This window comes from Bifidobacterium moukalabense DSM 27321, from assembly GCF_000522505.1.
Lineage (GTDB): Bacteria > Actinomycetota > Actinomycetes > Actinomycetales > Bifidobacteriaceae > Bifidobacterium > Bifidobacterium moukalabense.
The window spans coordinates 805,056-920,398 of sequence record NZ_AZMV01000007.1 but is presented as its reverse complement, the minus strand read 5'-3'; the positions used below and the strand labels follow the sequence as shown (position 1 = coordinate 920,398).

Annotated in this window: 93 protein-coding genes, 1 tRNA gene and 2 pseudogenes (2 of these 96 cut by a window edge); 31 read left to right on the top strand and 65 right to left on the bottom strand. The window is 60.1% G+C overall.

Annotation, left to right across the window (positions count from 1 at the left end; all coding sequences use genetic code 11):
• The 3 genes and pseudogenes from BMOU_RS10240 to BMOU_RS10230 all read right to left on the bottom strand — a co-directional run.
• Positions 1-149: the 5' end (the start) of a peptide ABC transporter substrate-binding protein gene (locus BMOU_RS10240; protein WP_034877302.1), read on the bottom strand. It extends 1,507 nt beyond the left edge of the window; the window shows 149 of its 1,656 coding nt (coding positions 1-149); its start codon is at positions 147-149; its stop codon lies beyond the left edge, outside the window.
• A 101-nt stretch (positions 150-250) separates the two neighbouring features.
• Positions 251-1,690, bottom strand: a complete 1,440-nt coding sequence (locus tag BMOU_RS10235) for an MFS transporter (RefSeq protein WP_137648283.1) — start codon at positions 1,688-1,690, stop codon at positions 251-253.
• Positions 1,691-1,893: 203 nt separating this feature from the next.
• Positions 1,894-3,269 (bottom strand): annotated as a pseudogene (locus BMOU_RS10230) (replication-associated recombination protein A).
• An 84-nt stretch (positions 3,270-3,353) separates the two neighbouring features.
• Here BMOU_RS10230 and BMOU_RS10225 point away from each other — a divergent pair.
• A complete protein-coding gene (locus BMOU_RS10225) occupies positions 3,354-5,912 on the top strand; it encodes a DEAD/DEAH box helicase (RefSeq protein WP_034877298.1) in 2,559 nt (852 codons plus the stop codon).
• A 12-nt stretch (positions 5,913-5,924) separates the two neighbouring features.
• On the opposite strand, the gene BMOU_RS10220 is transcribed toward BMOU_RS10225, so the two are convergent.
• The 9 genes from BMOU_RS10220 to hisS all read right to left on the bottom strand — a co-directional run bounded on the left by BMOU_RS10220 (position 5,925) and on the right by hisS (position 16,570).
• Positions 5,925-6,920, bottom strand: coding sequence for a PPK2 family polyphosphate kinase (locus BMOU_RS10220; protein WP_171002080.1), 996 nt, complete (start codon positions 6,918-6,920; stop codon positions 5,925-5,927).
• A 92-nt stretch (positions 6,921-7,012) separates the two neighbouring features.
• On the bottom strand, positions 7,013-8,146 hold the full coding sequence (locus BMOU_RS10215; protein ID WP_034877295.1) for an amino acid ABC transporter permease: 1,134 nt from the start codon (positions 8,144-8,146) through the stop codon (positions 7,013-7,015).
• A gap of 6 nt (positions 8,147-8,152) precedes the next feature.
• A complete protein-coding gene (locus BMOU_RS10210) occupies positions 8,153-8,830 on the bottom strand; it encodes an amino acid ABC transporter permease (RefSeq protein ID WP_003842399.1) in 678 nt (225 codons plus the stop codon).
• 2 nt (positions 8,831-8,832) lie between these two features.
• Positions 8,833-9,675 (bottom strand): glutamate ABC transporter substrate-binding protein, encoded by an 843-nt coding sequence (locus BMOU_RS10205; RefSeq protein WP_051428960.1) that lies wholly within the window; start codon positions 9,673-9,675, stop codon positions 8,833-8,835.
• Between the two features lie 32 nt (positions 9,676-9,707).
• Entirely contained in the window at positions 9,708-10,466 is a 759-nt protein-coding gene (locus BMOU_RS10200) for an amino acid ABC transporter ATP-binding protein (protein WP_171001975.1), read from the bottom strand.
• Positions 10,467-10,825: 359 nt separating this feature from the next.
• Complete coding sequence (locus BMOU_RS10195; RefSeq protein WP_443090088.1) at positions 10,826-11,620, bottom strand: amino acid ABC transporter ATP-binding protein; 795 nt, start codon at positions 11,618-11,620, stop codon at positions 10,826-10,828.
• Positions 11,617-13,161, bottom strand: a complete 1,545-nt coding sequence (locus tag BMOU_RS10190; protein ID WP_034877285.1) for an amino acid ABC transporter substrate-binding protein/permease — start codon at positions 13,159-13,161, stop codon at positions 11,617-11,619. Before BMOU_RS10190 ends, BMOU_RS10195 begins: the two co-directional genes overlap by 4 nt.
• Positions 13,162-13,317: 156 nt before the next feature.
• Positions 13,318-15,117, bottom strand: coding sequence for an aspartate--tRNA ligase (aspS, locus tag BMOU_RS10185; protein ID WP_034877283.1), 1,800 nt, complete (start codon positions 15,115-15,117; stop codon positions 13,318-13,320).
• Between the two features lie 61 nt (positions 15,118-15,178).
• Positions 15,179-16,570 (bottom strand): histidine--tRNA ligase, encoded by a 1,392-nt coding sequence (gene hisS, locus BMOU_RS10180; protein ID WP_034877281.1) that lies wholly within the window; start codon positions 16,568-16,570, stop codon positions 15,179-15,181.
• A 118-nt stretch (positions 16,571-16,688) separates the two neighbouring features.
• Between hisS and BMOU_RS10175 the strand changes: the two genes are divergently transcribed.
• Positions 16,689-18,125 (top strand): DUF349 domain-containing protein, encoded by a 1,437-nt coding sequence (locus BMOU_RS10175; protein WP_034877279.1) that lies wholly within the window; start codon positions 16,689-16,691, stop codon positions 18,123-18,125.
• A 105-nt stretch (positions 18,126-18,230) separates the two neighbouring features.
• On the opposite strand, the gene BMOU_RS10170 is transcribed toward BMOU_RS10175, so the two are convergent.
• The 3 genes from BMOU_RS10170 to BMOU_RS10160 all read right to left on the bottom strand — a co-directional run bounded on the left by BMOU_RS10170 (position 18,231) and on the right by BMOU_RS10160 (position 22,217).
• Positions 18,231-18,995, bottom strand: a complete 765-nt coding sequence (locus tag BMOU_RS10170) for a creatininase (RefSeq protein WP_034877277.1) — start codon at positions 18,993-18,995, stop codon at positions 18,231-18,233.
• Between the two features lie 162 nt (positions 18,996-19,157).
• On the bottom strand, positions 19,158-20,516 hold the full coding sequence (locus BMOU_RS10165) for an MFS transporter (RefSeq protein WP_051428971.1): 1,359 nt from the start codon (positions 20,514-20,516) through the stop codon (positions 19,158-19,160).
• A 153-nt stretch (positions 20,517-20,669) separates the two neighbouring features.
• Entirely contained in the window at positions 20,670-22,217 is a 1,548-nt protein-coding gene (locus tag BMOU_RS10160; RefSeq protein WP_034877275.1) for a PucR family transcriptional regulator, read from the bottom strand.
• Between the two features lie 162 nt (positions 22,218-22,379).
• On the opposite strand from BMOU_RS10160, the gene BMOU_RS10155 reads away from it, so the two are divergent.
• The gene (locus tag BMOU_RS10155) at positions 22,380-23,705 is read left to right on the top strand and encodes an amidohydrolase family protein (protein WP_034877274.1); all 1,326 of its coding nucleotides are present in this window, start codon (positions 22,380-22,382) and stop codon (positions 23,703-23,705) included.
• Between the two features lie 114 nt (positions 23,706-23,819).
• On the opposite strand, the gene BMOU_RS10150 is transcribed toward BMOU_RS10155, so the two are convergent.
• Positions 23,820-26,408: an ATP-dependent Clp protease ATP-binding subunit gene (locus BMOU_RS10150; RefSeq protein ID WP_034877271.1), complete on the bottom strand. Its 2,589-nt coding sequence runs from the start codon at positions 26,406-26,408 to the stop codon at positions 23,820-23,822.
• A 137-nt stretch (positions 26,409-26,545) separates the two neighbouring features.
• On the opposite strand from BMOU_RS10150, the gene BMOU_RS10145 reads away from it, so the two are divergent.
• On the top strand, positions 26,546-27,565 hold the full coding sequence (locus BMOU_RS10145) for a universal stress protein (protein WP_034877267.1): 1,020 nt from the start codon (positions 26,546-26,548) through the stop codon (positions 27,563-27,565).
• Between the two features lie 123 nt (positions 27,566-27,688).
• On the opposite strand, the gene BMOU_RS10140 is transcribed toward BMOU_RS10145, so the two are convergent.
• From BMOU_RS10140 to BMOU_RS10120, 5 genes are all read right to left on the bottom strand, one after another.
• Positions 27,689-28,828 carry a DUF3027 domain-containing protein gene (locus BMOU_RS10140; RefSeq protein ID WP_034877265.1) on the bottom strand — a complete coding sequence of 380 codons (1,140 nt, stop codon included), beginning with the start codon at positions 28,826-28,828 and terminating at the stop codon, positions 27,689-27,691.
• 3 nt (positions 28,829-28,831) lie between these two features.
• Positions 28,832-29,221: a cold-shock protein gene (locus BMOU_RS10135; protein ID WP_034877262.1), complete on the bottom strand. Its 390-nt coding sequence runs from the start codon at positions 29,219-29,221 to the stop codon at positions 28,832-28,834.
• Positions 29,222-29,378: 157 nt separating this feature from the next.
• A complete protein-coding gene (locus tag BMOU_RS10130; protein WP_034877260.1) occupies positions 29,379-31,232 on the bottom strand; it encodes a sensor histidine kinase in 1,854 nt (617 codons plus the stop codon).
• 13 nt (positions 31,233-31,245) lie between these two features.
• Positions 31,246-31,977: a response regulator transcription factor gene (locus BMOU_RS10125; RefSeq protein WP_034877258.1), complete on the bottom strand. Its 732-nt coding sequence runs from the start codon at positions 31,975-31,977 to the stop codon at positions 31,246-31,248.
• 3 nt (positions 31,978-31,980) lie between these two features.
• Positions 31,981-32,880 carry a TPM domain-containing protein gene (locus tag BMOU_RS10120; RefSeq protein ID WP_034877256.1) on the bottom strand — a complete coding sequence of 300 codons (900 nt, stop codon included), beginning with the start codon at positions 32,878-32,880 and terminating at the stop codon, positions 31,981-31,983.
• A gap of 83 nt (positions 32,881-32,963) precedes the next feature.
• Here BMOU_RS10120 and BMOU_RS10115 point away from each other — a divergent pair, with 83 nt between their 5' ends.
• Positions 32,964-33,254, top strand: coding sequence for a WXG100 family type VII secretion target (locus tag BMOU_RS10115; RefSeq protein WP_034877253.1), 291 nt, complete (start codon positions 32,964-32,966; stop codon positions 33,252-33,254).
• Positions 33,255-33,374: 120 nt separating this feature from the next.
• Here BMOU_RS10115 and groL read toward each other — a convergent pair whose 3' ends face one another.
• Both groL and BMOU_RS10105 read right to left on the bottom strand, forming a co-directional pair.
• The gene (gene groL, locus BMOU_RS10110) at positions 33,375-34,991 is read right to left on the bottom strand and encodes a chaperonin GroEL (protein WP_034877251.1); all 1,617 of its coding nucleotides are present in this window, start codon (positions 34,989-34,991) and stop codon (positions 33,375-33,377) included.
• A 281-nt stretch (positions 34,992-35,272) separates the two neighbouring features.
• On the bottom strand, positions 35,273-35,911 hold the full coding sequence (locus BMOU_RS10105; RefSeq protein ID WP_034877249.1) for a LytR C-terminal domain-containing protein: 639 nt from the start codon (positions 35,909-35,911) through the stop codon (positions 35,273-35,275).
• Positions 35,912-36,050: 139 nt separating this feature from the next.
• On the opposite strand from BMOU_RS10105, the gene BMOU_RS10100 reads away from it, so the two are divergent.
• The 14 genes and pseudogenes from BMOU_RS10100 to BMOU_RS10035 all read left to right on the top strand — a co-directional run bounded on the left by BMOU_RS10100 (position 36,051) and on the right by BMOU_RS10035 (position 49,775).
• Positions 36,051-36,761, top strand: a complete 711-nt coding sequence (locus BMOU_RS10100; protein WP_034877247.1) for a uracil-DNA glycosylase — start codon at positions 36,051-36,053, stop codon at positions 36,759-36,761.
• Positions 36,762-36,779: 18 nt separating this feature from the next.
• Positions 36,780-37,847 (top strand): AAA family ATPase, encoded by a 1,068-nt coding sequence (locus BMOU_RS10095; RefSeq protein ID WP_034877245.1) that lies wholly within the window; start codon positions 36,780-36,782, stop codon positions 37,845-37,847.
• A complete protein-coding gene (locus BMOU_RS10090) occupies positions 37,844-38,797 on the top strand; it encodes a DUF58 domain-containing protein (RefSeq protein WP_034877243.1) in 954 nt (317 codons plus the stop codon). The genes BMOU_RS10095 and BMOU_RS10090 overlap by 4 nt, the downstream gene beginning before the upstream one ends.
• Positions 38,794-39,318 carry a hypothetical protein gene (locus BMOU_RS10085; RefSeq protein WP_034877238.1) on the top strand — a complete coding sequence of 175 codons (525 nt, stop codon included), beginning with the start codon at positions 38,794-38,796 and terminating at the stop codon, positions 39,316-39,318. The genes BMOU_RS10090 and BMOU_RS10085 overlap by 4 nt, the downstream gene beginning before the upstream one ends.
• Positions 39,319-40,386: a vWA domain-containing protein gene (locus BMOU_RS10080; protein WP_034877236.1), complete on the top strand. Its 1,068-nt coding sequence runs from the start codon at positions 39,319-39,321 to the stop codon at positions 40,384-40,386.
• Positions 40,383-41,402, top strand: coding sequence for a vWA domain-containing protein (locus tag BMOU_RS10075; RefSeq protein ID WP_034877234.1), 1,020 nt, complete (start codon positions 40,383-40,385; stop codon positions 41,400-41,402). The genes BMOU_RS10080 and BMOU_RS10075 overlap by 4 nt, the downstream gene beginning before the upstream one ends.
• Positions 41,399-41,977: a DUF6466 family protein gene (locus BMOU_RS10070; protein ID WP_034877232.1), complete on the top strand. Its 579-nt coding sequence runs from the start codon at positions 41,399-41,401 to the stop codon at positions 41,975-41,977. The genes BMOU_RS10075 and BMOU_RS10070 overlap by 4 nt, the downstream gene beginning before the upstream one ends.
• A gap of 157 nt (positions 41,978-42,134) precedes the next feature.
• Complete coding sequence (locus BMOU_RS10065) at positions 42,135-42,461, top strand: hypothetical protein (protein WP_235143771.1); 327 nt, start codon at positions 42,135-42,137, stop codon at positions 42,459-42,461.
• Positions 42,458-43,936, top strand: a complete 1,479-nt coding sequence (locus tag BMOU_RS10060; RefSeq protein ID WP_034877228.1) for a PGAP1-like alpha/beta domain-containing protein — start codon at positions 42,458-42,460, stop codon at positions 43,934-43,936. The genes BMOU_RS10065 and BMOU_RS10060 overlap by 4 nt, the downstream gene beginning before the upstream one ends.
• 80 nt (positions 43,937-44,016) lie before the next feature.
• A pseudogene (gene purB, locus BMOU_RS10055) lies at positions 44,017-45,461 on the top strand (adenylosuccinate lyase).
• A 122-nt stretch (positions 45,462-45,583) separates the two neighbouring features.
• The gene (locus BMOU_RS10050) at positions 45,584-48,034 is read left to right on the top strand and encodes a lysylphosphatidylglycerol synthase transmembrane domain-containing protein (RefSeq protein ID WP_034877225.1); all 2,451 of its coding nucleotides are present in this window, start codon (positions 45,584-45,586) and stop codon (positions 48,032-48,034) included.
• Between the two features lie 155 nt (positions 48,035-48,189).
• Positions 48,190-48,471 carry an HU family DNA-binding protein gene (locus BMOU_RS10045; protein WP_003808664.1) on the top strand — a complete coding sequence of 94 codons (282 nt, stop codon included), beginning with the start codon at positions 48,190-48,192 and terminating at the stop codon, positions 48,469-48,471.
• Positions 48,472-48,618: 147 nt separating this feature from the next.
• Complete coding sequence (locus BMOU_RS10040) at positions 48,619-48,978, top strand: hypothetical protein (RefSeq protein WP_034877223.1); 360 nt, start codon at positions 48,619-48,621, stop codon at positions 48,976-48,978.
• The gene (locus BMOU_RS10035; protein ID WP_034877221.1) at positions 48,975-49,775 is read left to right on the top strand and encodes a beta/alpha barrel domain-containing protein; all 801 of its coding nucleotides are present in this window, start codon (positions 48,975-48,977) and stop codon (positions 49,773-49,775) included. Before BMOU_RS10040 ends, BMOU_RS10035 begins: the two co-directional genes overlap by 4 nt.
• Before the next feature lie 73 nt (positions 49,776-49,848).
• Here BMOU_RS10035 and BMOU_RS10030 read toward each other — a convergent pair whose 3' ends face one another.
• The 5 genes from BMOU_RS10030 to arc all read right to left on the bottom strand — a co-directional run bounded on the left by BMOU_RS10030 (position 49,849) and on the right by arc (position 55,782).
• Positions 49,849-51,312 (bottom strand): proteasome accessory factor PafA2 family protein, encoded by a 1,464-nt coding sequence (locus BMOU_RS10030; protein WP_034877219.1) that lies wholly within the window; start codon positions 51,310-51,312, stop codon positions 49,849-49,851.
• Positions 51,312-51,503 carry a ubiquitin-like protein Pup gene (locus BMOU_RS10025; protein ID WP_034877217.1) on the bottom strand — a complete coding sequence of 64 codons (192 nt, stop codon included), beginning with the start codon at positions 51,501-51,503 and terminating at the stop codon, positions 51,312-51,314. The genes BMOU_RS10030 and BMOU_RS10025 overlap by 1 nt, the downstream gene beginning before the upstream one ends.
• Positions 51,504-51,602: 99 nt before the next feature.
• A complete protein-coding gene (locus BMOU_RS10020; protein WP_034877215.1) occupies positions 51,603-52,433 on the bottom strand; it encodes an inositol monophosphatase family protein in 831 nt (276 codons plus the stop codon).
• Positions 52,434-52,565: 132 nt separating this feature from the next.
• Positions 52,566-54,149 (bottom strand): depupylase/deamidase Dop, encoded by a 1,584-nt coding sequence (dop, locus tag BMOU_RS10015; protein ID WP_034877214.1) that lies wholly within the window; start codon positions 54,147-54,149, stop codon positions 52,566-52,568.
• A gap of 43 nt (positions 54,150-54,192) precedes the next feature.
• A complete protein-coding gene (gene arc / locus BMOU_RS10010; RefSeq protein WP_034877212.1) occupies positions 54,193-55,782 on the bottom strand; it encodes a proteasome ATPase in 1,590 nt (529 codons plus the stop codon).
• A 29-nt stretch (positions 55,783-55,811) separates the two neighbouring features.
• On the opposite strand from arc, the gene serB reads away from it, so the two are divergent.
• On the top strand, positions 55,812-56,486 hold the full coding sequence (serB, locus tag BMOU_RS10005) for a phosphoserine phosphatase SerB (RefSeq protein ID WP_034877210.1): 675 nt from the start codon (positions 55,812-55,814) through the stop codon (positions 56,484-56,486).
• 87 nt (positions 56,487-56,573) lie between these two features.
• Here serB and fmt read toward each other — a convergent pair whose 3' ends face one another.
• The 6 genes from fmt to rpoZ all read right to left on the bottom strand — a co-directional run bounded on the left by fmt (position 56,574) and on the right by rpoZ (position 63,852).
• Entirely contained in the window at positions 56,574-57,539 is a 966-nt protein-coding gene (gene fmt, locus BMOU_RS10000; protein ID WP_034877208.1) for a methionyl-tRNA formyltransferase, read from the bottom strand.
• A gap of 70 nt (positions 57,540-57,609) precedes the next feature.
• A complete protein-coding gene (locus BMOU_RS09995; RefSeq protein WP_034877206.1) occupies positions 57,610-58,320 on the bottom strand; it encodes an HAD family hydrolase in 711 nt (236 codons plus the stop codon).
• Positions 58,321-58,425: 105 nt separating this feature from the next.
• Complete coding sequence (locus BMOU_RS09990) at positions 58,426-60,657, bottom strand: primosomal protein N' (protein ID WP_034877204.1); 2,232 nt, start codon at positions 60,655-60,657, stop codon at positions 58,426-58,428.
• A gap of 29 nt (positions 60,658-60,686) precedes the next feature.
• A complete protein-coding gene (locus BMOU_RS09985) occupies positions 60,687-61,967 on the bottom strand; it encodes a class I SAM-dependent methyltransferase (protein ID WP_034877203.1) in 1,281 nt (426 codons plus the stop codon).
• 200 nt (positions 61,968-62,167) lie between these two features.
• Entirely contained in the window at positions 62,168-63,382 is a 1,215-nt protein-coding gene (metK, locus tag BMOU_RS09980) for a methionine adenosyltransferase (protein WP_034877201.1), read from the bottom strand.
• A gap of 185 nt (positions 63,383-63,567) precedes the next feature.
• Entirely contained in the window at positions 63,568-63,852 is a 285-nt protein-coding gene (gene rpoZ / locus BMOU_RS09975; RefSeq protein ID WP_034877199.1) for a DNA-directed RNA polymerase subunit omega, read from the bottom strand.
• Positions 63,853-64,054: 202 nt separating this feature from the next.
• Between rpoZ and ilvD the strand changes: the two genes are divergently transcribed.
• Positions 64,055-65,914, top strand: coding sequence for a dihydroxy-acid dehydratase (ilvD, locus tag BMOU_RS09970; protein ID WP_034877197.1), 1,860 nt, complete (start codon positions 64,055-64,057; stop codon positions 65,912-65,914).
• 90 nt (positions 65,915-66,004) lie between these two features.
• On the opposite strand, the gene gmk is transcribed toward ilvD, so the two are convergent.
• From gmk to BMOU_RS09915, 11 genes are all read right to left on the bottom strand, one after another.
• The gene (gene gmk, locus BMOU_RS09965) at positions 66,005-66,568 is read right to left on the bottom strand and encodes a guanylate kinase (protein WP_034877195.1); all 564 of its coding nucleotides are present in this window, start codon (positions 66,566-66,568) and stop codon (positions 66,005-66,007) included.
• 103 nt (positions 66,569-66,671) lie between these two features.
• Positions 66,672-67,601, bottom strand: coding sequence for an orotidine-5'-phosphate decarboxylase (gene pyrF, locus BMOU_RS09960; RefSeq protein ID WP_137648285.1), 930 nt, complete (start codon positions 67,599-67,601; stop codon positions 66,672-66,674).
• A gap of 2 nt (positions 67,602-67,603) precedes the next feature.
• Complete coding sequence (gene carB, locus BMOU_RS09955) at positions 67,604-70,984, bottom strand: carbamoyl-phosphate synthase large subunit (protein WP_034877191.1); 3,381 nt, start codon at positions 70,982-70,984, stop codon at positions 67,604-67,606.
• Positions 70,977-72,194: a glutamine-hydrolyzing carbamoyl-phosphate synthase small subunit gene (gene carA, locus BMOU_RS09950; protein WP_034877189.1), complete on the bottom strand. Its 1,218-nt coding sequence runs from the start codon at positions 72,192-72,194 to the stop codon at positions 70,977-70,979. The genes carB and carA overlap by 8 nt, the downstream gene beginning before the upstream one ends.
• A gap of 88 nt (positions 72,195-72,282) precedes the next feature.
• Positions 72,283-72,726 (bottom strand): transcription antitermination factor NusB, encoded by a 444-nt coding sequence (nusB, locus tag BMOU_RS09945; protein WP_034877186.1) that lies wholly within the window; start codon positions 72,724-72,726, stop codon positions 72,283-72,285.
• 25 nt (positions 72,727-72,751) lie between these two features.
• Positions 72,752-73,315: an elongation factor P gene (gene efp, locus BMOU_RS09940; protein ID WP_003836842.1), complete on the bottom strand. Its 564-nt coding sequence runs from the start codon at positions 73,313-73,315 to the stop codon at positions 72,752-72,754.
• Positions 73,316-73,498: 183 nt separating this feature from the next.
• Positions 73,499-74,698 (bottom strand): elongation factor Tu, encoded by a 1,200-nt coding sequence (gene tuf, locus BMOU_RS09935; protein ID WP_003836844.1) that lies wholly within the window; start codon positions 74,696-74,698, stop codon positions 73,499-73,501.
• A 172-nt stretch (positions 74,699-74,870) separates the two neighbouring features.
• Positions 74,871-77,000: an elongation factor G gene (fusA, locus tag BMOU_RS09930; RefSeq protein ID WP_034877182.1), complete on the bottom strand. Its 2,130-nt coding sequence runs from the start codon at positions 76,998-77,000 to the stop codon at positions 74,871-74,873.
• 31 nt (positions 77,001-77,031) lie between these two features.
• A complete protein-coding gene (rpsG, locus tag BMOU_RS09925; RefSeq protein ID WP_003836460.1) occupies positions 77,032-77,502 on the bottom strand; it encodes a 30S ribosomal protein S7 in 471 nt (156 codons plus the stop codon).
• A 5-nt stretch (positions 77,503-77,507) separates the two neighbouring features.
• Positions 77,508-77,879 (bottom strand): 30S ribosomal protein S12, encoded by a 372-nt coding sequence (rpsL, locus tag BMOU_RS09920; protein ID WP_003808601.1) that lies wholly within the window; start codon positions 77,877-77,879, stop codon positions 77,508-77,510.
• A gap of 755 nt (positions 77,880-78,634) precedes the next feature.
• Positions 78,635-79,711, bottom strand: coding sequence for a bile acid:sodium symporter family protein (locus BMOU_RS09915; RefSeq protein WP_034877174.1), 1,077 nt, complete (start codon positions 79,709-79,711; stop codon positions 78,635-78,637).
• A 216-nt stretch (positions 79,712-79,927) separates the two neighbouring features.
• Between BMOU_RS09915 and BMOU_RS09910 the strand changes: the two genes are divergently transcribed.
• Positions 79,928-80,000, top strand: a tRNA-His gene (locus BMOU_RS09910).
• Positions 80,001-80,082: 82 nt separating this feature from the next.
• Entirely contained in the window at positions 80,083-81,108 is a 1,026-nt protein-coding gene (locus tag BMOU_RS09905; protein WP_034877171.1) for a threonine aldolase family protein, read from the top strand.
• Here BMOU_RS09905 and BMOU_RS09900 read toward each other — a convergent pair.
• Positions 81,092-82,276 carry a glycosyltransferase gene (locus tag BMOU_RS09900; RefSeq protein WP_371851373.1) on the bottom strand — a complete coding sequence of 395 codons (1,185 nt, stop codon included), beginning with the start codon at positions 82,274-82,276 and terminating at the stop codon, positions 81,092-81,094. The two genes, BMOU_RS09905 and BMOU_RS09900, sit on opposite strands and share 17 nt — an antisense overlap.
• Positions 82,277-82,302: 26 nt before the next feature.
• Here BMOU_RS09900 and purT point away from each other — a divergent pair, with 26 nt between their 5' ends.
• From purT to BMOU_RS09885, 3 genes are all read left to right on the top strand, one after another.
• Complete coding sequence (gene purT / locus BMOU_RS09895) at positions 82,303-83,556, top strand: formate-dependent phosphoribosylglycinamide formyltransferase (RefSeq protein WP_034877167.1); 1,254 nt, start codon at positions 82,303-82,305, stop codon at positions 83,554-83,556.
• Between the two features lie 122 nt (positions 83,557-83,678).
• Entirely contained in the window at positions 83,679-84,431 is a 753-nt protein-coding gene (purC, locus tag BMOU_RS09890; RefSeq protein WP_034877166.1) for a phosphoribosylaminoimidazolesuccinocarboxamide synthase, read from the top strand.
• Positions 84,432-84,533: 102 nt separating this feature from the next.
• A complete protein-coding gene (locus BMOU_RS09885; protein ID WP_034877164.1) occupies positions 84,534-88,268 on the top strand; it encodes a phosphoribosylformylglycinamidine synthase in 3,735 nt (1,244 codons plus the stop codon).
• 603 nt (positions 88,269-88,871) lie between these two features.
• On the opposite strand, the gene BMOU_RS09880 is transcribed toward BMOU_RS09885, so the two are convergent.
• Both BMOU_RS09880 and BMOU_RS09875 read right to left on the bottom strand, forming a co-directional pair.
• Positions 88,872-89,099, bottom strand: a complete 228-nt coding sequence (locus BMOU_RS09880; protein ID WP_034877161.1) for a hypothetical protein — start codon at positions 89,097-89,099, stop codon at positions 88,872-88,874.
• On the bottom strand, positions 89,096-90,688 hold the full coding sequence (locus BMOU_RS09875) for a Y-family DNA polymerase (RefSeq protein ID WP_034877158.1): 1,593 nt from the start codon (positions 90,686-90,688) through the stop codon (positions 89,096-89,098). The genes BMOU_RS09880 and BMOU_RS09875 overlap by 4 nt, the downstream gene beginning before the upstream one ends.
• Before the next feature lie 185 nt (positions 90,689-90,873).
• Here BMOU_RS09875 and purF point away from each other — a divergent pair, with 185 nt between their 5' ends.
• The 3 genes from purF (at position 90,874) to purD (ending at position 94,881) form a co-directional block, all read left to right on the top strand.
• Positions 90,874-92,397: an amidophosphoribosyltransferase gene (gene purF / locus BMOU_RS09870; RefSeq protein ID WP_034877155.1), complete on the top strand. Its 1,524-nt coding sequence runs from the start codon at positions 90,874-90,876 to the stop codon at positions 92,395-92,397.
• Positions 92,398-92,497: 100 nt separating this feature from the next.
• Positions 92,498-93,532, top strand: a complete 1,035-nt coding sequence (gene purM / locus BMOU_RS09865; protein ID WP_034877152.1) for a phosphoribosylformylglycinamidine cyclo-ligase — start codon at positions 92,498-92,500, stop codon at positions 93,530-93,532.
• A gap of 86 nt (positions 93,533-93,618) precedes the next feature.
• Positions 93,619-94,881: a phosphoribosylamine--glycine ligase gene (purD, locus tag BMOU_RS09860; protein WP_034877149.1), complete on the top strand. Its 1,263-nt coding sequence runs from the start codon at positions 93,619-93,621 to the stop codon at positions 94,879-94,881.
• Between the two features lie 95 nt (positions 94,882-94,976).
• Here purD and uriH read toward each other — a convergent pair whose 3' ends face one another.
• From uriH to BMOU_RS09805, 12 genes are all read right to left on the bottom strand, one after another.
• The gene (gene uriH, locus BMOU_RS09855) at positions 94,977-95,921 is read right to left on the bottom strand and encodes a uridine-preferring nucleoside hydrolase UriH (RefSeq protein ID WP_034877147.1); all 945 of its coding nucleotides are present in this window, start codon (positions 95,919-95,921) and stop codon (positions 94,977-94,979) included.
• Positions 95,922-95,992: 71 nt separating this feature from the next.
• Positions 95,993-97,318 carry a NupC/NupG family nucleoside CNT transporter gene (locus tag BMOU_RS09850; RefSeq protein WP_034877144.1) on the bottom strand — a complete coding sequence of 442 codons (1,326 nt, stop codon included), beginning with the start codon at positions 97,316-97,318 and terminating at the stop codon, positions 95,993-95,995.
• A 60-nt stretch (positions 97,319-97,378) separates the two neighbouring features.
• Positions 97,379-98,677 carry a pyrimidine-nucleoside phosphorylase gene (locus BMOU_RS09845; protein WP_034877481.1) on the bottom strand — a complete coding sequence of 433 codons (1,299 nt, stop codon included), beginning with the start codon at positions 98,675-98,677 and terminating at the stop codon, positions 97,379-97,381.
• Between the two features lie 239 nt (positions 98,678-98,916).
• On the bottom strand, positions 98,917-99,867 hold the full coding sequence (locus tag BMOU_RS09840) for a sugar-binding transcriptional regulator (RefSeq protein WP_034877141.1): 951 nt from the start codon (positions 99,865-99,867) through the stop codon (positions 98,917-98,919).
• 50 nt (positions 99,868-99,917) lie between these two features.
• Complete coding sequence (locus tag BMOU_RS11635) at positions 99,918-100,463, bottom strand: alkaline phosphatase family protein (protein ID WP_235143770.1); 546 nt, start codon at positions 100,461-100,463, stop codon at positions 99,918-99,920.
• Complete coding sequence (locus tag BMOU_RS11630) at positions 100,411-101,130, bottom strand: phosphopentomutase (RefSeq protein WP_235143769.1); 720 nt, start codon at positions 101,128-101,130, stop codon at positions 100,411-100,413. Before BMOU_RS11630 ends, BMOU_RS11635 begins: the two co-directional genes overlap by 53 nt.
• Positions 101,131-101,168: 38 nt before the next feature.
• Complete coding sequence (gene deoC, locus BMOU_RS09830) at positions 101,169-101,843, bottom strand: deoxyribose-phosphate aldolase (RefSeq protein ID WP_034877138.1); 675 nt, start codon at positions 101,841-101,843, stop codon at positions 101,169-101,171.
• A 218-nt stretch (positions 101,844-102,061) separates the two neighbouring features.
• Positions 102,062-104,125: an LTA synthase family protein gene (locus tag BMOU_RS09825; RefSeq protein WP_034877135.1), complete on the bottom strand. Its 2,064-nt coding sequence runs from the start codon at positions 104,123-104,125 to the stop codon at positions 102,062-102,064.
• A gap of 114 nt (positions 104,126-104,239) precedes the next feature.
• The gene (locus BMOU_RS09820; protein WP_034877132.1) at positions 104,240-104,653 is read right to left on the bottom strand and encodes a Fur family transcriptional regulator; all 414 of its coding nucleotides are present in this window, start codon (positions 104,651-104,653) and stop codon (positions 104,240-104,242) included.
• Positions 104,654-104,664: 11 nt separating this feature from the next.
• On the bottom strand, positions 104,665-105,840 hold the full coding sequence (gene purK, locus BMOU_RS09815) for a 5-(carboxyamino)imidazole ribonucleotide synthase (protein ID WP_034877129.1): 1,176 nt from the start codon (positions 105,838-105,840) through the stop codon (positions 104,665-104,667).
• Entirely contained in the window at positions 105,824-106,321 is a 498-nt protein-coding gene (purE, locus tag BMOU_RS09810) for a 5-(carboxyamino)imidazole ribonucleotide mutase (protein ID WP_034877126.1), read from the bottom strand. The genes purK and purE overlap by 17 nt, the downstream gene beginning before the upstream one ends.
• Positions 106,322-106,374: 53 nt before the next feature.
• Entirely contained in the window at positions 106,375-107,364 is a 990-nt protein-coding gene (locus BMOU_RS09805) for a zinc-binding dehydrogenase (RefSeq protein ID WP_034877123.1), read from the bottom strand.
• 159 nt (positions 107,365-107,523) lie between these two features.
• Here BMOU_RS09805 and BMOU_RS09800 point away from each other — a divergent pair, with 159 nt between their 5' ends.
• On the top strand, positions 107,524-109,467 hold the full coding sequence (locus BMOU_RS09800; RefSeq protein ID WP_034877121.1) for a 1-deoxy-D-xylulose-5-phosphate synthase: 1,944 nt from the start codon (positions 107,524-107,526) through the stop codon (positions 109,465-109,467).
• Here BMOU_RS09800 and BMOU_RS09795 read toward each other — a convergent pair.
• Genes BMOU_RS09795 through BMOU_RS09785 form a run of 3 tightly spaced genes read right to left on the bottom strand, consistent with a single transcriptional unit; the run spans position 109,461 to position 112,915 of the window.
• Positions 109,461-110,945: an ABC transporter permease gene (locus tag BMOU_RS09795; protein WP_034877119.1), complete on the bottom strand. Its 1,485-nt coding sequence runs from the start codon at positions 110,943-110,945 to the stop codon at positions 109,461-109,463. The genes BMOU_RS09800 and BMOU_RS09795 overlap by 7 nt on opposite strands.
• The gene (locus tag BMOU_RS09790) at positions 110,942-112,192 is read right to left on the bottom strand and encodes a COG1361 S-layer family protein (RefSeq protein ID WP_034877117.1); all 1,251 of its coding nucleotides are present in this window, start codon (positions 112,190-112,192) and stop codon (positions 110,942-110,944) included. Before BMOU_RS09790 ends, BMOU_RS09795 begins: the two co-directional genes overlap by 4 nt.
• Positions 112,193-112,225: 33 nt before the next feature.
• Positions 112,226-112,915, bottom strand: coding sequence for an ABC transporter ATP-binding protein (locus BMOU_RS09785; protein WP_034877115.1), 690 nt, complete (start codon positions 112,913-112,915; stop codon positions 112,226-112,228).
• A 374-nt stretch (positions 112,916-113,289) separates the two neighbouring features.
• Between BMOU_RS09785 and BMOU_RS09780 the strand changes: the two genes are divergently transcribed.
• Complete coding sequence (locus BMOU_RS09780) at positions 113,290-113,727, top strand: hypothetical protein (protein ID WP_034877113.1); 438 nt, start codon at positions 113,290-113,292, stop codon at positions 113,725-113,727.
• Between the two features lie 192 nt (positions 113,728-113,919).
• On the opposite strand, the gene BMOU_RS09775 is transcribed toward BMOU_RS09780, so the two are convergent.
• Positions 113,920-114,816 carry an SPFH domain-containing protein gene (locus tag BMOU_RS09775; RefSeq protein ID WP_034877110.1) on the bottom strand — a complete coding sequence of 299 codons (897 nt, stop codon included), beginning with the start codon at positions 114,814-114,816 and terminating at the stop codon, positions 113,920-113,922.
• A gap of 341 nt (positions 114,817-115,157) precedes the next feature.
• Positions 115,158-115,343, bottom strand: the final stretch of a protein-coding gene (locus BMOU_RS09770) for a DUF1684 domain-containing protein (RefSeq protein WP_034877107.1). 672 nt of this gene lie beyond the right edge of the window; the window shows 186 of its 858 coding nt (coding positions 673-858); its start codon lies beyond the right edge, outside the window; its stop codon occupies positions 115,158-115,160.

Here is a 115,343-nt window from a genome sequence, read left to right as displayed (position 1 = left end):
CTGACCACCTTGTCGGTGCTGGCGATCTCGGTTTTGGAATCCTTCGCTTCCACGGAACACCCCGTCAGCAACGCAACGATGGAAAGCACCGCCACAATCGGCTTGAGCGGTCCTGTGGCGATGCCGTTGTACGGGTGCTGAGGTTTCATGTTCTGTCCTCTCAATTAGGCGGTAGAGACAGATTAGCAAGCCGGCATTCCCCCGTGAAGCGCCCTTTTCGCATTACGCTACAGGCGTTTTCTATAACCTGTTATCGACGCTTCGAACCGATGCGGAACGCTGCGGCCAGACAGCAGATGGCGACGGCGACGATGGCGATCATCGTGGCGAAGGTCCAGCCGCCACCCACCGCCGTGGCATGGCGGAAGGTCTCGCTCCCCTCTTCTCCCGCACCGGACTGCGCCATGGACAGAATCGTGGAGAACAGCGCGGTTCCGGCTGCGCCTCCGAATTGCAGTCCGGTATTGAACACGGCGTTGCCGTCCGGCATGAACACGGGATCGATGTGCTTCAATGCGTTGGTCATGATGTTCGATAGTCCCAGCGAATAGCCGAGTCCGAAAATGAAGTAGAAGCCCGCCAGCGTCACCGGAGTCAACCGCATCGAGAACGCCAACAGCAGAATCGGACCGCAGATGGCCGCGCAGAAGGCGCCGAGAATCGGACGGACCGCACCGAATCGGTCATACAGCATGCCGCCGGCCGGAGCGAAGAAGGCGCCGACCAATGCTCCCGGCAACACCAGCGCACCGGCGACGAAGGCGCTCGTACCAAGCGAAAGCTGCGCCAGATTAGTGATGACATAGCCGAATCCGATGCCGACGATCGGCAGGATCATGTAGGCGATCAGATGCAGCAGCACCATCGGGTCACGCAGCCAGCCGAGACGGATGAGCGGCGAGAACGAACGATGCGAGGACCAGCCGAAGAACGCCAGCGAGCCCAGACCGACGACCAGACTGATCGCCGCGACGATGGCGGACGATACCGCATTGCCGCCGGCGACCGCGGCACTGATGGCCACGCCGGTCTGATTGAGGAACATCACCAGACCGCACAGCGACAGCACGATCGCCACGAACTGCAGTGGATTCAAGTGCGCCTCCTCGGTCGGACGTCGCTGTTCGATGCATGTAAGGCCGACCGGCAACGAAATCAGCAGAATGACCGGAATGACGATGACGAAAATCGCGCGCCACGGCAGAATGCTGGAGATGGCACCGCCAACGGTGGGGCCGATGGCCGGGGCCACGGTGATGACGAGCGAGCCTACGCCCATCAGGCGCCCGACTTTGGTGCGTGGAGCCTGTTCGAGGATGATGTTGATCATCAAAGGCGTCGCCACGCCGGATCCGATGCCCTGAATCACACGTGCGACGAGGATCACTGGAAACGCATGGCCGAATATCATGACCAGCGATCCCAGAACCGCGAGCGCCACCGCGGCTACGAACAGCTGACGGTGCCTGAACTTGCGGTTGAGATAGGAAGACAACGGCATGGTGGAGGCCACCACCAGCAAGTAGATGGTGGTGATCCATTGCACGGTGGCGGTATCGATGCCGAATTCCCGCATGAGTTGGGGGAAGAGCACGGTCATCACCGTTTCGGTGAGGATGCCGATGAACGCCAACGACCCTACGGCCACAATGGCTCCGATGAGTTTGCCGGGGATATGTTCGTCCGGGATGGGATTGGCCGCCGCCGTGTTATGCGTTATTCCGTTGCTTGGTGGTTCGTTGCTCTTTACGATGTTCTGTACTTCCATATTTCCTTGTCCGCGCACTTTTTCCTACGGCCATGTGCGATGCCGTCGCCAAAAAGCCACCTAGCAGTGTAACGGGAGCCCCGGTCCGTTCGTATATTTCGCCGACGGATTCACTCACGCCCCTTCTACCGCTCCGACGTGTCCTCCCCGCGCAGGATCCGGCGGATCTTTTCAAGCCGCGGCTTGACTTCATGCTCGTAGCCGCGGTCGTTCGGATGGTAGTATTCCCGCCCCCGCAGCTCGTCGGGCATGTACTGCTGCGGGGCCACCGCGCCCGGCCAGTCGTGCGCGTAGCGGTACCCCTCGTGGTTACCCCAGCTCTTCATCAGGGCGGTCGGTGCGTTGCGCAGATGCAATGGTACCTGTCCGATCAATCCCGCGTCCACGTCGGCGAGCGCCGAGTTGATGGCATTGTAGCTGGCGTTGGATTTCGGCGCGGTCGCCACGGCGAGCGCCGCCTCGGCCAGAATGATGCGCGCCTCCGGCATGCCGATCATGGCCACGGCCTGCGCGGCGGCCACGGTGACCTGCAGAATCTGCGGGGCGGCCATGCCGACCTCTTCCGAGGCTGCGATCATGATGCGGCGGGCGATGAAGCGTGGATCCTCACCCGCACGCAGCATACGTGCCAGGTAGTGCATGGTGGCATCAGGGTCGGAGCCGCGCATGGATTTGATGAACGCGGAGATGACGTCGTAATGGTCGTCTCCGTCTTTGTCGTAACGCACGGTGCTACGTCCATGACCTTCGCCACCACCTCAGGAGTGATGATCGGCCGTTTCGCACCCTTCTTACGTTCTTTGTCCCCTGTGAGCGCACCGGCAGCGGCTTCGAGAATCGTCAGCGTCTTGCGCGCGTCGCCACCGGCCATACGGATTATCTCATCCGAGGCCTCGTCGCTGATTCGCACCTCATCTTTAAGCCCACGATTGTCTTTCACGGCCCGTTCGATGAGGATTTTGAGATCATCCGGTTCCAGCGATTCGAGCTTGACGATAACCGACCGGCTCAGCAGCGGCTTGATGACGGAGAAGCTCGGGTTTTCGGTGGTCGCCGCGATGAAGGTCACATCACGGTTTTCCACGCTTGGCAGCAACGCATCCTGCTGCGATTTGGAGAAACGGTGCACCTCGTCGATGAACAGCACCGTCTCCCTGCCTTCGGTGACCAGTCGATCATGTGCGCGCCCGAGCACATCCCGTACGTCTTTGACGCCCGAGGTCACGGCCGACAGCTCCTCGAACACGCGGCCGGACTGTTTGGCGACGATGTAGGCGAGTGTGGTCTTGCCCACCCCTGGAGGACCGAACAGGATGATGGAGCTCGGCGCAGTGAGGGACCCCTTGGACGCCGGATTCGCAAGCCTGCGCAATGGCGAGCCCTCCCCCAGCACGCGATCCTGCCCGACGACCTCATCAACCGTTGACGGGCGCATACGTACGGCCAGCGGTCTCGTCATCTCCTCCGGCGCCTCCATCGCACCGAACAAATCCTCAGTCATGATGCCAATTCTACTCCACCGTGACACGAAATTCGAACACACGTTCGACACGCGCGTTCGCAACCCGTCGGTAGACTGGCAGCTATGGCAGACGACACGAACTATGGCTCGCTGGGCGCGTTGGCGCCGCGTTGGGACGACGGCGGGCGCAACATCGACACGGATGAGATCTACGAGCGTTTCTTCGGTTGGGTGGCTGACGTCAAAGGCGTCGAGCCATGGCCGCATCAGGAGGAGGCGATCATGGATCTTCTGGCGGGCGACCATGTGATCCTCAACACTCCGACCGGTTCCGGCAAGTCGCTGGTGGCGCTCGGCATGCATTTCGCCGCCCTGTGCACGGGGCGGCGTTCCTACTACACGGCACCGATCAAGGCGCTGGTCTCCGAGAAGTTCTTCGATCTGGTCGAGGTGTTCGGCCGTGAGTACGTCGGCATGATCACCGGCGACACCCATATCAATGCGGATGCGCCGATCATCTGCTGCACCGCCGAGATCCTCGCCAACCAGGCGTTGCGCGAGGGTCGGCATGCCGATGTCGGATGCGTGGCGATGGACGAGTTCCACTACTATGGCGATCCCGAACGTGGTTGGGCCTGGCAGGTGCCGTTGCTGACCCTGCCTGATACGCAGTTTCTGCTGATGAGCGCCACGCTTGGCAATGTCGATGCGATCGCCGACAAGCTGGAAGACATGACCGGCACGGATGTCGATATCATCGCCGATGCGCCCCGCCCGGTGCCGTTGACCTACGAGTACACGCTCGACCCGTTGGAGAAGACGGTGGAACTGGCGTTCGGCAAAGGCGAGACGCCGATCTATGTCGTGCATTTTTCCCAGGATGCGGCGCTGGAGACCGCCAACGCGCTGTCGAGCACGGGCGTGTCCAGCAAGGAGCAGCGCAATGCCATCGCCGAGGCGATCAAGGGTACGAGGTTCACCACCGCGTTCGGCAAGATCCTGCAACGTCTGCTGCGCACGGGTGTCGGCATCCATCATGCCGGCATGCTCCCCCGCTACCGCCGCTTGGTCGAACAGCTTGCCCAGCAGGGCCTGTTGCCGGTGATCTGCGGCACGGATACGCTGGGAGTCGGCATCAACGTGCCGATCCATTCCGTGGTATTGACGGCATTGACCAAATTCGACGGCACGAAGATGCGCAGGCTGCGCGCCCGCGAATTCCATCAGATCGCAGGTCGTGCGGGCCGTATGGGTTTTGACACGGAAGGCCTGGTCATCGCCGAGGGGCCTGAATTCGAGATCGAGAACGCCAAGGCGTTGGCCAAGGCCGGCAACGATCCGAAGAAGCTCAAGAAAGTCAAGCGCAAGAAGGCCCCGGAAGGTTTCGTGACATGGAATGAGCACACGTTCGACAGGCTGATCGACGCCGCACCGGAAACATTGGTGCCGCATATGAAGATCACGCATTCGATGGTGCTGAACGAAGTGGAGCAAGGCGGCGACGCACGCCACCGCGTGGACCGTCTTATCGACGACTCCGCGCAGAACCAGGAGCAGAAGGAACGTCTGCATGCGCGCGCCGACGAGATCTTCCAGACCCTGTTCGATACGAACGTGATCGAGACGGAGGATCGTGACGACGGCGGCAGGGATTATTTCATGACCGTCGATGTGCCGGACGATTTCGCACTCGACCAGCCGTTGAGCCCGTTCCTGCTGGCCGCCCTGGAACTGCTCGACCCGGAGTCTGAAACGTATGCGCTGGATGTGATCTCCATGGTGGAGGCCACATTGGAAGACCCCAAGCAGGTGCTGCGTGCGCAGGAGCGTCAGGCACGAGACGAGGCGATGGCCCGCATGAAGGAGGACGGTCTCGACTATGACGAACGCATGGACCGTCTGCAGGAGATCACCTACCCCAAGCCGCTGGAGGACATGCTGCAGGCCGCGTTCGACGAATACCGCCATGATGTACCGTGGGCGAATGACTACTGGCTGAGCCCGAAGTCGGTGGTGCGCGACATGGTCGAGACGGCCTCCGATTTCACCGGCTACATCGCCCGCTATGCCATCGCCCGTTCCGAGGGCACGTTGTTGCGCTACCTGTCCGATGCCTACCGTGCGCTGGCCCGCACCGTGCCGGTGGAGAAACGCGATGAGCAGTTGCGCGACATCATCTCATGGCTGCGCGTGGTGGTGCGTTCCATCGATTCGAGTCTGGTCGACGAATGGGAGAATGCGGGTGCCGATGCCGCAACCTCCGAAGCCGCCGCGAATCTGGCGGCCCCCGGCGCGAAGAACGCCGTGGTCGAGGATCGTCGCGGTCTTACCGTGCTCATACGCAACGCCATGTTCCGACGAGTGCAGCTTATGGATCTCGACAAGCCCGAGGAATTGGGGGCCCTCGACAAGGATTGGGGCTATGGCGTGCACGAGTGGGAGGACGTGCTTGACGACTTCTACGACGAACACGAGTATGTGAACATCGACGCGAAGGCACGCAGCGGCGAACTGTTCATCCTTGACGAGAGCAAGGAGAACAGCGAACACAGCTGGAAAGTGCGCCAGATCATCGACGATTCCGACGGCGACCACGATTGGGCCATCACCGGCGTGGTCGATCTGGACGCCACGCAATCCAGCGGCGAGGTCGTGTTCTTCGACTATTCCGTCACCAACTGACCGCCATGCGATTCACATGTCATTGAGTCGACGTCGCATCGCGTCGGCGTCGACTTCAAGCGGCGGCCAGATCATGTTCATGTTCTTAAGCGTATTGCGCAGCAGTTCGGAGACCACAGCCCTGGAATACCAGCGATTATCGGCGGGCACCAGATACCAGGGCGCCTGTTCGGTGCTGGTCTTCACGAACACCTCCTGCCAGGCTTCCATATAGTCGTCCCAACGTTCGCGCGCTTCAAGGTCGCTGGGATCGAACTTCCAATATTTGGTCGGATCGTCCAGCCGGCTCAGGAAGTGCCGTTTCTGCTCCTCTTTGCTGACCACGAGGAAAATCTTGATGATGGCGCAGCCGTCGGCCACCAGCTGTGATTCGAAACGGTTGATTTCGTCGTACCGGGCCCGCCATACCTCCTCCGGATAGGTGCGGTAGATGCGCGGCATGACGATATCCTCATATTGGGATCGATCGAAGATGGAGATCCAACCGTTCTTCGGCAGTTCACGTTTGACGCGCCACAGATAGTCGTGATCAAGCTCCTCGCCTTTGGGAGCCCCGAAACCGTGATAGTGCATGCCCATCGGATCGCCTTGGTTGAACACATGCCGCACGATGCCGCCCTTACCTGAGGCATCCATGCCCTGCAACACGATGAGCAGGCGCCTGCGCGAGCCCTTCACGCCATTGGCATACATCAATCGTTGGTATCGTGCGATTTCCGAGGAACTGATGTCGATGAACCGTTCCGCATCCTCCTTGTTGCCGTCGAATCCCGGCGTGGAATCGCCATCGAGGTCGGCCACCTCCGTATCGTGATGGAATCGCAGCAGTTGCCCGGGTGGCAACGTCCATACCGAGCTCAGCAGTTCGCTCGCCTTGGCCACATTCGCCAGGCCTTCCGCCACCGAATCGGAGCGCTCGCCCAAGTCGAGCCGTTCCTCCACCTTGTTCAGTGTTTTCGCGATCGCGGAGGTCTTCGCCTCGCCCTTTTTCGCATCCTTATCCGCCATCCCAAGCCTCCCTGCCTGACGATTGACGGTTCCCATGGTAGGCGCAAATGGCCGATTCTCGGGGATACCCCCAAAGAATCGGCCATGGCGTGTTACTTGCTGCCCTTCGGCTTGTCTCCCTTTGGCTTGCCTTCCTTGCGTAGGTCACCGAACGGGTTCTCGCGAAGCGGCCTGCCGTTCTTGTCGAACTTGATCTGGCTTTCCGGATGCGTCTCGTCATAGCCTTGGTCGTACCGTGTCTGACGCCAATGGCGAATCGACGCGTTCGTGCCACGATGATGCACGTGGTACAGACGCTGCGCACCGCCCAGCGGCACACCCTCCTTGGCCACGGCGATCTGGTTCACGTTCGACGGATCCATGATGGCGATCGGGGCGACCGGCTCAGGCTCGGCGGGAGCGGCGGTATGCCTCTGCATGCGTTCCGGCAGCCATTCGGCCAGTCGGCTCAGCAACCAGCATGCGATGAAATACACGACGGCGGCCACCACGAGAGTCTGCAGGATGTTGAAGTACATCGAGCCGAGTCGACGGGATTCCTGCAGCAGGTCGGTGTACATGATGATCGAGCCGAGGGCGGTATCCTTCAGTACCACGACCAGCTGGGTCACGGCGGCCGGCAGCATGGCATAGATGGCCTGCGGCACTTCGATCTGCATAAGCGACTGCGTGCGGGTCAGGCCCAGCGCAAGGGATGCCTCACGCTGACCGTTCGGCAGGTTGCCGACACCGGAACGTACCAGCTCGGCCACGACGGAGCCGTTGTAGATCACCAGCGCGAGCACCACCGCCCAGTAGGCCGGGCTTGGCAGGCCCGCGAAGGCGAACCAGCGCCAGAAGAAGATCATGAGCAGCAGCACCGGCACGGCGCGGGCGAATTCCACGATGGCGCCGGAGACGGTACGGATGATCAGGCTTGGCAGGAGTCGTCCGATGCCGAAGACCAGACCGAACGCCACCGCCCCGATCACCGCGAGTATGGTGGCGCGAACCGTGGCCCACAGACCCGGCAGGTAGAAATCGGTCCATGCCTCACCGTCGAGGGCCGGCTTCCACAGTTCCCAGCTCAGCTGGTTCTCGCCGTCCGGCGGATTATGCAAACGCATGAGGATCAGCACGAGCACGATTGCGAAGACGATGCCCGCGACCCAATTGACGATACGGATGGTCTTGCGGCCCTTCGGGCCCGGCTGGTCGAACAGTACGGCGCTTTCATTGCTTGCCATGGTGCGTCACCTCCTCACCGCGAGCTTGTTGGACAGGTACGTCGTGAGCATGCCGATCGGAATGATCAGAATCACGTAGCCGAAGGCGAAGATCAGGAAGATCGGAACGATCACGTCGGAACGGTACTCGATCATCTCGCTCATCAGGGATGAGGTTTCGGTGGCCACGGAAGCGGCGGCCGCGACGGTGGAGTTCTTCAGCAATGCGATCAGCGTGTTGCCGAGAGGCGCCACAGAGCCACGGAACGCCTGCGGAAGGATGATCTGCGTGGCGGATTGCATGAAGCTCAGGCCCAGCGCACGGGATGCTTCGGCCTGCCCGAGCGGCACGGTGTTGATGCCCGAGCGCAGCGATTCGCATACGAAGGCCGCGGTGTACAGGCTCAGACCCGTAACGGCCAGCCAGAAGAAGTTTGTGGCGAAGGTGTCGGAGAAGCTGAGTTTCAGCTGTGCGTAGGCGCCCAGCACCATAAACACCATGATGATGGTCAACGGCAGGTTCTTGAACAGTTCCACGTAGGCCCCCGCCACGGCACGCAGCGAGGAGACCGGCGAGATGCGCATCATGACCAGGATTACACCGAGAATCGTGGAGAACAGAGCCGACCACAGGGTCAGCTCGATGTTGACCAGGAAGGCGGCCGGTACGTTGTACTGGCTGAATAGCGAAATGAACGCTTCCATTGCTACTTCTCCCCCTCAGTCGGCTCCGGCGGATTGTATTTGGCATTCGGCGTATAGGAGGTGCCCTTCGTGTTATCGGCGATGGCACGCTTCCAGGAGCCGTCCTGAATCATGTCGGCGATGGCGTTGTTGATCTTGGTGGCCAGTTGGGTGTCTCCCTTCTTGATGCCGACACCGTAATATTCCTGGGTGAACGGCTTGCCGACCACACGCAGCCGGCCGCGTGAGGCGGAGGCCAGACCTGCGAGAATGATGTCGTCGGTGGTCACCGCGTCGACGATGCCGGAGAACAACGCGGTCGCGCATTCGGCGTAACCGGGCTGCTCCATGAGCTGCACCTCGTTGGCGAACTTCTCCTTGACGGTCACGGCGGAGGTGGAGCCGGTCACGGAGCACAGCCGCTTGCCGTTGAGGTCTTCAGGCCCCTTGATGGAGGTTTCGTCCTTGCGAACGAGCAGATCCTGACCGGCCACGAAATACGGTCCGGCGAAGGAGACGACCTTCTTGCGTTCGTCGGTGATGGAGTAGGTGGCCACGATGAAGTCGACGTCACCGTTCTGCAGCATGGCCTCACGCTGCTTGGAAGGCGCCTCCTTCCATACGATCTGGTCTTCGGAGTAACCGAGTTTCTTGGCGATGTACTTGGCCACGTCCACGTCGAAGCCGACGTAGGTGCCGTTCTTCTTGAAGCCCAGGCCGGGCTGATCGAATTTGATGCCTATGCGGACCTTACCATCCGCATCGTCCGCTCCGCAGGCGGAGACGGCGAACACACATGCGAGCGCGCAGATGGCCGCGGCGGCCCTGCGCAGCATACGCTTCGCCCTGGTTGAAAGTGATGTCATTGAAAAATCCCTCTTCTGCGTGTCCGGGTCGCTCAGTGGGTGAGGATCTTCGACAGGAAGTCCTTGGCACGGTCGGTCTTCGGATTTTCGAAGAAATCGTCCGGCGTGCTCTGTTCGAGAATCTGGCCGTCGGCCATGAATACGACCTTGTCGGCCACCTTGCGCGCGAAGCCCATCTCGTGGGTCACGCACAGCATGGTCATGCCTTCATGGGCAAGTTCGACCATGACATCGAGCACTTCGTTGACCATTTCCGGGTCGAGCGCGGAGGTCGGCTCGTCGAACAGCATGACCTTCGGCCGCATGGCGAGCGCCCGTGCGATGGCTACGCGCTGCTGCTGACCGCCGGACAGCTGGGAGGGCATCTTGGATGCCTGGGAGGCCACACCCACTCGGCCGAGCAGGTCCATGGCGAGGTCCTCGGCGGCCTTCTTGTCCATGTGCCGCACCTTGATCGGCGCAAGCGTCACGTTTTCGAGGATTGTCTTGTTGGCGAACAGGTTGAACGACTGGAACACCATGCCGACCTCGGCACGAAGATTGGCGAGTTCCTTGCCCTCCTGAGGCAGCGGTTTGCCGTCGATGCGGATATCGCCCGAATCGATGGTCTCCAGGCGGTTGATGGTGCGGCACATCGTGGACTTGCCGGAACCGGACGGTCCGACGATGACGAGCACCTCACCCTTCCTGACAGTGAGATTGATGTCTTTCAGGACATGCAGGTCACCATAGTGCTTTTCGACATGGGTCAGCTCGACGAGCGGACGATCGTCGTTTCCGGTCCCCGGCATCAGTGGATGCCTCGTTGTGGTTTCATTCATATCAGACATAGCCGGCAAGTATAGGGAACCTTTGTTTCCCCCACCGTTTCCTTACGGGATCGCGCCCGCATTGTGAGATGACGCTGCCTCACCATAGCCGAGGCAGCTCGATGGCGAGTACCGCCACGACCACCAAAACGACCATCACCCCATAAGTCACCCGTGCCGGTACCCTACTGGTGAACGCTTCGATACAGCGCCGGCAGATCTCACCGATGTTCATACCGGCAAGGCTATTGTCCCAAGGCAACGGCCAGGGGTGAGCCAAGCGAACGCAGGATGAATTCTCGTGGGCGCTCGCCTGACTTCCGCGTGCAGATTACCTGCCGCTACAGCACTTTGGAAAGGAAGGCCTTCAATCTCTCGCTCCTGGGATGGTTGAAGATCTGATCGGGGGTGCCTTCCTCCTCGATCACACCGGCGTCGGTGAAGATGACGCGCGTGGCGACCTCACGGGCGAAGCCCATCTCATGCGTCACCAGCACCATGGTCATGCCCTCCCTGGCGAGTTCACGTATGACCTCAAGCACGTCACCGACCATTTCCGGGTCGAGTGCGGAGGTCGCCTCGTCGAACAGCATCACCATCGGATGCATGGCCAGCGAGCGTGCGATGGCCACGCGCTGCTTCTGACCGCCGGACAGCGAGCGTGGCATGGCGTCAGCCTTTTCGGCCAATCCTACGGTTTCGAGCAACTGCATGGCATGTTCGCGTGCCTGGGTCTCGGATTCCTTATGCACCAGCCTGGGCGCAAGTGTGATGTTGTCGATCACGCTCATGTTGTTGAACAGGTTGAAGTGCTGGAACACCATGCCGACCTGTTCGCGCACCTTATCGATGTTCACCTTCGGATCGTTCAGGTCGTGACCGTTGACCACGATATGGCCGCTGGTGGCGCGTTCCAACCCGTTAAGGCAGCGCAGCAACGTGGACTTGCCGGCGCCGGAGGGCCCGATGATGCAGATCACTTCGCCACGGTGCACGGTCAGGTCCACACCCTTGATGACTTCGGCGTTGCCGTAGCTCTTATGGAGATTCTTGACCTCGATCACCACATCATCGGCACCGGCTCCACCGGCCATGTCGTCATCGAGCATCATGCGCTTGACGTTGTTCTCGCTCATCGGTTCACCTTCCTATCGACGATATTGGCCAGCCATGTCAGAATGGTGATGGCCACGAAGTAGATCACGCCGACCAGGAGCAGGGTTTCGGTGACGCGGAAGTTCGCCGCGTACAATTGCTGGGCCTGGTAGAGCAGTTCGCCGAAGCCGATGGCCAGCAGCAGCGAGGAATCCTTGATCATGATGACCAGCTGGTTGATGACCGATGGCATGGCGATCTTGCTGGCCTGCGGCAGGATTACACGCGCCATGGATTGACGGCGGTTGAGACCGAGGGAACGGGCGCCCTCCATCTGCCCCGGATCGACGGCCTGGATGGCACCACGCACGATTTCCGCCAGATAGGCGCCGGAATTGAGCGACAGCGTCAACGCGCCGGCGACCCAGATGTTCACGCTGTGCCCTATCAGCTGCGGTACGCCGAAGTAGAAGAAGAACGCCCACACCAGAATCGGCGTGCCACGGAAGATGGCGACGTACACCTTGGAGATGCCGGAGACGATCCTGTTCTCCCCTACGCGCATCAGGCCGAAGGCCACGCCCAGGATCAGGGCGATGACGAACGAGATGACGGTGATGAGCAGCGTGTTCTTCAAGCCGATCATCAACGCGGGCAACGACTGCCTGGCCAGTCCCAGGAACCCGACCTTGACCTTGGCGGTTTCGGTGGCGCCGTTGTCGGTGACCATGCCGGAAATGGCCTTGACCTGTTCCTTGGCGCCATCGGCGCCGAGATACTTCGCGATGATCGTCTCGTATTCTCCCGAGGAGATCAGTTGGGAAAGACCATCGTCGATGGCCGCCAGCAGGTCGGCGTTCCTGCCTTTGTTCACGGCCATGCCATATTCGCCGTGGGGCACCTTCGGGGTGACGATCTTCAGGCCGTTGTTCTGCGAGACACCGTAGGCGAGCACCGGATAGTCGTCGAACACGGCGACGGCGTTGCCGGATTTGACCATCTCGTACATGGTCGAGGATTGGTCGACGGATGTGACGGTGTAGCCATATTCCTTGGCGTGTTCCTTGGCGTAGGTTTCACCTTCGGAACCGGTCTTCGCCACGACGGTTCTGCCCTTGAGGTCCTTGTAACTCTTGATATCGTCATTGTTGGCGGCGACGGCCATCTGAATGCCCGATTGGAAATACGGGTTGGAAAAATCGTAGGTCGCCTTGCGTTCATCGGTGATCGACATGCCCGCGATGACCACGTCCACCTGATTCGAGCTCAACGCCTGCAGCGCGGCATTGAAACCGAGGGACTGGATCTCAATCTTGAAGCCTTCCTTCTTGGCGATGGATCGGATCAGCTCCATGTCGATGCCGACCATTCTGCCCTTCTCCTGATATTCGAACGGGGCGAAGGTGGTGTCGGTACCGATCTTGTATGTCTTGCCCTTGGTCGCCGCCGGATCGCCGACCTCGGCGGCATGGGCGGCAGGGGCGGTGGCCGCGAGGCCCGTAGCCGTGACTGCGACGATCATCAGCATCGCACACAGACGGACCCATGTGTTGCGCAACAGTGTCTTTATATCGGAAATCATCCTGTGAAATTAACTCTTTCTTGGTAATCCTTAACTTTCCCAATCTTTTCCACTTTAGCGAACGCATACGAAAACAGATACCCAACCATGGCAAAAGGGCTGTTCATGCCTGAAACCATGCATGAACAGCCCTTATCCAATCGTTAGACGGAAACGTCAGTCCTCATCGTCATCCGGATCGTAGTCGACGCCGGTCTCGGCGCGCTGCTCGGCGGAGATCGGAGCCGGAGCGCCGGTCAGCGGATCGCGACCGCCACCTGCCTTCGGGAAGGCAATGACGTCGCGGATGGAGTCGGCACCGGCCAGAATGGCGGCGGTGCGGTCCCATCCGAGGGCGATGCCGGCATGCGGCGGAGCGCCGTACTTGAAGGCCTCGAGCAGGAAGCCGAACTTGTCGGAGGCCTCTTCCGGAGTGATGCCAAGTACGTCGAGCACACGGTCCTGGATGTCGTCGCGGTGGATACGCACCGAACCGCCGCCCATCTCATTGCCGTTGCAGACGATGTCGTAGGAATCGGACATGGCATGTTCCGGGTCCTTGTCGAAGGTGTCGATCCAATCCTTCGACGGCATGGTAAACGGATGGTGCATGGAGGTCCACTTGGAGTGGCCGACGGCCACGTCGTCGTCATCCGGATCGTCGGTCGGCTTGAACAGCGGGAAGTCCACGACCCAAGTGAAGGCGAAATCATCCGGCTTGAGCAGGCCTGCGCGATCGGCAAGCTCCACGCGCACGGCGCCCAGCAGTTCCTGGGCGGAAGTGCGGCGGCCCGCGGCGAAGAACACGGCATCGCCGTCTTCGGCGCCAACGGCCTTCTTGAGACCATTGCGTTCCTCTTCAGACAGGTTCTTGGCGACGGGGCCCTTAAGCTCACCGTTCTCGGCGAAGACCACATAGGCAAGGCCCTTGGCGCCACGCTGCTTGGCCCAATCCTGCCATGCGTCGAACTGACGGCGAGGCGTGGCCGCACCACCCTTGAAGAGCACGGCGCCGACATACGGAGCCTGGAACACGCGGAACGGAGTGTTCCTGAAATAGTCGGTCAGCTCGACCAGCGGGTTGCCGAAACGCAGATCCGGCTTGTCGGAGCCGTACTTGTCCATGGCTTCCTGCCAGGTGATGCGCTGAATCGGCAGCTGAATCTCGTAGCCTGCCGACTTCCAGATGGCGGCGATGACCTTCTCGGCCATGGCCATCACATCTTCCTGGTCCACGAAGGCCATCTCCATGTCGAGCTGGGTGAATTCCGGCTGCCGGTCGGCGCGGAAATCCTCATCGCGATAGCAGCGGGCCAGCTGATAGTAGCGTTCCACGCCGGAGACCATGAGCAACTGCTTCAGCAGCTGCGGAGACTGCGGCAGGGCATACCAGGAGCCCGGAACGAGACGGGCCGGCACCACGAAGTCGCGAGCGCCTTCCGGCGTGGACTTGATCATGGTCGGGGTCTCGACCTCTTCGAAGCCCATCTCCTCGAGAGCGTGGCGAGCGGCCTTCGACATCTGGGAACGCAGCTTCAGATTGCGTTGCATGGACGGACGGCGCAGATCGAGGTAGCGGTACTTCAGACGCACATCCTCGCCCGGCAGCTTGTTCTCGGACTCGTTCTCAAGGGCCGTGGAGACCTGGAAGGGCAGGGCGTCGGACTTGGCGAGCACCTCGATGGTCTCGGCCACGACCTCGATCTTGCCGGTGGCCAGGTGGTCGTTCTCGTTGCCGTCCGGGCGCAGACGCACCTCGCCGACGACCTGGATCACGAATTCGGAGCGCAGCGGACGCGCCATCTCCTCGTCGTAGATCACGACCTGCACCAGACCGGTGTTGTCGCGAAGATCGATGAAGGCCACACCGCCGTGGTCGCGACGACGATCCACCCAACCGGAGAGCGTCACCTTCCGGCCAACGAGTTCCTCGGTCACCTCGGTGGCATGATGTGTTCTATAAGCCGTCTGGCTCATGCTTCCTCTATTCTTTGTTCCTTATGTTCGATGAACGAAACAATACCGCATGCCCTGATGTTCAGGCTTCGACGGTAACGGTTTGCCGGGCATACACAGTATCCGGCTCCCAAGACCTCGCATCGGCCGCCTGCTGGTCGCCGGTGACGATGTTCTTGACCTCATCGCCGGCACCGTCTTCGGCGGCATCGGCGGGGAACCACACGTACGGGATGCCAAGCTTGTCGGCGTACTTGATCTGCTTGCCGAGCTTGGCTGCGGTCGGGGCCACATCGGCCGCGATGCCGCGGGCACGGAGTTGATTGGCGATTACGTTGCAGGCGGAACGGTCGGCTTCGTTCCACACGGCCACCAGCACGCTTGCCGGGGACACACGGTTGGCGTGGGCGCCGGCGGTATGCAGCATGTAGGACACCAGACGGGACAGGCCGATCGACAGGCCGACGCCCGGATATTTCCTGCTGCCCTGAGAGGCGAGATTGTCGTAACGCCCTCCGGAACAAATGGATCCGAGGGCTGCGGCACCGTCAAGGAAGGTCTCATATACGGAACCGGTGTAGTAGTCCAGGCCGCGGGCGATCTTCAGATCGGCGATCACGGAACCCGGGCGAATGCGCGCGGCCTCGTCGACGATCATCGCCAGGGTGTCGAGCCCCTGACGGGCCAGCGCATAGGCGTCGGAATCGGTTGTGATGGCGTGCTTCGCACACAGCGCATCGAACTTCTCGGCCAACTCGGCGCCATCGGCGGCGGTCAGCTCGGCCAGCTCAAGGCAGGCGAACGCCTGATGTTCGTTCGCGCCGCAGCCTTCAACAAGCAGCCTGGCCACTTCGTCGGCGCCGATCTTGTCAAGCTTGTCGATCTCGCGCAGCACCCCTTCGATATCAGTCAGTCCCAAGCCACGGTAGAAGCCTTCGGAGAGCTTACGGTTGTTGGCGTGCACGGTGGCCTTCGGCAGACCGAACTCACGCAGGCGTTCGAGTGCCGACACCATGACCAGAGGCAATTCGACCTCATAATGGTCAGGTAGATCGCCATTGCCGATTACGTCGATATCAGCCTGCACGAACTCGCGGAAACGACCTTCCTGCGGACGTTCGCCACGCCATACTTTCTGAATCTGCCAACGCTTGAACGGAAAGGCGAGATCGCCAGAATGCTCGACCACATACCGACTCAGCGGAACGGTCAGGTCGAAATGCAGTCCCAAACGGTCCTCAATCGGAGTGTCGGACTCATGGCCGACTTCCTGCAGGCGGCTCAGCAGGTAGATCTCCTTGCTGGTCTCACCCTTCTTCAGCAGGCTCGAGCCCTGCTCAACAGCACGGGTTTCAATGCCGATGAAGCCATTGAGCTCAAATACACTACGGAGCGTGTCGATAACACGCTGCTCCACAACACGTTCAGAGGGGAGCCACTCTGGAAATCCTGAAATAGATGCGCCTTTTGCCACGGTTCCCTATAATAAATGAGGTTGCGGAAAATGCCGCATGATTTTCCAGGCTTTCCTGGATCGATCTGTGTCATGCCGCTTCCCTGCACTACATGAAGCTTACTTAAAGGAGCTGGCCATGGCCGACGAGAATGTCACCGCGTCCGAGAACACCAACGAAACCACCGAGCAGGCGACGACGCCCGCAGCCCAGGCCAGCAAACCGGCCGTCCCGAGCCCGGCAGCAATGAAGCCGCATGCCCCATCCCCCGCCGCATTCGCCAGGAAGGCACCGGCCCGCCCGGCTCCGGCGGCTTCCGGCACCGGCTTCTCCGAAACCGATGTCAAGGCCGCCGAGGCCTTCGGCCGTGTCACCGACGACGGCACCGTATTCGTCAAGGAAGGAGATGGCGAGCGCGAAGTCGGCCAGTTCCCGGATGCCTCCAAGGAAGAGGCTCTGGCGCTGTATGCGCGCCGTTATCTCGACCTCAAGGCCAAGCTCGATCTGTTTGCGAACAGGCTCAAGTCCAGCAACGTCAAATCCCGCGAGATCGACGAATCGCTGAAGACCCTGTCCGAGGAGACCGAGCAGCCGTCCGTCGTCGGCGATCTGGCCGCGCTCAAGGCACAGTTCGAGGCGCTGAAGGAGGAGGGCGAAGCCAGAAAGACCCAGATTTCCGAGGCCCGCAAGGCGGCGGTCGCCAAGGCCGTGGCCGAGCGCACCGTCATCGTGGAGAAAGCCGAAGCCCTTGCCGCCGGTCTTGACGGCAACACCAACTGGCGTTCCACCTCCGACAAGTTCCGCTCGCTCTTCCAGCAGTGGCAGGAGCATCAGCGCAACAACGTGCGTATCGACAAGGCCGATGCCGATGCACTGTGGTCCCGCTTCTCCACGGCACGCACCACCTTCAACGTGGCACGCCGCAAGTGGGCCCAGACCCGTGATGCCGAACGCAACGAGGCCAAGGCGGCCAAGGAGGCCATCATCGCCGAGGCCGAGGCGCTGAAGGACTCCACCTCTTGGGCGGAAACCTCCCGCAAGTTCAGCGAGCTGATGGATCGCTGGAAGAAGGCCGGCCGTGCGGGTCGCCGCGAGGATGACGCCATGTGGGTCCAGTTCCGGGCCGCCGCCGACACCTTCTTCAACGCACGGCAGGCGGACCGCGATCAGATCAGTTCCTCCGAGAAGGAGAATCTGGCCAAGAAGGAGGAGCTGCTGGTCAAGGCCGAGGCCCTGGTTCCGGTCAAGGACGAGGAGGCCGCCAAGCAGGCGCGTCAGGCCCTTGCCTCCATTCAGGAGGAGTGGGATCAGATCGGCTATGTGCCACGCGAGGAGGTCCGCCGTATCGAGGGACGTCTTGACGCCGTCGACAAGCAGATCAAGGCCGTTGAGGATGCCGCCTGGAAGCAGTCCGATCCGGAGGCCGACGCCCGCAAGTCCTCCTTCGAGGAACAGCTCAACGCCCAGCTGGCCGAGCTTGACGCGAAGATCGCCGCCGAATCCGATCCGAAGAGGAAGGCCAAGCTCGAGGCCGAAAAGGCCACCAAGGAGCAGTGGCTCAACGCCATCAGGTAACCTTGTCCGTCTGCGTGGGCATGTCAGTGCACACGGACATAACCGAAGGGGGTGATGCGTAGCTTTACCGGCTACGCACCACCCCCTTCGCCATATGATGTCACCTCATGCCATGTCGCTGAATTCAGTGGAGCAGATGTCGGTCACGGCGTCAAGACAGGCGTCGACAATCAGCTTGCCACGCTCGGCGCTGGAACCGGCAGGAGTAGCCAGTCCGCCATAATCCGGTACATCCCCCTTACGTACCGGGTAGCGTACATAGGCTTTCGGAGTGACGTTGCCTTCGTCAACCACACGGTCCATATGTACCAGTTCCGGCTCGTAGTACAGCATCAATGAGGTTTCGGTCACAGCGGCGTGCTCAAGCGCCCAACCCGGGAACACAAGCCCGTCGAACACCTGCCTCACCACATCCTCCGGCAGCGGGTCCCACCAGTTGGTTTCAACGATGGTGGCCACTCCTCCGGTTTCACGGGTGATCAGATCGATCGCCTCGACGATGAACGCCTCGTTCTCGAAATGCGCGTTCATCACGACGATTTTGGTGAAGCCATCGGCGATGAGCTCACCCAGCACGTCATGCATCTGGTTGATGATGGTCACACCGTTCATGTCGATGGTGCCGGCGAATAGCGGACCACCGCCGGATAGCGGCTTCGATTTATAGCCGTAGCTGATGGTCGGCGCCACGATACCGTCGATGCGCTCGGCCAGGTCCTCGGACACATGAACGGCAATCATGGCATCCACTCCCAGCGGCAGATGTTGACTGTGCTGTTCGGTGGAACCAATCGGCACGATGACCGGCTTGGACTTCGACGCTTCGATTTCAGGCCAGGTCATGTGATCCATGCGACGGTTGCTGCTCATTACTGCTCCTTTTGTATCGGTTTCCCCTTCCATCACGGCCTTGCCATGACAGCTCCTTCGTCACAAGGAGGCAGGGAGGGAATGTTTGAAGTTGTTGACCAAGGCCGTCCCGTCTGTTTTGCGGACGGGACGGCAAGCGTTTGTCAGGGCTGATGCGCAGGTCTAGATGCGGTTCAGGTCCTTATCGGTGTTCTCATGGGAAAGAATCATCGCCACGAGCGCCACGGCAGCCACGGCCACCATGTACCACGCCGGCGCGATGCTCGAACCGGTGGAGTAGATCAGCCAGGTGGCGATGAACGGTGCAGTGCCACCGAAGATGGCATTGGCGAGGTTGAAGCTGAACGCGAATCCAGTGAAGCGCACGGAGGTCGGGAAGGTTTCGGTCAGGTAGCTCGACAGGGTGCCGTCGTTTGCGGTCAGGGTGGCGCACATGGCCAGCTCGACGACCAGAACCGGCCAGAACTGCGCGGTGTTCAGCACCATGAAGGCCGGAACGGTAAGTACGATAAAGGCCATGCAGGCTCCGATGAGCACCTTCTTACGGCCGAAGATGTCGGAGATATGCCCCATGCCGAACACTAACGCGACATATAGCACCAGGCAGATGGTGGTGATGGTGGAGGACTGTGCCGCGGCCATGCCGACGGTGTCGCTCAGGTAGGTCGGCAAGTAGGTCAGCACGGTATAGAAACCGACGGCATTGAGCACACATGCGCCGAAGCTGATGACCAAGGCCTTGAAATGATGCTGGAAGAGTTCACGTAGCGGAGAAACGGAGGTTCCCTTGGCCGTGGTCTTCCGCTTATCGTCAAGAGCGGCGGTCATGGAAGCGTAGACCGGGGAATCGGCAAGTTTCGTACGGATGTAATGTACGATCAGGCCGAGTGGACCGGCCATCAGGAACGGTACTCGCCAACCCCAGGAGGTCAGGGCGTCGGAGCTCATGGAGGCGGTCATGATGGTGGCGAGCGTGGATCCGGCCAGCAGACCGATGGCGGTCGAAGCCGGAATCAGGGAGCAGTAGATACCGCGCTTGCTGGTCGGTGCGTACTCGCCAAGGAAGGTGGCCGCGCCGGCGTACTCGCCGGATGCCGAGAAGCCCTGCACCATACGCAGCAGCAGCAACAGGGCCGGAGCTAGGATGCCGACCATCGCGTAGGACGGCAGGCACCCAATCAGGAAGGATGCTCCTGACATGAACATGATGGAAATCGCGAGCGCGCCCTTGCGGCCCTTTTTATCGCCGAAGTTGCCCCAAAACAGTGCACCTATCGGACGAAGCACGAACGAAAGGGCGAATACGCCGAACGTCTGCAGCATGGCCACGGTATGGTTGCCTGACGGAAAGAACACAAGGGCGATGGTGGTTGCGAAATAGGAATAGGAGGCATAGTCGAACCATTCGATGAAATTGCCGAGGAAGGATGAGACGGCCACCTTCCTGACCATGTCCTGCTCCTCGGACTGCGGAGACACGGAAGACGTCTTGGCGGTTGCGATTGTTGCACTGGCACTCATGATGACACCGACCTTTCTTCTATTGATCTGTCCGTCCGCCATCTCGTTCCTCTTGCGGACGTCGTGCCTCCGACTATCGTTCGTTGTATTTGCACTCAGGTGAACTGCCGGTTAAACCGAAACCGTGCGATTTTGACGATTTGCCCAGCACCCCTACACCAGTGCCACCGTGGCGGACGGCATACGATTTCGCTGGGATTGCACCAGTTTCGCACCGAGCAGCAGCATGGACCAGCTCATTTTGTCCGATGATGAGATTCCGACGATCTGCGTCACTTTGTCAAGTCGGTTATACAGCGTCTGCCGTTGGATGCCGAGTTGCTCACATGCCCCGGTCTTATTGTCAAGGTTGTCGAAACAAGCGCAGAGAGTGTCGATCAGCGTGGAATTGTGGAGTAGTTCGTATCCCACCGTCTGTGTGACGACCATACGGACGGCATCGTCGGTACGCTCCACGTCCTGCATGCGTTCAAGCAGTGTGGCGTCAGTGCAGGCAAGGGTCCCGTATGGGTTTTCATCGTTACCATCGCTGTCCCCACGGAGATTCAGCATGGTACGCAATGCACCGAACGCATCCACTAGGGAAATGGTATCGAGCGCCGCATGGCTGTGTACCGTGTATATGCGATCGTCGGCGGATGCCTGATCCAAAGCCTTCAGACAATGTCCCGAAAATCGGACCACGTCTCCCCCACTGTCTTTCGCCGCGAAAAATCCGATCAGCAGATCGCCTTCCAGCAGACACACCGATTCGTATCCCTCATGCGATTCAAAAGCCTCGATCATAGCGCAGATCGCCGGCATCGCGCCTGCGACCGATTTGAGCCGCATGCCGAACGGCATGTAGACGCTGGCCGCGGCGAATCCCAGTGCCTCCAACATGGCATGCCCCTCACGCGCCTCCATGGAGGTGACATGTACGCCGTCTGCCGGCCCCGCCACCAAGTGGGCGACCATGCCGACGCGGGCCCCGCCGTCAAGATAAAGCGCCAGAACAGGAGAAACGATCTGTCCGATTCTTCTGCGCATCGGCTCGTCAAACGTCGTGTTACGCTGGGAGATTTCCAATGCGCCGAGTGGACGTATCTGGTCGGACAACGCCAGTACGGCGTTCCCGCCCGCATCATCCCCGACATGCTGTCCGACACGTGCGACCTCCAAACCGTCCATGTCGAAGATGGCGACGCTCTCATCGAACAGTCGTGCGATCACATCGGCGATGGACCGCACATCGCTCGTCTGGGCAAGCTCAGCGCGCAATGAGGTGGACATAACGTCCACCTGCATCTGCATACGCATCTGTCCGCGCACGATCATGGTGTTGACGTTCTGACAGATATCCACAAACGGAATGCGACGATGCAGGCCGATGACGGTCAGCCCCTCGTCCCGTGCGGCCGACATCAGTCCGGCAGGCAGATCGGTCACCTCCTCGACCAACTCCACCACCAAAGCCGCGACGCCCGCCTTCACCAGGCTTTTTACATAAGCACCAAGCCTTGGCTCACGCCCATCGGCAACCAGTGATCTGCCTTCGACCACCAGCAGCTCGCCGCCGGCAAGAAAGGAGGCGACATCCTCACGCTCATTGGTGAACACCCACCGCACCGACTCATCCAAATCGCCGACCGCCACTTCCACGCACGGCGAAGCGGTTGAGAACAGGGCATCACCAAGCACATCCCTCACCGTAACGACCATACAAACCGTCCATTCCTAGGTAATACACACGTCACATCAGGTAACGTCCCTGCAAAGCGATACGCCGACAATAACCGCCAACGATTACGTCAACGGTTCCCTCCGTAACCGGATGGACACATGACAAAACGTCTGTATGGGCCCGTAATGAAGGAGCGCACCATGAGCACGCAGCTGTTTACCAATGCACATATCGCCACCGGCATGCCGGGCAGCACCGCCGACGAAACCGCCCCTGTCCAGGACATTCTCGTCGAGGACGGCAGGTTCGTCGAAATCGCACCGGATCTCACGGACAGACTCTCCATCCAGGGTAAGGACATGTCCACCGTGGAGGTCACCGATCTGGAAGGCAAACTGGTGTGCCCTCCGTTCTGCGACACGCATCTGCATCTCGACTACGTGTTCACCGCACGCAAACCGGGAGCCGTAAACGAGTCGGGCACGCTTTTCGAGGGCATCCAACGCTGGAGTGAGACGAAATCCGACCTGACCGTCGAGGAGATCAAGGAACGTGCGAAAATCGGCATTGCCAAGGAGATGCGCCATGGCGTGCAGTTCATTCGTTCGCACGCTGATGTGACCGATCCGAACCTCACCTCACTGAAGGCTTTGCTGGAACTCAAGGAGGAGCTGAAAGACACCGTCACCCTGCAGATTGTCTCCTTCCCGCAGGAAGGCATGTACTCCTATGAAGGTCCCAAGGGTGAATCCGGCGCCGATCTGGTCGAGGAAGGCCTGAAAATGGGTGCCGACTGCGTGGGCGGCATCCCGCATTTCGAGCAGTGCCGCGAATTCGGCGAGCGATCCATGCACACGGTGGTCGAATTGGCTTCGAAATACGACAAGCTCATCGACGTGCATTGCGATGAGACCGACGATCCGAACTCACGGTATCTGGAGTTGCTGTCCGCGCTCGCCTACCGTGCTGGCATCGGCGCAAGGACTACGGCCAGCCACACCTGTTCGCTGGGCTCCGCCGATAATGCCTATTTCTTCCATCTGACCAAACTGCTCAGGGCCGCGCATATCAACTTCGCCTGCGCTCCGACGGAGAACCTATACCTGCAGGGTCGTCAGGACACGTTCCCGAAACGTCGTGGCATCACTCGCGTCAAGGAACTCACCGAAGCCGGCGTGAACGTGTCGCTCGGGCAGGATTCCATGCAGGACCCGTGGTATCCGCTCGGTAACGGCAATATGATGCTCATTCTCGACTATATGCTGCATCTGGCGCAGATGATGAGTTTCGGGGAGATCGACGACGCGCTGAAATTCCTGACCGTCAATGGCGCCACCACGCTGGGAATGCACGACGCCTACGGTCTGGAAGCCGGCAGGCCGGCGAACTTCATTGTTCTGGACGCCTCGTCGGTATTCGATGCCGTATACGAGCGATGCTCCGTACTGCGCTCCGTACGCGACGGACGCACATTGTTCATCCGAAACGAATCGATTGACACCGATCTGGCGCTACTCAAGCGCTGAACGCTCCGTCGACAACGCAGAATCCACGACAAAGCGGCTTTCCATGACACCAATTCGTCATGGAAAGCCGCTTTGTCGTGGATCTCAGTCGTCTATCGCCGTATGCACGAACCGTCACTCGGCTTCGGAGGATTCCGCTGCCGGACCGGCGGTTCCGGCCGAAACGCCAACGGGCTCAGTGGAGTCGGCTGATTCAGCTTGCTCGGCCGTTGCCTCGTCCGGCTGTTCGAACGCCTCACCGGAGAAGGTGAATTCGCCCAGAATGCCTTCGCCTTCGGCATCGACCTTCACGCACTGACCGTCTTCGAGGTCGCCCATCAGGATCTTCTCCGAGATGGCGTCCTCGATATCACGCTGAATCACGCGACGCAACGGACGGGCGCCGAGCAGCGGGTCGAAGCCCTTCTGTGCGAGTAGATCCTTGGCCGCATCGGTGAGCTCAAGCGACATGTGGCGATCGAACAGACGGTCGTTGAGCTGCTTGACGTCGAGATCGACGATCTGGCGCACCTGCGGCTCGGTGAGCTGCCTGAACACGATGATGTCATCCAGGCGGTTCAGGAACTCCGGACGGAACTGCTGCTTCAATTCCGAAGAGACCTGATCCTTCATGCGCTGGTAGCTGGACTCGTTGTTCGTACCAAGGTTGAAGCCGGTGTTGGCGGCCTTCGCGATGTCGCGGGTGCCGAGATTGGTGGTCAGGATGATGATGGTGTTCTTGAAGTCCACCTTGCGGCCTTGGCCATCGGTCAAGTGACCATCGTCAAGCACCTGCAGCAAGGTGTTGAAGATATCCGGATGCGCCTTCTCGATCTCATCGAACAGCACCACGGAGAACGGCTTGCGGCGCACCTTCTCGGTGAGCTCGCCGCCCTCTTCGTAACCCACATATCCCGGAGGGGCGCCAAACAGACGTGATGCGGCGTACTTCTCGGAGAACTCCGACATATCCACGCGAATCAGCGCATCCTCATCGTCGAACAGGAACTCCGCCAATGTCTTGGCCAGCTCGGTCTTACCCACACCGGTCGGGCCTGCGAAGATGAACGAGCCAGACGGACGCTTCGGGTCCTTCAGACCTACGCGCGCGCGACGGATGGAACGGGACAACGCCGATACGGCCTCATCCTGACCGATGATGCGCTTGTGCAGCTCGGCTTCCATGTTCATGAGCTTCTTGGACTCGGCTTGCGTGAGCTTGACCACCGGAATGCCCGTGGACTGCGAAATCACTTCGGCGATCACGTCCTCGTCCACGACCATCTTCACGTCGGATTCGCCTTCGCGCCAGGAGGATTCCTTCTCCTTGCGCTCGGCTTCTAGCTTCTCCTGCTTGTCACGTAGCTCGGCGGCCTTTTCGAAGTCCTGGTCCTTGATGGCCTGATCCTTCTCCTCAGCCAGCTTGGCCACCTTCGCGTCAAGTTCCTTAAGCTCGGGCGGTGCGGTCAGGCGACGGATGCGCAGGCGTGCGCCGGCCTCATCGATCAGATCGATGGCCTTGTCGGGCAGGTGCCGGTCCTGAATGTAGCGTGCAGACAGTTCCGCCGCGGACTGCAGCGCACCGTCGGTGATCGTCACATGATGATGGTTCTCGTAGCGTTCGCGCAGACCCTTCAGAATCTCGATGGTCTCCGCGATGGTCGGCTCGTGTACCTGGATCGGCTGGAAACGACGTTCCAGCGCCGCATCCTTTTCGATGTACTTGCGGTACTCGTCGGTGGTGGTGGCACCGATGGTCTGCAGCTCGCCACGTGCCAGCATGGGCTTGAGCATATCGGAAGCGCCCAGAGCGCCATCCGCGGAGCCTGCGCCCACGATGGTATGGATCTCATCGATGAACAGCACGATGTCGCCACGGGTCTTGATTTCCTTCAGGACCTTCTTCAGGCGTTCCTCGAAATCACCGCGGTAGCGGGATCCGGCCACCATGGAGCCTAGATCCAGCGAATAGACCTGCTTGCCCTTCAAGGTCTCCGGCACATCTCCGGCATTGATCTTCTGGGCCAGGCCCTCGACCACTGCGGTCTTGCCGACGCCGGGTTCGCCGATCAGCACGGGATTGTTCTTGGTACGGCGGCTCAGCACCACCATCACGCGTTCGATCTCACTCGAGCGGCCAATCACCGGGTCGAGCTTGCCGGAAGCGGCCTCGGCGGTCAGATTGCGACCAAACTGGTCGAGAATGGCCGAACCGCTCTGGTTGTGCCTGTCCTGCACGCCACCGGCATTGGCGAGATCGCCCTTGCCGTCGCCCTGGCCAGCACCTGAATTGCCACGAATCAAATCGATGGTCGCACTGCGCAGCTCGCCGAGATTGACGTCCATCTTGATCAGTACCTGGGTGCCGACGCCTTCGCCCTCATGAATCAGGCCGAGCAGGATATGCTCGGTGCCGATATAGCTGTGCCCCAGCTGCAGCGCCTCACGCAACGACAGCTCCAACACCTGCCTGGCATGCGGGGTGAAGGGGATGTGGCCGTTCGGCGATGCATTCCCCTTACCGATCATCTCTTCGACCTGCTTGCGGGTGTCGTCCAACGACACACCCTTCGAGGCCAGCGCCTTCGCGGCGATGCCCTCACCCTCACGAATCAGGCCGAGTAGCAGATGCTCGGTGCCGATGTAGTTGTGCTGGAGGGTACGAGCTTCTTCCTGAGCCAGCACGATCACGCGCCGGGCACGGTCTGTAAACCGTTCGAACATGCTTGTCCTTCCACTCTTATTAGTTCTTCAACACTCTACCGATTCACGATGACGTTTATTCCACGCGCCTGTAAATTGCGCTCTCAACGCAACCAAACCGATATGCTTGATGTAAAGCAACGACCAAGGAGGTCATCATGAGCAGCGATACCACCCTAAATGCCACCGAAGCCGGTGCCGACACGGACATTCGTCAACGTGACATCGTAGTCGGTGTCGACGGTTCCGACGAATCCTTCGCCGCGTTGCGCTGGGCGCTGCAAGAGGCATCCCTCACCGGCCAGCAGGTCAATGCGGTGTATGGCTGGACGCATTCGTGGGATATGGGCTCCGAGCCGGATTCCGAGGAGCAGTGGGCGGCCATGCGCCACGACATCGCGAAACGTCTGCGCAGTTGGGTGGCCCAGGCCAGTTCCGGCATGGCCATCAATGAGGATCGTGTCAAGCTTACGTCCGTGCAGGCTTCCGGCACCGCCGCCCTGCTGGAGATCGGCAAGGATGCGCAGCAGATCGTGGTGGGACGCCGATCGCTCGGGCGCGTGGCCCGCTGGTTCCTGGGCTCGCTGTCGGCATCCTTGGCGGAAGAGGCGAAGGTGCCGGTCACCGTGGTTCGCATTCTCGACGACGAGGAGGCCAGCGTGCAGGATGCCATCGCCAATGCGCTGACCCCGGGCGAGCGTGAGGTGCGCTTCGATATGCCCGGCTCGCCGCTGCCGAAAAGCCAGCGTCCGATCGTGGTCGGGGTGGACGGCTCGGAGACGTCGAAACGCGCATTGCGGTTCGCCATCGAACTGGCATCCATCCATCACGCGCCCTTGCAGGTCATGTTCTGCTGGCAATTGAAGGACCTCGGCGTAATTGAGGGATATGAGAACGCCGTCGCGCCGATTTCGGTCGGTCAGGAGCAAGCCGAGCATCTGCTTGATGAGATGATTGACTCCATCGAGATTCCCGCGCGAGACATTCCCGATGATTTCGACATCGAGTCGCATGCCTTCCATATTTCCGCCGCGAAGGGCCTTATTGCGGCCTCACGCTTCGCCCGCCACCTTGTGGTCGGCTCACGTGGATTGTCAGGCATGGATGCGCATTTCCTTGGCTCGGTGTCCAAGCAGATCGTGAATTTCGCGGATTGCACCGTCACCGTCGTGCATTGAGTGGCCCGCATCCGCCATACTAAACGCACACAGCGAGCCGAAGAACCTCAATCGGCATCCGCATTGCGCGGGTGCCGGGATTCTTCGGCTCGCTGTGTATGCCCATAACATATCGGGAGTCGGCTACTGCTCGGCCGGCCCCTCGGGCTTCGGACCGACCGAGTCCTCCGCTTCCGTCGACTCGGAGGACTCCCCCGGCTCGGTGGAACCTTCAGTCTCTTCGCTCTCCTGTTTCACGGACTGTTCCCCGGTCTCAGCGGATTGCCCGCTGTCAGAGGATTCCTCGTCCTCACTAAGATCAAGCGTGGTCTCCACCTCAGGACTGTTCGCAGGCTCGGCATGTTCCTGCACGTCCTCCTGCGACGCCTCATCATCGATGGTGTGAGCTTCGATGTCCTCCTCCGAAGCCTCCTCTTCATCGTTCGGATTGGGGCTATCGCCTTCCAACTGCTCGATCAGCTCGACGGAACCGCGTTCTTCGCGTGGCGCCTGGGCGATGATGTCGATGTGCAGGTCGTCAAAGGCCGGCTTGGACTGCACCCACAGATGTGACGGCTCCGGCGGCTCGATTTCGGAATGCTCGCCACAGCCATGATCGATGGAAACCACACGACCGTCATCGGGACTCCATTTGTTGGCGCACACGCCGAACAACAGGTTCAGCTCGCCCTTCAGTGGAATGAAGAAGCCGCAGGTGGAGCAGGGATTGCCGTCGGCCGTCTTCGTGGACAGCGATTTCGGGCCACGCGGACCCTCATACCAGCGCTTGGCGGTCTGCGCACGCCCCAGCGGCGTCAGCACATGTCTGCGGGACAGCTCGAATTCCTCAACCGCATCCTCGACATCCTCCTCGGATGTTTCGGATGCCTCAGTCGGAGCGGCACCCCCGTCGGCGTGCGTCGCATGGAAGCCCTCCTCCAGACGAGGATCGTCCGGATCGGTACCGATGGAATCGGTCACGGCCAGATCGGTGGGTTCGAGACGATCCTTCCAAGGAATCCATTCCGGCGGACGCAATGCGTTGTCCGTCGGCACCAACGACGATTCGTTGACCGTCCAATGGTCGAGTTCCGCATCGTGGTACAACGTCACCGACCACTGCCAGCCCTCATAGCCGCGCACATGCGTCTCGAAACGGAAATCGGTGACGTCGTCACCCAGATCGATGGCCTCTACGAAGTCGCCGACCTGGTTATCCTCGTCGGCGACTTCGATGGCCACCGCCTTGGCGATCGCCTTGGGATCCAAAGTGGTATCGGGCATAAATCAGTCCTGTACGTCAAAATTATCGGCCACGGCACGCATCAGCGTGGCCAGCTTCTTACTCTCGGCCGGTGAAGGGTAGCGATGGCGACGCAGCTGGTTCCCCGCGGAATCCAGCAACTTGATCAGATCCTCGACGATGGCGGCCATGTCGTCCGGTTTCGGTCGGGTGGCCTTGACCAATGACGGGGCCGATGCGACCAACGTCACATTCATCGCCTGTGGGCCCCTGCGTCCCTCGATTACGGAATACTCGACTTTTGCGCCCTTACGTAACGTCTTCACGCCTTCAGGCAGCGCAACGGCAGGTAAGAACACATCGGCTCCCTGCTCGCCCTGAATGAATCCATAGCCTTTGTTCGCATCAAACCAACGAACACGTCCGCTAGGCATTGTCACCTCACTACTTTTCACATACCTGCTTGCGGATGCTCGCCATCCGCCTATTGCAAACCAAAGATATAGTCTAGCGCAAGAGGTGGGATGATGACCAATGCCGGCCCTCCAGGGAAGATGGGAATACGGCCATGCCCGTCGTCGTTTCCGTCTGTCAGCCCTGTTTCTTCGTCTTCCGGCTCTTCTTGTCCGCCTTGCGTGTTTCCACGAGCGGCACAGGCTGCGGTTCGACCGGTGCGACCGGTAGCACCACCGTCAGTGTCAGGCCGCCCCCATCACTGCCGGAGGCACAGATGAAACCATGATGCGCCTTGACCACCGACTGCGCAATGGCCATGCCAAGCCCGGTGCCGCCCTTCTGGCGTGCGCGGGAGGGATCTGCGGTATAGAAGCGTTCGAATATCTTCGAACGGGCCTCAGGCGGCACTCCCGGGCCATGATCGGAGAACCGCACGATGGCGTAGTTCATGCCCACCTGCATGGACTGGCCCACTTCGATGGCCTCGACCAAATGATGCATGGACTGCTCGTTGGCGGGCATTCGGGACAACGATTCCGGACTGATCGACGCCGGCAACACGCCCATAGAGATCTCCACCGGCGAATCGGCCGGTGTATACCGATGAATGTTGCCCACGATATTGGTGACCACCTGACGAAGTCGTGAGGCGTCGCCGGTCAACGTTATCGCCGGCATGTCACCATCCTGGAAGGCGAAATCGGATGGATGTTCCAGATCGGTTCCGGGATTGAGCGTTACCCGACCGCAGCTGATGCCACGGTCAGGATCAAGAGCGTGCAGATCATCGGCCGCGTCCCGCACCACCGAGGTGAGCGGAACCTGCTGTGTGATATCGATGCCACGGCCCTCGTCAAGCCTCGCCAGCGATAGCAGATCCTCCACCAGCACCGTCATACGCGAGCTGGAGGCTTCGATATGCTCGATGGACTCGTCGGCACGTTCAAGCGCCCCCGGCATGTCACGTTGCATCTTGTAGAGCTCCGCATATCCATGGATGGCGGCCAATGGCGTACGCAACTCGTGACTGGCGTCGGAGACGAATTGCTTCATCTTCTCCGTCGTCTCCTCCTGCGCATGGAAGCTTTCCTCGATGCGGGTCAGCATGCTGTTGAGCGATACCGACAGCGAACCGACCTCCGTATTCTCCGGCATATCGGGAACACGCTGGCTCAGGTCTCCGGCTGCGATCTTCGCGGCCGTCTTCTCGATGCGCTTGAGCGGGGTGAGCGTGCTCTGCACCACGATGGTGCCCAGAATCGCACCGAGCAGCACGACGGCAATGCCCACCATCGCGCAGTATCTGGTCAGTGTATTCGCGGTATCGATCTGATCGCTCAAAGACAGGCCGATATACACGATGCCGCTGCTTTTGACCTGCCCGTCCTTGCCGCGCTCGCTCCATGGCAGTGCCACGACGCGCCACGGCCACTGGGCCGCCTGCATGGTGGAGTGGTCCGGCGTGTGGTTACCGGTGACATGCACCACGGCCTGGGTGGTGAAGGGCTGTCCCAACGTCACGCCATCGCTGCTGCCATCCGCCGGCAGGCTCGGTTCGGAGACCACACCGTCTTTGAGCACCGGCACCAGTCCGGTTCCGGTGATCTTGCTGTCGCTGGTACGTACTTCCACGTAGTAGGTGTTCATCAGGCTGTTTCGGCTGTTCTCGCTGTCGGTGGTATCGCCCAGTGAATCCATGTTGTTGAATACCAACTGCGCCTGATTGATCAGCTGCGTGTCGGTCTTCTGCAACAGGTAGTTGCCGACCAGCGTTCGGATGGAAAACGAGATGCCGATGGTGCCGATGGTCAGCAGCACGATGATGCAGGTGACCAGTTTCGTGCTCAGAGGAATCGCATCGACCCGTCTGCCGATCCGTCGAAACAACGACGGACGATGCGCAGGCGGCGTTTGAGTCGTGCCCTGCGCCTCGGGCTTGCTCTGGCCGCCCGCGTCATCAACTTGCGTCCGCTTGGTGTCCCGGCTCATCGATTAGACCATTTCAGTTCTTGGGCGCACGAATCATGTACCCGATGCCGCGTTTGGTTTCGATCAGAGGAGCCACCTTATGCTTCTCGCCATCGGCATCCTCGACCACGATACCGTCGACCTTCTTACGCAGATAGGAGATGTAGGATTCCACGATTGCGGCGTCGCCGCCCCAGTCGTACTGCCACACATGGTCAAGGATCTGCGCCTTGGAAAGCACCCTGCCCTCGTTATCCATCAGATAGCGGAGCAGCTTGTATTCGGTGGGGCTCAGATCAATCGGCTGGCCGGCGCGGGACACGTCATGCGAATCCTCATTGATCTCCAGATCACCGACCCGGATAATCGGATCATCCTCCACCTGTTCCTGGGTGCGGCGCAAAATGGCGCGGATGCGCGCCACCACCTCCTCCAGGCTGAAGGGCTTGGTCACGTAGTCATCGCCGCCGACGGTCAAGCCCATGACCTTGTCCTGGGTGTCGTCACGTGCCGTCAGATACAGCACCGGCGTGGCGATGCCTTCCTGACGGATGCGTCGGGTCACCGTGAAACCATCGATATCCGGAAGCATCACATCCAGCACGATCAAATCAGGTTGCGTTTTCTCAATGACCTCGATGGCCTCGGAACCGGAGGCCGCGGTATTCACCTCGAATCCTGCGAAATGCAGGGAGGCCACCAGCAGTTCACGAATGGACGGTTCGTCATCGACAACGACAATGGATGCTTCAATAGGCTTACTCATGCCCTAAGCTTCACTCGATTCACTGGATGTTTCCTGAACGATATCTGAGTCTTCCGTTGAAGGCTCGGGATTCCACGCCTTCGCGGGTTCCGCTTTCTCCTCGACCTCAGGATACGTCTCGAATTCGCCGTCCTTGGACTTGCGGTGGCTGCCATGCCTTTTCCTGCGCCGCTTCGGATGCTTCTTGCGATAGACATGGAACACGACGATGATGACGATCAGCAATACCAGTACGCCCACCATGACGCCCACACCGATCATGGTGATGTTCGACGACGTGGAGGTCTTTTTCGCCAGCACAATCTGATCCATCATCGCGGTGGCCGATTTCGCCCAGTCGGGCGTGGACTCCATCAGTGGCTTTTGCGCCGCGTCCGACAGTGCGTTCACCGTGGACTTCTTCTTCAGCCATTCATCGGAGTTCGACGAGACCACCACCACCAGATTGCCGTCGTTCGACGCCACGGCGAGCAGCACGGTATTCGGCTGGGGCTTCAGGGATTCCAGCAGATCGCTTGCCCACTGGGACGGCTTCTTCTTGCCCGTATCGAACGTCGACAGATACAGCAGCCGAACGGTGACCCCCGTCTCCTTTTTGGTGTTCTTGATGGCGTCGGTGATCTCGGACACATTCGATCCAAGCAGGTTCTCGGTATCGGTGATGTTATCCGTCGCGGTGATGCCGGTTTGCGTATCGGTCGTCTGCGCGTCATCGGCCCATCCGACGGGAGTTATGCACAATGTCATGCAACAGCACAACACGGCTGCCAACAGTATGGAAAGCGCATGAATCCAACGATGTTCGCCTTGGGCATATCGGCATGACACGCCGATGCATCCGTTTGGGGACCATCCTCCGACCACAGCCTTCGATTGCGTATTGGTTCCACTCACTTTTGCCATACGCTCCACCTTACCGTTCGGATGCGCCAATCGGTGAGCGAACGGCGGATATATACACATTCAACGAGGAAAAGGAACACACCATGCCACAGTTTCAGGTCGATTCGGAGCAGATTCAGTCATCCAGCGCCGCAGTGAACGCCTCGATCCAATCGATTCGGCAGGCGGTGCAAGGCATGTACGGCAACCTCAACAACCTGCAGAGCGTTTGGAGAGGGGGTGCGGCCACGCAGTTCAACGCCGTGGCCGAACAATGGCGTGCGGCGCAGCAACAGATGGAAGAGTCCCTGGAATCCATCCAACGCGCACTCATGCAGGCCTCCTCCCTATATGCGGACACGGAGATGCAGGCGTCCCGCCTGTTCGCCCAGTAGAAGAAGCTCGCTTCACAGACCCGGCAAACGCAAGGAACCCGCCTTCCCAGCGGGAAGCGGGTTCCTATAATGCCATTCGCTCGATCAGCGATCGGAGCGGTCGGCCCTACATGCGGCCTATCAGTAGCCCATGTCGGCGCCGGCGGCCGGAGCGGCTGCCGGCGGTTCCGGCTTGTTGGCGACCACGGCTTCAGTGGTCAGGAACAGTCCGGCGATGGAGGCTGCATTCTGCAGGGCGGAACGGGTGACCTTGACCGGGTCGGTGACACCGGCGGCCAGCAGATCCTCGTATACGTTGGTGGCGGCGTTCAGGCCCTGACCGTCGGGCAGGGAACGAACCTTGTCGATCACCACGTCGCCGGACAGGCCGGCGTTCTCGGCGATCTGCTTGATCGGGGATTCGATGGCGCGGAACACGATCGCGGCGCCGGTGGCCTCGTCACCTTCGAGCTGAACGTCCTTCTGGGCCTTGGCCGCAGCCTGGACCAGCGCGACACCGCCGCCCGGCAGCAGACCTTCCTCAATGGCGGCCTTGGCGTTGCGCACGGCATCCTCGATGCGGTGCTTACGCTCCTTGGCCTCGACCTCGGTCGCGGCACCCACCTTGATGACAGCGACGCCGCCGGCCAGCTTGGCCAGACGTTCCTGCAGCTTTTCACGATCGTAGTCGGAGTCGGTGTTGGCGATTTCGGCACGGATCTGGGCCACACGAGCGGCCACGTCTTCCTTGGAGCCGCCACCGGACACGATGGTGGTCTCATCCTTGGAAACGATGATCTTCTTGGCGGTACCGAGCACGGACATGTCGATGGAGTCGAGCTTCAAGCCCAGCTCGTCGGACACGACCTGCGCGCCGGTCAGGATGGCCATGTCCTGTAGCATGGCCTTGCGACGGTCGCCGAAGCCCGGAGCCTTGACGGCGCAGGACTTGAAGGTGCCACGGATGGTGTTCAGAATCAGGGTCGGCAGAGCCTCGCCGTCAACGTCCTCGGCGATGATCATCAGCGGCTTGCCAGTCTTCATGACCAGTTCGGCCACATGCACGACATCCTGCTGGGAGCTCAGCTTGCCGGAGGTCAGGAGGATATACGGATCCTCGAGCACTGCGGTCTGATCCTCTGCGTTGGTGACGAAGTACGGGGCGATGTAGCCCTTGTCGAAGCGCATGCCCTCGGTGAAGTCGAGGTCCAGGCCGAAACGATTGTTGTCCTCGACGGTCACGACGCCGTCCTGACCGACCTTGTCCAGAGCCTCGGCGATCTTCTCGCCGACTTCCGGGTCGGCGGCGGAAATCGTCGCGGTGGCGGCAATCTGATCCTTGGTCTCAACATCCTTGGCGGCTGCGACAAGTTCCTTGACGATGGCCTCGGAGGCCTTCTCGATGCCGCGACGCAAGGCGATCGGGTTAGAGCCGGCGGTGACGTTCTTCAGACCCTCGTGCACCAGGGACTGGGCCAGCACGGTTGCGGTGGTGGTACCGTCGCCTGCGACGTCGTCGGTCTTCTTGGCGACTTCCTTGACCAGTTCGGCGCCAATGCGCTCGTACGGGTCATCGAGGTCGATCTCCTTGGCGATGGATACGCCGTCGTTGGTGATGGTCGGAGCGCCGTAGGTCTTGTCCAGAACCACGTTGCGGCCTTTCGGCCCAAGGGTGACCTTAACGGTGTCGGCGAGCTTGTCGAGGCCCGCGAGCATTCCCTGGCGAGCTTCGTCGTCGTATGCAATGATCTTTGCCATTGTTCCTCCACATATGGCTACATGGTATTGTTCCCACTTTCGGCGCGAGTTCGCGACGCCGACCGTCAGCTGCCGGTTATCACTCTCGCACCTCGAGTGCTAATTGTGCAGATTAGCACTCTCAGGCTTCGAGTGCCAAACCGGGGTGTGCGCTTTGCGCTATCGGCAAGAACACCGGTTCCTATGCAGCCACGGCGCAGGCCCGCGATTCCGGTATTCCCGACAAAGAGACGCCTGCCCACAACGGACAGGGGTCCCCGGCGTTTTTCCACTGCGCGCTCTCAGTTCAGCAGCACCACCACGATTGGGGTGACCAATCCGTCACCTTGTTCGACATTGGTGATGCCCAGCGTCTGGGCGACGTTTTCGGCGGTCGCCTTGTCTGTTTCGTTCTGATACCAGACCACGGTCTGCGCGGGAACCGTACCGGTCGGGTTGCTGGGGGTCACATCCGTATATCCGGCATTGGTCAGCACATCCGCCTTGCTCTGTGCATAGCCGGTGACGTTCGTGGCGTTGATCACACGAATCTGGGTGTCCTTATTCACGATCTGCTCCGGCGTTGCGGATTCGGTCGGCGATGCCGTGTCGCTCGATTCCTCCGTAGCCTCCGGAGTCGTCGTGGCGGTAGCCGTATCGCTGGACTGCGCCTCGGCCGTAGTTGTCTTCTTGGCCGATGCGGTCTGCGACGAACTTGCCTGCGACGATGACCACGGCATCCTCAGTTTGCCGATCTCACCGGAATAGATTCCCCAGAACAGCAGACCGGCGAGCAATGCCACCACGACCACCACAATGTATGGCATGGCACGGGATGTGGCCGATCGCGCACCCCTATGGACACCCATCGGTCCTGCCGGCGGATTGTCGAATGCATCCTTGGCATAGGAATCATAGGTTTCCTTGTCCTGTTGAGCCATCTTGCGACCTCATTTCTTGCACACTTACACTGAAAGTGTACTGACCACTGCAGTCAGCGGCCAATTCGCGTTGCGCGCCCACGTCAGGGGCCCACGCCACGGCATGCGAGGTCGCACCATGGGTCGTACAGTGATACCCATGACTCAAGCTCATATCAAGCCGCTATCCGAACTCATCGAACCCGGTTGGGCCGCAGCGTTGTCCGATGTGGAACCACAGGTGCACCGCATGGGGGACTTCCTCAGAGGCGAGATCGCCGCCGGCCGCCCCTACCTGCCCGCCAGCAGGAACATCCTGCGCGCGTTCACCATTCCATTCGACGACATCAAGGTACTGATCGTCGGACAGGATCCCTACCCCACGCCGGGCCATCCGGTCGGCCTGAGCTTCTGCGTGGCACCCGACGTCAGGCCGATTCCCCGAAGCCTCACCAACATCTACAGGGAGCTGACCGACGATCTCGGCGTTCCCATGCCGGCCAACGGCGACCTGACGCCGTGGACCAGGCAGGGCGTCATGCTGCTCAACAGGTGCCTGACCGTGGGGGTCGGTCATCCGAACAGCCATCAGGGCAAGGGTTGGGAGCCCATCACCGAGGCCGCGATCCGTGCGTTGAATGCACGGACGAATGCGGATGGCACCCCCAAGCCCCTCGTCGCCATACTCTGGGGACGCAACGCACAGACTCTGGAACCACTGCTCACGAACGCCTTCATCATCAAATCCCCTCATCCAAGCCCGATGTCGGCACGCTATGGATTCTTCGGTTCGAAGCCGTTCTCCCGCGCCAACGCGGCACTGGCCTCAATGGGGGTCTCGCCTGTCGATTGGTCCTTGCCGTCAGCTTAACCCGTTACAGTAGATGGCATGGCTTTATTCCCTCCAAAACCGCAGGTTCCCCAGTCGGCACCGGTTCCGGTGCCGACCGCAACGCCTGCAGGCGCACTATCCGCAGAAGACATCAACCGTGCGAAGAAGCTGGGCTCGCAGATTCGCGCCCGATTCGCCCAGACCCTGGTGGGCCAGGAGAACCTGCGCGAGTCCCTGATCACCACGCTGGTGGCCGGTGGGCATATTCTCATCGAATCGGTACCGGGTCTCGCCAAGACCACAGCCGCGCAGACCCTGGCCACCTCCGTGTCGGGCACGTTCAAACGCGTGCAGTGCACGCCCGATCTGATGCCATCCGATTTGGTCGGCACACAGGTGTTCGATTTCTCAACGCAGAAATTCGCCACGCAGATCGGCCCCATCCACGCGAATTTCGTGCTGCTGGACGAAATCAACCGTTCCAATGCAAAGACCCAGTCGGCAATGCTGGAAGCCATGGCCGAAGGCGCCACCACCATCGGCGGCCAGCGCATCGCGTTGCCGAAACCGTTCATGGTCATCGCCACCCAGAATCCCATTGAGGAGGAGGGCACGTTCAACCTTCCCGAAGCCCAGATGGATCGTTTCATGATGAAGGCCGTCATGACCTATCCGAGTGCGCAGGAGGAACAGCGTATGCTCGCCATGCTCACTCGCCGCGGGTCCGATACCTTCGATCCGAAGGCCATCACCTCCGAGGTCATCTCCATCGGCGACGCCGAGTTCCTGCGTTCATGCGCCCGTCGTGTGCATGTGTCCGACGCGATCATGCAGTATGCCGTCGATATCGCGGCGACTTCCCGTGGCGCCGGATCGCATCCGGTGCAGGGATTGTCCTCGCTGGTGCGTCTCGGCGCCTCGCCGCGTGCCTCCATCGCCCTGACCCGCATAGGTCAGGCCAATGCGTTGCTGCAGGGTCGCGACTATGTGATCCCGGAAGATGTGAAGGCCTTCGCCCACGAGGTGCTTCGCCACCGCATCATTCTCACATTCGAGGCTCTGGCCGACGGCGTGGACAGCGACCAGGTCGTCGATTCGATCGTGCAGGCGGTTCCCGTTCCATGATCGATCAGAACCGTTCCGAAGATCCGATCCGCAGAAAGATCGAGGCTCTCGGAACCACGTTGAGTCTGCCCACCGTCCGCAAGGCGCTGGGCGTGCTGGAGGGCGCCCACGCCTCGGGCAAACGCTCCGGTTCGGATGATGTGATGGATATTCGCGTCTATGAGGCCGGCGATGAGGCTCGACAAATCGATTGGAAGACAAGTGCCCGTGTTGGCCGCCCGATGGTGGTGCTCAGGGAACGCCCGTCGACTTCCCGCGCATGGCTGTTGCTGGACGTCGGTCGGGAGATGACCGCCACTTGCCCTTCGGGGGAACGGGCGTATCAGATCGCAGCCAATGCGTTGTGCATGTTCGCCGCATTGAGTCTGCGCCGGGGCGATGAGGTGTCCGTAGTGTTCGCGGACTCCGCGTCGATTACACGGATGCCTTTCAACGGAGGCTTTGCACAGTTCGAGCGGACGCTGGATCAGGCGTTGGAACGTGATTGGTCCAATCCACGCAATATCGATGCGCTACTGGAATACGCACGTCGCATCCGCGACCGTGAGGCGTTGGTGGTGCTCGCCACCGATGAGCATGCCCTGCAGGAACGTCATATCGAAGCCATAAGGCGCATCGCGCGCACACATCCCATGGTGCTCATCGACGTGGCCACCATCAATCCGTTCGGAGACGAACGGTTCACTCATGTACGCGATGGCAATGGCCCTCGCCGCGTCCCCGCATTCCTTCGCAATCGCACAACGGCGGAAGAGGTGCGCACGCATCGTGAGTATGTTGCCGCAGCCATGCGTCGCGAGCTGAACCGTTGCGGCTCAACGATGATTCGTTCAGGCTCCAGCGAGCGGATGTTCGGTGAGTTCGTGCACATGGTCTCCATGGCCTTGGCCCGTTCCTCGCGCAACCGGCTTCCCTCCCCCGCGCACACATCGTTGGGAGGCAGGCCATGACGCTCCATTTGTCGGAAACCGACTTGCATCCGATGGGTCTGCTCGACCTGCAGACGCCACTGATCGCGGTGCTGGCCATTGGCCTCGTCCTGGCCACGGTGCTGGTGACCGTGGCCATATGGTTGTCCCGACCTGGTGGGAGACCCGTACGTCAGCGATCTTACGGTCGGCATGAGGCGTTGACCGACAAGGCATTGTGGAGAAAACGGATCGACGAAATCGTGGCGCGCCATGACGAAGGCGAAATCAGTCGTGAGGATGCGTTCGCCGAACTGGCGACCTTGGCACGAGACTACGTTTCGACGGTAACGGGTACCGATATCCGCAATCGTACGCTTGCCGATATCAACGCCATCCCCCGCACCACCGGCAATCAGGACGGCATCACGTTGCTTCGCCAAACCATCGAGGCGCTGTATCCGCCGGAATTCGCCGATGCCGCGAACAACGGCCTCGCACGCGAGACAACGGTGGAACAGGCCGGTGAATGGGTGGCCAATCTTGTGGAAAGGTGGCGATAGATGGAACTGTCATGGCATTGGCCTTGGGCCGCCGCCGCAGGCGTCATCGGCGCCATGGCCATTATCGCCATCATGCTATTGGTGGCTTCGCATACGAAGAGGCCTGATACCGATGACGCACGTTCGTTCAGTCTGGATGACGATCTCAATACGGAGACCGCCTCACGCCTTTTCCGCCTGTGGCGCACGTTGTCGCGTCTGGCCGTGGTGCTGTTGGCGCTGGCTCTGGCCGTTTCCGTGGCCTTGATCGCTCGTCCGAGTCAGGTCGATGAAGGTGAGGAGCGCGCCAGCAGTCGCGACATCGTGCTGTGTCTTGACGTATCCGGCTCCACGCTTCCCTACGACCGCGAAGTGATCGACACCTACCGCAAGCTGGTCAGCAATTTCAAAGGCGAGCGTATAGGTCTGAGCATTTTCAATTCGACGTCGAGGACCGTGTTCCCGCTGACCGATGACTATGAACTGGTTTCCGAGCAGCTCGCCAAGGCCAGCAGGATCCTCAAGGGCGTCGAGTCACAGGACGATATCGACAAGATGAAGGATAGCGATTATCAGAAGATCTCCGATTGGCTGGAAGGGACGCAGAACCGTAAGGAGGCCACGTCGCTGATAGGCGATGGCGTGGTCAGCTGCGCCGCGATGCTGCCGGGCTTCGCCTATGGTCAGGCCAATACGGACAACACGGCTCGTCAACGCGCGGCCTCCATCGTGCTGGCCACCGATAACGTCGTATCCGGAACTCCTACGTATACTTTGAAGGAGGCCCTGCAGCTGACTTCCGAAGCGTCAATTACGGTGGACGGCCTGTTCTCCGGTCCGAAACAAAGCGAAGGCGACGAGACGACCTCCGAATTCAAATCCGAAATCGAATCGCATGGCGGCGCGTTCCTCACACAATCCAACGGTTCATCCGTAGCCGAGCTGGTCAGGCAGATCGATTCGCGTCAGGATCACGAGAGCGAGGCGAACAGCAAGGCCTCGCTTGTCGACGCCCCTGGCTGGTGGACGTTGGCCTTGGCCGTATTGACGGTTGTCTGGCTTGCACTGGCATGGAGGTTGAGACGATGAGCGATCTGACTTTCTCACCGGCGCTGGGATGGCCGGCAGGCGGCACACTGGCCGCCGTCATGGTGGTGGCCGCCATGGTCGAGGTCGTGCTGCACATAAGACGGCGTGCCGATAGTGACGAAACCACGTGGGCTTGCACACGACGCACCCTGATTTGTCTGTTGATCGCGGTCATGGCCCTGACGCCCAGCATCGTGTCGTCCACGCATAATCGCGCGATCAACGCCACCGATGTGGTGATCGCCGTCGATGTAACCGGCTCAATGGCGGTCAAGGATGCCCAATATGGCTCCGAAGAGCAGCAGGCCCGGTTGGATGTGGCCAAACAGGCGGTAAAGGACATCACCGGCCTATACCCGAATTCCAGTTTCGCCGCGGTGCGTTTCGGCGCCAGCGGTACGTTGGACGTCCCGTTGACCCCTGATTCCAAGGCGATCGACAATTGGGCCGACACCCTGGCCCCGGAGGCGACCTCCGTCTCCGCCGGCTCCACACTTGACGCTCCGATCGACCAACTGCTGCTGACCTGCAAGTCGATTCATGAGCAGCATCCCGATGACGCGATCGTAATGTATCTGATATCCGATGGAGAGCAGACCTCCGCGAAAACCCGCCGCACCTTCTCCTCGTTGCGCAGATATCTCAATGATGCGTTCACCGTGGCGGTCGGCAGCGAACAGGGAGGCCAGATTCCCATCACGGTCGATGGTGTGGGTGATGCCGATGAACAATGGGTCACCGATCCGGAAACCGGTCAGCCGGGCATCTCCCGCATGAATGCGGAAGCCATGAAGACCATCGCCGACGAGTTGAGCGGTACGGCACTGCAACTGGACGCTTCAAACACCATGAGCTCCGGCATGTCGAAGGAGGCCTCGAACAAGTGGCGTGTCACGCAGACCACCAAACAGCGGACACGTGTCACGCCTCTGGTTTGGCCGTTCGCCATTGCGGTGGCGTTCCTGCTGGCCTGTGAGTTCGGCGCATGGCTGGCGTCGTCAAGGAGGCTTCTATGAACACACCGTCCTCGCGCAGGGCACGTGCCTCATTGCCGGTACGTGTCACGCTGATCGCCGCCGCCGTGGTGATGATCGTCATCGCCGCACTGGCCGTCGTGAATCTCATAGCCGCGAATCAGTACAATCAGGCCACGCAAAGTCTGACCGAAAACATCAAGGCGAGTCAGTCGCAGACTCCCGACCTTGACAAACTGGGCACACAGCAGCAGCAGACCGACGCGCAATTCCAGGATGCCGCGTCTGCCGGGGCGCTGCTGCTTCCGCAGCTTCGTGAAGCGATCGCACATAACAGTGCGGTGTCCGAACGGCTGACCAAGCGTATATCCAAGAAAATCAAAGCAGCACAAGATCCGCAGGATTCCAGCGCGGGCACCCAGGACGAATCCTCGCAGAACAGTACCGGCAAGCAAAAAAGCGGCGGTAGCCTGACTGAGGAGCAACGTAGGAAGGTGGAGGAGCTTCTTCAGCAGAATACGCAATCCACTACGCCTGAGTCGAATACCGAATCGTCCAAGGGATCGACGGCCGATCAGGATTCGGACTCATCCTCAGCTCAGACCAAACCGTGGTGACCAAACTCGGCCCGAGCCGACTTATCCACCGCATCGCCGGCGCGTTTTCGTTGGTTTTCCAACAATGACACGCCGGCGTTGTGTTTTTTCGCGCATCCTTCGACCACCGACCTTGTTTTTCCGCACTTCCCGCCACACACGCATGTTCAATGGCACCATGAACACATTACTTGCATGCGGCACATCCAATATGATTGCGACCCCTCTGAGACCGGTGGGTCTTACTGCCCTGCCAGGTACGACATGCCAATGCCGTGCCGGCATACGAATCAGCCAGAACCTTGTCGATATGCGGATCAGATCGTGCCTTGCAGGGCTTGACCAGCTTGATGCCACGATCGTGCGCAGCGAACTGACGGATTGGACCGGCACGGCGGCGGAATCCTTTCGCAGCCGGCTCGTGGAGATGCGACGCCAGTCCGCTTCGCTGAGGGAGGCGTTGCGTGTCACCTCGCACATACTGTGGTCGGTAGGCGCGGCATGAGTTGGCAGGTCACCTCCACCATCAGCGGCGGTCATAGATATTCGACCGCCGACTACAACCAGTATCTCGGTGTCGCAACCGCCCTGTCAGACGCCTCCAGAACATACGCATCCTTGTCGGACATATGGAATGCGACGGTTCTGCAGCTTCAGGCCCAGCGGTACGGCACACCGTTAGTCAACGCACTCGGTGGCGGTGCCATCCTCTGCAGTGGCAGCGATCACATATCGTTCCCCTATGACCGACTCATTCAGCGCTGTTCCGATCATGCAGGCGCCTGTCATATCATGGCGAAGCGGCTCGCGCAGCTCGCCGATCTGGTCATCAGGGCGCATTCCCTGTATTCCCAGGCGGATGACCGCAACCGACGCATACTCAATGAACTGCTGCAGGCCACGGTCACCGCGTTTCCGAAGGAGTCGCTTGCGATGGCCGGAATCCTCTCGTTCGGAGGATTCATCCTCGGCTCGGCGAAAGAAGGCAGGACCAACGGCATCCACGCATTGGATTCGCTGGATTGGGCTCAGGAAGGACTGATGAGTGGCGCCGGATCCGCCATCGCAGGTCTGGGCGGATTGCGGGGACTGTTCCATACCGATGAGGTCAACATCGCGGCAAAACGCATCGCCAAGATCACGGCTCCCGGATACGACCTTGTTCAGGGCAACGAACTCAGCGTCACGCAGGTTCATGCCAACACCGCCGTGGTGCGCGAATCGCACGGCGTGGCCGACTCCATGGAGGATCTGCGCCGTCTTGCCGAAGAGCGTCTCGGCAAAATCGATCTGGGTAGCGGTTTGGATTATGGTACCATCGCCATCTCCAGGTATCGCAGAGAAGATGGGTCAAACGCCTGGCTGGTCACGATTCCCGGCACCGACGGGGAACCGGATTCGCCGTTCGGGTGGCCTCAGAATGTGGAGCTCATGAGTTCGGATTCCAAGCAGCGCATGCAGGCCGATAGCGCCCGCATGGTGGCCGAGGCCATGAGACAGGCCGGTATCGGTTCAGATGAGCCGGTGGCAATGATCGGACATTCCCAGGGCGGCATAGTCGCGGCCACGCTCGCCTCTGATCTGAAGGATGAATATGACATCGAGCATGTGGTGACCGCCGGGTCGCCTGTGGCCAACCATCCGATTCCCGAAAGCACATGGGTCACCAGCGTGGAAATGGACGACGAGCTGGTCGCGGCGCTGGACGGCGCGGCCAATCCGAATACCGAGAATTGGCTCACCGTGCGGGGAACTGTCGGTCAGACCCCCGATGACGACTCCATCTTCACCGGCACCGAAGTACAGGACGCGCCTGACGCCAAAGAAATCACGCATTGGCTCAAATACCATCAGGCCGCCTACCGTAATGCCACCGACATGGGATCGGCCGCACTTGAAGCCCATGAGCGGCATTTCCAAAACGTCATCGACGGTGATCTGGAAGAAGTCACCTACTGGCAAGGCCGCATGAGTAAATGAGCCATCATGAACGCGGTACCGGCAGTCGATGGACGGACATCGCCGAAATCTCGTTTACGGCTAAAAGTATGCTGTACAACATGAATCTTACTGACATCTCCCCCTGCAATTGCCCTGACCCCCCCTCGATGGCCGCTATCATAAGCAGACCGCCCCCCTTGTGGAGTATCTGAGCGAACCGGCGCTCAACCGCGAGCGCATGCGCGTGGAAGTCGAGTGGATGATTCTGCTCGCCAACGGTTTCGAAGGCAATGGTTTCACAACCATCGTTCCCGGCGTCAAACCGCTTACCGATGAGGAGCAGGCTTTTCTACGCTCCATTCCGGAGGATTTCGGTGCCGAAGGCATTGCGCAGCATGCCGCCCATGAGGCCGTGACCCACCATGACGTGAAGGCCGTCGAGTACTACATCGACGATCAGCTCGACAAGGCGGCCGAAGTGCTCGGCCACGAGACGCAGCTCACCGAGCTGAAGACCTTGGTGCACTTTGCCTGCACGTCCGAGGACATCAACAACCTGTCCATCGCCCGTTGCGTGAAGAACGGCATCGAGCACGTGTGGCTACCGGGCGCGCAGTCCATCGTCGACCATCTGGCGGAAAAGGCCGAGGAATATCGGGACAAGGCCATGCTGTCGCTAACCCATGGGCAGCCCGCCACGCCGACCACGCTGGGCAAGGAACTCGCGGTGTACGTGTACCGTCTGAACCGTCAGCTCGGCAAGGTCAGGGCGCAGGAATACCTCGGCAAGATCAACGGCGCGACCGGCACCTTCGGCGCCCATCTGGCGGCTTGCCCGGAGGTGGATTGGATTGCCGTGTCCCGCGAGTTCGTGACCAACCGTATGGGCCTGACGTGGAATCCGCTGACCACTCAGATCGAATCCCACGACTGGCAGGCGGAGTTGTATGGCACCATCAGCCACACCAACCGTATCCTGCATAATCTGTGCGTGGACGTATGGATGTACATCTCCCGTGGCGTGTTCGCCCAGGTGCCGGTCAAGGGTGCCACCGGTTCCTCCACCATGCCGCATAAGGTCAACCCGATTCGTTTCGAGAACGCCGAAGCCAATCTGGAGATTTCCTGCTCGCTGCTTGACACCCTGTCCGCAACGCTGGTCGAATCCCGTTGGCAGCGCGATCTGACCGATTCCACCACGCAGCGTAACATCGGCTCGGCTCTGGGTTACTCCGTACTGGCGTTGAACAATCTTATGGGTGGTCTGAACTCCATCCATCCGAACGATATCGCCATTCAGGCCGAGCTCGATGCCAATTGGGAGGTGTTGGGCGAGCCGATCCAGACCGCCATGCGCGCCTGCGAGCTGGCTGGCCTGCCAGGTATGGACAAGCCGTATGAGAAGGTCAAGGAACTGATGCGCGGCCATGAGATCTCTCAGGAAGCCGTTGAGACGTTCATCGACGAGCAGTCCTTCGATGAGGCCACCGCGGAGCGATTGAAAGCCCTGACGCCGGCCACCTACACCGGCGTGGCCTCCCGGCTGGTCAATTTCGCCCGCTGATCCGGTTCGCATATAGCCGTATATGTCGTCCCTGGGGCGGCTGTCGTTTTTTCGCAGCGCCCCAAGTTGTATCATCGAAAGCGATGACGGCAGCAGTCACCGTCTTTGTCTAAACCGTATGTATGGAGCATGTCATAGTGTCTCACGCCCCCGCCGCCAGCAAGTACGAAGTACGCATCGACGATATTCCGCCGCGTCGCAGCCGGGATTTCGCGGATCTGTTACACGCCGGATTCGCCTTGATCGTCGGCGTGGCCGTCATCCTGTTTTCAATCTATCTGCATGGCACGGCCTCCGGCGTCGAGTCCGACGTGCATTCGGCCAGTCATGCGGTGAGTTGGCTCATGGACGTGCCCTCCTCCCTGCTGCAGCAACTGGCCATCGTATTCATTTCCGTCAGCGTGTTGCTGCAACTGCTGATCGCCAAGGAATGGCTGCAAAGCGTGACCTCGGCCATTGCGCTGATTCTTGGATTTGCCACGGTCTGGGGCGTGTCGGCGCTGGTTACCGGCACCCAGAACACGGTGTTGATCGCATCCCTGTTCTCCAACGGCACTTCCGACGGCACCGGTCTGCTTCCCGATTTCTACGCGGCCATGGCCGCGTTCCTCACCGCCGCAGGCCCAAGACGTATGCGTTCCGCCGTGAAATGGGGATGGAACATCCTTTATATCGTGGCGGTGCTGCTGGTGGTGTTGTCGTGGAACTCCGTAGCCGGGGTGCTGGTCTCGTTCGCGGTCGGCCGTATCGTCGGCATGCTGATCCGTTTCGCCATCGGCACGCAAACCAACGGCGCATGGGGCTCACAGGTGGTGCAGTCGCTACGTGCCATCGGCATTGATGTCGTCTCCCTGTCGCGACGGATCGGCACCGGTGCCGATTCGGGTATGCTGCAGGCCATGCTGGATGACGACCTCATCGAGAATTCCCGTATCTACGATGCAGTCGATGCCGACGGCGGCCGTTTCATCGTATCCGTACTCGACAATCAGGTGCACGTCGCCGGTTACCTCAACCAGCTGTGGCAATGGATTCGACTGACCGGCGTATCCATGCGCCGGGACCGTTCCTCCATCGACGCCATCCACCATCATTACGCCATGCTGCTGGGACTGCGTAACGCCGGTCTCGTCACACCGGGGGTATACGGCGTGGCCGACAACGGCGAATCCTCGATTCTGGTGTTCCACTCCGGCCACATGCCCTTGGAATGCAATCTCAACACCATGAGCGACAGCGACATGGAACGGTTCATGTCATATCTGGACAAGGCCCATCGTCATGGTTTTACCCACCGCCGCATCACGCCGGACACGCTTTCCCGCATGGAAGACGGCACTCCGGTAATCGCCGGATGGCAGAACGGCGATTACGGCAGCAACGCACCGAACTTCGCGCTCGACAAGGTGCAACTGTTGATTCTGCTGAGTGCGCTGAACGGCGTGGACCGTGCCATGGCCTGTGCCCGCAGGACCTGGGGCGATGACCGGCTCATCGATCTGGCCCCGTTCGTGCAGAAGGCCGCCGCCCCGGCCGCTACCCGAGCCCTACCCGGATGGGATAAGCAGCTGCTGGTGCGTCTGCGTAACCGCATTTCCGCCCTCGCACCGCAGGAAGTGGCCGATTCCATGGAAAAGGTCACGCTCTCGAGATTTAGTTTCCGTTCGTTCATCGCCATCGCACTGCTGGTGGTGGCCGTATACGTGGTGTTCACGCAGATTCAGCCGGGTGAGATGATCAAGGCCGTCAAGGAGGCGAATCTCGCCATGGCGCTGGTCTGCGTGGCGCTCGGGTTCGTGGCCTGGTTCGGTTCCGCCATGACGCTGGGCGGATTCATGGATGCCGGCAAGCGTGATCCGCTCGGCCTGATGTGCTCGCAGATGGCTGCGGGATTCACTGCGGTCTCCATGCCTGCCGGCGTGGGCCCGGCCTTCGTGAATCTGCAGTTCCTGCGCAAGAGCGGCTATCGTAACACCAAGGCGACTGCCATCATGAGCGCCGTCTGGGCGGTACAGGGCGCCACCACGATAGTGCTGCTGTTGGTCATCGGCGTGTTTACCGGCCGCAACACGCTATCCGGCATGATTCCCACCAATACGTTGATCATGGTGATCGCCGTCGTCGCGTTGGTCATATCCGCGGCCATGGCGATTCCGCCGGTACGTCATCTGGTCACGGACAAATATCTGCCGATCGTCATGTCGTATGCACGCAATCTGGTGGACGTGCTTACCAGACCAAAGGAGCTGCTCCTCGGCATTGCGGGTGCACTGATTCTCAACATCAGCACCGGCTTGGGTTTCTGGGTGGCGCTGCTCGCCTTTGGATACCACACGAATCCCGTGGAAACGACCTTTATTTTTCTCTTGGCGAACACGCTTGGTTCCGCGGTGCCGACGCCAGGCGGCCTAGGTGCGGTGGAGGCGGCTTTGTCCGTGGCGTTCGCCGCGGTAGGGGTTCCTTCCACGATCGCCGTCTCCGCTACTCTCGTCTACCGAATCGCCTTCTATTGGCTACGAATCCCGGTCGGTGCGTTGGCCATGAAGTGGCTTGACGGGCATAATCTGATCTGAATTCGATTCACGGCCGGTCGTTTTGGTCCCATTTTCCAAAAAAACTCGCTAAAACCCTTATAAAATGCGGTTTTCGGCGATAAGGTGCGCTAATATCGTAATGAACGTGGACATCAGAGTAATCAGGATGTCCCCTGACCCAAGAAGGATGCTTTATGGCATACAACAAGTCTGATCTCGTCTCGAAGATCGCTCAGAAGTCCAACCTGACCAAGGCACAGGCTGAGGCGGCTGTGAACGCTTTCCAGGACGTGTTCGTCGAGGCAATGCAGTCCGGCGAAGGCCTGAAGCTGACCGGTCTGTTCTCCGCCGAGCGCGTCAAGCGTGCCGCCCGTACCGGCCGCAATCCGCGTACCGGCGAAACCATCGAGATCCCGGCAACCTATGGTGTTCGCATCTCTGCCGGCTCCCTGCTGAAGAAGGCCGTCACCAAGTGAGTCTCTGACTCCACTGGTAGCAAAAGCCCTGACCACGACGGTCAGGGCTTTTGTCGTTTCACGTCGCCTCGACGGCAGGTTGCGTTTCGCATTTTTCCCGATAGACTTTACATATTAGACAACGTGTCCATATAGACAGGAATCGCCATGGCCGACCAGAGGAAAATCGTAATCAATCAGCTCCACGAGCTCAACATCCTGCTGTTGCATTCCAAGCTCAAGGCGACCCGGGCCAGAACGGCCCGTCGTGCCGCGGCAACGGTCAGGAACGTCGACGCGGCACGACGAGGAAGGCCTCTCATGCGACCCAGCAAGGAGCAGACCGAATCGGCCCTGCACATGTTCGACTGCCTGAGCCCAAGCGAGCTTTCCACTCTCAGCGAATATCTGCAGCGTATCATCGACAACACCGATACCAGACTTCTGGACGAGGAGATCACCGAACGGCGCAAAGCCATCCACGAGTTTCTCATGCTCGATCATTCAGGTACGGAGGCACAGGAATGAGCATCGATCAGGCAGGCACTCCGGAACCGAATGATCAGGCCCCTCTTCATATCGGCAAACGTTCGTTGTTCACGCCGAGCGCGAACGTTGCCGTGGAGCAGCATTCCGCCACACCATATGTGTCCCGAACCACGTACGGCACCGCCATCGTCGAGGGACGGCTGACCTCTCCGGGCGCACGCGTGCCGGAAATCATCGCACAGCGTTGCGGCGGCATCACGGTGAAAGGGCATACGCTCAGATCTTTCGCCTATACCACTGATGCGGTGATCATTCGCAATACCAACGCCAACGCCATTCTGGCAGTGTATCCGTTCACCGGCGAGCCGGTGATCACACAGGCATTGCTGACCGTGGCCCAGATGCCGTTATTCGTGGGCGTGGGCGGCGGGACCACCACCGGTCCGCGCGTTGCCGAACTGGCCATGGTGGCGGAGATGCAGGGTGCGGCGGGCGTGGTCATCAACGCCCCGGCTCCGGCGGAGACCATCGAGACCACCATGTCCATGGTCGATATCCCGGTCATCGCCACCGTTACCGAAGATGACGAAGTCACCGAATGCAAGATCCTTGCGGGCGCCGCCATCATCAACGTCGCGGCGGGTGCGCGAACCGCGCAGGTGGTCTCCAGCATTCGGGAGCATCATCCGGAGATCCCGATCCTGGCTTCCGGAGGCGGCTCCGAGGAGCGTATCCTCGCCACCATCGACGCCGGAGCCGATGCCATCACCTGGACACCGCCTAGCGCCCAGCAGATGCAGTCGCAGATGATGGCGAAATATCGCGGCGAAGTCTGATCCGCCCGCCTTCGACCATCGGTCAGGATATCCGTTCAGCGGTCCGATCCGGCTTGCAGGCCCCGGTTCAAGGTCAGTCCAAGGAGCCCAACATCCGCCGGAATCGTTCCGACTCCTCGAAGTCAAAGGGATCGAGCAGCACCATTTCCGAATGTTGGGGCGCCATCAGCGTGAGTCTGGTCCAATCACAGGAATACCGGGCCCCTCTCGCCTTCGCCTCTCGCACGAATCTGCCCCGTAAGACCGCACGGGTATCGGATGGAGGGGTACGGAGGGCATGATCGGCCGCATCCGGCCCCAACATCGTACGCATACCGCCACGGCGGCACAGCGAGGCATATACCGTACCGTTGGCCACATCATGATAGTCCATGTCCAACTGTTCGAGCCTGCTCGTCGAGAGGCGACCGGTACGAGCCTGCAGGGCATCGAACAGACGCCTCTTGCATATCCAATCCACCCTGTCGGCCAAAACGTCGGCATCGCCGGAACCGAACGTTTCCAGCACCGTGCGCCACTGGCGAATCACATCATGCACATCGGTTCGAGGCAGGGACGCGACGACCTCGGGATGATCCTCGACGAAACGCTCCACCGCCACCAGATACCGTTCCTGCATGGCGACCGCACCGCCGGAGATCACACCACCATCGGCCATATCGAAGGTCGCACCGACACCGCTCACATCACGGCTGACGGCATGATTCGCCGCACCGGGATCGACGAAGGCCAATCGCGCGAAGCCGGACTCGCGGCCTTCGCGACCCGCCTGCTCGATGACGCACAATACCAGATGCGTGGTGGCGAGCTTCATCATCGTGGCCCACTGGGAACGGTTGGAATCGCCGATGATCACATGCAGTCGGCGAAACGCATCCGGGTCGGCATGCGGTTCGTCCCGCGTGTTCACCATCGGCCGCGAACGCGTGGTGGCCGAAGACACGGCCTCATCCAAAAAGTCGGCACGCTGCGTGACCTGGAAGCCCCGCTCCCCCACGCGTCCGGCTCCGGTGAATATCTGACGGGTGATCAGAAACGGCAACAGCTCATGCTCGATGACAGTCAGCGGTACGAAACGACGCACCAGATAATTCTCATGGCAACCGAAGGAATGGCCGGCGGAATCGGCGTTATTCTTGAATACATGCACCATGGTGCGCTTGCCATGGCTTGCCCGTAGCCTACGCTGGGCATCCATGGCAAGATCGTGCATCACCAGTTCGCCGGCCATGTCAAGGGCCAGCGCGTCCATGGGGTCGCGGGCCTCCGCCGTGGCGTACTCCGGGTGCGAGCCGACATCAAGATACAGTCTCGAACCGTTTTCGATATAGGTGTTCGTCGACCTGGACCGGGCCACGATCGGCTGGAACATCATCATGGCCGTCTGCCCCGAATTGCAAGGCGCATCGGCCCCGGTCACGCTGACGCCATACTCGGTTTCGATGCCGAAGATGCGGGTGAACGCATCGACTTCACTGCGGGTCCGACCGTCAAGCGGGGCCGTCGAATGATTGCCGCTGTCGCGCAGCTGCGGCATCACTCACCGCCTTTTTGCACAAAACTGCCGACATATTCTTCGGCATTGGTCTCCAGCACGGATTCGATGTCATCCAGCACGGCATCCAGGGCGTCCGCGGCATCGCCCGTCCGCACGCCGGCGACCGCCGTGCTTTCCTCGTTCTCCTGAGGCTGGTCCGCAGTCCGGATCTGTTCGAATTCCTGAGGCATGGCTTCCCTTTCGATACGTTCGGCATCCACCCGCGATACGGCATCGCATCGATACCGACTGCGCCACACATTAGGCCATGACTTGCATGCCCTATGACGCTATACCAAATACTGACGCAAATCGTTGTTGATGAGCCCGTTGGTGGCCACCACATCGTTTTCCTGACGCCAATGAATGCCGTCGCCATTCCATTGGCTCAGGTGGCCTTGGGCTTCCCAGACCATCATGGCGCCCGCCGACACCGCGGGAACATCCCATTTATGCAGATGCGGCTCGAAATAGGCGTCATACGTGCCGTCCGCCACCTTGCACAGATCCAACGACACCGGCCCCACACGCTTGATGTCGGCCGGACGACCGGCAATGCGCGCCACCACGTCGAGGGATCGCTTGGATTCCGACGGCACATACGACATGCCGAAGCTCACCACCGCCCCGTCCAACGACGGCGTGGTGGAGGGAATGATCTTCTCGCGCTTGTCACCCAACGGAGTACGGCGGATGCGGATGGCACCCGATCCCCGGACCGCAAGATACGTCAACCCCAACGCCGGGGCGTGCACCACCGCAAGAATCGGCTGCGCGGAGCATTGCTCGTTGAATTCGAACAAGGTTACGGTGATGGCCCACTCCGGCATGTCGTGGGCGAAGTTGATCACACCGTCGATGCCGCCGACGCACCAATACCGCTCCCCCGGATGGCACTCATCCGGACGGAACTGCCAGAATCCGTCGAATACATCGACATAGGTGATACGGTTGCTGATGAACTGCGCAAGACGCTTGTCGAGATCCGACGTGAAATGCAGATGGTCATCAGACAGCTCAAGGCTTTTCATATCACGCGGATTGGTCTGATCGTTCAACGCATGTTTGCCTGCATCCTGCAGAATACGGGCCACTTCGAGGGCCGCCTGCCTCAATTCCATAGATTATGCCTTTTCGTTCGTCATACTGCTCGCCCGATACGTTCTCTCCCGAATATCAGGGCATGTTCCTGTGTTCCAGTTGCTTTGCATGGTTATACCATCATCACGAATAGTACGCGACCGGCGTGATGTTCAGCGCAAACGGCCTATGACCGCCCGTGCGTCCGATACCCCCTCGAAGGCTCGCGAACACTGGGATTCACCAAAGGCCAAGGGATCTGACATGTCCAATGACAGCATGGTATTCTCCACGGATTTATCACCACTCGTCTCACAACGAACCGTCAGACGAGACCATGATACTGCCACCACCTGCTCAGGGAACCGCCGAATCATCTGTGCACGCAACCAAGCGCGCGTATCGCTTGGCGGCTCCACGCTCGCCTGTTCCAGCTGCGCATCGCCAATCAACCGTTCCGTCTGGGACGCCAGTTTCGCGAAGATCGAATCCTTGGGATCAAGTGCGGCCCATTGCAGATCCACGGCGGCCAGACGCGGATCGGCCCAATCGGAGTTGATTTTGCGACGTAGCTTTTCCAACAGTCTCCACTTGAGCAGCCACTCAATGCGGCCGGCCTGTTCACTCATGCCCAGACGCCGATCGTCATCGGCATGGCGGATGGCGGCCACGTCGGCGAGCGCCTGGCCCCACATCGCCATGATGTTGCGCGTGGAACGGTCCGGCCAGGCCGGCTCCCCCGCCGTGTCGCTGCCGTGGATCATCGCGGCCGCCGCATACACCATGCCCCGCAGGGTGACCTGCATCTGCCATGCCGTGGTCGTGCCGCCGTTTTCCAACGGCAGCTCGGCATTCAGCGTCAGGTCGTGCGAAACGGTGTGCATCGCCTCCACCGGATCGGCGAGCGTCAGCGCATCCATCATCGCGTTCAGGTCAAGACCTGCCTCGCCGGCATGTTCGAGCAGCCATAGCAGCATGCTGGTAGTGCCGAGTTTCAACGCCTGCGGCACATCCATACGGTTGGCGTCGCCCACGATCACGTGCAATCGACGGTATTCGTCGGTACTGTGCGATTCGTCGCGGGTGTTGATGATGGGCCTGTCGAAAGTGGTCTGCAGACCCACTTTCATATGGAAATAGTCGGCGCGTTGGCTGAGCTGGTAGCCGGCGCGTTCACTGCGCTCCCCCAAGCCGACGCGACCGGAGCCCGTATAGATCTGCCTCGATACGAAATGCGCGGTCATCAGTCGCGTCACTTCCTCGAACGGTACCGCACGCAGCAGCGTATAGTTTTCGTGCGTGCCCCAGCTGGCGCCTTTGCCATCCACGTTGTTGCGATGCAGCACGATGGCATGCCCCGTGATGTCGCTCGCCTTCGACGCGGCCCACCGCATGATAAGGTCGCCGGCATGGTCGTATCGCACCGCTTCGAAGGGGTCGGTGGTTTCCGGAGCGGAATATTCCGGATGCGCATGGTCAACATACACGCGTCCGCCATTGGCCGCGATCACGTTGGTGATGTTGAGCTGCGGTGCATCGGTGAGCAGGTCGGGGTGCGCGCATGCACGTTCCAGACGGGTGCCGCGGGCGTCGTTGACGGGGTCTTCCTGCCGGTAATCCCATCGGATATGCTTCGTACGCTCGTCCGAAGCCGCGCCGACCACGTCGAACGATAGTTGCACCGGATTGTACCGACCTGCGCCACGGCTGGAGACCGCGTACTCGGTTTCAGTTCCCATCACCCGACGAACACTCATCTGCAGATTCCTTTCCCGCCTGATATCGTCCAATCCGTTCCGGTTATTGCGCCGCAGGCCTGATACGCGTCACATGCCCTGCGTCAAACCCGTTGATCCGGCTCCATTGCACCGGATCGGCATCCAGTATGGCGTCTCGGGTCTCCTCGAATTCCTCCTGCACGGCCTTTGCCAGCAGATCTACGCCTATCGCCGCCGGTTCCGCCGATTCGATGGATATCTTGACGGCTTTCGTCTTAGCACGATCCACGACGTTCTTCAGCACCGCTCCGGAGACCACGTCGGCCAGGTAGACCGGCGACCACTGCCCATGCTCGTCGCATACGTCGCATAGATGGCGGTGCTCGCTGATCGCATAGATGTCGGCAACGAGCACGCTGGTCAGCGCCTTCGCTTCGATACCCGGCGTAAGCGGCAGATCATCGGTCAGATAATGCCGGATGATCTGCCCGGCCTGCCTCGCCTTCGGACGATCCACCCGGATCTTCACGTCCAGGCGGCCCGGTCGCAGCACGGCCGGATCGATCATATCGATGCGATTGGATGCCCCGATCACCATCACGTTATCGAGGCTTTCCACGCCGTCCAGTTCGGAGAGGAACTGCGGCACGATGGTGGTCTCCACATCCGAGGACACACCGGATCCGCGAGTGCGCAGCAACGAATCCATCTCGTCGATGAACACGATGACCGGTCTGCCGTCGGCGGCACGTTCACGCGCACGCTTGAAGATCATGCGAATCAGACGTTCCGACTCACCCACGAACTTATTGAGCAGCTCCGGCCCCTTCACGGAAAGGAATACGCCGGAGCCCGCGCCGCATCCTTCGGCGAGCGCGTTCGCCACGGCCTTGGCGATCAGCGTCTTGCCATTGCCTGGAGGACCATACAGCAGCACCCCTTTCGGCGGTTTCAGATCGTAGCGTTCGAACAGCTCACGATGCAGGAACGGCATTTGCACGGCATCACGGATGCGTTCGATCTGCTCGTCCAAACCGCCGATGTCATCGAAGGTGACGTCCGGGGTCTCCTCAAGCACCAGCTCGGCATCATCTTCGGCGGGAATCAGGGTCAGTGCAAGGCGGATGGAGGAGTCCACGCCCACCCGATCCCCGGTGTTGATGCTCTCCTTGGCAAGTATGCCGGCGCGGCGTACCAAGGTGGCGTTGCCCCCACTATCGGTCACCAATAGACGACCATCGTCGAAAACCTGTTTGACGGCACGCACCGCGCCCAGCGTATCGGTGTCATGCTGGCTCACAATCACCATGTTCTCGTTGAGCAGCACCGTACGCCCCGCTTCCAAACGGGATGCCGGCACGCTCGCGGCCACCGGCACGATCATGCGCCGTGCGCCCGAGATCACTTCGGCGCTGGCATGCTGCACGCCCTGTTCATCGGTGTTCGCCGCATGCACGCGCACCATGGTGGCGAAGGTCAGAGGAGGCCCGGCCAGCTGATTCAACTGCGCCTTGGCCTTGGCAAGCTCCTTCGTGGCACGGGTCAGCGCCTTCGCCAACGCGTGGTTCTTGGCCATCAGCTGGTCGTTGGCCTCACTGAGGGATTGCATCGTCTCGCCCTGCTGCTCCATGCCGGCCCTCGCTTTCTTCAACTCACCGTCAAGAATACCCATTGTCCTAATGATTTCCGACAATCGAAACCATGCTTGAGAAAGAAACGTCGAATACCACCGTCTTGCCCACATTGTCCCGTCCGGGACTGCTGGTGATGGATGTGGATTCCACGTTGATCGACGAAGAGGTCATCGACGAGCTTGGCACCGCCGCCGGTGTCGGAGAGCGGATCGCATCCGTCACCGCCCGTGCGATGAACGGTGAATTGGATTTCCGCGATGCGTTGCGTGCCCGCGTCGCGCTGCTGGAGGGACTGCCGGTTTCGATTTTCGATGATGTCTACCGTGCCGTTCACTTCACCAACGGCGCGCTTGCCCTGATCGACGCCCTGCATGGTCACGGTTGGAAGGTCGGCGTCGTTTCCGGCGGGTTCCATGAGGTGGTGGACCGTCTCGCCGTGGACGCAGGCATCGATTACTGGATCGCGAATCGTCTCGAAGCCGCCGACGGCAGGCTGACGGGCCGTATCCTTGGCGACATCGTCACCAAGGACGTCAAGCTGGAGTCATTGCGCACATGGGCCGACCGGATGGGTATCGACATGAACCAGACCATGGCCGTAGGCGACGGTGCCAACGATCTGCCGATGATTCACGCGGCAGGCCTGGGCGTAGCGTTCTGCGCCAAACCGAAGGTACAACAGGAGGCCCCGTACCGCCTGAACGACCGCAACCTCGTCAGAATCCTCGATTTTCTCGAGTGATTCCCCTCCTCTGCACGCACTGCCGAGGCTGCGTGGCTTACGGAACAACGGAACGTCTGCGCCCGCAGACACCGCTGCCACAAGCTTTTACCTGCAGCAAGCCATCCCGTCGAGACGGGCTCCGCGGGCCCAGTCGGCGGCGCGCATGGCCTTCTTGCCCTGAGCCTTGACTTCAACCATCTCCAACGGCTGGGTTGCGGTACCGATCCACACGTTCTTCTTGCCGGCCACGATATGCCCCGGTTCAAGCGTGGTGGGAACGTTCGGATTGTCCATGTCAGCCGGCTGCGCACGCAGTACATGCAGAATGGTCGGTTCGGAGCCGGCACAGGCATGCAGTTCGCACCAGGCACCCGGGTTCGGCGTGCAGGCGCGAATCTGCCTATCTACGGCGAACACGGGCACGTCGAAGCGGATACGCGCGTCTTCGACGGAAATCTTCCGGGCGATCTCGTAGGCTCCGGTCGGTTGTTCGACCGGAGCGATCTGATCGTCGGCCAGGGCCTGCAACGAGGCGGCCAGCAGTCGGGAACCATCTTCAGCCAAACGGTTCAGCAGCTCGCCGGCGGTCTCGTGCGCGCCGATCTCCACGGTGGATTGCGCCAGGATCGGGCCCGCGTCCATTTTCCTGACGATGCGGAACACCGTGGCTCCGGTCAGGGTGTCTCCCGCCCAGATGGAACGCTGCACCGGAGCGGCGCCACGCCATTGCGGCAACAGCGAGAAATGCAGGTTGTACCACCCCATGGGCAGGGCATCCAGTACCTCCTGCTTGAGGATCTTGCCGTAGGCCACCACGGCGGCGACCTGTGCGCCGGTGGCCGCAAGTTCATTGACGAAAGTCTCCTCGCTCGGATCGGATTCGATGACAGGCAGATCCAATTCCAATGCGGCCTGTTTGACCGGATTCGGTACGAGCTTGCGTCCACGGCCTGTCGGCGCATCCGGGCGGGTGAGCACGGCCACCACTTCAAAGTGCTCGGTATCCTCGGCAAGCATCCTCAGCGACGGCACGGCGACTTCCGGGGAACCGGCGAAAAGCACCTTCAACATGAATCAGACTCCTTTTTCCACATCTCGATCACAAGCCATCGGCGGCATCATAGGGCGACGATGATGAATGTCATGCCTGCCGCACGGCGGGAACATCGACGCCGTTGGCGATCAGCAGATTCCGCAAGGCGCGCGAATCCCCGAACCGCACCCCACGAATGCCCGCTTCGTTCGCCCCGACGATGTTCATCGCCTTGTCGTCCACGAATATCGCGCCCGCGGCGTCGATGCCGAATTGGTCCAACGCATGCTCGTAGATGTCTTTGTGCGGCTTGCGCAGTTCGACGTAACCGGAGACCACGCGATCGTTCAGCATCCGTAGAATATCGTAGTGCTCCAGCGCGATCGGGAACAGATCCTTCTGCCAATTGCTCAATCCCCAGACGCCGATGCCGGCAGCCTTCAAATCGTTGATCAGCACGCGAGCTCCGGGTACGACGCCGGTGAGTGAATCGACGAAATTGTCAAGATAGTACTGCAGCATGTCGGCCCACTGGTCGCCGCTGGTCTTACGCATCAGCGCCACGCCTTCGTCGTTGGACATGCCACCGTCCAACAGATTGTTGATATCGTAAAAACCGGAGATGTCGTTGTCGAGGAACCGTTCGATGAGCTCGTCGCCGTATCGCGGCGTCATCGCCGCGGCCGGATCCCAGTACACCAGCACGTTGCCGAAATCGAAGATCACATCGGTGATCGGCTTGCCCGCGTTGGCGGCGGCCTCATCGTCGGCCATCAGCACGCCGTATTCCATGTCGGGCTCTCCCGGCCAGCCTTTCATGTGCTTCCTCCATTCATATCCGGTGGATTCCTCAGGTCTTCCATAGTGTTTCATGGCGAGGGGACGTACCTTCGCAGACGGTTCGACCAGGAACCTCCGATATGTTCAGATACGTTCCTTCGGATCGAGTTGGAAGCGCAGCTCCCCCGCCTCCCGAGCGGCCACATGCCGTGCGCTGGCGTTGCGCAGACGCAGGGCCAGTTCGGCACGTCCGCTTTGCGGAACACGAACGATCGCCTTGACCCGATCGGCGGTCACCTCCAATTCGCGGGTGTCGATGGTGCGCGGTTGCGGAATCGGCACGGGACCCAGCACCGAAGGCATGACGCCTTCCACGGTATCGATGGTGGCCATGTCCCCACCCGGCAAGGCGCCGATTCGCTCCAACGCGGTTTTCACCGCACTCCGACGGCCCCATACGCATGCCGCAGCGAACACCGGAGGCAGGGCCGTCTGCGCGCGTTCCTCGAGCTCCGTCTGCGCCAGATGCGGCGAATTCCACAACATCAATGATTGAGCGAGCACCGGATCGGTCTCGCCAAGCAGCAACGCCTGCCCATTCCTACTTCGTGGAGCGCATAACGACACCGCACGCATCCAAGCGGTGAGCGTGTCCACGCCCGCATCGATGCCGAACGCATACAGGCTGGTCCATGCATCCAGAATGGCGACCGCACGATATTCGCATTCATACGGGCTGGCCCCTCGCACACGCGGCTCGGCGCCCGGGGTGGCGATGACCAGCTGCGGCGCGAAGGCGATATCGGGTACGATGCCTCGCGGCTGGCTTGGCGTGGAGATCACAATCGGCACGCCACGGAACAGTCTGCCCAGCTCTTGGGCGGTGCCGGCCGCACCGACCCGTACCACGCGCATCCGCTCATTATGGCAGGCCGGGCATGACCATTGCACGGTGGCGGCACCGCACCAACGGCATCGAATCGAGCCGTCCCGCAGACGTTCCAATGGTCCGGTGCATTGCGCGCATCGCGCCTGACGATGGCATTGCGAACAGCTGAGCGCCTCGGTTATACCGTCCTGCGGAATGGACAACAGCACCGGACCGCTTTCCAATGCCTTGGACAGCACACGTACGGCCGTGTGCGGTACGCGGGCGCCGATGGTCGGATCGGCGACGCGAGCCAACTCGTCACGGTTGAGCCAACGGATCCATGGGCTCGTCTCCTTCGTCACCGCCGGAAGCGCGTGAATCGGTGTGCTGAAGCCGCTGACCGGTGTCTCCCCCACATGCGTGGCGTCGGTTTCCCACTGGCTTTGCACGCTTCGGGAATTCGCCATCGCCACGAATACGCCGCCATGGGCCTTGGCCCGTAGACGCAGCACCCCTCTGGCATTGGCGTAGGGCATCATGCCGTCCGCATCCTGATAGCATACGTCGTCCACGATCAGGAACAAGGCCCGGCCTTCCACCGGTGCATACATGGCGGCCCGAGTTCCGATGATGCACGGAACCCGCCCGTTACTCGCAGCCAGATAGGCGCGGTACCGTTCCGCAGGTGACATCTGTGCATTCAGCACGGCTATATCGCCGTCATAGCCGCCGCTGGAGGCATTGGTACGGGCGAACATACGCAGACCGATGGATTGCAGGGTCTCGACCATGTCGCTGACCTCGCGCATGGTGGGCAGTACGATCACCGCCGGCCTGTTGTGCGAGAGCGCGGTGGCGACCATCCATGCCACGCACCGCCGCCAATGGTCGGATCCGGGCAGGGTATCGAATACGAAGGATTGGAAGCGCGAGCCGCCCAAGGCGTCACGCAGCAGGCTGATACCGCCGTATTGGGTCTTCAGCTGGTCGAAGAACTCCTGTTCCACGGCAATCAGACGTTCCCTTTTCGCCCTGCTCTCACGTTCCGTGGATCCGCCTCGTCGCTGTTCCTGTTCCACGCGGGCCACGCGCGGTGGCACGGCAAGGCGCAGGATGTTGGCGCGGGTACCGCCAAAGGCGTCGGCAATCAACGTGATGTCCTCACGCATGGTCCGTGGCACCAGCACGCCGTCGGTGACCACGCGTTCAATGAAACGCAGCGCGGACGCCGGAGTATCGCTGGTATCCGCGCGACTCCAGATGATGCCGTTGACGCGCTGTCCCCCGAATCGCACGCGCACCATCACGCCGGGTCGAGCGGCATCGGAGTATTGCTCTTCGACGTAGTAGTCGAAGGTCTGCCCCAAATGCGTGGCCTGTACATCCAACACCACTTGGGCTATGGGATGCTCGGCCGCCGGCGTTTTGGCTACGGGTGTGCGTTTGCGTCGCTTACGCGGGGCGAGCCCGTCAAGCGCCAGCTGCTCGGCATCCTCATAGGTCATTCCTTCAGATTAACGCATCACGCCAGCCACTAGTGCAGTGGCCACCAAGGACGTAACGGATACGTGTCGGTGCCGTCACGGTTCGGCTTGATGCACAGATATTGGTGAATCTGGATATTGTTCATCTCGAAGTTGTAGGCGCAGCCGGCCATGTACAGTCCCCACAGGCGGGCCTTCGGCTCACCCACCATCTTCACGGCCTCACCCCAATGCTCCACGAGATTGTCGTTCCAGTGGTGCAGGGTCAACGCGTAATGCTGACGCAGGTTCTCCTCATGAATCACCTCGAAGCCGGCATCATGCACCTTGGTTTCGATCTCGCCGGGAGAGGCCAACTGGCCGTCGGGGAAGATATAGCGGTCGATGAACGGACCGGCGGATTTACCCGCATATGAGCAGGTTCTGGTGATCTGATGGTTGAGCAGCATCGCCCCCGGCTTGAGCTTGTCGTAGATCTCCTTGAAGTAGGCCGGATAATGCTTGACGCCCACATGCTCCATCATACCCAACGAGCAGATGCCATCGAAGTCCGCCTCCGGCACGTCGCGGTAGTCCATCAACCGGATCTCGGCCAAGTCTTCCAAGCCTTCGCGCCTAATCCATTCCTGACCCCACTTGACCTGTTCCTCGGCCAAGGTCACGCCGATCACATGAATGCCGCGCCTGGCGGCCTCGATCTCCATCGAGCCCCAACCGCAGCCGATGTCGAGCAGGCGGTCGCCGGCCTTCAGATTCAACTTGTCGAGCACCAGATCAAGCTTGGCCTTCTGCGCATCCTCCAACGTGGTTTCCGGCGTATCGAACACCGCACAGGTGTAGGTCATGGAAGGACCGAGGAACATGGCATAGAAGTCGTTCGATTGGTCATAGTGGTAGCTCACTGTGGCGGCATCCCCGGCTTTGGAATGCGGGAACAGGCCTTCGCTGATGCGTTTGAGTCTGCTCGGCCCCTCGATGCTCGGCGCGGCCGGACGTCGTATGCCGTGCGAGGCGATCGTGGCCAACGCCTGTGCCAGAGCGGACGGATTGGGTTTGTGCACGTACGGTTTCAATTCGGCAAGTCGCTTGAATACGGCATATGGGTTACCCGGCACCAATTGTGGCGAATCGATATCACCCTGCAGATAGGCACGTGCCAGACCAAGCTCTCCGGGATTGTTCACCATGTAGTACACGGCTCTGGAATTCTTCACCTGAATGCACAACGGCGCATCGTCCGGCCCCATGGATGAACCATCGAACGCTTCGACGCGCAACGGTGCGTCAGGCCTGACGAACAACCGCACCATATCGGCTACCTTCATCCGCATATTGCCTCCTTAGCAATCATGATGCTCCCCAACCATACAACCCTCAATCAGCAGATTGTAGTCTCGCGGGAATCACACGGAACCGACGATTCCTCACAGAACGAAAAAAACGTGTTGCGGAGCATTCGTTTCCGAAGTCGTTCCGCAACACGTTGGGTGGTGGGCGCCGTCAGTCCTTGGTTACAATCCCGGCGCCATGATCATCCGGCGATCGCCGCCTTGAGCTCGTCGACCCTGTTGGTCGCCTCCCATGTGAAGTCGACGTCATTGCGGCCAAAATGGCCATATGCCGCGGTCTTGGCGTAAATCGGTCGTTTCAGGTCGAGCTCGTCGATGATGGCGGCCGGACGCAGATCGAACACCTTGCGTACCGCCTGCTGAATCCGCTCACGGGTCACGCCGATTTCGGTGCCGTAGGTTTCCACGTTGATGGATACCGGATCGGCTACACCGATGGCGTACGCCACCTGCACCTCGACCTTGTGTGCCAGACCCGCGGCCACGATGTTCTTGGCCACCCAACGGGCCGCATAGGCCGCGGAGCGGTCCACTTTGCTCGGATCCTTGCCGGAGAAGGCGCCGCCGCCGTGATGTGCCGCACCACCGTAGGTGTCGACGATGATCTTGCGTCCGGTCAGACCGGCATCGGCCGCCGGACCACCGAGAATGAACGACCCTGTCGGGTTCACAAGCAGACGGTATTCATCGTGCGCCACGCGATCGGCGAGCACGTCGTCAAGCACCGGGCGAATCACATGCTCGGCCAACTGCTCCTTAAGCCAGACCTGATCCACCTCAGGGTCATGCTGGGTGGAGACCAGTACGGTGTCGAGACGGATCGGATTGTCGTTCTCGTCGTATTCGATGGTCACCTGAGTCTTGCCGTCCGGGCGCAGATGCGCCACTTCGCCGCTTTTACGCACTTCAGCCAAGCGATGGGCCAGACGATGGGCCAAATGGATCGGCAACGGCATGAGCGCCTCGGTCTCATCGCAGGCATAGCCGAACATCACGCCCTGATCGCCGGCTCCCTGCGCCTCGTAGCGTTGCTCACGGGAAGCCACGGATTCCTCATCGCGATTCAGACGGGCCACGCCCTGGTTGATTTCGGCGCTCTGGCCGGTCAGCGACACCACCACCCCACAGGAGTCGGCGTCAAGACCGACCTGAGAGCTGGTGTATCCGATGTTACGGACCACGGAGCGCACAATATTCTGAATGTCGCTGTAACCCTCGCTGGTCACTTCGCCGAACACGAAGAACTGTCCGGTGGTGGCGCAGGTCTCCACGGCCACGTGTGATTGCGGATCCTGACGCAGCATATCGTCGAGAATCGCATCGGAGATCTGGTCACAAACCTTGTCCGGATGCCCTTCCGTCACCGATTCGGCGGAAATCAATTTCAATTCAGCCATGTCGGCTGCTCCTTTCTTGGGGCGGCCATCCCAACACCGCCCGGATACTTGTCATCGTGAATGGTAGATAAGAAAACGCCCCGACCTCCACAGACGCAATCAACAGTATGAACAACTACCATCTCATGCACTCCGCTCAGGTATCGGGGCGAAAGAAAGTAAAATCAGGTGCGATTCCTTGGGAATCAGTTGCCTTCGGTCAGGTCGTCCTCGCCGAGGGTCTCCTCGAGCAGGCCCTCATCGATTTCGCGGAAAGCGATGGACAACGGCTTCTCCTGGTTCTGGTACTCCACCAGCGGGCCGACGTTCTGCAGCAGGCCCTCGTTGAGCTGGGTGAAGTAGGAATTGATCTGGCGAGCACGCTTGGCGGCGAAGATAGCCAAGGCGTACTTGGAGTCCGCATGCTCCATCAGATCATCGATCGGCGGATCCGCAAGTCCGGTCGGGGTTGGCTGAGTGCCGAATGCCATAATTGATTATCTCCCAATCATCAGGTAAACGCGAAGCTTCTTTTCCAATCTCGTAAGTATAGAGGCGCAGCTGGACGGATTCAACCTTTGCATAGGATGTTCGGGGCCTTCTTCGCCGCCTGGGAAATGTAACGCTTCTGAAAATTCCACATAGTGACTCTTGACAAAACGCGTGTCCTGTTCAGCTATCAGAATAGAGAACATGGAAATGCGATCTGCAAAACTAATGAATGGACGTGTATTCGCGGGCGCACGCGCGCTCTATCGTGCCGCCGGCGTGGACGGCAAGGACTTCGGCAAGCCGATCATCGCCATTGCCAACTCCTTCGACGAGTTCCTACCGGGCCATGTGCACCTGAACAAGGTGGGCCGACTGATCTCCGAGGCCATCAAGGAGGCCGGCGGCATCCCGCGCGAGTTCAACACGATGGCCGTTGACGACGGCATCGCCATGGGCCACACCGGCATGCTGTACTCCCTGCCGAGCCGCGATATCATCGCCGATACCGTGGAATATCAGGTGAACGCCCACTGCGCCGACGCCCTGATCTGCATCCCGAACTGCGACAAGGTCGTGCCGGGAATGCTCATGGCCGCACTGCGCCTGAACATTCCGACCGTATTCGTCTCCGGCGGCCCGATGGAGGCCGGCACCACCGTGCTGCCCGACGGCACCGTGAAGAAGAACACCGATCTGATCGACGTAATGTACGCCTCCGCCGATGACAGTCTGAACGAAGAGGACCTGCTCGCCTACGAGAAGACCGTCTGCCCGACCTGCGGTTCCTGCGCCGGCATGTTCACCGCCAACTCGATGAACTGCCTGACCGAAGCCATCGGTCTGGCCCTTCCGGGCAATGGCACCATTCTCGCCTCCCATTCCTATCGTAAGGATTTGTTCAAGCACGCCGCCGAACAGATCGTCAAAATCGCCAAGCAGTACTACGACGAGGACGACGAAACCGTGCTGCCGCGTTCCATCGCCACCAAGGAGGCCTTCGAGAACGCCATGACCATGGACGTGGCCATGGGCGGCTCCACCAACACCGTGCTGCACATTCTCGCCATGGCCCAGTCCGCCGACGTGGACTTCACCTTGGATGACATCGAGCGCATCTCACACACCGTGCCGTGCATCTGCAAGGCCTCGCCATCCGGCGAATGGGAGATCTCCGACGTGCACCGTGCAGGCGGCATCACCGGTATCCTCGGCGAGCTCGACCGTGCGGGCAAGCTGCATCGCAATGTGCATTCCGTCGACTACAAGACCCTGGAAGACAAGCTCAACGACTGGGACATCATGCGCGACACATGCACCGAGGAGGCACAGCGGATGTACAAGGCCGCTCCGGGCCATATTGTCTCCCCTGATCCGTGGACGCACACCACGCTGTTCGATTCGCTCGACCGAGACCGCGTCAACGGCGCCATCCACGACATCGACCATCCCGCCGTCACCGAAGGCGGTCTGGCCGTGCTGCGCGGCAACCTCGCCCCTGACGGCTGTGTGGTGAAGACCGCCGGCGTGCCGAAGGAAATCTGGACGTTCCGCGGACCGGCTTTGGTCGTGGAATCACAGGAAGAGGCCATCGAGGTCATCCTCAACGACACACTCAAGCCCGGCATGGCCCTGGTGATTCGCTATGAGGGACCGAAGGGCGGCCCGGGCATGCAGGAGATGCTGTACCCGACCTCCTTTGTCAAGGGTAAGGGCATCGGCAAGGAAGTCGCGTTGCTGACCGATGGCCGTTACTCCGGTGGCTCCTCAGGCCTGTCCATCGGCCATATCGCGCCTGAGGCCGCAAACAAGGGTCCGATTGCGCTGATCAGGAATGGCGACACCATCGCCATCGACATTCCGAATCGTACCGTGAACGTCGAGCTTACCGATGATGAGCTGGCCCAGCGTCGCGCCGAGATCGAAGCCGGAGACGGCTATGTGGCACACCGTGACCGCAAGGTGTCTCAGGCCCTCAAGGCCTACGCCGCCTTCGCTCGCTCCGCGGACAAGGGCGCGACCCGTGACCCGGAGCTGATCGACAAGCTTTCCGGCCTTGCCTGAGATCCCCGTAAAACTCCAAGGGGCCACGCGGAAAAACCCGCGTGGCCCCTTTTGCATTCCCGCAACTGCGGGCGTCACACCAACCTGAAACTACAGTCCGAATTCCATGGCGATAACGTTCCACAGTTTCGCAGCCGCATCTTCGACTACTTCGTTGACAATCACCACGTCGAATTCCGACTCGGCCGCCAGCTCGACCTTCGCCGTTTCAAGTCTTTTAGCCTGCTGCTCCGCGGTCTCGGTACCGCGTCCGATCAGGCGCCTCTTGAGTTCCTCAAACGATGGCGGCGCGATGAACACGGTCATCACGTCAAGTCCAAGTTCCTCCGCCCGTTCCTTGACGTGTCGCGCGCCCTGGATATCGATTTCCAGCACGGTTGGAATATTCCGTTCCAGATGTTCCACGACCGGCCGGATCGGCGTGCCATAATGTGCCAGCCCGAACACGTCGGCGGTTTCCAGAAACTCGCCCTGGGCCTCCTTGTCGAGGAACTCCTGTTCACTCATGAAGTAGTAGTTCACGCCATCCACCTCACCGGGGCGGGGTCGACGCGTCGTCGCGGACACGGACAGCCAGATTTCCGGATGCTCCGCACGCACTCGGCCGAGCACGGTGCCCTTGCCTACTCCTGCCGGTCCGCACAATACGATCAGTCTCCCGTGACGGTGGGTACGTCTTCATTATGTGCACAAGTCATGAATACAAGATCCTTGATTGATATCGTCTGCGTATGCAAAGCCGGGCCTGGTGGCAGCCCTAGTCGGCTTCGTCGGTTTCCTCGCCTTCCGTGGAGGCCTCCAGCAATGCCTGTCGAATGTCGAGAGCCACGGATTCAGTGGCCTCGGTCAGGGCGGAGATGCTGGGACCGTGTGCCGCGATGAAGCGGGAGACGGTGACCAGCACATTGCCTTTGGTCCCCTTGAACACGGTTTTGAGATCGCCTTTTTCGGCGCCCTGCCATCCGTAGCCCGGAGACAGGATCGGACCGGTGAATTTCGACGGATCCACACCGCTGTCGTTAATCCACTGGCCGATGGTGGCGCCGATGATCAGGCCAACGGAGCCCATGCCGTTGATGCCGTTGTTGAATTTCTGCGCGGTGCTGGCGATGCCGAAGGCCACGGTCTTGCCCTTGTATTCGCCGGCCTGCCGAATGGCGGTCTGCAGGCTGGCTCCCTCTTGGTTGGAGGTCAGTGACGCGATGAATACGCCTCGCCCGTTGTTGAGGGCGTCATTGATGACGCCACCAAGTGATCGTGCACCGTAGTACGGCAGCAAGGTGATGGCATCCGCCAGCAACGGAGCCCCCGGCTTGAAATAGGCGTCCGCAAATGCCGAAATGGTGGTGGGCAACCCGCCATGCAGGCAGTCCACGATGGTGATGGTACCCATCTGGCGCGCCGCATAGAGCACACGCTCGAGCGCCGCGATGCCTTTGGACCCGTAGCGCTCGAACATGGAGGATTGGAATTTCACGGCCGCCGCACGGCCGTTAGCGGCTTGGAGCATACGCATGGCGTACAGCTCCGCGCCCAGGGCGTCCACGTTGTAGCCCCAATCAGTGAGGAGTTGGCGGTGTGGGTCGATGCCCACGCACAACGGGCCATACTTGGCCATGGAGTTGCTCAGCCGCAGACCGAAATCGGAACGCTGGGCATGTATCTCTTCACTGCTGAGGCTACTCATCATTACTCACGGCTTTCCAGTTCGAACAGCTGTTTGGAATGATCCTGAATGCTCATGATCTGATAATCATTATTCTTCACGGCCTCGATCGCCATCAACACGGCGGAGAATTCCGTCATGGTGGTGAACTGGGGCAGATCGGCTGCAATCGCGGCCGAACGGATGGCATAGCCGTCGGAACGTGAGCCGCGGGAATTCGGCGTGTTGAGGATAAGGTCGATCTGCCCTTCCTCAATCAACTGAACCACGTTTTTGCCGACGCTGCCTTCAGCGTGATAGGTGGTGACAGGATCCTCCGGATCGGAGTCCATGCGCACGCTGATCTTGTCGACGATCTTGGAGTCGATGCCATAACGGCGCAGCACGGAAGCGGTGCCCTCGGTGGCCCAGATGTTGAATCCAAGTTCCACCAGACGCGCGGCGAACAGCGGCAGCTGACGTTTGTCGGTGTCGTTCACGGAGATGAACACGTTGCCGCTGGTCGGCAGGCCTCCATCGTAGGCAGCGAGCTGGCTCTTGGCGAAGGCGTGCGGGAAGTCACGGTCGAAGCCCATGACCTCACCGGTGGAGCGCATCTCCGGTCCGAGCAGTACATCGACGGTTTTGCCGAGCGGTGTACGGAAACGCTTGAACGGCAGCACGGACTCCTTGATGGCCACCTGCTGGCCGCGGCGGATATCGCCACCGTCACCATGGGGCAGAAGCAGGCCGTTATCGCGCTGCTGCTGGATGGTTTCCCCGGCCATGATGCGGGCGGCGGCCTTGGCCAATGCCACTCCGGTGGCCTTGGAGGCGAACGGCACGGTACGGGAGGCACGCGGATTGGCTTCAATCACGTACAGCGTGTTGGCCATGAAGGCATACTGCACGTTGATCAGACCTTGTACGCCGCAGCCCTTGGCGATGGCATAGGTGCCTTCACGCAGGCGGCGGATCTGGTCGTCGGACAGCGTGCTTGGAGGCAAGGTGCAGGCGGCGTCGCCGGAATGCACACCGGCCTCCTCGACATGCTCCATGATGCCGCCGATGTAGAGCTCCTCGCCGTCAAACAGCGCGTCGACGTCAATCTCCACGGCATCCTGCAGGAACTTGTCGATGAGCAACGGCGAAGGCAGACGGCCGGAGACCACGGTATCGGCCCGGGCTTGCCTCAACGCACGATCGACGTACTTACGCAGCTGGGCATCGTCATAGACGATCTCCATACCGCGGCCGCCAAGCACGTAGCTCGGACGCACCAGCACCGGATATCCAATGCCATGTGCGGCCTCGCGGGCCTCTTCCAAGCTCAGTGCGGTGCCGTAGCGCGGCGCGTTCATATCGGCCTTCTTGAGCACCTCACCGAACAGCTCGCGATTCTCGGCCAGATCGATGGATTCCGGCGTAGTGCCAAGGATCGGCACACCGGCGGCCTTGAGACGTGCGGCAAGCGACAACGGGGTCTGGCCGCCGAGCTGTACGATGACGCCCTTGACCGGGCCCATCTTCTTTTCGGCCTCATAGATCTCGAGCACGTCTTCGAAGGTGAGCGGCTCGAAGTACAGGCGGTCGGACATGTCATAGTCGGTCGACACGGTTTCCGGGTTGCAGTTGACCATGATGGTGTCATAGTCCTTGCCCAGTTCCTGCACGGCGTGCACGCAGGTGTAGTCGAACTCGATGCCTTGTCCGATGCGGTTCGGACCTGAGCCGAGGATGATCACGGCCTCGCGATCGCGCGGGCGCAGCTCGGTCTCGTCGGCATAGCAGGAATAGTAGTATGGCGTGACCGCATCGAATTCGGCGGCGCAGGTGTCGACGGTCTTGAACACCGGACGCAGATCGTAAGTCCAGCGCAGTTCACGGATGGTGTTCTCGCCCTCATCGCCAAGGCGGCGCAGATGGGCGATCTGCAGATCGGACAGACCTGCGAGCTTGGCCTTCTTAAGAAGCCTTCTGGTGAGCTTCTCGGCGTTCTTGATCTCCAGTGCGGTCTCGTTGATGAGTTCGAACTGACGGATGAACCACGGGTCGATCTTGGTGGCCGCGAAGATCTGCTCTTCGGTGGCACCACCCCACAGAGCGCGTTGGATCTGCAGATAGCGATGTTCGGTCGGCACCTTGATGGCCTCAAGCAGCTGCTCGACCTCCTCGGCCGAAGGCGTTTCGCCATCCCAGTTGAAGCCCATGTGACGCTTGTCGATGGAACGCATGGCCTTGCCGAGGGATTCCTGGAAGTTGCCGGCCAGGGCCATGGCCTCGCCAACGGACTTCATGGAGGTGGTCAGGGTCGGGTCGGCGCCCGGGAACTTCTCGAAAGCGAAACGCGGCACCTTGGTGACCACGTAATCGATGGTCGGCTCGAAGCTGGCCGGGGTGGACTGTGTGATGTCGTTCTGAATTTCGTCGAGCGTGTAGCCGAGAGCCAGCTTGGTCGCGATCTTGGCGATCGGGAAACCGGTGGCCTTGGAGGCCAGCGCGGATGAACGGGACACGCGTGGGTTCATTTCGATCACGATGATGCGACCGGTATCGGGATGGATGGCGAACTGGATGTTGCAGCCACCGGTGTCGACTCCCACGCCACGGATGATGGCGATGCCGATGTCGCGAAGCTTCTGGTATTCGCGGTCGGTCAGGGTGAAGACCGGTGCCACGGTGATGGAATCGCCGGTATGCACGCCGACCGGATCAACGTTCTCGATCGGGCAGACGACCACGACATTGTCCTTCTTGTCGCGCATCAGCTCGAGCTCGTATTCCTTCCAACCCTCGATGCCTTCTTCGATCAGGACCTCGTCGGTCGGCGAATAATGGATGCCGGCACCGGCGATGCGGTGCAGCTCCTCCTCGTCATGCGCGATGCCGGAGCCGAGACCGCCCATGGTGAAGCTCGGGCGGACGACCAGCGGATAGCCAAACTTCTCGGCGATCCTATCGACTTCCTCGATGGAGTGTGCGATGTCGGAACGTGCGGATTCGGCGCCGGCCTCTTCCACGACCTTCTTGAACAGCTCACGATCCTCACCGCGGTCGATGGCTTCGAGGGACGCGCCGATCAGCTCGACGCCGTATTTCTTCAGCACGCCGGCTTCGCCGAGAGCCATGGCGGCGTTCAAGGCGGTCTGGCCGCCAAGGGTCGGTAGCAGTGCGTCCGGGCGTTCTTTGGCGATGATCTGTTCAAGGATCGGGGTGGCGATCGGTTCGATGTAGGTGGCATCGGCCATTTCCGGATCGGTCATGATGGTGGCCGGATTCGAATTGACCAGGATGACGCGAATGCCTTCTTCACGAAGCACTCGGCAGGCCTGGGTACCCGAATAATCGAATTCCGCGGCCTGGCCGATCACAATCGGGCCGGAGCCGATGACCATCACGGACTTGATGTCTGTGCGCTTAGGCATTGCGGTTTCCCTCCTTGGCGGAACGCATGAGATCCACAAAACGGTCGAACAGGTATGCGGCATCGTGCGGACCGGCTGCGGCCTCCGGATGGTATTGCACGGAGAATGCCGGGATATCGACGCATTGCAGGCCCTCGACCACATTGTCGTTCAGATCGATATGGCTGACGAACACCTTGCCGTATTTGCCGTTCTCAAACGGGGCTTCCACAGTCTCGCCGATGGGGGCGTCCACGGCGAAACCGTGGTTGTGCGCGGTGATTTCGATCTTGCCGGTGGTCATGTCCTTGACCGGCTGATTAATGCCACGATGGCCGAATTTGAGCTTATAGGTGCCGAAGCCAAGTGCGCGGCCGAGCAACTGGTTGCCGAAACAGATGCCGAAGAACGGATATCCCGCATCAAGCACCTGGCGCAGCAGGTTCACTTCCGGATCGGCCTGCTCGGGATCGCCAGGGCCGTTGGAGAAGAACACGCCATCGGGATTCAGGGCCTCAAGCTCATCGAAGGTGATGGTGGACGGCACCACATGTACGCGGCAGCCACGCTCGGCCATACGGTGAGGCGTCATGGCCTTGATGCCGAGATCGACCGCGGCGACGGTGAACAGCGGTTCCTTGCCTTCGAACCCGCCGCACGGCTCGATGGTGTAGGCCTTGCCGGTGCTGACCTCGTCGTAGAGGCTCATGCCTTTCATCTGCGGGATGGCCTTGACCTCGTCAAGCATGGATTCGACGGTGCGCAGCTTGCCGGACTCGTCAAGCAGGGCATCGCCGGAGAAGATGGCGGCGCGCATTACGCCTGCGGAACGCAGGTGACGCACCAACTTGCGGGTGTCGATATGACTGATGCCGACGATGCGGTTCGATTCCAGATCATCGTCAAGGCTGCCCGTGGCACGCCAGTTGCTCACGTTCGGGCTGGGGTCACGCACGACATATCCGGCGACCCAGATTCTGGAGGATTCCGGATCCTCCTCGTTGATTCCCGTGTCCCCGATATGCGGGAACGTCTGTACCACGATCTGACGATCGTAGCTGGGGTCCGTAAGCGTTTCCTGATAGCCGGTCATGCCGGTCGCGAAAACGATCTCCCCGCTGGTCGTACCGATCGCGCCGTAAGGTTCACCCACGTACACTTGTCCGTCTTCGAGAACGAGAACGGCATCCTGAGGGGCAAAAGTCACGGCTTCGGAATCATACTGGTTCACCAAAACCCCCTTATAGTCAAGGTATTCGTACCAAGGATAGCGGCCGGTTAGGACTCGCGACCCGGCCGAATCGCTTGCCTTTCAGCTTCTATTGAACTGAATTTTCGGTCGGGTGGTCATCCATCTGAACGTCACCCGCGTCGGCGCTCACCGCGCTGAGCAGGCCATGGATGAATGCCGGGGAATCGTCATCGCACAACGTCTTGGCAAGGCCTAGGGCCTCATCGATCGCCACCATGTTGGGTACATCATCATTGAACATGATCTCCCAAACGGCGATACGCAGAATGTTACGGTCGACAACGCCCATGCGCTTGACCTTCCAACCCGTGGAATGCGCGTCAAGTACGGAATCGATCTGGTGAAGATTCTCTGCAACGCCACGAACGATTTCGATGGCGTAATCAGGCAGCGGTGTCTGAGCGCCGGGCTGCTCGATGCGCTCAGCAAGAAGGGACAGGATGTCCTGTCCCTTCTCATCCGCTTCATACAACGTATTCAGAGCCCTTTTGCGAGCGGTGGAACGTGCCATGGAAGCTTCTTTCGCCCTTCTACTCTCAGTTCTCGCGGCCGAGGTAGGAACCGTCGGTGGTGTTCACCTTGACCTTCTCGCCTTCGCCGATGAACAGCGGCACCTGAATCTCGGCACCGGTCTCGACGGTGGCCGGCTTGGTGCCCGCGTTGGAGCGGTTGCCCTGCAGACCCGGCTCGGTGTGGGTCACGGTCAGGATCACGGAAGCCGGCAGCTCCACGGACAGAGGGGTGCCATCATGGAAGGAGACGACGCAGTCAGTGCCCTCGAGCAGGTACTTGGCCTGATCGCCGACCAGGGTCTTCGGGATGTAGATCTGATCGTAGGTGGTCATATCCATGAACACGAAGTTGTCGCCGTCCTCATAGGAGTACTGGAGGTTACGGTTGTCAACGGTTTCGAATTCCATCTTCATGCCGGCGTTGAAGGTCTTGTCGACGATCTTGCCGGAAAGCACGTTCTTGATGGTGGTGCGCACGAAGGCGGGGCCCTTGCCCGGCTTGACGTGCTGGAACTTGATGACGGACCACAGCTGGCCGTCGAGGTTCAGGACGGAACCGTTCTTGATGTCATTGGTAGTCTGTGCCAAATTAACTCACCTATTTCTTCGACTAACAGGGAAAGCTTAAAAATAGCCTTGCCCATTATGCCACGGCGTGCATACTTTGATTGCTCGCCTTCCATATATACGGAAAAACCTCCCAAGACATGAATCCTGGGAGGTTTTTCCTTAGAACGCTAGTTCAAGCGTGCCTTGTGATATCGGGTGAAACTACTCGATGATCTTGGTGACACGGCCCGAGCCGACGGTGTGGCCGCCTTCACGCACTGCGAAGGTCAGGCCCTCTTCCATAGCGATCGGCTGGATCAGCTCAACGCCGAAGGTGGCGTGATCGCCCGGCTGCACCATCTCGACGCCTTCCGGCAGGGTGATGACGCCGGTGACGTCGGTGGTACGGAAGTAGAACTGCGGACGGTAGTTGGAGAAGAACGGCGAGTGACGGCCGCCTTCGTCCTTGGTCAGCACGTAGACTTCGCCCTCGAACTTGGTGTGCGGGGTCACGGAGCCCGGAGCAGCCAGGACCTGGCCACGCTCGACCTGATCACGGTTGATGCCGCGGAGCAGCAGACCGGTGTTATCGCCAGCCTCGCACTCGTCCATCTGCTTGTGGAAGGTCTCGATGGAGGTGACGGTGGTGGTCTGGGTCGGGCGGATGCCGACGATCTCGACGTTGGAGTTGACCGGGAGCTTACCACGCTCGACACGGCCGGTAACCACGGTGCCGCGGCCGGAGATGGTGAACACATCTTCGATCGGCATCAGGAACGGCTTGTCCAGATCGTGGGTCGGGGTCGGAATGTACTCGTCGACTGCCTTCATGAGTTCCTTGACGGACTCAACCCACTTGTCGTGGTCCGGAGCATCGTCATGCAGTGCGCCGTAGGCGGAGGTGTGGATGACCGGGCAATCGCGATCGAAGCCGTTCTCGTCGAGGAGGTCACGGACCTCTTCCTCAACGAGCTCGATGAGCTCTTCATCGTCGACCATATCGCACTTGTTCAGGGCGACGAGGATACGCGGCACGCCCACCTGACGGGCGAGCAGCACGTGCTCACGGGTCTGAGCCATCGGGCCATCGGTGGCGGCCACAACGAGGATAGCGCCATCCATCTGGGCAGCGCCGGTGATCATGTTCTTCACGAAGTCGGCGTGGCCCGGGCAGTCGACGTGAGCGTAGTGACGCTCAGCGGTCTGGTACTCGATGTGGGCGATGTTGATGGTGATACCACGCTGCTGCTCTTCCGGAGCGGCGTCGATCTGGTTGAAGTCGTAGGCCGGGTTGATGTCCGGGTACTCTTCGTGCAGAACCTTGGAGATGGCTGCGGTCAGGGTAGTCTTACCGTGATCGACGTGGCCGATGGTACCAATGTTAACGTGCGGCTTAGTACGCTCGTACTTTTCCTTTGCCATGTGTTTTGTCCTCCTGGACGTCTCGTAGTAAACAGCCTTGAACTCGGTTCAAGGCACTCGCTACATTTTACTGGGTTTGACGGGTTTGTGCCACTTTGGAGCCCGAACCCAGTCAGCGCTACAAAATACTAACGCTGACTGGAGACAGCTTCCAATGAGGCGGCGGCGCGTGTCACTCGCCGCGCTGGGCCTTGATGATCTCCTCGGAGACGTTCTTCGGAACCTCTGCATAGGAGTCCATCTGCATGGTGAACATTGCACGGCCCTGGGTCTTGGAACGCAGGTCACCGATGTAGCCGAACATTTCGGACAGCGGAACCTTGGCATCGATGACCTTGACACCGGTGGAGTCGGTCATGGACTGGATGGAACCACGACGGGCGTTCAGATCGCCCATCACATCGCCCATGTACTCTTCCGGGGTACGCACTTCCACGGCCATGATCGGCTCGAGGATGACCGGCTTGGCCTTCGGGGCGGCTTCCTTGAAGCACATGGAGCCCGCGATCTTGAAGGCCATCTCGGAGGAATCGACGTCGTGGACCTGGCCGTCGGTGACGGTCGCCTTGACGCCAACCACCGGGAAGCCGGCGAGAATGCCGGATTCCATGGCTTCCTGCACGCCAGCATCGATGGAAGGAATGAATTCCTTGGTGATGTGGCCGCCGGTAACCTCGTTGACGAACTCGTAGGTTTCGCCTTCCTCGGTGTTGAGCGGCTCGAAGTTCATCAGGACCTTTGCGAACTGGCCGGAACCACCGGTCTGCTTCTTGTGCGTGTATTCCTGGTTCATGACGGCCTTGCGAATCGTCTCGCGGTATGCAACCTGCGGATTGCCGACGTTGCATTCCACCTTGAATTCACGACGCATACGGTCGACGATGATGTCGAGCTGCAGCTCGCCCATGCCGGAGATCAGGGTCTGGCCGGACTCTTCGTCGGTCTTCACCTGGAAGGTCGGGTCTTCGTCGGACAGCTTCGCCAGAGCGATGCTCATCTTCTCCTGGTCGGCCTTGGTCTTCGGCTCCACGGCCACCTCGATCACCGGATCGGGGAAGGTCATGGACTCGAGGGAGATCGGAGCCTTCTCGTCGCACAGGGTATCACCGGTGGTGACGTTCTTCAGGCCCACGAAGGTGTAGATGTTGCCGGCTTCGGCGGCATCCACCGGGTTCTCCTTGTCGGCGTGCATCTGGAAGATCTTGCCGACACGTTCCTTCTTCTCCTTGGTGGAGTCAAGCACGGTATCGCCCGGCTTGACGGCACCGGAGTACACACGCACGAAGACGAGCTTGCCGTAGAACGGGTGGGTGGAGATCTTGAAGACCAGAGCGGCGAACGGGTCATCGGTCGTCGGGTGACGATCGATCTCGTGGGACTCGTCCTTCGGGTCGAAGCCGACGATGGACGGCACGTCCTCCGGGCTCGGCAGGTAGTCGACGACGGCATCCAGCATCGGCTGAACACCCTTGTCCTTGAAGGCGGAGCCGCACAGCACCGGGTAGGCCTCACGGTTGATGGTGAGCTTACGGATGCCTGCACGAATCTCTTCCTCGGTCAGTTCGCCGGACTCGAGGTACTTCTCGAGCAGCTCCTCATCGGACTCGGCGACCTGGTCGAGCAACTCTGCATGATACTGCTCAGCCTTGTCCTGCAGATCGGCCGGGATGTCGGTGGTGTCGTAGTGGGCACCCATATCATCCTTGACGTCGTTCCAGACGTAGGCCTTCATGCGAATCAGGTCGACGACGCCGGCGAAGTCGTTCTCAGCGCCGATCGGCAGCTGAACGACGAGCGGGGTCGCGCCCAGCTTGGTCTTAATGGTGTCGACGGAGTAGTAGAAATCGGCGCCGAGCTTATCCATCTTGTTGATGAAGCAGATACGCGGAACACCGTACTTGTCGGCCTGACGCCACACGGTCTCGGACTGCGGCTCCACACCTTCCTTGCCATCGAACACGGCGACGGCGCCATCAAGCACTCGCAGGGAGCGCTCCACCTCGGCCGTGAAGTCCACGTGGCCCGGGGTATCGATGATGTTGATCTGGAACTTCTGCTTCTCGTCATGGGTCTGACGGTTCCAGAAGCAGGTGGTGGCGGCGGACTGGATGGTGATGCCGCGCTCCTGCTCCTGAGCCATGAAGTCCATCGTCGAGGCGCCATCATGGGTCTCGCCGATCTTGTAGTTCTTGCCGGTGTAGTACAGGATACGCTCGGTGGTGGTGGTCTTACCGGCATCAATGTGAGCCATGATGCCGATGTTACGGATCTGGTTGAGATCAGTAAGCACGTCTAGTGCCATGAGTATTCCTTAACTCTCGTTACTCGACTAATTACCAGCGGTAATGAGCGAATGCCTTGTTGGCTTCCGCCATCTTATGAGTATCCTCGCGGCGCTTGACAGAAGCACCGAGACCGTTGGAGGCATCGAGGATTTCGTTGGCCAGACGCTCGGCCATGGTCTTCTCGCGACGAGCGCGGGAGAAGTCCGTCAGCCAGCGCAGGGACAGGGTGTTGGCACGAGCCGGCTTCACCTCGACCGGAACCTGGTAGGTGGCGCCACCGACACGGCGGGAGCGAACCTCGAGGGACGGGCGGATGTTGTCGAGAGCGCGCTTCAGAACGGCCACCGGCTCCTGATCGGTCTTCTCCTTGACCATATCGAGAGCGGAGTAGACGATGTCTTCGGCGATCGACTTCTTGCCGTCGAGCAGAATCTTGTTGATGAGCTGTGCCACAACGGTGGAACCGTAAATCGGATCCGGCAGCAGCTGATGCTTCTTGGAAGGTCCTTTACGTGACATATCTCTTACTTCGCCTTCTTTGCTCCGTACAGGGAACGACCCTGCTTGCGATCCTTAACGCCCTGGGTATCGAGGGCGCCACGCACGATGTGGTAACGAACACCCGGCAGATCCTTGACACGGCCGCCGCGCACGAGCACGATGGAGTGCTCCTGCAGGTTGTGGCCTTCGCCCGGGATGTAAGCGGTGACTTCCACACCGGAGCTCAGGCGCACACGAGCGACCTTACGCAGTGCCGAGTTCGGCTTCTTCGGGGTGGTGGTGTAAACACGGGTGCACACGCCGCGGCGCAGCGGGCTTCCCTTCAGTGCCAAAGTCTTGGACTTCTTCGGCTTTGCCTGACGTCCCTTACGGACGAGCTGTTCAATAGTAGGCAACTTGAATTCTCCGATTCAGTGGTTTCTCTTGTCTTCGTGTGACCGCCGCACTGCGCACACACCCCACGACACCGAATCGTAAAGATAGCCACAGTCCACCGGCCCGATGGCCCATCCCTCTCTCACCGCCGCATTGCTGCGCGTGATCCGTTCGAGTTCCGGGATATCCCAACCCGTACACCTGTCACATAAGGCATACCGTTGGCACACACAAGTTATAAGTATACGCTCACGTCGGACAATGGCCTTCCGCCGTGTCACGGCGCAAAGAATGGCCCCGGTGCCTACCGGCCACCGGGGCCATTCACTCGGGGAAGGAGGTTCCCTTACTCAGTTCTCACGCGCCACCTTGCGCGTCCTAATAACCCAAATACTATGTCTGCTGTCTGTTTGCCGCGGCCCGGCTTCCGCGCCGTACTACCCCTTGCCGCCATCTTGAATCGCTATATTCAATTATTTTTCAGTTATTGTTCAATTATCTTGAAGGCGTTGCGCATGAACCTCGCGGCCGTGGACGCTTCGTTGCGACCTGACGAATTCTCGACCGATCCACAACTCCGGCCTTCATGTATCAGTATACCCCAAATCGCACACGAAACACGGACATGAACACCATCAAATCCCAATAATTCCAATGTCTTTCATCTTCTCTGAGGAGATGTGACAAAATCGAACAAGCAACAGGAAATTATCATCGAAAACGAACAACCCCTGAGCCGTTCTGAGCGGTTCAGGGGTGTCATGCCCATATTGCCTCAGACGACCGGGAAGTCGGATCGGGCGTCCGTCGGCTCAACGATCTTCCGTTCGGCTTCGGAGTCCGCGATCCTGGTTGCGGAACCCTTTTCGCCGTTGTCGGAATCCGGGTGGATCCGTTGCCTGTCATCATGTTCGCGCCACCAGCTGGAAAGCACCGAACCGGAGATGTTGTGCCACACGCTGAAGAAGGTGGACGGAACGGCGGCCAGCGGGTTGGAGGCGAAGGAGGTCAGGGCCAAGGTGGCACCCAATGCGGAATCCTGCATGCCGACCTCGAAGGTGATGGCCTTCTGCTGCGCATAGCGGAAACCTTTCGGGTACACCTTGTACATGAGCTTGGAGAAACCGAAGCCCAACGCATAACCGCACAGATTGTGCAGGATGACCACCGGGATGGCCAGCAGGGAGGAGGCCACGAACAGTTTCGGCCCGTTGGCGGCGACCACCACGCCGATGATAAGCAGGATGGCGACCTGGGAGACAATCGGCAACGCCACCGTAATCCTCTCGATCTTCTCTTTGAAGATGGCATGGCAGATCACACCGAGGGCGATCGGGAACAGCACCACCTTGATGGCGTTGAGGAACAACGATTCGACCGGCACGCTCACATACTGGGAGGCCAGCCACTGCATCAGCAGCGGAATCATGAACGGGGCGCACAATGTGGACAGGATGCCGATGGACACGTCCAGAGCCACGTCACCGCGGCTCAGGTAGCTCATCACGTTGGATGAGGTGCCGGACGGGCAGCAACCGACCAGGATCACGCCGACGGCAAGCGCACCGTCAAGACGGAAGATCCAGCACAGCAGCACGGCGACGAGCGGCATGATCACGAAGTGCGCCACGGTGCCGACGATCACCATCAGCGGCTGGGTGAGGATGCGCTTGAAATCATCAAGCGTCAACGTCAGCCCCATGCCGAACAGCACGATGCCCAGGAAGTAGCCGGTGTAGGATTTGCCCCACAGGCTGGCCTGCGGCACGAAATAGTTGAACACGGCCCACACGATCACGATTGCGGTGAACCATTTGGTGAGCCACTCACCAAAGGCCTTGACTTTCTGCATTTCTCTCTCGATTCAGCAATGTCATTATTGATACGTCAACATCATCTTTTGGATTGCGCGATACAACCTATGCCAACGTGCGCCGCACATGTGACACCGCGCTCATATGCTGAACTACAGACGCCGCCCACCCAACGCAACACGCCGGAACATTCATCCCTGAAAAATCGTGTATAGTATTCACCTGTTGCGCTTCCTTAGGGGAGTAAAAACATGGTGGCTATAGCTCAGTTGGTAGAGCATCTGATTGTGGTTCAGAAGGTCGCGCGTTCGAGCCGCGTTAGCCACCCCGGTAAACCTCGGAAGACATTCCGAGGTTTTTTTGTTATTCTCAGGAACATATGACCGACGGCAATCATCCAAGGAGGGCCATGCTGTCTTTTGAAAACGATTATTCCTGCACCGCCACACCGGAAATCATCGAAGGCATCCGGCAGACCGTCGCAAAGCAGTATCCGGGCTATGGCAGCGACGAAATCTGCGAATCCGCCAAGGCGAAAATCCGCGCGGCCTGCGAAAGTCCGAAGGCCGAAATCTTCTTTCTGGTCGGAGGTACGCAGACCAACCAGATCGTCATCGACTCCATCACCCCGCAATATGCCGGCGTGGTGGCCGCCGGCACCGGCCATGTGAACGTTCATGAGGCAGGCGCCATCGAATCCACCGGGCATAAGGTGCTGACGCTCCCCCACCATGACGGCAAGATCGACGCGCGCGAGCTTGACGAGTACTGCGCGGACTTCTATGCGGATGGCAACCACGCACATATGGTGTTCCCGGGCTGTGTCTACATTTCTCAGGCCACCGAATATGGCACGCTGTACACGCTGCCCGAGCTGAAGGCGATCCGTAAGGTCTGTGACGGATATGAACTGCCGCTGTTCATCGATGGCGCGCGCCTCGGCTACGCGTTGACCGCCACCGGCAATGACGTGACGCTTCAGGACATCGCGAGGCTCTCCGATGTGTTCTATATCGGTGGCACCAAGGTGGGCGCGATGTTCGGCGAGGCCGTGGTGTTCACGCATGGCAACATGCCGGAACATTTCGTCACGCTTGTCAAGCGGCACGGTGCGCTGCTGGCCAAGGGATGGCTGCTCGGATTGCAATTCGACACGCTGTTCACCGACGATCTATACCGTCGCATCGCGCATCGCGCCAATACCGCGGCCGATCGCATCCGTGAAGCACTCTCGGAACGTGGATATACGTTGACTTTCGATGCGCCGACCAATCAGATTTTCGTCACGCTCGACAATGAGACGTCGAACCGTCTGCAGCGACATGTGCGCTTGGGCTTCATGGAAAAGGCCGACGACGCACACACCGTGATGCGCATCTGCACCAGCTGGGCCACCACCGACGAGCAGGTCGAAAAGCTTATCGCACTGCTGTAGCGTTGTCGGCGATGGCCTCGTGCTCCATGGCCACGAACTGGCGTACGGAGGCCTCGACCGAATAATGCTTCCGGGTATGTTCGGCGTAGATGGCACCCCACTCGTTGAGTTCCGCCGGATGGTCGATCCACCAATCAATACGCCGAGCCAGCGCGTCCACATCGTCAACGGGGAACAGCGATTCGTCGCGCAGCGCAAACTGTCCGGCCGCGCTCAACGGTGACGAGGCGATCACCGGCACCAGACCGGCCGCCATACCCTCGATCACACTCACCGATTCCAAATCGGCGATCGATGGGTGTACCAGCAGGTCGCCGGAACGCAGCAACGCCGGCATTTCGGTGTTCTTATGAAATCCGATCGAAGCGGGACGGGCCAGCAGACGATCGGCCATCTTCCGCAGTTTCCTCTTCAGCGGACCGGTGCCGGCGATCGTCAATTCGATGTCTTGCGCGTGGCGGCATCGCGCGATGGCACGAATCAACATGGCATGATTCTTCTCGTGTGTCAGGCGGCCAGACGCGACGATGCGAAACGGCGTTGCCGCCGATTCGTTCCCCTCCCGCTGCTTTTTCGGCGTGAAGCGAGTCTCGTAGCCATTGGAGATCACATGCAGCTTCGCCTTATAGCCATGCGAGCGCAGCAGACTGGCACCCAGTTCGGTAGGTACATGCACATGATCGATTCTGCGATACAGCCACATATCGAACAGCCAATATATAAATGAGTCGATGCCGGGTACGTACTTAAGCGGTCCCGCGGAGTAGGTGATGTTCTCCGGCTGCACATGATAGCCGGCGGTGACCGTGACACCCATCTGTTTGGCCACCTTGCAGGCATGTTGGCCGAAACGGAACGGTGTGTAGATGTGCACCGCGTCCACACCCAGGAACGCCGCACGGAATAGCGTGTCACTTGGTTCGGCGAACTGCATCTGCTGCTGCTTCGCCACCCAGCTCACCAGTGGCACATGGTTTACGCGCGCCGGAAAATCAGGCGCCCCGATGCCGACCAGACGCACATGGTGCCCTTGCCGTTCCAGCTCCTGCGCCCATTGCAGGGCGGAGTTCGAAGTGCCGTTGCCTCGGTTGCCCGACGTATCGACCACCATGGCGATGGTCAGCGGGCGGTCGGCCTCCTTCTTTTCGTTCTCAAGCATGCGCCCCATCCTACGCCGATGGCACAATAAGAATCATGACTGAAGAGAATCGTGCCTTGGGCACCCCGCTTGGCAAACATCCGACCCGTATTCTGTTTCTCGGCTCCGGCGAGCTGGGCAAGGAGGTCACCCTCGAACTGATGAGGCTCGGCGCATGGGTATGCGCGGCCGATTCGTACGCCGGCGCCCCCGCCCAGCAGGTCGCCCATGAATATCGTGTGCTCGATATGGCGAACGCCGAACGGTTGCGTACGTTGTTCGACGAGATCAAGCCGGACATCATCGTGCCGGAGGTCGAGGCGATTGCCACTGCCGAGCTGGCCGAGGCCGCCGACCGTGGCGTACAGGTGGTGCCGAGCGCAGAGATCGCGGCGATCTGCATGGATCGCGAACGACTGCGCGTACTTGCACATGAGGACCTGAAATTGCCGACCACGCCATACCGTTTCGCCGGTTCGCTCGAAGAACTGCGCGCCGGTGCCGAAACCGTAGGATACCCATGTGTGGTCAAACCGATTATGAGCTCATCCGGTCACGGACAGTCCGTGGTACGTTCCGCCGATGCGATCGACGCGGCCTGGACCGAGGCGCAGGAAGGTCGACGCGCACATGGCGAGGGAGACGTATCCCGGGTGATCGTCGAGGCTCTGGCACCGCTTGACTATGAGCTGACCGTACTGACCGTAAGCTCTTCGGCGGGCATCGTGACCTGCGCTCCGATTGGTCAGCGTCAGGAAAGCGGCGATTACCGTGAATCCTGGCAACCCGCCACCTTTACCGCAAAGGTGCTTGAACAGGCGAAGCATATCGCGCACGCTGCGGTGAAGGGACTTGTGGCAAAGGCGCAGGCCTCCGGAGAGAAGGGTTGGGGCGTGTTCGGCGTGGAACTGTTCGTGCTGACCGACGGTTCCGTGCTGTTCAATGAGGTCTCCCCCCGCCCGCACGATACCGGCATGGTGACCATGGCCTCACAGCGGCTGAGCGAGTTCGCACTGCATGCCCGTGCGATTCTCGGCATGCCGATCACGGAAGGCCATGTGGCGCTTTCCATTCCGGCGGGATCGGTCGCGGCCAGCCGTGCCATCGTGGTGGAGGGCGACGGTGAGGTCGAATTCACGAATGTCGCCGACGCATTGGCTGAGCCGGGGACCGATCTGCGCATCTTCGCCAAGCCCGAGGTGCATGGCCATCGCCGTATGGCGGTCGCGCTGGCTATCGGAACCGACGAATCCGCCGCTCGGGCCAAGGCCGCGCATGTGGCCGAAACGATTGGAGTCGGCATCGTCTGACCACCCCTTCGGGGCGCCCTGTGAAACGCACCGAAAATGCCCCGATTGTAGCCTCCAGTTGGTATCTTGTTAACCGTCAAGTTCACCAAACTATCTACCTACCATTCCAGGAAAGGCGAGTAATGGAGAAGCTGGAAAAGCTCTACGAGGGCAAGGCCAAGCAACTGTACGCAACTGACGATCCGGAAGTGCTTTGGGTCGAATACAAGAACTCCGCTACCGCAGGTGACGGCGAGAAGAAGGAAGACTTCGCCGGCAAGGGCAGGTTGAACAACCTCATCACCACGCTGATCTTCGATCTTCTGAAGAAGCGCAGCATCGAAAGCCACCTTGTGGCCCGCGTCGGTGACACCTCCCAGCTGGTCAGGAAGGTCACCATGTTCCCGCTGGAGATCGTGCTGCGCAACACCGCCGCCGGCCATTTCTGCTCCCGCCTGGGCGTTGAGGAGGGTATGGCCCTCAAGGAGCCGGTGCTCGAATACTTCCTGAAGAACGACGATCTGCATGATCCGTTCGTGAATGACGACGATCTGGTGGCCTTGGGCACTTGCACCCGTGAGGATCTCGCCGAAATCGCACCGCTCGCCCGCCGCATCAACGAGGCCCTGATCGAGATCTTCGCCAAGATCGACGTCAAGCTCGTGGATTTCAAGATCGAGATGGGACGCACCAGCGACGGCACGCTGCTGCTGGCCGATGAGATCACCCCGGATTCCTGCCGCCTGTGGGACCAGCGCGACCATTCCGGCAAGGTCGAACATCTCGACAAGGATCTGTTCCGCCGCGACCTGGGCGACATCATTCCGGCATATGAGGAGATCGAAAGCCGATTGGCCGAACTCGCCAAGTCCGAAGGCATCGAAGTAGCCGAATAATACGTGTGCAGCCCGCATCCGGAGCGCAAGCCGGATGCGGGCTCAATTTGTTTTCATCATTCTTTGAAATCCCGAAACTCTTGTGAGAAGGAGATGACACACATGGTTTTCCGCGTGTATGTGGAGAAGAAGCATGGCTTTGACGTCGAGGCGCGGCAGCTTGCCAACGAGCTCAGAACCATTCTCGGCATCAAGGCACTGAAGAACGTGCGTCTCGTCAACCGTTACGACGTGGAAGGCATCAGCGAAGAGCTGTTCGCCCAAGCCACGCCGACCGTGTTCAGCGAGCCGCAGGTGGATGATGTCTGCACCGAGCTACCGGATTTTGGCGCCGATACCGTGTTCGCCGTGGAATATCTGCCGGGTCAGTTCGACCAACGTGCCGATTCCGCCAGTGAATGCATCCAGCTGATTTCGCAGGGTGAGCGCCCTACCGTGCGCTCCGCCAAGGTGTATGCGTTGGAGGGCGAACTGTCCGCCGATGACGTTGATGCCATCAAGCATTATGTGATCAACCCGGTCGAGGCCCGTGAAGCCTCCCTCAAGCCGAAGACCACGCTCAAGACCCAGGTGCCGGTCCCGGGCAAGGTGGAGGTCATCGAAGGCTTCCGCACCATGAGCGACGCCGATCTCGAGCAGTTCATCGCCGACCGTGGTCTCGCCATGGATCTGGCCGACCTGCAGTTCTGCCGTACGCACTTCATCGAGGAGCAGCGTGATCCGACCATCACCGAGATCAAGGTGATCGACACCTACTGGTCGGATCATTGCCGACATACCACATTCGGCACGCAGCTCGATGAGGTCACGATCGACGATGCCGCCGTCAAGGCCGCGTTCGACAAGTACCTTGAGATGCGCCACGAACTGGGCCGTGATGCCAAGCCGGTATGCCTGATGGATATGGGCACGATCGGCGCGAAGTGGCTCAAGAAGAACGGCATTCTGAAGAACCTTGACGAGTCCGAGGAGATCAACGCCTGCACCGTCAAGGTGAAGGTGGATGTGAACGGCCAGGATGAGGATTGGCTGTTCCTGTTCAAGAACGAAACCCACAACCACCCGACCGAAATCGAGCCGTTCGGTGGCGCGGCCACCTGCATCGGCGGCTGCATCCGCGATCCGCTGTCCGGCCGTTCCTACGTGTATCAGGCCATGCGCGTGACCGGCGCCGCCGATCCGACCGTTCCGGTTTCCGAGACGCTCGAAGGCAAGCTCCCCCAGCGCAAGCTCGTCACTACCGCCGCAGCCGGCTACTCCTCCTACGGCAATCAGATCGGTCTGGCCACCGGCCAGGTCGACGAGATCTACCACCCGGGCTATGTGGCCAAGCGCATGGAGGTCGGTGCGGTCGTGGCTGCGACCCCGGCCGATCATGTGCGCCGTGAGACCCCGGCCCCCGGCGACAAGATCATCCTGCTCGGCGGGCGTACCGGACGTGACGGCATCGGTGGCGCGACCGGCGCTTCCAAGGCCCACAACGTCGAATCGCTGGAACTCGACGGTGCCGAGGTGCAGAAGGGCAACGCGCCGGTCGAACGCAAGTTGCAGCGTCTGTTCCGCCGTGGCGACGCATGCCGTCTAATCAAGCGCTGCAACGATTTCGGTGCGGGCGGCGTATCCGTGGCGGTCGGTGAGCTGGCTGACGGCCTGTATGTGGATCTCAACAAGGTGTCCAAGAAATACGAGGGTCTGGACGGCACCGAGCTTGCGATTTCCGAATCGCAGGAACGTATGGCCGTGGATGTGTCTGCGGAGGATGTGGACGAATTCCTCGGTTATGCCAGGGAAGAGAACCTCGAGGCCGAGGTCATCGCGACGGTGACCGAGGAACCGCGTATGACGATGACGTGGAACGGAGACACGATCGTGGACCTGTCCCGCGAATTCCTCGCCTCCAATGGCGCTCCGAAGCATCAGGTGGTGCATGTCGAGGCGCAGCATGATTACGCCACGCCGTGGGCTTCCGGCTCGCTATCCGAGCGTATGCACACCATGCTTACCGACCTGAACGTGGCCTCCAACAAGGGGTTGAGTGAGCGTTTCGACTCCACTATCGGCGCGGGTACCGTGCTCATGCCGTTCGGTGGCAGAAAGCAGCTGACCCCGAACATGGCCATGGTCGCCAAGCTTCCGGTGTTCGGCGAGACCACCACCGCCTCCGCGATGGCCTGGGGCTTCAACCCGTACATCATGGAGAAGAACCAGTTCACGGGCGCATACCTGTCCGTGGTCGAATCCCTGTCGAAGCTGGTCGCCGCCGGTTTCGAGCACGAGAAAGCGTACCTGAGCTTCCAGGAGTATTTCGAGAAACTGCGCGATGAACCGGAGCGCTGGGGCAAGCCGATGGCCGCCGTACTGGGCGCCCTGATGGCTCAAGTGGACCTTGGAGCCGGTGCGATCGGTGGCAAGGACTCCATGTCCGGCACCTTCGAGCAGCTTGACGTTCCGCCGACCCTGATCTCATTCGCCGTGGCCGTAGGCAACATGAAGCGTGCCACCTCCCCCGAATTCAAGGGCGCCGGCCACCGCGTGGTCCGTATCGCCCCACGCTACCTTGAAGACGGCCTGACGCCGAACAAGGATGCACTGCTGGAGGCGTTCTTGCTCGTTGAATCCCTGACCGATTTCGGTGACGCTCTGGCCGTGTCCACTCCAGGCTACGGCGCTACCGCCGAAGCCCTCTTCAAGATGACCGTCGGCAACCAGATCGGCGTGAAGCTCGTCTCCGATATTTCCGTGGATGACCTGTTCGCTCCGGCGTACGGCTCCTTCATCATGGAGCTGGCCGATGACACGAAGATTCCGGCTGTGTCCAACCTCGTCGAGGTCGGTGAGATCGGTGAGACCATCGAGGACTACTCGTTTGTCGCCGCCGGCGAGATACTGGATCTGGCCGAGCTGCAGGACGCATGGGAAGGCGGCATCGAATCCGTGTTCCCGTATCGTTCCAAGGATGAGGAGAAGGGCAAGACGGCTGAGACCATCTCCTTCGAGGCACCGAAGAAGACCGTGTATGCCGGCACCGGCATCGCCAAGCCGCATGTGGTGATTCCGGTGTTCCCCGGCAACAACTGCGAGTATGATTCCGCAGCCGCCTTCGAGCGTGCAGGCGCCGATGTGAGTACGTTGATCGTGAACAATCTCACCCCAGCCGCCGTGGCCGAATCCACCGCCGCGCTGGTCGAGGAGATCCGGAAGAGCCAGATCATCATGATTCCCGGCGGCTTCTCCGGTGGCGACGAGCCGGACGGTTCCGCCAAGTTCATCACCGCGTTCTTCCGTGCCCCGGCCGTGACCGAAGCCGTGCGCGACCTGTTGAACAATCGTGATGGTCTGATGCTCGGCATCTGCAACGGCTTCCAGGCGCTCATCAAGCTCGGCCTGGTACCGTACGGCGACATCGTGCCGATGACCGCCGAATGCCCGACGCTGACGTTCAACACCATCGGCCGCCATCAGAGCCGTCTGGTGCGCACCCGTGTGGCGTCGAACCTCTCCCCGTGGCTCGCCAAGACCGAGGTGGGCGACATGCACACCATCGCCATCTCCCACGGCGAAGGCCGCTTCGTGGCCTCCGACGACGTGCTCGCTCAGCTCAAGGCCAATGGCCAGATCGCCACGCAGTACGTGGACGAGGCCGGCGTGCCGGGTATGGACCTCGACGTGAACCCGAACGGCTCGCTACTGGCCATCGAAGGCATCACCAGCCCGGACGGTCGCGTGTTCGGCAAGATGGGCCACTCCGAGCGCTACAGCAACGGCACGTTCAAGAACGTGCCGGGCGAGAAGGACCAGCCGTTGTTCGCGGCCGGCGTGGAGTACTTCGCCGACTGATGCGCGATGCCGGTCCAGGACACGTAGAGCAACCTACATAACCCGAGCGGCATCCGAGCGAAAGGCCGAGGGGCTGTGTTTCAAGGTTCATTCTGAGACACAGCCCCTCGGTCTTCGGTTGCGAACAATGTCCCGCTTTTTATCGCGATACCGGGATGGACATGACGTTTTTGTTTACACCAGTCGTTTTAGGATCTAAGCTAACGCCATAGCCAGATGCATTAGAGGCCTGATAATGGCTATCGCAATATACACGAAGACTCTTCCGCCAACTTTGCCATCCTTGCGAGTCGCATAGAACGACAATCCAGAAAAGAGAACCGGCGGAGAAGCACAGAATACAATCAGACCTGTCGAAAGCGTACTGCCGCCACTAATTAATAGACGCCAAAAAGGAAAGCGAAGCGAAGATAATGGCAAATACAGCCAAGACTGATTGCCTCTTCTTTATCTCCGGCACCTGCGACATCTATCCGACACCTGAACGGATGGAGTGAGCATTCCTCCTTTAATATGCAACAGGTGTCTCTGAATCAAAATAAGATTCAAGCATACTCAACCGGCGCCGATACCATTCCAGAGAGCACCAGTCAGGCACAGAACTCAGGCGGAAAAGTATCCGTCCTCAAGGCCCACAGGCGTATTGGCCCGTTCGACGGCCGCGTTGCTGGATTCAGCGGTCTGTCTGATGATGTCCTCATAACCGGTCAGGGCGGCGAACGGCATGAATTGGGCGGCACGATTGTGCGCGCTCATGTGCGCATGCGTGCGCGACCGGTAATGCGGCAGATCGATGATGTCGTCATAGCGATGGGTCTCCTGCAGGCTCATGCGGCATGGCCTCCGATCTGGTTGTTGCGCTGCTGACCGGTAGCGTCGTCAAAGAGGTCCATGCCTTTGATGACCGCGTTTTTACCGAACTTACGCTTGATGTCAAGGATGGTTTGCTGCACGTGATGCTCGGTCATTCCCGGTTCCGGCTGAGCACCGCAAGCCGCAACATCCTGTGATGGCGCAACTCCATCGGCAGTGTCGAACAGATCAGGCTGGGTATAGTCGGAAGCAGCCCTATGTGCGACCAGCTCCTCCTCGGTCATGAGATCCGCCGCGACCACATTCAGCCGCCGCACCAGCAACCGCCTGTCCGCAATCGCGCAAAACAGCTCATCCACGGCGTCACGAATACGGGCCGACGAGGAACTGCACTCTCCCAGACCAATCGATCCGGTTGCGGGTTTGGGCACACGGCGGCCATACCGGTCAATCGCGACCGGTCCGTCATACCCAGCGGCCGCACGACCGGCAATCATCCTCAACTCCGGCGTACCGCATTCCCCCAATCGTTTCGGGTCCAGACTGGCGGTATCATATCCGACCATCAGTCCCATACGGCCGGCCTTCACGCCCTTGGCCACCAGATCCAACGACAGTGTGTCCGCCATCTCCTTGGCGATCAGTCGTGCGGTCTCAAAACCAACGGCACCCGTGAGCACTTGCCCGGAACTCATGCTGTGGCCGGCCGGCTTGTATGCCCTGATATCCGCAATGGTGCAGGGTTCCCAACCCCAGGCATGATCGATGAGCAGCTCCGCGTTCACGCCGAACATCCTGTACAGCAGATCCTCGTTGTAGTATTCGGAGGCCTTGCCCAGCGAGCATCGTGCGATATCACCCATGGTCATCAGTCCCTGGGCTTCAAGTTTTTTCGCATATCCACGGCCCACGCGCCAGAAATCCGTCAACGGCCGGTGGTTCCACAGCAGACGCCGGTACGACATCTCATCCAGTTGCGCGATGCGCACGCCGTCCGCATCCGCCGGAATATGCTTCGCCACAATGTCCATGGCCACTTTTGCAAGATACATGTTCGTGCCGATGCCAGCCGTCGCGGTGATTTTGGTTTCGTCGAAGATCCGTTGGATGATCTCCTTCGCCAGATTGTGCACGCCCTTGCCGTAGGCGCGCAGGTACCCGGTGACATCCATGAACACCTCGTCGATGGAATAGACATGAATGTCTTGCGCAGACACAAACTGCAGATAGATGCCGTAGATTTTCGCACTGACGGCGAGATAGTGCGACATGCGGGGTTTGGCGATATACACGCCTGCGGCAAGATTCGGATCGGCCTCCAGCTCATCCACCTGGTACGATTCGCCGACGAGCACGCCTCCCGGCGCCGCCCTGCGCCGAACCGCATTGACCTCCTTGAGCTTCGCCTTGACTTCGAACAGCCGCGCACGACCAGGAAGCCCATATTCCTTCAGCGATGGGGACACCGCCAGGCAAATGGTCTTGTCGGTCCTCGACTGGTCCGCCACCACCAGATGCGTACGCAGCGCATCGAAACCAAGTTCCGCGCATTCGGACGAGGCGTAGAAGGACTTCAGATCGATGGCGATATACGTACGTTCGGCCATGACTCCTTCTTCCACCCCTCCGACAATGGACGATTCACCCTTTCATCATAGCAAAAGCTTCGAACATCTGTTCGACATACCGCGCGTTCCGGCATTCCATGCGAACCCGCCGGTTGTAGCCGGCGGTTGGTAGGGTTGAACGGTAGCGAACCCCTTGTCTCCATGGTTTTGGAAGGAGCTTTGGCTTGTCAGCTGAACTCGAAGACATCCACGAGGAATGCGGTATTTTCGGCGTTTGGGGCCACCCTGACGCCGCCCGACTCACCTACTTCGGTCTGCATGCGCTGCAGCATCGCGGTCAGGAAGGCGCCGGCATTGTCTCGAACGATAATGGTCATCTCATCGGTCATCGCGGAACGGGTCTGCTGACCCAGGTGTTCAGCGACGAACGCGAAATCGAACGTCTGAAGGGAGACAGGGCGATCGGCCATGTGCGCTACGCCACTGCCGGTTCGGGCGGTACCGACAACATCCAACCGTTCATCTTCCGCTTCCATGACGGCGATATGGCCCTGTGCCACAACGGCAATCTGACGAACTGCCCGTCCCTGCGCCGCAAGCTGGAAGACGAAGGCGCGATCTTCCACTCCAACTCCGACACCGAAGTGCTGATGCACCTGCTGCGTCGCTCCACGCAACGCACGTTCATGGACAAGCTCAAGGAAGCGCTCAACACCGTACACGGCGGCTTCGCCTATCTGATCATGACCGAAGACGCCATGATCGGCGCGCTCGACCCGAACGGCTTTCGCCCGCTGTCCCTCGGCAAGATGAAGAACGGCGCCTATGTGCTCGCCTCCGAGACCTGCGCGCTCGACATCGTCGGCGCCGAACTGGTACGCAACATCCGCCCGGGCGAAATCGTGGTCGTCAACGACCATGGCTACAGGATCGTGCAGTACACCAACCAGACGCAACTGGCCATCTGCTCGATGGAATTCATCTACTTCGCCCGCCCCGATTCCGACATCTACGGCGTGAACGTGCACTCCGCCCGCAAGCGCATGGGCGCACGACTGGCACAGGAATCCCCGGTGGACGCCGACATGGTCATCGGCGTGCCGAACTCCTCGCTATCCGCGGCTTCGGGCTATGCGGAAGCCGCCGGATTGCCCAACGAAATGGGCCTGATCAAGAACCAGTATGTGGCTCGCACATTCATCCAGCCGACGCAGGAGCTACGTGAACAGGGTGTGCGCATGAAGCTTTCCGCCGTGCGCGGCGTAGTCAAGGGCAAGCGCGTGATCGTCATTGACGATTCCATCGTGCGCGGCACCACCTCCAAGCGTATCGTGCAGTTGCTCAAGGAGGCCGGTGCGGCCGAAGTGCACATGCGCATCAGCTCGCCGCCACTGAAATACCCCTGCTTCTACGGCATCGACATCTCCACTACCAAGGAGCTTATCGCCGCAAAGAAATCGGTTGAGGAGATCCGTGACTTCATCGGCGCCGATTCCCTGGCATTCTTATCGCTCGATGGCCTGGTCGAATCCATCGGCCTGGGTGCCGACGCGCCCTACGGAGGCCTGTGCGTGGCCTACTTCAACGGCGACTACCCCACCGCCCTCGACGATTATGAGGCCGATTTCCTTAAATCCCTCACCCCCGAAGACCGTGTGCGCCTGCCCGAATTCGCCCTGTACAAGAGCAAGTATGAGGGCAACGAGTATAAGGTGCAGCCTGCAGGAGCGGCACAGGCACGGGAATAGCCGTTGCGGGTTCCGTGTGGCGGTCAGGCCGTCCGGAACCCGACTCCATTGCACGTCCACAACCACAAAGAAGAACACTGAAACCCTAGAAAGGTTTGATATGCCAAAAGCATATGAAGAGGCCGGCGTAAGCGTCGAAGCCGGTTACGAAGTCGTCAAGCGCATCAAGTCCCATGTGGCACGCACCAACCGTCCGGGCGTGGTCGGCGGCATCGGAGGCTTTGGCGGCTTGTTCGATCTGGCTTCCCTCGGTTACCAGGAGCCCGTACTGATCTCGGGCACCGACGGCGTCGGCACCAAGCTGGTCGTGGCCAAGATGGCAAACAAGCACGACACCATCGGCATCGACTGTGTGGCCATGTGCGTCAACGACATCGCCGCCCAAGGCGCCGAACCGCTCTTTTTCCTGGACTATATCGCCTGCGGCAAGAACGATCCCGCCCTGCTCGAACAGGTCGTTTCCGGCGTGGCCGACGGTTGCGTACAGGCGGGATCCGGCCTGATCGGCGGCGAAACCGCCGAAATGCCGGGCATGTACGATGAAGACGAGTATGATCTGGCTGGTTTTGCAGTCGGCGTGGCCGAAAAATCAGCGATCGTCGACGGTTCCACCATCTGCGAAAGCGACGTGCTCATCGGTCTGCCGTCCACCGGCGTTCATTCCAATGGATTCTCCCTGGTGCGCAAGGCCCTGTTCGAGCAGGCCGGCTACACCGTGGACACCGTACTGGACGAACTGGGTGGGGAAAAACTCGGCGACGTGCTGCTCACCCCGACCAAAATCTACGTCAAGGCCCTTTCCCCACTGTTCAAGGCAGGCGTGGTCAAGGGCGTTGCCCACATCACCGGCGGAGGCTTCATCGAGAATGTCCCGCGTATGATTCCGGACGGTCTTGCCGCCCGCATCGACCTTAGTTCCTGGCCTGTCCTGCCGATTTTCGATGTGCTTGAGAAGGCCGGAGAAATCGATCATATGGAGATGTTCAACATCTTCAACATGGGCATCGGCATGGTACTGGCAGTCAGTGCCGAGGATGCCGACAAAACCATGGAACTGCTCAAGAGCAACGGTGAGACCGGCTACGTGCTGGGCAGCATCGTGAAGAAGACCAACGACGACGTCGAACTTCGGTAATAGCAATTAAGGGGTGGCCCGATTATGGGCCACCCCGGTCACTTCACGGCAGCCCTCGCCGGCGGGGGCCAGTAATAGGAGGAAAAATGAAGGTTCTGGTTATCGGTTCCGGCGCGCGCGAGCACGCCATCGCACACGCATTGATGCGTGGCGGCAGCGTCAGCGAGGTCACCGTGGCTCCGGGCAATCCGGGCATGGAGCTGGACGGCATCCGCATCACGCAACTCAATCCATCCAACCATGCCGCGCTGGTCGAATTCGTGAAGAACAACGACTACGACTGGGTGTTCGTGGGCCCGGAGGTACCGCTGATCGAAGGTATCGTCGACGATTTCGCCGCGGCCGGCATCAAGGCGTTCGGTCCGAACAAGGCCGCCGCCCAGATCGAAGGTTCCAAGGACTTCGCCAAGCAGCTTATGGAACGTCATGACATTCCGACCGCGAAGTATCGGACCTTCGATGAGCTGGACCGTTCCGTCGCCTACGTGCGGGAGCATGGCGCCCCGATTGTGATCAAGGCCGATGGTCTGGCCGCAGGCAAGGGTGTGACCGTCGCGATGGACGAGGATGCCGCCATCGCCGCCTTGGAAGATATTTTCGTCGATCATCGTTTCGGCAACGCCGGCGCCAAAGTGGTCATCGAGGACTTCCTCGAAGGTCAGGAATTCTCGTTGATGAGCTTCGTAAACGGCACCGACTTCTGGCCGATGCCGATTTCGCAGGATCACAAGCGTGCCTATGATGGAGACAAGGGCCCGAACACCGGCGGCATGGGCGCCTACAGCCCGGTTCCTCAGATCAGCCAGAGCGTGGTCGATACCGCCATTGAGACCATCGTCAGGCCGACCGTCGAGGCCATGGCCGACGAGGGCACGCCGTTCACCGGCATTCTGTATGCGGGTCTAATCGCCACCGCCGAAGGCCCGAAGGTCATCGAGTTCAACGCCCGCTTCGGCGATCCGGAAACCGAAGTGGTGCTGCCGAAGCTCACCTCCGACCTCGGTGCCGGCATCAACGCCATCCTCAATGGCGAGACCCCGGAATTCACCTGGGACGATGAGAACGCCACCCTCGGTGTGGTACTCGCAGCCGAAGGATATCCGGTCAACGTGGTCAAGGGTGCCGCAATCCCCGAAATTCCGGTCGATGCCAATTCCCACGTCTACTATGCCGGCGTGTCCAACGGCGCACACGGCCTGGTGGCCAGTTCCGGCCGTGTGCTGCTCGTGGAGGCCTCCGCCTCCGATATCAAGACCGCACAAGACAAAGTCTATGAGATCATCGACCAGCTCGACACCACAGGCATGTTCTATCGCCACGATATCGGGGCCAAGGCCCTGAACGCGTAGCAGCGTATGAACATACGAAGCGAACCCTCGGATCGAATGGACTCCTGACTTTTCCGGCCATTCGATCCGCGGGTTCGCTTATTCCACGACCGCAATCAGCCGATGGTGCGGATGGCGTCTTCGACCAACGCCCAGAACCTGCCGAAGTCCAGCTTGGTGGCCACCTGGGTGCGGCACTCCTCCTCGCTCGGTTCCAGGCCGTTCAGGTCGGCGACGGTCATGCCGACGGTCAGCTCGCCGCGCAGCTCAACGTCTATCGGGCAACGGCGGGTGGTGATGATGCCCGGATCGATCAGGTATGCAATCGTGCAGGGATCGTGCACCGGCGGATCGACAAAACTTTGGTCATTCCGGTACGCCTTGCGGAAGAAATCCATCAATCCGGAGACGAACCATGCGAGATCGGTGCCGATACCCTCGATGCGCCGTTGCACTTCAGGCGTGCACAATGCCTGATGGGTCAGATCAAGGCCAATCATGGTCAGGCGATGCCATGGCGCGTTGAACACGATATGTGCGGCTTCCGGATCGGTGAAGATATTGAATTCCGCCACGGGACCGCAGTTGCCCACATGATAGCCGCCGCCCATCAGCACGACTTCCTTGACGCGTTCCACGATACGCGGCTCCAGACGTACGGCCATGGCTATGTTGGTCAGGGGACCCGTCGGCACCAGCGTGATGCTTCCGGACTCGCTGTTCATGATGGTATCGATGATCCAGTTGACGGCATGTCCCTCGTCAAGCGGTCGGCTTGGCACAGGCAGTTCGACACCGTCCAGACCGGTCTCGCCGTGAATGTCGGCCGCATCCTTGAGCGGACGGATCAATGGCCGTCCGCAGCCGGCACGTACCGGAACTTCGGCGGCATGTGCCTTTCCCAGTACGGCACGCGCATTGTAGGTGACCTTGTCGAGGCTCTGGTTGCCACCGACGGTGGTGACACCGACCAGTTCGATATCGGGATTGCCCACTGCGAGCAGCAACGCGACCGCATCGTCATGGCCGGGATCGCAATCCAGAATGATTTTGGTGACCATATTATTCTCCTTTGATGACTGTTTGATACTGATAATGACACGGCTATCCGTCGTCCATACCGGACCGGCCGTCACCAGCAGAACAGGCCGACCATTGCGGCGGACAGCAGGGAGACGAGGATGCCAGCGACCAGCATGCGCCCGACCTGCTTGGAGATGGCATCGTTCTTCTCCTTGGCCACCATGCCCTTGAAGCAACCGATGACCATGCCCAGCGTGGAAAAGTTCGCGAAAGAGGTGATGAACACGGTCAGCACGGCCTTGTAATGGGTCGCATAGGTGGCGATGTCACCGGTGATCTGCCCCATGACCACGAATTCGTTGGTCACGAGTTTCAGCCCCATAAGCTGTGACATATCCCACGCGGTTCCCGGATCAAGGCCGAGCAGCAGCGACGGAACATACATGATCACACCGAGGATGGATTCCAACGACAGCTGGTTCCAGAACAGGGCGAGCACCTTGTCGATCAGTCCCGCAAGCGCCACGAATGCGATGACGTTGGCGGTGATGATCAGAATCAGCCTGCCACCGGAGAGAATGGAGTCACCTAGGAACGAGAAGAAGGGCTCTTTGGCCGGCTGAGCGGGATCGCGCCTGTACACCTTCCTATACCACGGCAATGCGTTGTAGTCGGCAATCGCCTTCTCGCGCTTGGCACGTTCCTCTTCCGGCAGACCTTCGAGCACGTCGACGTCCATGGCCGTGGAATAGATGACGTCCTCCTCCGCGGTGACGCTGACCGGGTACAGCATGTGGCTGACGATCAGTGCGTTGATGCAGTTCAGCGGAATGGCGGTGATGACGAATTCGCCAGGGACCATCTGAATATAGGATCCGACGATGGCCGCGGTGATGCAGCTCATCGACATCATGGCGAGGGTCACGTTGCGGCCGGCCTTCATGCGCCGCAGCTGCACCTTGGAGACGGCGAGGGCCTCGGTGTTGCCGAGGAACATCATTTCGACGGCGAAGAAGGTCTCGAATTTCGGGCGTCGTGTGATGAAGCTCAGGCCACGACCGATCCACTTGATGACCCATGGCAGGAAGCCGATGTAGGTCAGAATATCGAACAGGGGAACGATAAGCAGGATCGGCAGCAGTGCGCTGGCGATGAAGTTCACCGGGGTCGGATTGGTGCCGTCGGCGCCGACCCAGTTTGCCAAGGCGAAGTTGATGCCCTGATATGAGATGTTCACGATCCAGGCGAAACCGTCGGCCGCGGCCTTCACGACGACACGGCCGCCTTCGAAGCTCGTCAGCAGCCACGCGATGATAAGGTTCAGCGCCACCATGCAGCCGACCGACTTCCACTGGATGCCTTTTCGGTCGTTCGAGAAGACCCAGCCCAGGGCCAGAAACACCACGAGCCCCAGGATATTGATTGCGAGATACATGATCTCTCCTTTTCTTGTTACTGTTCTCCGGACACTCCGCAGGAGTCCACAAAGGCCTTGCTATGCAATTACGCGGTGGATCAGGGTAAGCGGTTCGGCATGGTCGCCGATGACGATCGCCTCACGCAGCAGTCGCTCCACGTCCGATACGTCATCACGATTGGCGTGAATGGTCAGGATCCGATCGCCCTGCGTGACCGGATCGCCGATCTTCCTGTCGAGCGTCAGTCCGACCGCGTAGTCCAGTCGATCGTCCTTGGTGGAGCGTCCGCCACCCAAAAGCATGGATGCGATTCCCAGATCATCGGCCTTCATTGAGGCGATGACGCCGCTCCTATCGGCAACGAACTCGATATGACGGGAGGCCTGCGGCATGATGGTCGGGTCGTCGATCACGCGGCCGTCACCGCCTTGGGCTTCGATCATCATGCGGAAGCGTTCCAAGGCCGACCCGTCCGAGATCTTGGCTTCAAGCATGCCCCTGGCCTCATCAAGACTTGTCGCCTTACCTGCCATAACCACCATCTGGGAGCCGATGGTAAGCGTGAGATCAAGCAGATCGTCGGGCCCTTCGCCTCGAAGAAGTCTGATGGATTCCTCGATTTCCAAGGCATTGCCGATGGCCTTGCCCAGCGGCTGATTCATATCGGAGATGACCGCCATGGCGTTCATGCCCACGCCTTTGCCGATGGCGACCAATGCCTCCGCAAGCGCGATCGCATCCTCCTCACGCTTCATGAACGCACCCGAGCCGGTCTTGACATCCATGACCAGCGCGTCCGTGCCGGAAGCGATCTTCTTGCTCATGATCGAGCCGGCGATCAGAGGAATGGAATCGACGGTATCGGTCACATCGCGCAACGCATAGATCTTCTTGTCGGCAGGCGCGATGTTGCCGGTGGTTCCGGCGATGATGCAGCCGACATTGCGAAGTTGCTCCTTGAATGCGTCCTCTTCGATTTCCACGGTATAACCCGGAATCGCCTCGAGTTTGTCGAGCGTGCCACCGGTATAGCCCAATCCTCTGCCGGAGATCATCGGCACGACTATGCCGAGGGATGCCACCAATGGTGCGAGCGGAATGCTCACCTTGTCGCCGACGCCGCCCGTGGAATGCTTATCGACCTTGATGCCAGGTATATCGCCCAGGTCCAGCCGATCGCCGGATTCCAGCATCGCCATGGTCAGCTCACGGGTCTCTTCGGAATTCATGCCGTTGAACCAGATGGCCATGAGCAGCGCGCTGGCCTGATAGTCGGGGATGTCACCGGCGGTATAGCCGTCCACAAAGAACCTGATCTGCTCCTCGGAAAGTGCGTCGCCGCCGCGCTTGGCGTCGATGATGTCTAGCATGCGCATATCCATAGACTCCTTCGTCTGTGTGTGATTATGTATATCAACTCTGATAAAGCGCTTTATCTATTATCAGTAGAATAAAGCAAAATCGGAAATTTTACAAATGTGCGTGTCGTAAACTACTACAAATGTTCATAAGAGTAGGAAATCACGCATAAAAAAATACACCAACCGTCATCAGTTGGAATATTTTCGGTCAGATCGTCTTCGATCGGGCCATCGGAATATATGCCGAAGGCGGATCAGCCCTCGAAATCAAGCAGCTGCCGGGCACTGTCGGCATCCGCTATCAGCGTGTTCGCATACCCGGCCACGATCGCGGCATGCGCGGCGCACACCTTGGCCCCGGACGCGACGGTCAGCACGGAATGTTCGACCTTCTTCAGATCATCCAACTGGATGCCGATGGTACGTCGGTCGATATCCTCATCCGCGATTCGGCCCTCCGCATCGATGAAGCGGGAGACCACGTCCCCCACCGCGATGCGTTTGAGCCGTTCCTGCTCCTGCGCGGTAAGGTACCCCAGATTGAACAGCATCGCCGTGTCGCGCACGGTTCCGACGGTGAACACCACGATATCGGCCCGCCTGCCCATATCCGCTATACGCCGGATATAGGTTTCACGCTCCACCAGTTCCTTGGTCTGCGCATTCTCGAAGATCACCGGCAATGGCAGGTACTGCGGCACCGTACGAAAGGCGTTCGCAAAGGCATTCGCGCTTTCAAACGCATAATTGTTGCTTTCCGTATTCGACGCACTGCCCTTGACCTGCACCACGGTGACGCCGCGAACATCCTTCGGGGCCAGGTGCTCGCCAATGGCATATACGGTCCGCCCCCAGCCGATGCCGATGACGTCATCATCGCGCACGATGCCCTCGATGTACCGGGCCGCCTCCTGCCCGACCGCATCAAGCCGGTTGGACGGCGCCACGACATCCGTGGGCACCGCGATCACACGTTTGAGATCGTATCGACGTTCCAGATCGCGGGCGAGCTGGTTCATGTCATCGGCCGGATCGCCGATTTCGATGCGGACCAACCCGCTGTCGAGTGCGAAGCTCAACAGTCGGGAAACCGTCGGACGGGAGATGGACATGCTCTCGGCGATGTCGTTCTGGCTGAGCCCTTCCCGGTAGTACAGTTTCGCCACCTTCAGGGCCTCCGCCACACGTTCTTCCTTCGAGACCATGTCGCATTCCTTCCGCATCGATTCCGATCAATACCCACTGAACAGCCAACCTAGCTGATGGCCTCGAGGAAACTCGTGCCATTGCCGTTGCCGGAAACACCGAAGTTGTCCAGTATGGTGGCGCCCATATCGCTCGCCATGGCCCGTACGCCCAGCGACGTGCCGGGATGCGACATCGACGGCGAGTAGGCGAGGATCGGCACGAATTCGCGGGTATGATCGGTGCCCTTGTACGTCGGATCGTTGCCATGGTCCGCCGTGATAAGCAGCAGATCGTCATCATGCATGGTCTCCATGACCAGACCCAGGCGCTCGTCGAAGGCCATCAGCGCCTCCCCGTCCCCTTGGGCGTCACGACGATGGCCGTACATGGCGTCAAAATCCACGAGGTTCACGAAGCACAGGCCCGTGAAATCCTCTCGCATGGCTTCGTCCACATGGTCCATGCCGTCCATGTTGCTCATGTTGCGCCAGCCTTTGTCGATGCCATGGCCGGAGAAGATGTCGTTGATCTTGCCTACCGCCAGCACGTCCACGCCATCGTCATGCAGAAGATCGAGTGCGGTTTTTTTCGATCGGCTCCAGCCCATAGTCATGACGATTCGAAGTCCGGACGAAGTGATCCCTGTCCGGACCGACATACGGACGTGCGATGACACGACCCATCACCACTTCGGGACCGTTGATCAGCGTGCGCGCATATGCACAGATGCGATACAGCTCGTCGACCGGAATCACATCCTCGTGTGCGGCGATCTGCAGCACGGAATCTCCGGACGTATACAGGATGAGGTCCCCGGTCCTCATCTGATGCTCGCCGTAGTCGCGGATCACCTCCGTCCCCGAATACGGCCTGTTGACGATGACCCTGCGGCCCGAAAACGCCTCCAGCCCGTCGACGATCCATTGCGGGAAGCCGTCGGGGAAGGTGGCCATCTCGAAACGCACCGGCAGGCACATCATCTCCCAATGGCCATCCAACGAATCATTGCCATGCGAGGTGATGGTCATCTTACCGAAACAGCCGACCGGGGATTGGGTCGCCGGCACACCCGCAATCGGATTGTCGGGACGAATGTTGCCCAGCCCCAGACGTGCCATGTTCGGCACATGAAGTCCGCCATCGAGGAACTCACCGATATGGCCGAGGGTATCGGCTCCCAGATCATCGAAACGGGCCGCGTCCGGAGCCTGTCCGATGCCGATGGAATCCAGCGCGATGGCCAGTATGCGTTTGTATCTCGTGAAGACGTGTTCCGTCATAACGTTCCTTTCGTCATTGAAAGTCGAATATTTTCCGATTATCGAATTCCGACCTCTTCCAGAATGGCCACGGATGCGGAGACGCCGAGGCGATCGGCCCCCGCTTCGATCATGGCGTAGGCATCGGCGAGATCATGGATGCCGCCGGCCGCCTTCACACCGAAATCGGCGCCCACCGTTTTGCGCATCAGCCTGACATCGGAGGCCGTGGCCCCTGCCGAAGCGAAGCCGGTGGAAGTCTTCACGAAATCGGCCCCTCCCTCAACGGTGAGCCTGCTGGCCCGGACCTTCTCCTCGTCGGTCAGCAGAGCCGTCTCGACGATGACCTTGAGCAGCCCGCCGTTTTCGTGAACGGCATCCGCAACGGCCTTGATGTCCGCACGGACCGCATCGTCATCGCCCGCCTTAAGCTCGCCGATGTTGATGACCATGTCGACCTCATCCGCACCTTGTGCAATGGCGTCACGGGCTTCGAACACCTTGGCGGCGGTCGTGGCGGCCCCCAGAGGGAAACCGATCACCGTGCAGGTGGCGATGTCGGTGCCCTGCAACGCGGCATGCACCCGCGCCACCCAATAAGGGTTGATGCACACCGAGGCCGTGCCATATCCAATGGCTTCGACCACCACCGCATCGATCTGCGCAGCGGTGGCATCCGCCTTGAGCAGGGTATGGTCCATGTATTTGGCGAGCTGCGACTGGGTGAGCTTCATGATTTCGACGACCTTTCATGCAACGTGAACTATTTGGAGGACCAACCCTCCTTGGTTGGTAATACGTTTCACCGTAGCACTGTATTTTACATTTGTCCACTTTTTTAGATGAACAAATGTAAAGTTTCTGCACGTCGCCAAGACAACAAGAGGATGGCCGCATATCATCGGCCATCCTCGATCATGTCAATCGCATCGACTGCGGTTCGCCGCCGCCATCACTCCGGCAGATCCATGAAGCCTGTGGATTTCAGGTAGTTCTTACCCGCCGTGATGTCGTATTGAATCAACTTGTAGTCGGCCAGCAGCTGCTTGGTTTCGGCATCGAGGTCCTTCTCGGCCATCGGCTTGCCATCCTGGTCAAGATAGATGTTCTGGCCTTCGGGGATGCGGTCCCAGCCCTGGATGTTGTTGACGACCGGCGGCTCCATGGCGGCGATCTTGGAGTGCATCTGCGTAAGGAACGCCAGATACGGCGATACCTTGGCATCCATATGCTCGGCCGCCTCGGCCACGAAGAAGTTCGGCGAGGAATAGTTGTCGTCGGAAATCTTGGTATTGGCCGAAGACGAGGCCTTGTTGGACCAGATGAAATAGTCGGTCAGGTGCAGGTCGAGCGAGTTGTCTTCGTCCTCACTGGCGGAGGAGTAGATGCCCGGCAGATGGTCGCCGTAGAAGACCACGGTGATCGGCTTGTCGATTTCGTCAAGCTGGTCAAGGAAGTCCTTGGTGGCGGTGTCGGTCAGCTCCATGCCCTTGGCATAGGTTTCGATCGATTCGGTCTCGCCCTCCCCCAGCGGTGTGCCGGTAGTCGACTCCACCTTGAACTCGTTGTTCTTGTACCAGTTCTTGTACGGCATGTGGTTCTGCATGGTGATGAGTTGCAGGAACTGGCCGCTCTTGCTCTTCTTCACCTCTTCGATGGTGCTCTTGTAGGCGGCCTCGTCACTGACGTACGGAGAATCGTCGATCTTGTCTTGATGAGAGATGATGTCGTCGCCCTCAAGCGTGTAGAAATGCGAGAAACCGAACTTCTTATAGTTCGTGGCACGCGAGTACATGGACGGCTCATACGGATGCAGGCCGATGGAGTTCCTGGCCGAGCCCCACATCTGGTTGATGGTCGGCGTCCAATGCTCGGTCGGCACCAGCTGCTGGTAGGGACTGGTCAGCGATGAATCGAAATTCGCCATGCTCAGGCCGGTCAGCCCCATATACTCGAGGTTGGCGGTGCCGCCGCCGTATCCGGAAGACAGCATCAGGCCGGAGGTGGTGTTCTTCTTGATGGAACGGATGTTCGGCATCGCATCCTTGTTGACCTTCAGGCCCGGCACACGCGAGGGGTCGGAGAAGGATTCGGACAGCACATAGATCACGGTGCTGTCGGTCATGTTCGCGGAACGGTTCGCGTTGATCTTCTTCGCGGCCTTTTCATAGCGTGCGGCCACGGCCTTCATGGTCTCCTCGCTATAGTCGGAAGGCGTGTCCATGACTTTCGGATTGAGCTGGCGCACGAAGGAGACGACCGGGCCGTTGCGCTGCGCGTCGTAGACGGAATCCCACATGGAAGGCGTGTCCCCCATGCCGCGGGACAGGTTGTACGCCCATGAATCAACGGTGCCGACCTGCGCGATGTACAGACCGAACCCGAGACCCGGCACCGCAATCAGCAGCAGACGGGAGACCGCGGCAAGACCGGGATTGGAGCCGCGGATCATACGACCGCGGCGTCCGTCGATATGGTTGAGGAACACGATCAGCGCCACGAACACGGCGAATGCGGCCACTGCCACGCCGATCACCAACGGTGCGTTCGATGGCATGAAACTCATGAGATTGCCGGTATTCGAGCCAAGGAAGTTCAGATCGGACGGCAGAATCGCCTCATATCGAATCTCGACCTTGAACCGTTCGATCACCGCGATGACCGTGGCGATCGCGATCAGCACCGGCGTGGCTATCCAGAATCGGTTGAACAGCATGAGCAACACCAGGTAGATGATGCCGACCATGATCATATTCAACAGGAACACGAAGTTGAACTTCAGCCACATCTTCGAGATCATATCGCCCAAACCGTTGAGCGGGCTGGACAGCGTCACTCGGGTGCTGGTCAGCGTAACGCCCCACTGCAGAATCGCAATCGCGAGAAAATCGAATACCAGAAACAGCACGGCATAGAGCCAACCTGGAAATTCCTTGCGCCTCTTGACGGGAGCGGACGGGTCGAGCGTTGCGATGCTCAGTTCTTCAATCGGTTTGTTCACGGATGTTTTGGTCACGCGTTTCCCCACTTTTGTTCACGTTTTGCCATGCTCATTGTGATATACATTCCTGAAAGGAGCGGCATGCGAACATATTTCTTTACGATTCTCGCTACTCGGGAAGCGATGGCATTACGCTTCCTCGTGAGACCGCCGTTCGCGTTGGCAGTCGGGGCACAGTCCGAACACCTCGACGGTGTGTGATTCGATGATGAAGCCATGCTTCTTCGCTATGCCACGCAGCCAATCCTCGCTGGGAGGGTCGATCTCCACGGTTTTACCGCATGATGTGCATACCAGGTGATGATGGTGTCCGTCATCACCGCACAGACGGTACAGCTGCTGGCCATCGAGTCGGACCGTGTCGGCACTGCCCGACTCGACCAGCGCATTGAGCTGGCGGTACACCGTCGCCAAGCCGATATGCACACCCTCATCCTCCAGCTTGCGGTGCAGGTCCTGCGCGGAGATGAATTCGTCATTGCCGCTCAACGCCTCCCGAATCGCATCCTTCTGACGGGTCTGGCGCACGATGTGTTCACTCATTGGTTCGGATTTCAGGCTTTCTTCAAGTCGTTCCAGCAGCCGGTCGATTCCAGACCGGCCACGGTTTCGGCAGTATCGTCGGTCAGCACGGTGATGTGCCCCATCTTGCGATCGTGGCGCACCTCGGCCTTGCAGTAGTCATGCACGTTCCATTCAGGGTGGTCGGCGATCAGGGCGCGGGTCGGCGCCACATGCTGGCCGAGCACGTTCACCATCACGGCCGGCTTCAACAGCTGCGGCTGCTCGAGCGGCCATCCGGCGATGCCCCGAATGTGCGCGTCGAACTGGTCGAAGGAGCAGGCCTCGATGGTGTAGTGGCCGGAATTGTGCGGACGCGGGGCCAGCTCATTGACCACCACCCTGCCGTCCTTGGTGACGAACAGTTCGATGGCCAGAATACCAGCCAGTCTGAAGCCTTCGGCCAAGCGCAAGGCGAGTGCATGCGCCTCGTGCGCCACCTCATCGCTCACTTCGGCCGGTGCGATGGTCATATGCAGGATGTTGTTGCGATGCTCGTTGCGCACGATCGGGAAGGTCACGTAATCCTCACCGTTGCCGGCGACAAGGATGCTCGCTTCAAAGGCGAAATCGACGAATCCCTCAAGAATGCTGGGAGGGAAACCGCCGCCGCGGTCCCCACGGGCACGCACCCTCTCCAGATCCGCGTCGGAACGCAGCACGGTCTGACCGTGACCGTCGTAGCCGCCGGAGCGAGTCTTCAGCACGGCCGGGTAATGAATCTCATCCAGCGCCGCGTCGAGCTCCTCGAAGCTGTTCACGGCCTTCCACGGAGCGGTTTCGGTGCCATGATCGTTGATGAAACGCTTTTCGTTGACACGATCCTGCGTGACCCGCAGAAGATCGGTGCCTTGCGGCGCCGCCGCAAGGGCACGCACCTGATCGATGGCATCGGCGTCCACATTCTCGAACTCATAGGTGAGCACATCGGATCGCTCCGCCAGTTCACGGATGGCGTTGATGTCATCGTACTCGGCGGTGATCTGGAAATCGGCCACCTGTGCGGTCGGGCAGTCGGGAGTAGGGTCGAGCACGCCGATTCTAAAGCCCATGTACCGTGCGGACAATGCCATCATGCGGCCGAGCTGGCCACCGCCGATGATACCGATGGTGGCTCCCGGCATCAGGCGTTCAACGCGGCCGCCGGTTTCCTCAGACAAGCTGGGCATTGGATTCAGCCACCTTTTCCTTCAACGAGTCACGGTATTCCTGCAAGGCGTCGGCCAAACGTTCGTCAGTGGTGCTCAGCATGCTCACGGCCAGCAGGCCGGCATTGGTGGCACCGGAATTGCCCACCGCGGTGGTGGCCACCGGAATGCCGCCCGGCATCTGCACGATGGACAGCAGCGAATCCCAACCGGACAGGGCATGGGAACGCACCGGAACGCCGATGACCGGCAGTGTGGTCTGGGCTGCGACCATGCCCGGCAGATGGGCCGCGCCGCCCGCGCCGGCGATGATGACCTTCAGACCGTTGGCACGTGCGTTGTGCGCGAATTCGCCCATGAGTTCCGGAGTGCGGTGTGCGGAAATCACCTGCTTCATGTACGGCACCCCGAACCTGTCAAGCATCTCGCATGCATGCTTCATGGTCTCCCAGTCGCTCGCCGAGCCCATGATCACCGCCACTTCGGGCTTATTGTCTGCCATGAAAACCTCCGTAGAGAATAGCCAAGAATACCTTTGCTACTTTACGCAATCGGCTAGATGTGCAGCACGACCTTTCCGAAAACGTCGCCATCGATCATCCTGGCGAATGCCCGGCGTGCGTCGGCGAGCGCGAATGCGGCGTCGATCACCGGATGCAGGTCGGCGTGTTCCACGAAGCGAAGCAGTCTTGCGAAATCCTCGCGCGTTCCCATGGTGTTGCCCTGTATGCGGATATCTTGGAAGAACACACGGGTCAGTTCGGCTCCGGGTTGGTCTCCGGTGGTGGCGCCGCAGATGGCGATGGTGCCGCCGGGTCGCACCGACCTGACCGAATGGCTCCAGGTGGCCGCGCCCACCGATTCGATGACCGCGTCGACCTTACGCGGCAGGCGTGCACCCGGTTCGAAGGCCGCGTCGGCTCCGATTTCCACGGCCCGGACGCGTTTGGATTCGTTGCGTGAGGTGACGAACACCTCCAGACCGGCCGCGTGCGCAAGCTGTATGGCTGCGGTGGATACGCCGCCGCCCGCACCCTGAACCAGAATCGTATCCCCGGGTTTCACGTTCGCCGAGGTGAACACCAGCGAATAGGCGGTCAGCCAGCTGGTACCGAGTGCCGCCGCCTCATCGAGGTTCAGGTTGGCCGGTTTGGCGAACACGTTCGCGCTGGGCACCTGCGTCAGTTCGGCCATGGTTCCGGCATATTTCTCGGACAGGATGGTACGCCGCTCCCCCGGCATCACCCCCGCGCCGTCGGTGCCGATGAACGTGTAGAGCACCACTTCGCTGCCGGCCTTGAGCCCTTTACGTACGGGAATGTCCTCTTCGAGCACTCCCGCCGCGTCGGTGCCGAGAATCATCGGCGTCACCTCGGCGCTCAGCCCCACGCCCTGCAGGCTCCAGACATCATGGTGGTTCACGGTGGCGGCATGCACACGGATGGTCGACCAGAACGGTTTGGCCTGCGGCTCCGGCCGTTCGCCGATCCCAAGTACGGACAACGGGTCGTCGTAGTCTACTCCTGCAGCATATACGGCCTTCATCGGCCCTCCTTTACGGATACTGTGTTGAACGTCTCGTAGACTCCATTGTGCCGTAGTTGAGAAGACTTTGCAGGCATTTGCCCGCGAATCCCTCCGCGGGGGCATATGGTGGGATAGGATTTCGCCTTTGGAAGGTAAGGGAAAGGATTGTTGCGCAAGATGACCGCTGGCATGTTGAATTCGATACACTCTCCGGCCGACGTGCATGCCCTTTCCTCCTCGCAGCTTGTCGATCTATGCGCCGAGATTCGCACAACCCTGTTGGAGTATGGCCGAAAGCATGGCGGTCATATCGGTTCGAATCTGGGTGTCGTGGAATTGACGGTGGCCTTGCATCACGTATTCGATTCGCCGCATGACCGTTTTATCTTCGACGTCTCCCACCAAAGCTATGTGCATAAGATGCTGACCGGCCGCGCCGCCGCCTATACCGATCCGGAACGGTTCGGGTCGGTGACCGGCTTCACGAATCCGTGCGAAAGCGAGCACGACTCCTTCGTGCTGGGCCATACCGGCACGTCCATTTCATTGGCCTGCGGTCTTGCGAAGGCGCGCGATATGCAGGTCTCCGCATCCGGTCGCAGCGGTATCGGCAATGTGATCGCCGTGATCGGCGACGGCGCGTTGAGCTCGGCGATCGCCTTCGAAGGATTGAACAACGCCGCCGAACAGGGCGGCAATCTCATCATCATCGTCAATGACAACGAGATGTCGATAGCCGAGGATTTCGGCGGCATGTACGGCTCGCTGTCGGCCTTGCGACAGTCGGGCGGCACGGCCGCATCGAATCCGTTCAGGGCATTCGGTCTGGATTACCGGTACGTGGAGCAAGGCAACAATGTGCATACGCTGGTGGAGACGTTGCGCGAGGTCAGGGACATCGACCATCCGATCGTGGTACATGTGCACACCGTCAAGGGTCTCGGCTTCGACGAGGCGCCCGGCGACGCCGAGAACGGTTCGGATGGCTGCAACCAGACGAACGCCGAACCGCATGCCGGCCAGTGCGAGGCCAATCATTGGAGGAATCCCGATTCCGTATCCGACGGAATGCCTGACGCACGCAAATATTACGGTGCCATGGCGATGGCCTCGCTTGAATCCCGTTTTGCGAACGAACCCGGATTGGTGGTCATCTCCCCCGCGACACCCGGTTCGAATGGCATCACCCGCGATTTTCGCGAACGTGCGGGTTCGCACTATGTCGACACCGGCATCGCCGAGGAGCATGCCGCGGCCTTCGCGGCCGGCATCGCCAAAGCTGGAGGCCGCCCGGTGCTGGCGACCTCCGCAACGTTTTTCCAGCGTACGTTCGATCAGCTGCAGCAGGAGCTGTCACTGAACCGCGTTCCGGCGACGCTGCTGATTTTCGGTGCCGGCATTTCCGGTACGGACAATACGCATTCCGGCGCCTTCGACATTGCGATGTTCGCGAATGTCCCGAATCTGACCTGCCTCGCGCCGACCAGCGGCGAGCAGATGCTCGACATGCTGGCGTGGGCCACCGGTCCGTCCGAGCATGGTGCGGTGGCGATCCGCATGCCCGGTGAGCAGATTCTCGAACTGGAACGTGCCGCGGATGTGGCGTTCGATCCGATCGAGCGCGCCGAAGGCCACGAACCGGTCGTTCCGGCTGTCGACCGTGCCGGAGACTGCCCTTTCAAGAGGTATCAGATTCTTCGGCCGGGGCGGGATGTCGCGGTTCTGGGGCTGGGCAACACCGTCGCGTTGGCCTCTCATGTGGTCGATCGTCTGTCGGGCGGCGACACGGATGATGATTCGATCGGCATGCCGGTTCCTCCGGTGACCGCCACGCTGATCGCGGCACCGCAGTATTCCTCATTGGACGAGGAGATGCTGTCCATGCTGGCGGACGGCCACCGGATCGTGGTGACCCTTGAAGACGGCCAGCTGGAAGGCGGCTGGGGGGAGAAGATTACTGCTTTCTACGCAAACTCACGCGACGCGAAGGCCAATGCCGTGCACGTGCTCAACTTCGGAGCCATTAAGGAGTTCACCGATCGCGTACCACGCGAAAGGCTCAACGAGCGCTACGGTCTGACCGCCGATCAGGTCATCTCCCGCATCCGCATGGCCTACTGATCGTTTTTGATGGCGTCGAGGGCCGGAATCCTCACGGCCTTGTTGGCCGGCCCGAAGCCGGCGATCACGCCGACGGCGATCGAGAACACGATGGCGGACGCAAACAGCCACCATGGAATCACGGAACTTCTGCTGACATCATCGCCGCCCACAATGGCCTTGACGATGTTCTCCCAACTGAACCCCTGCAATGCAACCAGATTGATGGCCAACGAGCCCAACGCGGAAATCAGGCAGCCTATCACGCCGCCGATCAGACCGATCGCACCGGCTTCGCACAGGAAGGTCACGCGAATGTCGCGTACATAGCAGCCAAGAGCCTTCATTATGCCGATCTCACGTGTTCGTTCCGATACCGACATGATCATCGTATTGGCGATGCCGATGGCGGCCACCAGGAACGCAACGCCGCCGATGCCGCCCAATGCCAGCTGAATGCCCTGCGTCTGCTTCTCAAGCTCCTTGCGCGTCTGCTCGAAGGACGAGGTCTGGTATCCCATCGATTTGATCTGGGATTCGACGTTCGGCACATCCTTGATGTTTTCGGCCCGCACCACGATCTGATCGTAGGTGAAGTTGCGGGAAACGTTTGCGACGCTGGTATTGGTGGCCTTGGCCATCAGACTTTTCATATCGTCCATGGTCATGACCACACCGCTGCCCAGCGCATCGTAGTCGTTGCCGCTTGACTTGACCACGCCTACCGGCGTGTACTCGTTGGAGATGGTCGAGGTCTGCTGGCCGGCGCCGCCATCCGTGTCGGAACCGCTTGCAGCCCCGCTGCCGACATTACGGTAATCGTCCGGGCTTTGGTAATTTGCTCCGGTGATCAGCGTCATTTTCGTGGTAAGCATGTCGAAGAACGGTTCCTCGCCTTCGCTTTCCCGACACTCACCGTTCTCATCGCAGACGTAACCGCCCGGCGCGGTCCGCTGATTGTCCGCACCGGACCGGTATTTGTCGAGGAAGTTATAGACGGTTTTTTCGCCGACGAGCACCTCACCGCTTCGCGATGGCAACCGGCCGCTTCTGAGCGTATAGCCGGATGCTTCCAGCTGTGCGGTGTTGACGCCCATGACCTGCAGGTATTGCGTCACGTATCGGTTGCCGACACCGGCTGTGGCGTCCACGGTGTATTGCAGGGTCTTTTCCGACAGCACACCGCTCACGCCTGCGATATTGCGAAAGGACTGCACGGCATCATCGTTCAGTTTCGCCTCGGACGAGGATGCGGAGCCCATGCCTTCGGCGTATCCGCCCCCTCCCTGGGAGCCGCTGCCGGCGTATACGGTGATGACGTTGAGGCTGCCCATGCTTTTGAGCATCTGCTCGTTCCGTTCGTTGATGCCCTGCCCTATCGAGATCATGAGCACGATCGAACAGCAGCCGACGATCACGCCGAGCACCGTCAGAATCGTACGCGACTTTCGTCGGAACAGATTCTGGCCGCAGGTATGCAGGATGTCGGAGAATCTCATGCCTGCCCCTTGGCGGAGTCGGCGGATGCGGAATCGGCAGGCGCAATCATCTGCGTCGGCGCCTCGTCGGTCGCCACGGAAGCCGCCGCAGCCGCATCCTTCGCAACGGAGTCGGCAGGGCTGCCGGCTTCCCAATCGTCCCAATCCTCATCGATACCATGTTTCTTGGTCTTCTTATGACGACGGACCAGTACAACGGTCAGTATGATCGCCACAATGACGACGATGGCGACGACCACCCACACCCACACCGGAACACCCTGCTGATTCTGCCCGTCATCCGGCGTCATCCCGTCGTTAATGTCGGGCCTGGCGGCTTCCTGCGCGGTGAACGTCACCGGGAATTCCCTGGTCTGCGACTGTCCGTCGGAGTCCTCGTAGGTCACGCGCAGCTTGGCCTCGGTCTCCGCCGCTTCGTTCGGCGTGAATGCGAAGCCGATGGATCCGGACGCGCCGGATGCCACGTTGCCGATATATTGCGTGGCCTGGGTGCTGGTGATGCCGTCGCCCTCGATGGATGCCTCGACGTTGGAGATATCGCCTTTGCCCTTGTTCACATACGCCATGGTGATGGTGGTTTCCTCGCCCGCGTTGATGGTGTCGGGCAGCACGGGGTCGCTCAGCTGGAAACGGTCCGGCTGCGAGACCGGCACCGAGATCTTGATGTCGGAGCTGCTGGAGCTGCGTACATTATTATCGACGTACTCGTATTTGAAGCTTACGGTAATGCCCTGGGCGCCGCTTTTCGCGCCGGACAGCGCCTGCATCGGCACGCTTTGCGTGAGCGAATAGCCGGCCCACAGCGAATCGAAATAGAAGGTGTTCGTACCTCCGGAGATGGCGAAGTTTTCTCCGCCGTCGACGGTCACGACCATGTTCTGCACGGCCACCTTGCCCATGTTCTGGAAGGTGAAGTCGAGATTGAAGTTGCTGCCGACCGAAACCGAGCCATCGCCATAGGTGAAGTTGGTGATGATGATGTTCGGTACGGGGCCGGCGAGCTGCTCGCTCCCGCCGCCATTGCCGTCGGAGCTTTCATTCACCGGATTGACGGCACCGTTCGATCCTATGCCCCCATCGACGCTGGTATCGGCGAGCTGACCGGCCGTGGCCTGTGCCGTCTCGTATTCCGCGCCTCCGGCCATGGCGAACGCGTGCGGCACCATGCAGGTCAGCATGATGACCACTGCCGCCACCGTGGCGATCAACAGGTTGACGAATCGTGTCTTGCGGTTGGTGTTGGTCATGGAAACGGTCCTTCTTCTCTGTGTCGATCTGTGTCAGGCCCTGTTGCGGCTGTCATGTACGGGTCGGTCGTCGACGATGCGTCCGTCAAGTAGGGTGACGATGCGGTCGGCGTATTGCGCCATGTTGTCATCGTGTGTGACGAGCACGATGGTCTGATTGAAATCGTGCGCGAATGCGCAAATCATATCCATCACGTCGGTTTTGGTTTTGGAGTCGAGATTGCCGGTCGGCTCGTCGGCAAACACGACTTCCGGCCGGGCCACGAAGGCCCTTGCTATGCCGACGCGTTGCTGCTGGCCACCCGACATCTGCGTCGGATAATGCCTCATGCGCTTGCCGAGGCCCACGCGCCGGAGCATGGTCCTGGCGACGGCCTCACGCCTCTGCCTGGGAATGCCCCGGAACATCAGCGGCATCGCCACGTTTTCGATGGCGTTGAGATTTGGCAGCAGGTTGTAGGACTGGAACACGAATCCGAGATGTTTCTGCCGGAATTCCGCCAGTTGCCGTTCGTCGAGGCGGGAGATCGGCACGCCACCGATGCGCACGCCGCCCCTTGTGGGCTTTTCCATACCCGCCAGCTGGTTGAGCAGCGTCGATTTGCCGGAACCGGATTCGCCGTAGATACAGCAGATCTGACCGCGTGGAATATTGAGGTTGATGCGTTCCAGCGCCACAACGGTCTCGTCAAGCACCGGGTATTCCTTACGCAGGTTCCTCACTTCGATGATTGGTCTGGCAGCTGTGCCGGCAGCTGCCGTCGCATCTGTTCGCTCAGCCGATATCGGATGCAATGACACAGTCCCTCCCACAAGCCCTCTTCGCCTTCCCTTAGGTTTCTGGCCTCGAGTCTATACCTTTTTCGTTTTCCCTGCATCCCCTAGGGGAACACCCTGACCCACTTGATTTCAACGGTTCATCGTCGTATTCGTCGCATCTTGGGGATACGACAACCCCCTCGTTTCGTGCCAAAAGCACCCCGTTTCGTGCCAGAACCCATTCACCCGATAAACCACGAAAATAGAATGGAACCATCAACATCGACATTCAGAACAGCTTGAAAGTCGGAGCTGGCCATTAGGAAAAGGGGATTATCATGCGTCGTCGTTTCACTCAGGCCGAAGTATACTACCTGAACACCCTACCCGCGGTCGAGCGAGCTTCCGCTGACCGCATTACCTACTCCCACGACTTCCAAGTGCGTTGCATGGCACAGTATTTGCGCGGCAATGGTCCGACCAGCATCTTCGCCAGTGCCGGGCTTGATCCGAAAATCATCGGCGGCAAGCGTATCGAACGTGCCATCGCCCGTTGGAAGGCCGATCCGCAGATCATGCTCGAAGCACAGGATTTCGCCAATGAATCCAGCTCCAATCAGCGTGATCTGTTGGTGCTCACCCAATCCATGACCATCAAATGGCTGGAAAAGAAGGTCATCGATCTGCAGAGCCGCATCAACGCCCTTGAAGCCGTCAACGATACCGGTGCCATGCCGATGATGCCGGTAAAGGAGCTGGTCGGAAGCGCCGCCTGACACGCGCCCTCCCACCGCTATATAACAAGACGTGCACCGTTCGATACACGGTGCGCCCAAATACAACAGATCCCTCCTTCCGACTAGAGCCGCACTCTCCGTCACACTTCATGCGGTTCAGCCGAAAGGAGGGATTCTTTCATATCCGCTTCTCGCTTCCCTCAGACGAAGGAAGCGAGAAGAAAGGATGCGTCATTTCGTCTCGCTGGCGGTAAGCATGGCCTTGGTGACCTGCTCATATAGATCCTGATAACCGCCTGGCGTCGACGCCGGCAACACTACGGTCTTGGTGTTGTCGGACTCGCTCAGCGAACGCATCACGTCAAGATACTGGTTGAACAGCACCACGTTATTCACATCGTTGATGTTCATGCCGACGGCCTGCAGGCTCTTGATCTGGTCGACGATGCCGTTGGCTATCTCACGACGGTAGTTGGCCTGGCCTTCGCCCTGCAGTCGAGTCTTCTCGGCCTCTGCGGCGGCCTGGGTTTCAATCTGGATACGTTGCGCCTCGGCACGCTGACGGGTGGCCTCCTTCTCTCGCTGGGCGGCGTTGATGGAATCCATGGCATTCTTGACCTGCGGGCTCGGGTCGATGGCCGTGATCAGCGTCTTGACCACGGTAAAGCCGAAACGGGCCATTTCGTTGCCGACGGTCTTCTGCACGTCGAAGGCCACGTCATCCTTACGGGCGAACGCATCATCGAGGGTCAATGCCGGAATCGCGGAACGCAGGGCGTCCTCCATATAGGATCGCAGCTGGCCTGCCGGATCGCGCAGCTCATAGTAGGCGGTGGCCACGTTCTCCGGATTCACACGGAACTGGGTGGAGGCCACGACGGTAACGAACACGTTGTCAAGCGTCTTGGTCTCCAGCTGCACGTTGAGCTGGTTGACACGCATGTTGGTCTTCATGGCTATGCGGTCGACGAACGGAATGCGGATATGGATGCCGGCGAACTGCACCTTGTTGAACTTGCCGAACCGTTCGATGATGTAGGCCTGCTGCTGCGGCACGATGAACAGTGTGGACAGGAACAGGATGGCGATGATCACCGCAACGATAAGGAGAACATATAGAAAGCCCATGTCGTCACTTCCTCCTCTGGCTTCTCTGATGTATTGAGTCGTCGCAACCATTGCGACACCTAGCCGTCAACCATATCAGCAGATTGCATTCGTTTGCATAGTTTGTCCGGGAACTGAACCACGATATGGTGTGGGCGATACGCGGGCTCGGCCGATCAGTATGCCCCCGCTATCGCAACTTCTCGACCTATTTCATCACATCCTCCTCAGACGGTACCTGCTGATGCCCTTTGCGGCATCCAATCCACCGACGTAGCGCTCCGGCCCGCTTCGTACATCGTCATGAATATACGAGCTCATTTCAGACCCTCCCCTTGTAGCGGCATCCCGTTCCGGCGATATCAGTACTGTGCGCTTCCTTCAGGAGTCTTTTCACCTGCCGTCACCGCGAATGGAAGATGATTCCTTCGGGAGGGAATCGGGCACGTGCAATATGGCGAAAATGCACACGGATAGTTGAAGGCGTAGTTGAAGTCGACGGCATCAAGCGAATCGAGCTTCAATGGATCAAGATGCAGCACCCGGCC

Coding starts and splice junctions, on each gene's coding strand:
- BMOU_RS10100 (WP_034877247.1), top strand. CDS start 36,051: ATGACTCAAGCTCATATCAAGCCGCTATCCGAACTCATCGAACCCGGT.
- BMOU_RS10160 (WP_034877275.1), bottom strand. CDS start 22,217: ATGGTCGTTACGGTGAGGGATGTGCTTGGTGATGCCCTGTTCTCAACC.
- BMOU_RS09845 (WP_034877481.1), bottom strand. CDS start 98,677: ATGCGCATGCTAGACATCATCGACGCCAAGCGCGGCGGCGACGCACTT.
- purT (WP_034877167.1), top strand. CDS start 82,303: ATGACTGAAGAGAATCGTGCCTTGGGCACCCCGCTTGGCAAACATCCG.
- tuf (WP_003836844.1), bottom strand. CDS start 74,698: ATGGCAAAGGAAAAGTACGAGCGTACTAAGCCGCACGTTAACATTGGT.
- metK (WP_034877201.1), bottom strand. CDS start 63,382: ATGGCTGAATTGAAATTGATTTCCGCCGAATCGGTGACGGAAGGGCAT.
- BMOU_RS09780 (WP_034877113.1), top strand. CDS start 113,290: ATGCGTCGTCGTTTCACTCAGGCCGAAGTATACTACCTGAACACCCTA.
- purD (WP_034877149.1), top strand. CDS start 93,619: ATGAAGGTTCTGGTTATCGGTTCCGGCGCGCGCGAGCACGCCATCGCA.
- BMOU_RS10130 (WP_034877260.1), bottom strand. CDS start 31,232: ATGAGCCGGGACACCAAGCGGACGCAAGTTGATGACGCGGGCGGCCAG.
- BMOU_RS10050 (WP_034877225.1), top strand. CDS start 45,584: ATGGAGCATGTCATAGTGTCTCACGCCCCCGCCGCCAGCAAGTACGAA.
- BMOU_RS09905 (WP_034877171.1), top strand. CDS start 80,083: ATGCTGTCTTTTGAAAACGATTATTCCTGCACCGCCACACCGGAAATC.
- BMOU_RS10085 (WP_034877238.1), top strand. CDS start 38,794: ATGACGCTCCATTTGTCGGAAACCGACTTGCATCCGATGGGTCTGCTC.
- BMOU_RS10200 (WP_171001975.1), bottom strand. CDS start 10,466: ATGCCGGGGACCGGAAACGACGATCGTCCGCTCGTCGAGCTGACCCAT.
- purK (WP_034877129.1), bottom strand. CDS start 105,840: ATGCCCAGCTTGTCTGAGGAAACCGGCGGCCGCGTTGAACGCCTGATG.
- BMOU_RS09775 (WP_034877110.1), bottom strand. CDS start 114,816: ATGGGCTTTCTATATGTTCTCCTTATCGTTGCGGTGATCATCGCCATC.
- BMOU_RS10205 (WP_051428960.1), bottom strand. CDS start 9,675: ATGACATCACTTTCAACCAGGGCGAAGCGTATGCTGCGCAGGGCCGCC.
- BMOU_RS10065 (WP_235143771.1), top strand. CDS start 42,135: ATGAACACATTACTTGCATGCGGCACATCCAATATGATTGCGACCCCT.
- rpoZ (WP_034877199.1), bottom strand. CDS start 63,852: ATGGCATTCGGCACTCAGCCAACCCCGACCGGACTTGCGGATCCGCCG.
- BMOU_RS10025 (WP_034877217.1), bottom strand. CDS start 51,503: ATGCCTCAGGAATTCGAACAGATCCGGACTGCGGACCAGCCTCAGGAG.
- BMOU_RS10080 (WP_034877236.1), top strand. CDS start 39,319: ATGGAACTGTCATGGCATTGGCCTTGGGCCGCCGCCGCAGGCGTCATC.
- groL (WP_034877251.1), bottom strand. CDS start 34,991: ATGGCAAAGATCATTGCATACGACGACGAAGCTCGCCAGGGAATGCTC.
- dop (WP_034877214.1), bottom strand. CDS start 54,149: ATGAGTGTTCGTCGGGTGATGGGAACTGAAACCGAGTACGCGGTCTCC.
- BMOU_RS10090 (WP_034877243.1), top strand. CDS start 37,844: ATGATCGATCAGAACCGTTCCGAAGATCCGATCCGCAGAAAGATCGAG.
- BMOU_RS10095 (WP_034877245.1), top strand. CDS start 36,780: ATGGCTTTATTCCCTCCAAAACCGCAGGTTCCCCAGTCGGCACCGGTT.
- purE (WP_034877126.1), bottom strand. CDS start 106,321: ATGGCAGACAATAAGCCCGAAGTGGCGGTGATCATGGGCTCGGCGAGC.
- BMOU_RS10035 (WP_034877221.1), top strand. CDS start 48,975: ATGAGCATCGATCAGGCAGGCACTCCGGAACCGAATGATCAGGCCCCT.
- BMOU_RS10030 (WP_034877219.1), bottom strand. CDS start 51,312: ATGCCGCAGCTGCGCGACAGCGGCAATCATTCGACGGCCCCGCTTGAC.
- serB (WP_034877210.1), top strand. CDS start 55,812: ATGCTTGAGAAAGAAACGTCGAATACCACCGTCTTGCCCACATTGTCC.
- BMOU_RS10215 (WP_034877295.1), bottom strand. CDS start 8,146: ATGGCAAGCAATGAAAGCGCCGTACTGTTCGACCAGCCGGGCCCGAAG.
- BMOU_RS10105 (WP_034877249.1), bottom strand. CDS start 35,911: ATGGCTCAACAGGACAAGGAAACCTATGATTCCTATGCCAAGGATGCA.
- BMOU_RS11630 (WP_235143769.1), bottom strand. CDS start 101,130: ATGACGGAACACGTCTTCACGAGATACAAACGCATACTGGCCATCGCG.
- BMOU_RS10175 (WP_034877279.1), top strand. CDS start 16,689: ATGGCCGACGAGAATGTCACCGCGTCCGAGAACACCAACGAAACCACC.
- carB (WP_034877191.1), bottom strand. CDS start 70,984: ATGCCTAAGCGCACAGACATCAAGTCCGTGATGGTCATCGGCTCCGGC.
- BMOU_RS10075 (WP_034877234.1), top strand. CDS start 40,383: ATGAGCGATCTGACTTTCTCACCGGCGCTGGGATGGCCGGCAGGCGGC.
- BMOU_RS09840 (WP_034877141.1), bottom strand. CDS start 99,867: ATGGTCTCGAAGGAAGAACGTGTGGCGGAGGCCCTGAAGGTGGCGAAA.
- BMOU_RS09990 (WP_034877204.1), bottom strand. CDS start 60,657: ATGACCTATGAGGATGCCGAGCAGCTGGCGCTTGACGGGCTCGCCCCG.
- BMOU_RS10135 (WP_034877262.1), bottom strand. CDS start 29,221: ATGCCTAGCGGACGTGTTCGTTGGTTTGATGCGAACAAAGGCTATGGA.
- deoC (WP_034877138.1), bottom strand. CDS start 101,843: ATGAAGCTCACCCAGTCGCAGCTCGCCAAATACATGGACCATACCCTG.
- BMOU_RS10220 (WP_171002080.1), bottom strand. CDS start 6,920: ATGGCGGATAAGGATGCGAAAAAGGGCGAGGCGAAGACCTCCGCGATC.
- BMOU_RS09790 (WP_034877117.1), bottom strand. CDS start 112,192: ATGACCAACACCAACCGCAAGACACGATTCGTCAACCTGTTGATCGCC.
- BMOU_RS09995 (WP_034877206.1), bottom strand. CDS start 58,320: ATGAAAGGCTGGCCGGGAGAGCCCGACATGGAATACGGCGTGCTGATG.
- BMOU_RS09880 (WP_034877161.1), bottom strand. CDS start 89,099: ATGAGCCTGCAGGAGACCCATCGCTATGACGACATCATCGATCTGCCG.
- fusA (WP_034877182.1), bottom strand. CDS start 77,000: ATGGCACTAGACGTGCTTACTGATCTCAACCAGATCCGTAACATCGGC.
- BMOU_RS10210 (WP_003842399.1), bottom strand. CDS start 8,830: ATGGAAGCGTTCATTTCGCTATTCAGCCAGTACAACGTACCGGCCGCC.
- BMOU_RS10195 (WP_443090088.1), bottom strand. CDS start 11,620: ATGAGCGAGAACAACGTCAAGCGCATGATGCTCGATGACGACATGGCC.
- rpsG (WP_003836460.1), bottom strand. CDS start 77,502: ATGTCACGTAAAGGACCTTCCAAGAAGCATCAGCTGCTGCCGGATCCG.
- BMOU_RS10115 (WP_034877253.1), top strand. CDS start 32,964: ATGCCACAGTTTCAGGTCGATTCGGAGCAGATTCAGTCATCCAGCGCC.
- BMOU_RS10060 (WP_034877228.1), top strand. CDS start 42,458: ATGAGTTGGCAGGTCACCTCCACCATCAGCGGCGGTCATAGATATTCG.
- BMOU_RS09985 (WP_034877203.1), bottom strand. CDS start 61,967: ATGCGGATGAAGGTAGCCGATATGGTGCGGTTGTTCGTCAGGCCTGAC.
- uriH (WP_034877147.1), bottom strand. CDS start 95,921: ATGGTCACCAAAATCATTCTGGATTGCGATCCCGGCCATGACGATGCG.
- BMOU_RS09915 (WP_034877174.1), bottom strand. CDS start 79,711: ATGCAGAAAGTCAAGGCCTTTGGTGAGTGGCTCACCAAATGGTTCACC.
- purC (WP_034877166.1), top strand. CDS start 83,679: ATGGAGAAGCTGGAAAAGCTCTACGAGGGCAAGGCCAAGCAACTGTAC.
- ilvD (WP_034877197.1), top strand. CDS start 64,055: ATGGAAATGCGATCTGCAAAACTAATGAATGGACGTGTATTCGCGGGC.
- BMOU_RS10140 (WP_034877265.1), bottom strand. CDS start 28,828: ATGCCCGATACCACTTTGGATCCCAAGGCGATCGCCAAGGCGGTGGCC.
- arc (WP_034877212.1), bottom strand. CDS start 55,782: ATGGGTATTCTTGACGGTGAGTTGAAGAAAGCGAGGGCCGGCATGGAG.
- BMOU_RS09875 (WP_034877158.1), bottom strand. CDS start 90,688: ATGGCCGAACGTACGTATATCGCCATCGATCTGAAGTCCTTCTACGCC.
- BMOU_RS09805 (WP_034877123.1), bottom strand. CDS start 107,364: ATGAAGGCCGTATATGCTGCAGGAGTAGACTACGACGACCCGTTGTCC.
- BMOU_RS10165 (WP_051428971.1), bottom strand. CDS start 20,516: ATGAGTGCCAGTGCAACAATCGCAACCGCCAAGACGTCTTCCGTGTCT.
- nusB (WP_034877186.1), bottom strand. CDS start 72,726: ATGGCACGTTCCACCGCTCGCAAAAGGGCTCTGAATACGTTGTATGAA.
- pyrF (WP_137648285.1), bottom strand. CDS start 67,601: ATGAGTAGCCTCAGCAGTGAAGAGATACATGCCCAGCGTTCCGATTTC.
- BMOU_RS11635 (WP_235143770.1), bottom strand. CDS start 100,463: ATGACTATGGGCTGGAGCCGATCGAAAAAAACCGCACTCGATCTTCTG.
- fmt (WP_034877208.1), bottom strand. CDS start 57,539: ATGTTGAAGGTGCTTTTCGCCGGTTCCCCGGAAGTCGCCGTGCCGTCG.
- BMOU_RS09820 (WP_034877132.1), bottom strand. CDS start 104,653: ATGAGTGAACACATCGTGCGCCAGACCCGTCAGAAGGATGCGATTCGG.
- aspS (WP_034877283.1), bottom strand. CDS start 15,117: ATGAGCCAGACGGCTTATAGAACACATCATGCCACCGAGGTGACCGAG.
- BMOU_RS10125 (WP_034877258.1), bottom strand. CDS start 31,977: ATGAGTAAGCCTATTGAAGCATCCATTGTCGTTGTCGATGACGAACCG.
- BMOU_RS10170 (WP_034877277.1), bottom strand. CDS start 18,995: ATGAGCAGCAACCGTCGCATGGATCACATGACCTGGCCTGAAATCGAA.
- BMOU_RS10225 (WP_034877298.1), top strand. CDS start 3,354: ATGGCAGACGACACGAACTATGGCTCGCTGGGCGCGTTGGCGCCGCGT.
- BMOU_RS10150 (WP_034877271.1), bottom strand. CDS start 26,408: ATGTTCGAACGGTTTACAGACCGTGCCCGGCGCGTGATCGTGCTGGCT.
- purM (WP_034877152.1), top strand. CDS start 92,498: ATGCCAAAAGCATATGAAGAGGCCGGCGTAAGCGTCGAAGCCGGTTAC.
- BMOU_RS09885 (WP_034877164.1), top strand. CDS start 84,534: ATGGTTTTCCGCGTGTATGTGGAGAAGAAGCATGGCTTTGACGTCGAG.
- BMOU_RS09850 (WP_034877144.1), bottom strand. CDS start 97,318: ATGTATCTCGCAATCAATATCCTGGGGCTCGTGGTGTTTCTGGCCCTG.
- BMOU_RS09900 (WP_371851373.1), bottom strand. CDS start 82,276: ATGGGGCGCATGCTTGAGAACGAAAAGAAGGAGGCCGACCGCCCGCTG.
- BMOU_RS10120 (WP_034877256.1), bottom strand. CDS start 32,880: ATGGCAAAAGTGAGTGGAACCAATACGCAATCGAAGGCTGTGGTCGGA.
- BMOU_RS10070 (WP_034877232.1), top strand. CDS start 41,399: ATGAACACACCGTCCTCGCGCAGGGCACGTGCCTCATTGCCGGTACGT.
- BMOU_RS10040 (WP_034877223.1), top strand. CDS start 48,619: ATGGCCGACCAGAGGAAAATCGTAATCAATCAGCTCCACGAGCTCAAC.
- BMOU_RS10145 (WP_034877267.1), top strand. CDS start 26,546: ATGAGCAGCGATACCACCCTAAATGCCACCGAAGCCGGTGCCGACACG.
- BMOU_RS10155 (WP_034877274.1), top strand. CDS start 22,380: ATGAGCACGCAGCTGTTTACCAATGCACATATCGCCACCGGCATGCCG.
- BMOU_RS10045 (WP_003808664.1), top strand. CDS start 48,190: ATGGCATACAACAAGTCTGATCTCGTCTCGAAGATCGCTCAGAAGTCC.
- BMOU_RS10020 (WP_034877215.1), bottom strand. CDS start 52,433: ATGGAATTGAGGCAGGCGGCCCTCGAAGTGGCCCGTATTCTGCAGGAT.
- BMOU_RS09795 (WP_034877119.1), bottom strand. CDS start 110,945: ATGAGATTCTCCGACATCCTGCATACCTGCGGCCAGAATCTGTTCCGA.
- BMOU_RS09800 (WP_034877121.1), top strand. CDS start 107,524: ATGACCGCTGGCATGTTGAATTCGATACACTCTCCGGCCGACGTGCAT.
- BMOU_RS10190 (WP_034877285.1), bottom strand. CDS start 13,161: ATGATTTCCGATATAAAGACACTGTTGCGCAACACATGGGTCCGTCTG.